This is a genomic window from Paeniglutamicibacter psychrophenolicus (assembly GCF_017876575.1).
Taxonomy (GTDB): Bacteria; Actinomycetota; Actinomycetes; order Actinomycetales; family Micrococcaceae; genus Paeniglutamicibacter; species Paeniglutamicibacter psychrophenolicus.
The window spans coordinates 2,911,710-3,027,052 of record NZ_JAGIOE010000001.1; the positions used below are offsets into that span (position 1 = coordinate 2,911,710).

At 65.6% G+C, this 115,343-nt stretch carries 107 protein-coding genes and 1 pseudogene (2 of these 108 cut by a window edge); 62 read left to right on the forward strand and 46 right to left on the reverse strand.

Features of this window, described 5'->3' with window-relative positions:
* From arc to JOF46_RS13265, 15 genes are all read left to right on the forward strand, one after another.
* Positions 1–1,397 carry the 3' portion of a proteasome ATPase gene (gene arc / locus JOF46_RS13195; protein WP_245348123.1) on the forward strand. Its footprint begins 340 nt before the window's first position, so only the last 1,397 of its 1,737 coding nucleotides appear in the window; its start codon lies beyond the left edge, outside the window; it ends in the stop codon at positions 1,395–1,397.
* Between the two features lie 14 nt (positions 1,398–1,411).
* A complete protein-coding gene (gene dop / locus JOF46_RS13200; RefSeq protein ID WP_209911896.1) occupies positions 1,412–2,992 on the forward strand; it encodes a depupylase/deamidase Dop in 1,581 nt (526 codons plus the stop codon).
* Positions 2,993–3,098: 106 nt separating this feature from the next.
* A complete protein-coding gene (locus JOF46_RS13205) occupies positions 3,099–3,278 on the forward strand; it encodes a ubiquitin-like protein Pup (protein WP_113764509.1) in 180 nt (59 codons plus the stop codon).
* Positions 3,275–4,066 (forward strand): proteasome subunit beta, encoded by a 792-nt coding sequence (gene prcB / locus JOF46_RS13210; RefSeq protein WP_209907796.1) that lies wholly within the window; start codon positions 3,275–3,277, stop codon positions 4,064–4,066. Before JOF46_RS13205 ends, prcB begins: the two co-directional genes overlap by 4 nt.
* Positions 4,067–4,777 carry a proteasome subunit alpha gene (gene prcA, locus JOF46_RS13215; RefSeq protein ID WP_209907798.1) on the forward strand — a complete coding sequence of 237 codons (711 nt, stop codon included), beginning with the start codon at positions 4,067–4,069 and terminating at the stop codon, positions 4,775–4,777.
* A gap of 7 nt (positions 4,778–4,784) precedes the next feature.
* The gene (pafA, locus tag JOF46_RS13220; RefSeq protein ID WP_209907800.1) at positions 4,785–6,182 is read left to right on the forward strand and encodes a Pup--protein ligase; all 1,398 of its coding nucleotides are present in this window, start codon (positions 4,785–4,787) and stop codon (positions 6,180–6,182) included.
* 106 nt (positions 6,183–6,288) lie between these two features.
* A complete protein-coding gene (locus JOF46_RS22745; RefSeq protein WP_209907801.1) occupies positions 6,289–7,257 on the forward strand; it encodes an FKBP-type peptidyl-prolyl cis-trans isomerase in 969 nt (322 codons plus the stop codon).
* A 39-nt stretch (positions 7,258–7,296) separates the two neighbouring features.
* On the forward strand, positions 7,297–7,692 hold the full coding sequence (locus tag JOF46_RS13230; RefSeq protein WP_113764504.1) for an FKBP-type peptidyl-prolyl cis-trans isomerase: 396 nt from the start codon (positions 7,297–7,299) through the stop codon (positions 7,690–7,692).
* A 126-nt stretch (positions 7,693–7,818) separates the two neighbouring features.
* Positions 7,819–9,774: a helix-turn-helix transcriptional regulator gene (locus tag JOF46_RS13235; RefSeq protein ID WP_209907803.1), complete on the forward strand. Its 1,956-nt coding sequence runs from the start codon at positions 7,819–7,821 to the stop codon at positions 9,772–9,774.
* 5 nt (positions 9,775–9,779) lie between these two features.
* The gene (locus JOF46_RS13240) at positions 9,780–10,136 is read left to right on the forward strand and encodes a hypothetical protein (RefSeq protein WP_209907805.1); all 357 of its coding nucleotides are present in this window, start codon (positions 9,780–9,782) and stop codon (positions 10,134–10,136) included.
* A 34-nt stretch (positions 10,137–10,170) separates the two neighbouring features.
* Entirely contained in the window at positions 10,171–10,395 is a 225-nt protein-coding gene (gene tatA / locus JOF46_RS13245) for a Sec-independent protein translocase subunit TatA (protein ID WP_113764502.1), read from the forward strand.
* A gap of 6 nt (positions 10,396–10,401) precedes the next feature.
* A complete protein-coding gene (gene tatC / locus JOF46_RS13250; protein WP_342592443.1) occupies positions 10,402–11,238 on the forward strand; it encodes a twin-arginine translocase subunit TatC in 837 nt (278 codons plus the stop codon).
* Between the two features lie 69 nt (positions 11,239–11,307).
* Positions 11,308–14,097, forward strand: coding sequence for a DEAD/DEAH box helicase (locus JOF46_RS13255; RefSeq protein ID WP_209911898.1), 2,790 nt, complete (start codon positions 11,308–11,310; stop codon positions 14,095–14,097).
* Positions 14,098–14,185: 88 nt separating this feature from the next.
* A complete protein-coding gene (locus JOF46_RS13260) occupies positions 14,186–15,805 on the forward strand; it encodes an amidohydrolase (protein WP_209907807.1) in 1,620 nt (539 codons plus the stop codon).
* Positions 15,806–16,340: 535 nt separating this feature from the next.
* A complete protein-coding gene (locus JOF46_RS13265; protein ID WP_071215001.1) occupies positions 16,341–17,069 on the forward strand; it encodes a polyprenol monophosphomannose synthase in 729 nt (242 codons plus the stop codon).
* Between the two features lie 99 nt (positions 17,070–17,168).
* Here the strand turns inward: JOF46_RS13265 and JOF46_RS13270 are convergent, their stop codons facing one another.
* The 4 genes from JOF46_RS13270 to JOF46_RS13285 all read right to left on the reverse strand — a co-directional run bounded on the left by JOF46_RS13270 (position 17,169) and on the right by JOF46_RS13285 (position 20,206).
* Positions 17,169–17,528: an RNA polymerase-binding protein RbpA gene (locus tag JOF46_RS13270; RefSeq protein ID WP_209907809.1), complete on the reverse strand. Its 360-nt coding sequence runs from the start codon at positions 17,526–17,528 to the stop codon at positions 17,169–17,171.
* A 181-nt stretch (positions 17,529–17,709) separates the two neighbouring features.
* Positions 17,710–18,645 carry an SPFH domain-containing protein gene (locus tag JOF46_RS13275; RefSeq protein WP_209907811.1) on the reverse strand — a complete coding sequence of 312 codons (936 nt, stop codon included), beginning with the start codon at positions 18,643–18,645 and terminating at the stop codon, positions 17,710–17,712.
* Positions 18,646–18,704: 59 nt separating this feature from the next.
* The gene (locus JOF46_RS13280) at positions 18,705–19,172 is read right to left on the reverse strand and encodes an NfeD family protein (protein ID WP_209907813.1); all 468 of its coding nucleotides are present in this window, start codon (positions 19,170–19,172) and stop codon (positions 18,705–18,707) included.
* Positions 19,173–19,333: 161 nt separating this feature from the next.
* The gene (locus JOF46_RS13285; RefSeq protein WP_209907815.1) at positions 19,334–20,206 is read right to left on the reverse strand and encodes a methyltransferase domain-containing protein; all 873 of its coding nucleotides are present in this window, start codon (positions 20,204–20,206) and stop codon (positions 19,334–19,336) included.
* A gap of 39 nt (positions 20,207–20,245) precedes the next feature.
* Between JOF46_RS13285 and JOF46_RS13290 the strand changes: the two genes are divergently transcribed.
* Positions 20,246–22,261, forward strand: a complete 2,016-nt coding sequence (locus JOF46_RS13290) for a S9 family peptidase (RefSeq protein ID WP_209907817.1) — start codon at positions 20,246–20,248, stop codon at positions 22,259–22,261.
* 326 nt (positions 22,262–22,587) lie between these two features.
* Here the strand turns inward: JOF46_RS13290 and JOF46_RS13295 are convergent, their stop codons facing one another.
* Complete coding sequence (locus JOF46_RS13295; RefSeq protein WP_209907819.1) at positions 22,588–23,265, reverse strand: peptide deformylase; 678 nt, start codon at positions 23,263–23,265, stop codon at positions 22,588–22,590.
* The gene (zapE, locus tag JOF46_RS13300) at positions 23,262–24,443 is read right to left on the reverse strand and encodes a cell division protein ZapE (protein ID WP_209907821.1); all 1,182 of its coding nucleotides are present in this window, start codon (positions 24,441–24,443) and stop codon (positions 23,262–23,264) included. The genes JOF46_RS13295 and zapE overlap by 4 nt, the downstream gene beginning before the upstream one ends.
* A 462-nt stretch (positions 24,444–24,905) precedes the next feature.
* Here zapE and JOF46_RS13305 point away from each other — a divergent pair, with 462 nt between their 5' ends.
* The 7 genes from JOF46_RS13305 to JOF46_RS13335 all read left to right on the forward strand — a co-directional run bounded on the left by JOF46_RS13305 (position 24,906) and on the right by JOF46_RS13335 (position 33,793).
* Positions 24,906–25,826, forward strand: a complete 921-nt coding sequence (locus JOF46_RS13305; protein WP_209907823.1) for a TnsA-like heteromeric transposase endonuclease subunit — start codon at positions 24,906–24,908, stop codon at positions 25,824–25,826.
* On the forward strand, positions 25,823–27,907 hold the full coding sequence (locus JOF46_RS13310; protein ID WP_209907825.1) for a Mu transposase C-terminal domain-containing protein: 2,085 nt from the start codon (positions 25,823–25,825) through the stop codon (positions 27,905–27,907). Before JOF46_RS13305 ends, JOF46_RS13310 begins: the two co-directional genes overlap by 4 nt.
* On the forward strand, positions 27,898–28,908 hold the full coding sequence (locus JOF46_RS13315) for a TniB family NTP-binding protein (protein ID WP_209907827.1): 1,011 nt from the start codon (positions 27,898–27,900) through the stop codon (positions 28,906–28,908). Before JOF46_RS13310 ends, JOF46_RS13315 begins: the two co-directional genes overlap by 10 nt.
* 68 nt (positions 28,909–28,976) lie before the next feature.
* Positions 28,977–29,762: a hypothetical protein gene (locus JOF46_RS13320; protein ID WP_209907829.1), complete on the forward strand. Its 786-nt coding sequence runs from the start codon at positions 28,977–28,979 to the stop codon at positions 29,760–29,762.
* Between the two features lie 883 nt (positions 29,763–30,645).
* On the forward strand, positions 30,646–31,230 hold the full coding sequence (locus tag JOF46_RS13325) for a dihydrofolate reductase family protein (RefSeq protein WP_209907831.1): 585 nt from the start codon (positions 30,646–30,648) through the stop codon (positions 31,228–31,230).
* A gap of 455 nt (positions 31,231–31,685) precedes the next feature.
* A complete protein-coding gene (locus tag JOF46_RS13330) occupies positions 31,686–32,819 on the forward strand; it encodes a glycosyltransferase family 4 protein (RefSeq protein WP_209907832.1) in 1,134 nt (377 codons plus the stop codon).
* Positions 32,820–32,995: 176 nt separating this feature from the next.
* Entirely contained in the window at positions 32,996–33,793 is a 798-nt protein-coding gene (locus JOF46_RS13335; protein ID WP_209907834.1) for an SGNH/GDSL hydrolase family protein, read from the forward strand.
* Between the two features lie 173 nt (positions 33,794–33,966).
* Here JOF46_RS13335 and JOF46_RS13340 read toward each other — a convergent pair whose 3' ends face one another.
* On the reverse strand, positions 33,967–34,614 hold the full coding sequence (locus JOF46_RS13340; RefSeq protein ID WP_209907836.1) for a GNAT family N-acetyltransferase: 648 nt from the start codon (positions 34,612–34,614) through the stop codon (positions 33,967–33,969).
* 430 nt (positions 34,615–35,044) lie between these two features.
* Positions 35,045–36,445 (reverse strand): hypothetical protein, encoded by a 1,401-nt coding sequence (locus JOF46_RS13345; protein ID WP_209907838.1) that lies wholly within the window; start codon positions 36,443–36,445, stop codon positions 35,045–35,047.
* Positions 36,446–36,965: 520 nt separating this feature from the next.
* Here JOF46_RS13345 and JOF46_RS13350 point away from each other — a divergent pair.
* From JOF46_RS13350 to JOF46_RS13390, 9 genes are all read left to right on the forward strand, one after another.
* Positions 36,966–37,433, forward strand: coding sequence for a 2'-5' RNA ligase family protein (locus tag JOF46_RS13350; protein WP_209907840.1), 468 nt, complete (start codon positions 36,966–36,968; stop codon positions 37,431–37,433).
* Positions 37,434–38,165: 732 nt separating this feature from the next.
* A complete protein-coding gene (locus JOF46_RS13355) occupies positions 38,166–38,795 on the forward strand; it encodes a biotin transporter BioY (protein ID WP_209907842.1) in 630 nt (209 codons plus the stop codon).
* Positions 38,753–39,877, forward strand: coding sequence for a class I adenylate-forming enzyme family protein (locus JOF46_RS13360; RefSeq protein WP_342592446.1), 1,125 nt, complete (start codon positions 38,753–38,755; stop codon positions 39,875–39,877). Before JOF46_RS13355 ends, JOF46_RS13360 begins: the two co-directional genes overlap by 43 nt.
* On the forward strand, positions 39,867–40,991 hold the full coding sequence (locus tag JOF46_RS13365; RefSeq protein ID WP_209907844.1) for a thiolase family protein: 1,125 nt from the start codon (positions 39,867–39,869) through the stop codon (positions 40,989–40,991). Before JOF46_RS13360 ends, JOF46_RS13365 begins: the two co-directional genes overlap by 11 nt.
* Complete coding sequence (locus JOF46_RS13370; RefSeq protein ID WP_209907846.1) at positions 40,988–41,680, forward strand: energy-coupling factor ABC transporter ATP-binding protein; 693 nt, start codon at positions 40,988–40,990, stop codon at positions 41,678–41,680. Before JOF46_RS13365 ends, JOF46_RS13370 begins: the two co-directional genes overlap by 4 nt.
* Complete coding sequence (locus JOF46_RS13375; RefSeq protein WP_209907848.1) at positions 41,674–42,285, forward strand: CbiQ family ECF transporter T component; 612 nt, start codon at positions 41,674–41,676, stop codon at positions 42,283–42,285. The genes JOF46_RS13370 and JOF46_RS13375 overlap by 7 nt, the downstream gene beginning before the upstream one ends.
* Positions 42,282–42,608, forward strand: coding sequence for a CHY zinc finger protein (locus JOF46_RS13380; protein ID WP_209907850.1), 327 nt, complete (start codon positions 42,282–42,284; stop codon positions 42,606–42,608). The genes JOF46_RS13375 and JOF46_RS13380 overlap by 4 nt, the downstream gene beginning before the upstream one ends.
* Before the next feature lie 164 nt (positions 42,609–42,772).
* Positions 42,773–43,120 carry a VOC family protein gene (locus JOF46_RS13385; protein ID WP_209907852.1) on the forward strand — a complete coding sequence of 116 codons (348 nt, stop codon included), beginning with the start codon at positions 42,773–42,775 and terminating at the stop codon, positions 43,118–43,120.
* Positions 43,121–43,420: 300 nt separating this feature from the next.
* Entirely contained in the window at positions 43,421–43,915 is a 495-nt protein-coding gene (locus tag JOF46_RS13390; RefSeq protein WP_209907854.1) for a DUF2199 domain-containing protein, read from the forward strand.
* A gap of 72 nt (positions 43,916–43,987) precedes the next feature.
* On the opposite strand, the gene JOF46_RS13395 is transcribed toward JOF46_RS13390, so the two are convergent.
* The gene (locus JOF46_RS13395; protein WP_209907856.1) at positions 43,988–44,278 is read right to left on the reverse strand and encodes a dihydrofolate reductase family protein; all 291 of its coding nucleotides are present in this window, start codon (positions 44,276–44,278) and stop codon (positions 43,988–43,990) included.
* Positions 44,279–44,435: 157 nt separating this feature from the next.
* On the reverse strand, positions 44,436–45,116 hold the full coding sequence (locus JOF46_RS13400; RefSeq protein WP_245348124.1) for a hypothetical protein: 681 nt from the start codon (positions 45,114–45,116) through the stop codon (positions 44,436–44,438).
* Between the two features lie 287 nt (positions 45,117–45,403).
* Here JOF46_RS13400 and JOF46_RS13405 point away from each other — a divergent pair, with 287 nt between their 5' ends.
* Positions 45,404–46,663 (forward strand): MFS transporter, encoded by a 1,260-nt coding sequence (locus JOF46_RS13405; RefSeq protein WP_209907860.1) that lies wholly within the window; start codon positions 45,404–45,406, stop codon positions 46,661–46,663.
* A 21-nt stretch (positions 46,664–46,684) separates the two neighbouring features.
* Here JOF46_RS13405 and JOF46_RS13410 read toward each other — a convergent pair whose 3' ends face one another.
* Positions 46,685–47,122 carry a VOC family protein gene (locus JOF46_RS13410; RefSeq protein WP_209907862.1) on the reverse strand — a complete coding sequence of 146 codons (438 nt, stop codon included), beginning with the start codon at positions 47,120–47,122 and terminating at the stop codon, positions 46,685–46,687.
* A gap of 1,312 nt (positions 47,123–48,434) precedes the next feature.
* Between JOF46_RS13410 and JOF46_RS13415 the strand changes: the two genes are divergently transcribed.
* Entirely contained in the window at positions 48,435–49,073 is a 639-nt protein-coding gene (locus JOF46_RS13415) for a hypothetical protein (RefSeq protein WP_209907864.1), read from the forward strand.
* A 490-nt stretch (positions 49,074–49,563) separates the two neighbouring features.
* Here the strand turns inward: JOF46_RS13415 and JOF46_RS13420 are convergent, their stop codons facing one another.
* Positions 49,564–50,088, reverse strand: a complete 525-nt coding sequence (locus JOF46_RS13420) for a hypothetical protein (protein WP_209907866.1) — start codon at positions 50,086–50,088, stop codon at positions 49,564–49,566.
* A 63-nt stretch (positions 50,089–50,151) separates the two neighbouring features.
* Here JOF46_RS13420 and JOF46_RS13425 point away from each other — a divergent pair, with 63 nt between their 5' ends.
* Positions 50,152–50,592: a MarR family winged helix-turn-helix transcriptional regulator gene (locus tag JOF46_RS13425; protein ID WP_209907868.1), complete on the forward strand. Its 441-nt coding sequence runs from the start codon at positions 50,152–50,154 to the stop codon at positions 50,590–50,592.
* Between the two features lie 15 nt (positions 50,593–50,607).
* Here the strand turns inward: JOF46_RS13425 and JOF46_RS13430 are convergent, their stop codons facing one another.
* Together JOF46_RS13430 and JOF46_RS13435 are read right to left on the reverse strand one after the other, a co-directional pair.
* Positions 50,608–52,473 carry an MFS transporter gene (locus JOF46_RS13430; protein ID WP_342592448.1) on the reverse strand — a complete coding sequence of 622 codons (1,866 nt, stop codon included), beginning with the start codon at positions 52,471–52,473 and terminating at the stop codon, positions 50,608–50,610.
* A gap of 166 nt (positions 52,474–52,639) precedes the next feature.
* Positions 52,640–53,170, reverse strand: a complete 531-nt coding sequence (locus tag JOF46_RS13435; protein ID WP_209907870.1) for a dihydrofolate reductase family protein — start codon at positions 53,168–53,170, stop codon at positions 52,640–52,642.
* Positions 53,171–53,391: 221 nt separating this feature from the next.
* Here JOF46_RS13435 and JOF46_RS13440 point away from each other — a divergent pair, with 221 nt between their 5' ends.
* The 4 genes from JOF46_RS13440 to JOF46_RS13455 all read left to right on the forward strand — a co-directional run bounded on the left by JOF46_RS13440 (position 53,392) and on the right by JOF46_RS13455 (position 55,853).
* Positions 53,392–54,270 carry a class II glutamine amidotransferase gene (locus JOF46_RS13440; RefSeq protein WP_209907872.1) on the forward strand — a complete coding sequence of 293 codons (879 nt, stop codon included), beginning with the start codon at positions 53,392–53,394 and terminating at the stop codon, positions 54,268–54,270.
* Between the two features lie 166 nt (positions 54,271–54,436).
* The gene (locus JOF46_RS13445) at positions 54,437–54,994 is read left to right on the forward strand and encodes a dihydrofolate reductase family protein (protein ID WP_209907874.1); all 558 of its coding nucleotides are present in this window, start codon (positions 54,437–54,439) and stop codon (positions 54,992–54,994) included.
* Positions 54,995–55,133: 139 nt separating this feature from the next.
* Positions 55,134–55,517 (forward strand): DUF3054 domain-containing protein, encoded by a 384-nt coding sequence (locus JOF46_RS13450; protein WP_209907876.1) that lies wholly within the window; start codon positions 55,134–55,136, stop codon positions 55,515–55,517.
* A gap of 57 nt (positions 55,518–55,574) precedes the next feature.
* Entirely contained in the window at positions 55,575–55,853 is a 279-nt protein-coding gene (locus JOF46_RS13455; RefSeq protein ID WP_132363902.1) for an Lrp/AsnC family transcriptional regulator, read from the forward strand.
* Positions 55,854–56,295: 442 nt separating this feature from the next.
* On the opposite strand, the gene trpD is transcribed toward JOF46_RS13455, so the two are convergent.
* Positions 56,296–57,348 (reverse strand): anthranilate phosphoribosyltransferase, encoded by a 1,053-nt coding sequence (gene trpD / locus JOF46_RS13460; protein ID WP_342592449.1) that lies wholly within the window; start codon positions 57,346–57,348, stop codon positions 56,296–56,298.
* Between the two features lie 146 nt (positions 57,349–57,494).
* Here trpD and ctaE point away from each other — a divergent pair, with 146 nt between their 5' ends.
* From ctaE to JOF46_RS13485, 5 genes are all read left to right on the forward strand, one after another.
* Complete coding sequence (gene ctaE / locus JOF46_RS13465; protein WP_071215042.1) at positions 57,495–58,133, forward strand: aa3-type cytochrome oxidase subunit III; 639 nt, start codon at positions 57,495–57,497, stop codon at positions 58,131–58,133.
* A 66-nt stretch (positions 58,134–58,199) separates the two neighbouring features.
* Positions 58,200–58,988, forward strand: a complete 789-nt coding sequence (gene qcrC / locus JOF46_RS13470; protein ID WP_209907878.1) for a cytochrome bc1 complex diheme cytochrome c subunit — start codon at positions 58,200–58,202, stop codon at positions 58,986–58,988.
* Positions 58,989–59,057: 69 nt separating this feature from the next.
* Entirely contained in the window at positions 59,058–60,101 is a 1,044-nt protein-coding gene (gene qcrA / locus JOF46_RS13475) for a cytochrome bc1 complex Rieske iron-sulfur subunit (RefSeq protein ID WP_209911905.1), read from the forward strand.
* A gap of 3 nt (positions 60,102–60,104) precedes the next feature.
* On the forward strand, positions 60,105–61,781 hold the full coding sequence (gene qcrB / locus JOF46_RS13480; RefSeq protein ID WP_209907880.1) for a cytochrome bc1 complex cytochrome b subunit: 1,677 nt from the start codon (positions 60,105–60,107) through the stop codon (positions 61,779–61,781).
* Between the two features lie 330 nt (positions 61,782–62,111).
* Entirely contained in the window at positions 62,112–62,510 is a 399-nt protein-coding gene (locus JOF46_RS13485) for a VOC family protein (protein WP_209907881.1), read from the forward strand.
* 216 nt (positions 62,511–62,726) lie between these two features.
* Here JOF46_RS13485 and JOF46_RS13490 read toward each other — a convergent pair whose 3' ends face one another.
* From JOF46_RS13490 to JOF46_RS13515, 6 genes are all read right to left on the reverse strand, one after another.
* Positions 62,727–63,512, reverse strand: coding sequence for a GntR family transcriptional regulator (locus JOF46_RS13490; RefSeq protein WP_209907883.1), 786 nt, complete (start codon positions 63,510–63,512; stop codon positions 62,727–62,729).
* 159 nt (positions 63,513–63,671) lie between these two features.
* The gene (locus JOF46_RS13495; RefSeq protein WP_209907885.1) at positions 63,672–64,073 is read right to left on the reverse strand and encodes a cytochrome c oxidase subunit 4; all 402 of its coding nucleotides are present in this window, start codon (positions 64,071–64,073) and stop codon (positions 63,672–63,674) included.
* A gap of 2 nt (positions 64,074–64,075) precedes the next feature.
* Positions 64,076–65,794, reverse strand: a complete 1,719-nt coding sequence (ctaD, locus tag JOF46_RS13500) for an aa3-type cytochrome oxidase subunit I (protein WP_209907887.1) — start codon at positions 65,792–65,794, stop codon at positions 64,076–64,078.
* Between the two features lie 6 nt (positions 65,795–65,800).
* On the reverse strand, positions 65,801–66,676 hold the full coding sequence (gene ctaC / locus JOF46_RS13505) for an aa3-type cytochrome oxidase subunit II (RefSeq protein ID WP_113762340.1): 876 nt from the start codon (positions 66,674–66,676) through the stop codon (positions 65,801–65,803).
* Between the two features lie 205 nt (positions 66,677–66,881).
* Positions 66,882–67,256 carry a HesB/IscA family protein gene (locus JOF46_RS13510; RefSeq protein WP_113762341.1) on the reverse strand — a complete coding sequence of 125 codons (375 nt, stop codon included), beginning with the start codon at positions 67,254–67,256 and terminating at the stop codon, positions 66,882–66,884.
* Positions 67,257–67,365: 109 nt separating this feature from the next.
* Entirely contained in the window at positions 67,366–68,775 is a 1,410-nt protein-coding gene (locus tag JOF46_RS13515; protein ID WP_209907889.1) for a dipeptidase, read from the reverse strand.
* A 70-nt stretch (positions 68,776–68,845) separates the two neighbouring features.
* Here JOF46_RS13515 and JOF46_RS13520 point away from each other — a divergent pair, with 70 nt between their 5' ends.
* On the forward strand, positions 68,846–69,427 hold the full coding sequence (locus JOF46_RS13520) for a DUF3043 domain-containing protein (protein WP_209907891.1): 582 nt from the start codon (positions 68,846–68,848) through the stop codon (positions 69,425–69,427).
* A 293-nt stretch (positions 69,428–69,720) separates the two neighbouring features.
* Here the strand turns inward: JOF46_RS13520 and JOF46_RS13525 are convergent, their stop codons facing one another.
* Both JOF46_RS13525 and JOF46_RS13530 read right to left on the reverse strand, forming a co-directional pair.
* A complete protein-coding gene (locus JOF46_RS13525) occupies positions 69,721–70,302 on the reverse strand; it encodes a dihydrofolate reductase family protein (protein ID WP_209907893.1) in 582 nt (193 codons plus the stop codon).
* A gap of 148 nt (positions 70,303–70,450) precedes the next feature.
* Positions 70,451–71,542: a quinone-dependent dihydroorotate dehydrogenase gene (locus tag JOF46_RS13530; protein WP_209907895.1), complete on the reverse strand. Its 1,092-nt coding sequence runs from the start codon at positions 71,540–71,542 to the stop codon at positions 70,451–70,453.
* 60 nt (positions 71,543–71,602) lie between these two features.
* Between JOF46_RS13530 and JOF46_RS13535 the strand changes: the two genes are divergently transcribed.
* From JOF46_RS13535 to JOF46_RS13555, 5 genes are all read left to right on the forward strand, one after another.
* On the forward strand, positions 71,603–72,823 hold the full coding sequence (locus JOF46_RS13535; protein WP_209907896.1) for an alpha/beta hydrolase: 1,221 nt from the start codon (positions 71,603–71,605) through the stop codon (positions 72,821–72,823).
* Between the two features lie 997 nt (positions 72,824–73,820).
* A complete protein-coding gene (locus tag JOF46_RS22890) occupies positions 73,821–74,222 on the forward strand; it encodes a matrixin family metalloprotease (protein ID WP_209907898.1) in 402 nt (133 codons plus the stop codon).
* A 12-nt stretch (positions 74,223–74,234) separates the two neighbouring features.
* Positions 74,235–74,834, forward strand: a complete 600-nt coding sequence (locus JOF46_RS13545; protein WP_209907900.1) for a hypothetical protein — start codon at positions 74,235–74,237, stop codon at positions 74,832–74,834.
* A 77-nt stretch (positions 74,835–74,911) separates the two neighbouring features.
* On the forward strand, positions 74,912–75,115 hold the full coding sequence (locus JOF46_RS13550) for a hypothetical protein (protein WP_209907902.1): 204 nt from the start codon (positions 74,912–74,914) through the stop codon (positions 75,113–75,115).
* A 162-nt stretch (positions 75,116–75,277) separates the two neighbouring features.
* Positions 75,278–76,444, forward strand: a complete 1,167-nt coding sequence (locus JOF46_RS13555; RefSeq protein WP_209905736.1) for an ISAs1 family transposase — start codon at positions 75,278–75,280, stop codon at positions 76,442–76,444.
* A 282-nt stretch (positions 76,445–76,726) separates the two neighbouring features.
* Here JOF46_RS13555 and JOF46_RS13560 read toward each other — a convergent pair whose 3' ends face one another.
* From JOF46_RS13560 to JOF46_RS13610, 11 genes and pseudogenes are all read right to left on the reverse strand, one after another.
* Positions 76,727–77,209, reverse strand: coding sequence for a transposase (locus JOF46_RS13560; RefSeq protein WP_209907903.1), 483 nt, complete (start codon positions 77,207–77,209; stop codon positions 76,727–76,729).
* 45 nt (positions 77,210–77,254) lie between these two features.
* Positions 77,255–77,446, reverse strand: coding sequence for a transposase (locus JOF46_RS13565; protein WP_209907905.1), 192 nt, complete (start codon positions 77,444–77,446; stop codon positions 77,255–77,257).
* 256 nt (positions 77,447–77,702) lie between these two features.
* Complete coding sequence (locus JOF46_RS13570) at positions 77,703–77,876, reverse strand: hypothetical protein (RefSeq protein WP_209907907.1); 174 nt, start codon at positions 77,874–77,876, stop codon at positions 77,703–77,705.
* A 427-nt stretch (positions 77,877–78,303) separates the two neighbouring features.
* Positions 78,304–79,397 (reverse strand): annotated as a pseudogene (locus tag JOF46_RS22280) (DUF4158 domain-containing protein); the annotation flags it as partial.
* 50 nt (positions 79,398–79,447) lie between these two features.
* Positions 79,448–80,290: an isoprenyl transferase gene (locus tag JOF46_RS13580; protein ID WP_209907911.1), complete on the reverse strand. Its 843-nt coding sequence runs from the start codon at positions 80,288–80,290 to the stop codon at positions 79,448–79,450.
* Positions 80,287–81,039: a DNA repair protein RecO gene (gene recO / locus JOF46_RS13585; RefSeq protein ID WP_209907913.1), complete on the reverse strand. Its 753-nt coding sequence runs from the start codon at positions 81,037–81,039 to the stop codon at positions 80,287–80,289. The genes JOF46_RS13580 and recO overlap by 4 nt, the downstream gene beginning before the upstream one ends.
* An 88-nt stretch (positions 81,040–81,127) precedes the next feature.
* On the reverse strand, positions 81,128–82,867 hold the full coding sequence (gene leuA / locus JOF46_RS13590; protein ID WP_209907915.1) for a 2-isopropylmalate synthase: 1,740 nt from the start codon (positions 82,865–82,867) through the stop codon (positions 81,128–81,130).
* A gap of 269 nt (positions 82,868–83,136) precedes the next feature.
* A complete protein-coding gene (gene era, locus JOF46_RS13595; RefSeq protein ID WP_071215057.1) occupies positions 83,137–84,108 on the reverse strand; it encodes a GTPase Era in 972 nt (323 codons plus the stop codon).
* Positions 84,105–85,415, reverse strand: coding sequence for a hemolysin family protein (locus JOF46_RS13600; protein ID WP_209907917.1), 1,311 nt, complete (start codon positions 85,413–85,415; stop codon positions 84,105–84,107). The genes era and JOF46_RS13600 overlap by 4 nt, the downstream gene beginning before the upstream one ends.
* The gene (gene ybeY, locus JOF46_RS13605) at positions 85,415–85,888 is read right to left on the reverse strand and encodes an rRNA maturation RNase YbeY (protein ID WP_209907919.1); all 474 of its coding nucleotides are present in this window, start codon (positions 85,886–85,888) and stop codon (positions 85,415–85,417) included. The genes JOF46_RS13600 and ybeY overlap by 1 nt, the downstream gene beginning before the upstream one ends.
* Complete coding sequence (locus tag JOF46_RS13610) at positions 85,885–87,000, reverse strand: PhoH family protein (protein WP_245348126.1); 1,116 nt, start codon at positions 86,998–87,000, stop codon at positions 85,885–85,887. Before JOF46_RS13610 ends, ybeY begins: the two co-directional genes overlap by 4 nt.
* Positions 87,001–87,509: 509 nt before the next feature.
* Here JOF46_RS13610 and JOF46_RS13615 point away from each other — a divergent pair.
* Positions 87,510–88,328: a GerMN domain-containing protein gene (locus tag JOF46_RS13615; RefSeq protein ID WP_209907920.1), complete on the forward strand. Its 819-nt coding sequence runs from the start codon at positions 87,510–87,512 to the stop codon at positions 88,326–88,328.
* 93 nt (positions 88,329–88,421) lie between these two features.
* Here the strand turns inward: JOF46_RS13615 and JOF46_RS13620 are convergent, their stop codons facing one another.
* A complete protein-coding gene (locus tag JOF46_RS13620) occupies positions 88,422–89,576 on the reverse strand; it encodes an ROK family protein (RefSeq protein ID WP_245348127.1) in 1,155 nt (384 codons plus the stop codon).
* A 234-nt stretch (positions 89,577–89,810) separates the two neighbouring features.
* Here JOF46_RS13620 and JOF46_RS13625 point away from each other — a divergent pair, with 234 nt between their 5' ends.
* The 5 genes from JOF46_RS13625 (at position 89,811) to ppgK (ending at position 95,541) form a co-directional block, all read left to right on the forward strand.
* Positions 89,811–91,082 (forward strand): ABC transporter substrate-binding protein, encoded by a 1,272-nt coding sequence (locus JOF46_RS13625; protein WP_342592451.1) that lies wholly within the window; start codon positions 89,811–89,813, stop codon positions 91,080–91,082.
* 19 nt (positions 91,083–91,101) lie between these two features.
* Positions 91,102–92,031 carry a carbohydrate ABC transporter permease gene (locus JOF46_RS13630; protein WP_209907926.1) on the forward strand — a complete coding sequence of 310 codons (930 nt, stop codon included), beginning with the start codon at positions 91,102–91,104 and terminating at the stop codon, positions 92,029–92,031.
* Entirely contained in the window at positions 92,031–92,945 is a 915-nt protein-coding gene (locus JOF46_RS13635) for a carbohydrate ABC transporter permease (protein WP_209907928.1), read from the forward strand. The genes JOF46_RS13630 and JOF46_RS13635 overlap by 1 nt, the downstream gene beginning before the upstream one ends.
* A gap of 68 nt (positions 92,946–93,013) precedes the next feature.
* The gene (locus JOF46_RS13640; protein ID WP_209907930.1) at positions 93,014–94,687 is read left to right on the forward strand and encodes a glycoside hydrolase family 13 protein; all 1,674 of its coding nucleotides are present in this window, start codon (positions 93,014–93,016) and stop codon (positions 94,685–94,687) included.
* An 89-nt stretch (positions 94,688–94,776) separates the two neighbouring features.
* The gene (gene ppgK / locus JOF46_RS13645) at positions 94,777–95,541 is read left to right on the forward strand and encodes a polyphosphate--glucose phosphotransferase (protein ID WP_209907932.1); all 765 of its coding nucleotides are present in this window, start codon (positions 94,777–94,779) and stop codon (positions 95,539–95,541) included.
* A gap of 130 nt (positions 95,542–95,671) precedes the next feature.
* On the opposite strand, the gene JOF46_RS13650 is transcribed toward ppgK, so the two are convergent.
* The 3 genes from JOF46_RS13650 to hrcA are packed head-to-tail and all read right to left on the reverse strand — an operon-like array spanning position 95,672 to position 98,668.
* Positions 95,672–96,475, reverse strand: coding sequence for a 16S rRNA (uracil(1498)-N(3))-methyltransferase (locus tag JOF46_RS13650; protein WP_209907934.1), 804 nt, complete (start codon positions 96,473–96,475; stop codon positions 95,672–95,674).
* Positions 96,472–97,605 carry a molecular chaperone DnaJ gene (dnaJ, locus tag JOF46_RS13655; RefSeq protein WP_209907936.1) on the reverse strand — a complete coding sequence of 378 codons (1,134 nt, stop codon included), beginning with the start codon at positions 97,603–97,605 and terminating at the stop codon, positions 96,472–96,474. Before dnaJ ends, JOF46_RS13650 begins: the two co-directional genes overlap by 4 nt.
* A 49-nt stretch (positions 97,606–97,654) precedes the next feature.
* Positions 97,655–98,668 (reverse strand): heat-inducible transcriptional repressor HrcA, encoded by a 1,014-nt coding sequence (hrcA, locus tag JOF46_RS13660; RefSeq protein WP_209907938.1) that lies wholly within the window; start codon positions 98,666–98,668, stop codon positions 97,655–97,657.
* A gap of 280 nt (positions 98,669–98,948) precedes the next feature.
* Here hrcA and JOF46_RS13665 point away from each other — a divergent pair, with 280 nt between their 5' ends.
* Both JOF46_RS13665 and JOF46_RS13670 read left to right on the forward strand, forming a co-directional pair.
* Positions 98,949–99,803, forward strand: a complete 855-nt coding sequence (locus JOF46_RS13665) for a DUF3097 family protein (protein ID WP_209907940.1) — start codon at positions 98,949–98,951, stop codon at positions 99,801–99,803.
* 219 nt (positions 99,804–100,022) lie between these two features.
* Positions 100,023–100,436 (forward strand): DUF4870 domain-containing protein, encoded by a 414-nt coding sequence (locus tag JOF46_RS13670; protein ID WP_209907942.1) that lies wholly within the window; start codon positions 100,023–100,025, stop codon positions 100,434–100,436.
* A gap of 106 nt (positions 100,437–100,542) precedes the next feature.
* Here the strand turns inward: JOF46_RS13670 and hemW are convergent, their stop codons facing one another.
* Together hemW and lepA are read right to left on the reverse strand one after the other, a co-directional pair.
* Entirely contained in the window at positions 100,543–101,772 is a 1,230-nt protein-coding gene (hemW, locus tag JOF46_RS13675) for a radical SAM family heme chaperone HemW (protein WP_209907944.1), read from the reverse strand.
* 2 nt (positions 101,773–101,774) lie between these two features.
* Complete coding sequence (gene lepA, locus JOF46_RS13680) at positions 101,775–103,619, reverse strand: translation elongation factor 4 (RefSeq protein WP_209907946.1); 1,845 nt, start codon at positions 103,617–103,619, stop codon at positions 101,775–101,777.
* 134 nt (positions 103,620–103,753) lie between these two features.
* Between lepA and JOF46_RS13685 the strand changes: the two genes are divergently transcribed.
* Positions 103,754–104,341 carry a type II toxin-antitoxin system PemK/MazF family toxin gene (locus tag JOF46_RS13685; RefSeq protein WP_209907948.1) on the forward strand — a complete coding sequence of 196 codons (588 nt, stop codon included), beginning with the start codon at positions 103,754–103,756 and terminating at the stop codon, positions 104,339–104,341.
* A 24-nt stretch (positions 104,342–104,365) separates the two neighbouring features.
* On the opposite strand, the gene JOF46_RS13690 is transcribed toward JOF46_RS13685, so the two are convergent.
* Positions 104,366–105,421 carry an AraC family transcriptional regulator gene (locus tag JOF46_RS13690; protein WP_209907950.1) on the reverse strand — a complete coding sequence of 352 codons (1,056 nt, stop codon included), beginning with the start codon at positions 105,419–105,421 and terminating at the stop codon, positions 104,366–104,368.
* Between the two features lie 305 nt (positions 105,422–105,726).
* Here JOF46_RS13690 and JOF46_RS13695 point away from each other — a divergent pair, with 305 nt between their 5' ends.
* Together JOF46_RS13695 and rpsT are read left to right on the forward strand one after the other, a co-directional pair.
* Positions 105,727–107,571 carry an FAD-dependent oxidoreductase gene (locus tag JOF46_RS13695; protein ID WP_209907952.1) on the forward strand — a complete coding sequence of 615 codons (1,845 nt, stop codon included), beginning with the start codon at positions 105,727–105,729 and terminating at the stop codon, positions 107,569–107,571.
* Positions 107,572–107,887: 316 nt separating this feature from the next.
* Complete coding sequence (gene rpsT / locus JOF46_RS13700; RefSeq protein ID WP_209907954.1) at positions 107,888–108,148, forward strand: 30S ribosomal protein S20; 261 nt, start codon at positions 107,888–107,890, stop codon at positions 108,146–108,148.
* A 183-nt stretch (positions 108,149–108,331) separates the two neighbouring features.
* Here the strand turns inward: rpsT and JOF46_RS13705 are convergent, their stop codons facing one another.
* Positions 108,332–109,546 (reverse strand): IS1249 family transposase, encoded by a 1,215-nt coding sequence (locus JOF46_RS13705; protein ID WP_209911439.1) that lies wholly within the window; start codon positions 109,544–109,546, stop codon positions 108,332–108,334.
* A gap of 132 nt (positions 109,547–109,678) precedes the next feature.
* Here JOF46_RS13705 and JOF46_RS13710 point away from each other — a divergent pair, with 132 nt between their 5' ends.
* Positions 109,679–110,461, forward strand: coding sequence for a phosphatase PAP2 family protein (locus tag JOF46_RS13710; RefSeq protein WP_209907956.1), 783 nt, complete (start codon positions 109,679–109,681; stop codon positions 110,459–110,461).
* A gap of 36 nt (positions 110,462–110,497) precedes the next feature.
* Here the strand turns inward: JOF46_RS13710 and holA are convergent, their stop codons facing one another.
* The 4 genes from holA to JOF46_RS13730 all read right to left on the reverse strand — a co-directional run.
* The gene (gene holA / locus JOF46_RS13715; protein WP_209907958.1) at positions 110,498–111,496 is read right to left on the reverse strand and encodes a DNA polymerase III subunit delta; all 999 of its coding nucleotides are present in this window, start codon (positions 111,494–111,496) and stop codon (positions 110,498–110,500) included.
* A 96-nt stretch (positions 111,497–111,592) separates the two neighbouring features.
* Complete coding sequence (locus JOF46_RS13720) at positions 111,593–114,103, reverse strand: ComEC/Rec2 family competence protein (RefSeq protein ID WP_209907960.1); 2,511 nt, start codon at positions 114,101–114,103, stop codon at positions 111,593–111,595.
* Positions 114,100–114,882 (reverse strand): ComEA family DNA-binding protein, encoded by a 783-nt coding sequence (locus JOF46_RS13725; protein ID WP_209907962.1) that lies wholly within the window; start codon positions 114,880–114,882, stop codon positions 114,100–114,102. Before JOF46_RS13725 ends, JOF46_RS13720 begins: the two co-directional genes overlap by 4 nt.
* Positions 114,883–114,981: 99 nt before the next feature.
* Positions 114,982–115,343, reverse strand: partial view of a DegV family protein gene (locus JOF46_RS13730; RefSeq protein WP_245348129.1) — the 3' end only. Its footprint extends 826 nt past the window's final position; 362 of the gene's 1,188 nt are visible here — the last part of the coding sequence; its start codon lies off the right edge, out of view — the gene reads right to left on this strand; the stop codon is at positions 114,982–114,984.

The window sequence follows — 115,343 nt, forward strand, 5'->3', positions numbered from 1 at the left end:
CCCCGTTGCTTGACTTCACCAAGCTGGCCATCGGCCAGGAGGTGCTGCTGAACGAATCCCTGGTCATCGTCGCCGGGCTCGGCTACGAAAAATCCGGGGAACTGGTCACCGTCAAGGAGGTCCTGGAGGACCACCGCGTGGTGGCCATGGGACGGGCCGACGACCAGCGCGTCATCCGCCTGGCCGCACCGCTGGTCAAGGACAACGTGCGCGTGGGCGATGTGCTGACCCTGGACACCCGCACCGGGCTGGGCCTGGAAAAGGTGCACCTGTCCGACATGCAGTCCCTGGTGCTCGAGGAGGTCCCGAACATCTCCTACGCCGACATCGGCGGGCTGAGCGACCAGATCGAGGCCATCCGGGACGCCGTGGAACTGCCCTTCCTGCACCCGGACCTCTACCGCGAGCACGGGCTCACCGCCCCCAAGGGCATCCTGCTCTACGGACCCCCGGGCTGCGGCAAGACGCTGATCGCCAAGGCAGTTGCGCACTCGCTGTCCGAGCGCACCAACGAACGCAACGGCGACACCGGCACGGCCAAGAGCTACTTCCTGAACATCAAGGGCCCCGAGCTTTTGGACAAGTATGTCGGGGAGACCGAGCGCCACATCCGGCTGATCTTCGCCCGCGCCCGGGAGAAGGCCGCCGGCGGCAACCCCGTGGTGGTGTTCTTCGACGAGATGGACTCGCTGTTCCGCACCCGCGGCACCGGGGTGTCCTCGGACGTGGAAACCACCATCGTCCCGCAGCTGCTGGCCGAGATCGACGGCGTCGAGCGGCTGGACAACGTCATCGTCATCGGCGCCTCCAACCGCGAGGACATGATCGACCCGGCCATCCTGCGCCCGGGCCGGCTGGACGTGAAGATCAAGATCCGCCGCCCCGATGCCCAGGGCGCCGCGGAGATCTTCGCCAAGTACCTCACCGCGGATCTGCCGCTGCACCCGTTCGACCTGGCCGAGCACGGCAGCGACCCGGCGGCCACGGTGCGCGCCATGATCCAGGCGACCGTCGATGCCATGTACTCCACCGGGGAACAAAACCAGTTCCTGGAGGTCACCTACGCCAACACCGAGACCGAGATCCTGTACTTCAAGGACTTCTCCTCCGGGGCGGTGATCCGCAACGTCGTGGACCGCGCCAAGAAGTCCGCCATCAAGGCGCTGCTGACCGGCCAGGAACGCGGGCTGCGCATGGAGCACCTGCTGGCCGCGGTCGTGGAGGAATTCCACGAGCACGAGGACATGCCCAACACCACCAACCCCGACGACTGGGCGCGGATCTCCGGGCGCAAGGGCGAACGCATCACCTTCATCCGCACCATCGTCGCGGACAAGAACGGGCGCGGCAAGACCCTGCCGGCCCCCGGGGCCGACGAGACCGGGCAGTACCTGTGAGCGTCCACCGGGTCATGGGGCTGGAGACCGAATACGGGGTGCTGGCCCCCTCGATGCCCGGGGCGAACGCCACGATGCTTTCGGCCCAGGTCATCAACTCCTATGCCGCCACGGTCCGCGAGGCCCGCGGAAGGATCGCCGGAACCCGCTGGGACTACGCGGACGAATCCCCGCTGAACGACGCGCGCGGCTTCACCCAGCCTCGCGCCCAGGCCGACCCGTCCCAGCTCACCGACGTCGAGCCGGAACTGGACGCCGAGCAGGTCGCCCTGGCCGGCGGGGACGTCACCATCGGGGACACCCTCTACGAGGCCGGGCCCTACGACCACGAGGTGCTGATGAACATGGTGCTGGGCAACGGCGCCCGGCTCTACGTCGACCACGCCCACCCGGAGTACTCCTCCCCGGAAACCACCAACCCGTTCGACGCTGTGCTCTGGGACCAGGCCGGGGACCACGTGGCGCTGGCCGCGGTGCGCCGCATCGAGACCCTCGCCGGGGTGCCGGATGTGCACCTGTACAAGAACAACACCGACAACAAGTCGGTCTCCTACGGGGCGCACGAGAACTACCTGATGCCCCGCTCGGTGCCCTTCGACGACATCGCCGCCGGGCTGATCCCGTTCTTCGCCACCCGCCAGGTCATCTGCGCCTCCGGCCGGGTGGGCCGCGGCATGCTCGGTTCCTACCCCGGGTTCCAGGTCTCGGCGCGAGCCGACTTCTTCGAGGCGCAGATCGGCCTGGAAACCACCATCCGCCGCCCGATCATCAACACCCGGGACGAGCCGCACGCGCACTGGGAGAAATACCGCCGGCTGCACGTGATCATCGGGGATGCGAACCTCGGGCAGGTTTCCACGCTGCTGCGCACCGGCACCACGGCACTGGTGCTTTCGATGATCGAGGCCGGCACCGCCCCGGCGATCGAACTGCGCGATCCGGTTGCCGCACTGCAGGCGATCAGCCACGACCCGACGCTCACGGCCAAGGTCGAGCTGGTGGACGGGCGCAAGCTCACCGCGCTTGAAATCCAGTGGATCTACGCCGAGGCCGCGGCCCGGCACAGCGGCGCCACCGATGCGACCGATGAGGCCACCGTGGAAATCCAGCGGCGCTGGGAGGAAACCCTGCACCTGCTGGAATCCGACATCTTCGCAGCCTCCTCCACCGTGGACTGGGTGGCGAAGTACAAGCTGATGAGCGCCTATGCGCAGCGCCACTGTGTGGACTTCACCGACCCGCGCATCGCGGCGATGGACCTGCAATGGGCGGATATCCGCCCGGAAAAGGGCCTGTACCACCGGCTTGCCGCGCGCGGTCTGATGGAAACCCTGTACTCCCCGGCGCAGATCGCGCACGCCGCGACCAACCCGCCGGAGGACACCCGGGCATACTTCCGCGGGCGGGTGCTCAGCCAGTATCCGGAGCACGTGGTGGCGGCCAGCTGGGACTCGGTGTCCTTCACGGTTCCCGGGGGCCGGAAGCTGGAGCGCATCGCGACCCTGGAGCCGTTGCGCGGCACCAAGGCCCTGGTCGGGGGATTGCTGGACCAGCAGTTGTCGATCCACGAGTTCATTGCCACGCTGCGGAGCTAAAACCCCTACCCAGTGGCAAGATGTAAGTAACAGCACAACCAAGGGGCCCAGGCCGCGGCGTCGCCGCGACCGGCCCCCGGAACAGATGGAAGAGAGTGCAACCGCCATGACACAGGAACACCACTCGGCTCAACGCCGCGAGGAAACCCAGGCGCAGGAGCAGGAAACCACTGCCGCCGCCGGCCAGGACGCCGGGGTTGATGACCTGCTCGACGAGATCGACGGGGTGCTGGAGCAAAACGCGGAGGAATTCGTGCGCGGCTTCATCCAGAAGGGCGGGCAGTGACCGAGCTCGGTCCCGGCCCCTCCTTCCTGGAGTACCTGAACCGGGACCGCCCCGACCTGTTGCCAGGCACCCGCGCCGCGCTGCCGGCGGATGCCGGCGCCCAGGTTCCGCACGGAACCACCATCGTCGCCCTGGCCTACGCCGACGGCATCGTGATGGCCGGGGACCGCCGCGCGACCATGGGCAACGTGATCGCCAGCCGCCGGATCGAGAAGGTCTTCGAGACCGACACCTACTCGGTCATCGGGATCGCCGGCGCGGCGGGCCTGGCCATCGACATCGCCAAGCTCTTCACCGTGGAGTTGGAGCACTACGAGAAGATCGAGGGCACCCGCCTGTCCCTGGACGGCAAGGCCAACCGGCTGGCCTCGATGATCCGATCCAACATGCCCATGGCCCTGCAGGGCATGAGCGTCGTCCCGCTATTTGCCGGCTTCGACACGTTCTCCGGCAGCGGACGGATCTTCTCCTTCGACATCACCGGCGGGCTCTACGAGGAGGTCGAGCACCATTCGATCGGCTCCGGCTCCCCGTACGCCCGCGGCGCGCTGAAGAAGCTCTGGCAGCCCGGCCTCGGCGCCACCGCCGCGGTGCAGGTCGCCGTGGAGGCGCTCTACGACGCCGCCGACGACGACTCGGCCACCGGGGGACCGGACACCGTGCGCGGCCTGTGGCCGGTGGTCTACACCGTTGATTCCAGCGGGGCCCACCGGGTCGAGGACGCCATCCTCGCGGACATGGCCGCGGACATCATTGCCACACGCACCGCCAGCGGGAGGGAGTCCTAGATGAGCGCACAATATTACGTATCGCCCGAACAACTCATGAAGGACCGGGCGGACTTCGCCCGGAAGGGCATCGCCCGCGGACGGGCCGTTATCACGGCCTCCTGCGCCGACGGGATCGCGCTGATCGCGGAGAACCCCTCGGGTTCGCTGCACAAGATCGGGGAGATCTACGACCGCATCGCCTTCGCGGCGGTGGGCAAGTACAACGAGTTCGAGTCCCTGCGCCAGGCCGGGGTGCGCTACGCCGACACCCGCGGCTACTCCTATTCCCGCTACGACGTGACGGGCCGCGGCCTGGCCAGCGTCTACGCCCAGTCCCTGGGCGCGGTGTTCACTGCCGAGGCAAAGCCCTTCGAGGTGGAGCTCGCGGTGCTGGAACTCGGGGCGACCCCGCCGCAGGACACGCTGTTCTCGCTGAACTTCGACGGGTCGATCGCCGAGCAACCCGGCTTCATCATCATGGGCGGGGACACCCCCGCGCTGCGCGAGGCCTGGAACGCGTACTGGTCCGGCAAGGACCTGGCGGCCGCCGGCATCGACGAGGTCATCCGCGCCGCTGCCCTGGTGTTGCCGGGCGTGGGGGAGAGCGCCGGGGACGCGCATCTCCTGGAGGTCGCCATGCTCGAACGGAGCACCTCCACCGGTTCGCACCGTCATTTCCGCCGCCTCGACGACCCGACCATTGCCCGGATACTGGGAGCAGGGAAGTAGACAGAACATGGACCGCAGAATCTTCGGCATCGAAACCGAATACGGGATCAACTACTCGGATCCCGAGGGGCGCCCGCTCACGCCGGAGGAATCGGCCCGCTACCTCTTCCGCCGGGTGGTGGCCTGGGGGCGCAGCTCCAACGTGTTCCTCACCAACGGCTCCCGGCTCTACCTGGATGTCGGCTCGCACCCCGAATACGCCACGGCCGAGTGCGACGAGCTGACCCAGCTGATCGCCCACGACCGGGCCGGGGAAGCGATCCTGAACGACCTGGTGCAAAGCGCCGAGGAACGCATGGCCGCCGACGGCTACAACGGCCGGCTCTACCTGTTCAAGAACAACACCGACACCGCCGGGAACTCCTACGGCTGCCACGAGAACTTCCTGATCCCGCGCAAGCTGGAGTTCGCCCGGCTCGCCGAGATCCTGATCCCGTTCCTGGTCACCCGCCAGTTGATTGCCGGGGCCGGAAAGATCGTGAACATCGAGGGCGAGCCGCTCTATGCGTTCTCGCAGCGCGCCGACCACGTCTGGGAGGGCGTCTCCTCGGCGACCACCCGCTCCCGTCCGATCATCAACACCCGCGACGAGCCGCACGCGGATGCCGAATACTTCCGCCGCCTGCACGTCATCGTGGGGGACTCGAACATGTCCGAGACCACCCAGTTGGTCAAGCTCGGGGCCACCGACCTGATGCTGCGGATCATCGAGTCGGGCAAGATCATGGAGGACCTGCGGCTGGAAAACCCGATCCGTTCCATCCGCGAGATCTCCCACGACTTCAACGGCACCACCATTGTCAGGCTCGCCAACGGCACCGAGCTTTCCGCCCTGGCCCTGCAACGCCGCTTCCTGGCCCTGGCCACCGACTTCGTGGAGCGCGAAGGGGCGCACCACGACCAGGTGCCGGCGGTGCTGGATCTGTGGACCCGGACCCTGGACGCCGTGGAATCGGGCAACTTCTCGGGCATCGACACGGAAATCGACTGGGCGATCAAGCACAAGCTGATCAATTCCTACGCCAACCGGCACAACCTGGACATGGGCGCACAGCGCCTGGCCCAGCTGGACCTGACCTACCACGACATCGACACCAAACGCGGGCTCTTCCACCTGCTGGCCGCCCGCGGGCGCGCTGCCACCGTGGTGGATCCCACGGACATCGCCTTCGCGGTGGACAATCCGCCGCAAAGCACCCGGGCGAAATTGCGCGGGGACTTCGTGCGCGCCGCCAAGAACGCGGAGCGGGACTTCACCGTGGACTGGGTGCACTTGAAGCTCAATGACCACCCCGGCCAAACGGTGCTGTGCAAGGATCCCTTCGTCAACAAGGACCCGCGGGTCCAGGAGATGATCACCTCGATGGGCGGGGCGCCGCAGGCGGCTTCCGGCCGCCTGCAATAAGGAGATTCACAGATTCGGCCCTTAGGCTGTTTGTAACCTGTTTCGAAAGCTCACCATTCAGTGTGGGTGTTTCCAGTCCCAAAATCCCCAACTGAAAGTTGATTTCGTGCGCAAAGTTATGGCACTCGTTGCAACGGCCTCGTTGCTGCTGGTGACGGCCTGTGGTTCAACCACGATGGCGTCCAGCGGCGACACCGCCCCCCTGGCTTCGATCAAGGTCACCCCGGGTTCGGATGACTCGTCCGATCCCACTGTCACCTTCGACACCCCGCTGGTTGCCACGGCAACCGCCGCCAAGGTCCTCGTCGAGGGCAAGGGCGAGGCGATCAAGGAAAACCAGAACATCAAGTTCAAGTCCATTGCCTACAAGGCAACGGATGCGAGCCTGCTCGGATCGGGCTTCGCCGGCGAACCGGTGACCCTGCCGACCAACGAGGAATTCAAGGCCCAGCTCCCGGCGCTCTACGAGACGCTGATGCAGACCAAGGTCGGCTCCTGGATCGCCATGGTCGAACCTGCAGCCGAAGCAGCGGCCACCGACGGCGCATCGCCTTCGGCAAGCCCGGAAGCGGCCCAGGCCGAAACCGTGGTCGTGCTGAAGGTCGTCTCCACCGAAGAGATCCCCCCGGCCGCACCGCCTTCCAAGAAGCTCGGCGCCGACGAGGTCAAGAAGCTCAAGGACGCCGGAGCGCTGCCGACCTTCGAAATGAAGGACGGCAAGCCGGCCATCACCATCCCGAAGGGCAAGGATGCGCCGGCCGGCCTGGTCGTTGACATCGTCAAGGAGGGCACCGGCAAGGTTGCCACCGCCACCTCGAAGGTCTCGGCCAACTACACCGGGGTGCGCTGGGAAGACGGCAAGCAGTTCGACTCCAGCTACGACCGGGGCAAGGCCTCGGACTTCGGACTCGATGGCGTCATCCCCGGCTGGACCCAGGGCCTGACCGGACTGAAGGCCGGCACCCAGGTCATGCTGACCATCCCGACGGATCTGGCCTACGGACCGGATGCCGCGGCACAGGGAGCCCCCGAGGGCACGCTGGTCTTCTTCGTGGAGCTCAAGGAAGTAAAGTAGCTAGGACGTTTCCAGCAAACAACTGAAAGGACCTCACCCATGTCTTTTGGACAGCGTGAATACGACCGCACCAAGCCCGAGATCGATTTCCCCGGAACCGATGCCCCGACCGAGCTGAAGATCGAGGACATCGTCGTCGGCGACGGCGCCGAGGTCGTCCCGGGCTCCAACATCTCGGCCCACTACGTCGGCGTGGCCTGGTCCACCGGCGAGGAATTCGACGCCTCCTGGAACCGCGGCACCCCGCTGGACTTCCGTGCCGGAGTCGGCCAGGTCATCCAGGGCTGGGACCAGGGCCTGATCGGGATGAAGGTCGGCGGTCGCCGCCGCCTGGAAATCCCCTCGGAAATGGCCTACGGTTCCCGTGGCGCCGGCGGAGCCATCGGCCCGGACGAAGCCCTGATCTTCGTCGTGGACCTGGTGGCAGTGCGCTAGGCACGACTTCACCGATCGACGCCTTTGGCCGTGTTTTCCCATGTTGAACCGGGAAAACACGGCCAAAGGCAGTTAACGCGGCGTTGCATTGGCACGGGTTCGGCGGCACGGGGTAATCTTGCGGACGTGGCTCAAATTAATTCCGGTGGTCCTTCCCGTGCCGAGAAACTCGTCAGTCTCACCTATGCGTTGATCAACACCCCGCACGGGTATTCCAAGCGTGAGTTGCGCAAGATCGTGGACGACTACCAGGGGCTGAACGACGCCGCCTTTGACAGGAAGTTCGACCGGGACAAGAAGGACCTTCGCGAGATGGGTGTTCCGGTGAAGACCCTGGGCACCGGATCCGACGAACGGTACCTGATCACCCCCGAAAGCTACAGGCTGCCCGAGGTCAGCTTCAGCACCGAGGAAGCCGCGGTGCTGGGCCTGGCTGCCCAGCTGTGGAAAGACACCGACCTGGAATCCTCCGCCTCGCGGGCCAACGGCAGGCTCTCGGCCGGCCTGGAAGACACCGGCCGCGGGGTTCGGTTCACCGAATACGTCCCGCGGTTGCACGCCGCCGGGCCGGCCTTCGCTGCCTGCCTGGAAGCGGTCTGGGCACACCAGGTCGTCTCCTTCGAGTACTTCGATGCGCAGGGGCGCACCAGCGAACGGACCATCGATGCCTGGGGGATCGGATCCCGCTTCGGGAACTGGTACCTGGTGGGCATGGACCACAATCGCCGGGACGTGCGGATGTTCCGGCTCACCCGCATCCTCAGCCCCATCCACACCGGCAAGGCCCACGACTCCCGCCCCGCCGGGTTCTCCATGGCCCAAACCCTGGGCCGGCTTGACCCCGACATCGCCGGGCAGACCGCCCGGATCTCGGTGGCCAAGGACACCGGCTGGGCCTTGCGCTCCCGCGCCGCATCCATCACACCGGGCCGGGACCGCGACGAACTCTCCCTGCAATTCCACGACCTCATGGCACTGGCGGCCGACGTGGCCAAGCTCGGCGCCCACGCCCGCGTGCTGGATCCGGCACCGCTGGCGGCCGTGGTGCGCCGGAAACTCGACGGGGCGCTGGCAGCCTCGAACCTCCCGGTCCCCGACTACAAGCTGGGCAAGCGCCGCAACGCCGGCCGTCCACCGTCCACCGAGGCCGTGGCCCGTAACCTGGACATCATTTCCTACGTGGCAAGCCACGGTTCACCCAGCGTTGTGCAAACGGCCACCCACTTCGGGTTGACTGAAAAGCAGCTGCTGGCCCACCTGCAAACCATCATGATGTGCGGGGTGCCCAACGGCTTGCCCGATGAACTGATCGACGTGGAATGGGAGGCCGGCACCATCAGCATCAACAACGCCGAGGCCCTCAACGCCCCGATCAGGCTCAGCCTTCCCGAGGCCGCCACCATGCTCGCGGGACTGGCCTCGCTGCGCGGGCTACCCGGATTCGAACACGCAGGTGCCGTCGATTCGGCCTATTCGAAGCTTCAGGCCGCCGCCGTCGGATTCGAGGGCCTGGAAGCGGTTTTGTCCATCACGCTGCGTTCCGCCGAGGAAAACGAGATCCATGCAACCCTGGCCCGGGCAATCCGCGAACGCCGGGTTGTCGAGCTGACCTACTACAGCGCCTCCAGCGATGCCGTCACGGTCCGGCGGGTCGAGCCGATCCGGCTGCTGGAGAACGCCGGCCGCCAGTACCTTCGTGCCTTCTCGATCCCCAACGACGAGATCCGGTCTTTCCGCATCGACCGGATCCAGTCCGCGACCCTCCCCGGGACGGGCTTTAACTTCGATGCGCAGCGGCACGAGGACGATGCCGACATCTTCTTCACCCCCGGTCCCGCCGACGAACTCGTGGTGCTGGGCTTTGCCCCGCGGCTGGCCGCCCTGGTGGAGGAATACGCACCGGAGAGCTGGGCCAAGGCCGGGGAAGAGCACATTGCCGAGATCCGGATGCCCTCCACCTCGACCATGCCGGGCATGGTCGCCTACCACGGAGGGGACCTGCGGGTCATCGGCCCCGATTCCTTGCGCACCGAGGTCGAGGCCTGGCTTCGTGCGGCAGTCGACTCCCTGGAAGTGAAGTAGCGATGTTGCCTTGGTGGTTTTGGGTCCTGCTGTGGACGGTGCTGGTCTTGGCCACGCTGCTTTTCCTGGTGCTGGCCGGGATCAGGCTCTTTCGCGGCTTCATGGCGCTGGCCCACGAGGTCGGCGAGGCCATGGACCGCACCGGCGAATCGTTGGATGCCGACGCCGCCGACCGCGACTACCCCGAGCCCCCGGACAGGACCCCGGCAGGGGTGGCCGCGCTGTTCCAGGATCCCGATGCCGCACGCCAGGGATACGAGTCCGGCAAGCTTCGGCGGGCCACTGCCCGCCGCAACACACGTGTGAAGCGCAAAGCCCTGCGCGGACAACCCCAGCGCGTAGGCGATTTAGAACTGTTCTGACGTAGACTTAACTCGATTGAAAGGTAGGTTCCCCATGGGTGGAATCCAAGGATGGCATCTCGTCATCATCGTAATTTTGGCGCTGCTGCTGTTCGGCGCCCCGAAGCTTCCCGGTTTGGCACGCTCCGTTGGCCAGTCCCTGCGGATCTTCAAGTCCGAGGTCCGCCAGATGAAGGACGACGACAAGGCTCCTGCTGCCGGCGACGAAACCGTCGAGGGCAAGATCGTTGATCCCGACCGTCGTGAGAACAACGCCTAATATTTCGTGAGCGAACAAGAAGCTGCTGCCACCAAGGGGCGGAAGAAAAATCCCGAGGGCCGCATGGCCCTGAAGGAACACCTGGTCGAGGCCAGGAACCGTCTCTTCATCTCGCTGATTGCCCTGGTACTGGGAACGGTCGGAGGGTTCTTCCTCTATGACAATGTCCTCGAGCTGATCATCGCGCCGGTTCGCGCGTACGGCGGCGAAGTCAACTTCACCTCCGTGATGGCACCCTTCGACATCATGCTCAAGACATCGCTTCTCTTGGGCTTGGTCTTCTCCGCGCCCATCTGGATCTACCAGCTCTGGGCCTTCATCGTCCCGGGCCTGAAGAAGAAGGAACGCAACACCGCCATCGGCTTCGCCGCCGCGGCGGCACCGCTGTTCATCCTCGGCGTGGGCATGGCCTACTGGGTGCTTCCGCACGCCCTGAAGTTCTTCATCTCACTGACCCCGGAAAACGCGCAGTCCTGGCTGACCACGGACACCTACCTGCCGTTCGTCTTCCGCCTGCTGATCGCCTTCGGACTGGCCATGCTGGCCCCGGTGCTGATGGTCGGGCTGAACATGGTCGGAGTGCTCAAGGCCAAGCTGATCATGAAGCACTGGCGCATCACGGTCTTCCTGATCGCCCTCGTGGCCGCCATGGCGGCCCCCGGTGGCGATGCGATCACCATGTTTGCGCTGGCCGGTCCGCTGTTCGTGACCTTTGCGACGGCAACACTGATCTGCCACCTGAACGACAAGAAGCGCGACAAGAAGCGTGCACAACTTGAGGCGGAAAACGCCGCCAACGCAGGCGAGGGGTCCAGCATTCCCGACTCGCCGGATCTTCCATAGGAACGCCCGTGTCCGCAACACGGACGCGGGCGCACCTACTACCCTCCTGAAAGGGGTCGCAGCGTGAGCATGCCGGCCGAGCGATACACCGCAGCCAAGGAACAACCACAGGAGGAAGGAACCGGACTTGCCGAGTTCCGGGCCACCCTGTGCTTCGACCTTGATCCCTTCCAGGAGGAGGCTTGCCGTGCCGTCGCCACCGGTTCCGGTGTGCTGGTCGCCGCCCCGACGGGCGCGGGAAAGACCGTGGTCGGCGAATTCGCCATCTTCCAGGCCCTGCGTTCCGGCCGCAAGGCCTTCTACACCACACCCATCAAGGCGCTGAGCAACCAGAAGTACTCCGACCTCGTGGCCACCTACGGCCCCGAGCGGGTCGGGCTGCTGACCGGGGACATGACCATCAACGGCGAGGCCGAGATCGTTGTCATGACCACCGAGGTGCTGCGCAACATGCTCTACGCGGATTCCGACACCCTGGATTCCCTGGGCTACGTGGTCATGGACGAGGTCCACTACCTGGCCGACAAGTTCCGCGGGGCCGTGTGGGAAGAAGTCATCATCCACCTGCGCGACGACGTCCAGGTGATCTCGCTTTCGGCCACGGTCTCCAACGCCGAGGAATTCGGCGGTTGGCTCGACACCGTGCGCGGGGACACCAGCATCATCGTCTCCGAGCACCGCCCCATTCCCTTGTTCCAGCACGTCATGGTCGGTGGCCGGCTCCTTGACCTTTTCGCCGAGGATGTGTCCTTCGACCAGGTCGCCAACGCACCCGAGCGCGCCGCGGAGGTCAACCCCGAGCTGACCAAGATGGCCCACCGTTCCATGGCCGGCCCACGCTCACAGCGCGGTCGCTCGCGCCGTGGCGGGGGAACCTGGGGGGAGCAGCGTGAGCAGCTCAGCACCCGCGTTTCGCGACCCGACATGATCATGGCCCTTGACCAGGCGGGGCTGCTGCCCTCGCTGGTGTTCATCTTTTCCCGCAATGGCTGCGACGCGGCCGTTGCGCAGTGCGTGCGCTCGGGTCTGGCCCTGACCACCATCGCCGAAGCCACCGAAATCGAACAGTCCATCGACCTGGTGGCACACAAGCTGCCGCCGGACGACCTCGAGGTGCTGGGCTTCTGGCCATGGCGCGAGGGCCTGATGCGCGGCTTCGCGGCCCACCACGCCGGGTTGCTGCCGATCTTCAAAGAAGTCGTCGAAGACCTCTTCGTCCGCGGCCTGGTCAAGGCCGTGTTCGCCACCGAAACCCTGGCCCTGGGAGTGAACATGCCCGCCCGCTCGGTGGTCATGGAAAAGCTGGAGAAATTCAACGGCGAATCGCACGTGGCCATCACCGCGGGGGAGTACACCCAGCTGACCGGCCGCGCCGGGCGCCGTGGCATTGACGTCGAGGGCCACGCGGTGGTCCTGTGGCAGCAGGACACCGAACCGGCCGCGGTGGCCGGGCTCGCCTCGAAGCGGACCTATCCGTTGAACTCGAGCTTCCGCCCCACCTACAACATGTCGCTGAACCTGACCTCGCAATTCGGGCGGGAACGGGCCCGCGGCATCCTGGAGACCTCTTTCGCCCAGTTCCAGGCCGACCGCTCCGTGGTGGGCATGGCCCGCCAGGTCCGCTCCCGGGAGGAGTCGCTGGCCGGGTACAAGAAGTCGATGACCTGCCACCTCGGGGATTTCACCGAATACGCGGCGCTGCGTGCCGAATTGTCCACGGCCGAAAAGGATGCGGCGAAAACCGTTTCCCGGCTGCGCCGCGCGTCGGCGACCGAATCCCTGGAAGCGCTGGTGCGCGGCGACATCATCGAGGTCACCGGCACCCGGCGGCTCGGACGCTGCGTGGTCATCGAACAGGATTCCGCCTGGAACGACCCGCGCCCGACGGTGCTGACCGAGGACAAGCACATCCGCCGTGTCGGGGTCCAGGACCTCAATGGCCCGGTCGAGGTCATCTCACGGATCCGGATCCCCAAGGGCTTCACCGGGCGCAGCCCCAAGGAACGCAAGGACCTGGCCGCTTCGCTGCGCAACGCGCTGGACGAGGCCCGCCCGCCGCGCGATGACGCCCCGGAGTACAACTTCACCGGCAGCGACGAGGAGGAAGCCCGCATCAGCCAGCTGCGCGCCACCCTGAAGGCCCATCCCTGCCACGGGTGCCCGGAGCGCGAGGACCACGCCCGCTGGGGTGAGCGCTACTCCAAGCTTTTGCGCGACACCAACAAGCTCCGCTCCCAGATCAGCGGCCGCACCAACACCATTTCCAAGACCTTCGACAAGGTGGCCAAGGTTCTGGAGGACTTCGAGTACCTGGTGCCCGCGTCCGACGACCTGGGCCAGGCGCAGATCACCGCTGCCGGGCAGCGGCTGCGCCGCATCTACGGCGAACGGGACCTGCTGACCTCGCTGGTCATGGAGACCGGGGCCATGAACGAAATGACCGCGGAGGAGCTGGCCGGTTTCATCTCCGCACTGGTCTTCCAGGCGCGGCGCGAAGACCACGGGCCCGATCCGCGCATGCCCACCGCGAAGATCCAGATCGCCTGGGAAGCAGCGGTGAACCTGTGGTCGCGGCTCTCGGATGTCGAGGCGAATGCCGGCCTGCCCGAGACCGCCGCCCCGGATTCCGGGCTGATCTGGCCGATCTACAAGTGGGCGCGCGGCTCGGACCTGCGCGAGTGCCTGCGCGGCACCGACCTGGCGGCCGGCGACTTCGTGCGCTGGGCCAAGCAGGTCATCGACGTGCTGGACCAGCTGGCCAAGATCCCCGACCTGGACGCGGGGTTGGCCAGCTCCTGCAACCGTGCGGTCCAGCGCGTCCGCCGCGGGGTCGTCTCCTATTCAAACGTTGTCGACTAGGACTTCCGCTACCGGGCGCGGCCCGGCACCCGTTGGTTCGAAGCACGCCGAGGGATTCGTGCGTGCCTGCTTAAAGCAAAGGTAAGAAATGTCTGTTGAGTTGTACCGCAATGGTTCCATCTATTCCCCTGCCGATCCCTTCGCCACAGCCATGCTGGTCGAGGACGGCACCGTGGCGTGGATCGGCACCGAATCCGCCGCCGGCGCGCTGCTTGATGCGCGGATGACGGAGATCGATCTGCAAGGTGCCCTCATCACCCCGGCGTTCGTGGACTCGCACGTCCACCTTGGCTCGCTCGGCGCCCGGCTCAACGGGCTGGACCTGGGCGGCGCCCGCAGCGTCGGCGAGGTGCTCGAGGCCGTTGCCGCCGCGGCAACGACGGGCAGCGGCATCCTCCTGGGTGCCGGGTGGGACGAATCGACCTTCGGCGACGGCACGTTGCCCACCTCCGGGCAGCTGCAGCAGGCGGCCCCCGACCGCGAGGTCTACCTGGCGCGCGTCGATGTCCATTCGGCCCTCATCAGCCCCAAGCTGGCCATGCGCTTCGGACTGTCCGAAGGTCCCGAATACACCGGCGCCCTGGTCCGCGGGAAGGCCCACGGGCGCATCCGGGATGCCATTTTCGCCTTTGACGAAGCCACCAGCTCCGAGAACCGCAATCGTGCCCTGGCACACCTGGCCTCCACCGGGCACGGGACGGTCGTGGAGATGGCTGCCGGTCAGATCTCCGGCCGCGCGGACCTCGAGGCGTTGCTGGCCCGCACCGACGCGGAAAAGGCCGCAACCCCCGAGGTCTTTGCCTACTGGGCGGAACTCGTGGGCACCGAGGACGAAGCCCGCACGCTGCTGGCCTCGTTCAATTCCGGTGCAGTGGTCGGACTGGGCGGGGACTTGAACATCGACGGATCGATCGGTTCGCGCACCGCGTTGCTCCGGCAGGACTATGCCGACGCCGCCGGCGAACGGGGCACCTCCTACCTTGGCATTGAGCAGATCAGCGCGCACGTGGCGGCTTGTTCCCTGGCCGGGATCCAGGCTTCGTTCCACGTCATCGGGGATGCAGGTCTCGATTTGGCTCTTGAGGGCTTTGCCAAGGCAGCCGAATCCGTGGGCCTGGCCAAGGTCCAGGCCGGGCGGCACCGTCTGGAGCACGTGGAAATGGTCGACGCGGCCGCACGCGCCCGGATGCTGGACTTCGCCTTGACCGCATCCATGCAGCCGGGATTCGACGCGGCTTGGGGAGGGGAAGGCGGCCTGTACGCCCAGCGACTGGGCGATTCCCGGGCTGCCGGAATGAACGGCGTGGGGCAGTTCCTCTCGGCAGGCGTCCCGGTGGTCATCGGCTCCGATGCACCCGTCACCGTGGCCAGCCCGTGGGCAGCGGTTAAGGCCTGCCTGGAATTGAGTGATCCGCAGGCACGCATCTCGGCCAGGGCGGCATTCATGGCCCACACCCGCTCCGGTTTCCGTGCCCTGGGGTCGCCGAATCCGATGGCGGGGCAGCTGGTCAACGGCGCCGAGGCCACGTTTGCGATTTGGGATGCCGCCGAGCTTTCCGTGCAGACACCTGACCTCCGCGTCTCGTCGTGGAGCACCGATGCCCGCGCCGGCACCCCGATGCTCCCGGTGCTGGAAGACGAACTGCCCAATTGCCTGCGCACGGTGCGTGCCGGCAACGTGATCTTCGACGCGATGGGCGCGGCTTAGGCGGATCGGGGCTTCCCCGCCCATGGGTTCAGGGAAACAGCGTTTTGGCAAGGTCTGAATCGAAGTGTTTGCGCGACGCTTCGGCAAGTTACTCGAATGCCGGTCAGCCCGCCATATATCGGTTGACCTGATCGAATTCACGTAGCCAGTGGTCCGGAAACGGTTGACAGCTAAAAACTGGACGGTAGGCTGTAACCAGTGTCTGATCCTTCGATCCGGCTTACCGGTATTCCGGTCCGCAAGAACAAATTGACCCCGTTGGCATTAGATAACACCTTCTTGGCCGCTTGTCGGTCGGGAGGGACGGACCGAAGCCGCGGGGTCGATTTGTGTGCTCCGCCGATTGGTTGAATCGTCTTGCGCATCACACGGCGGGGAGCCGGGTTTCGGGGGAGCGGTTGCGTATAATTGTGCACTGACCCCCACCCGATCCCTGAAGCCAGCCGCAGCGGGTTAACGCTATGCGGCATGTTGGCACTTGGCCCCTTGAGGCCCTCTTCCGCGGATCGTTCCATCAGCAGAAAGGGACTGCCGCGTGCGCGTAGTCACGATCATTCCGACCTACAACGAGCTTGAATCGCTGCCCATCACCGTGGGCCGCTTGCGTGCCGCGGTGCCTGATTCGGATGTCTTGATCGTTGACGACAACTCCCCGGACGGCACCGGCGCCCTGGCAGACAAGATGGCCGCCGAGGACAAGTCCATCCACGTCATGCACCGCACGGGCAAGGCCGGCCTGGGCGCCGCCTACCTGGCCGGGTTCCGCTGGGCCTTGGACGCCGGATACGACGTCCTGGTGGAGATGGATGCCGATGGTTCACACAAGCCCGAGCAGCTTCCGCTGCTGCTGGCGGAAATCCCCAAGGGCGCTGACCTGGTCATCGGTTCGCGTTGGGTCAAGGGCGGCTCGGTCGTCAACTGGCCGCTGCACCGCAAGATGATTTCCCGCGTGGGCAGCTTCTACTCCCGCACCATGCTGGGTGTGAATCTGCGCGACATCACCGCCGGCTTCCGCGCGTTCCGCCGCGAGACCCTCGAGGCACTGGACTTCAATGCCATCGAATCGGTTGGCTACGGCTTCCAGGTCGACATGACCTTCCGCGTGGCCCAGCTGGGCAAGAAGATCGTCGAGGTGCCGATCACCTTCGTCGAACGCGAGCTTGGTGTCTCGAAGATGAGCGGAAACATCGTGGTCGAGGCCATGCTGAACGTGACCCGGTGGGGCCTGAGCGCCCGCTGGAAGAAGCTGACCGGCCGCAAGTAAGCACCCCTCGGCCGCATCCCGGATGCGGCCGGACATGGCGAGGGCCCGAATGGATGATCCATTCGGGCCCTCGCCCTTGCTGCAAAAAGAGGGGTGTTGTTAGCCCTTCAATGCTGCCTGGGCTGCACCACGAGTGGTACGCAGCTTATCCAAGCGATCCTTCAGAATCGTTTCCAATTCCTCGATGGAACGACGCTCGAGGAGCATGTCCCAGTGGGTGCGCACCGGCTTCTCGGTGCTCTCTTCTTCTTGGACTTCACCGTTGACCAGCTTGGCAACCTTGCCGGTCTTGGACATCCAGGTTGCCGGGATATCTGCCTCAGCGGCAAAAATCACGAACACCTGCTCGCCGTCTTCGCAACGATATTCAACGCGCTGGCGCGCTGCTGGCTCCACGCCAGCCTCAGTTTCCATGCTTTGTGCGCCAAGGCGCATTCCTCGCAGGCTGCGATCGCTCATGTTGTCTCCCTACTGCGATTACATACGGGTTCGGCTACCGATTTCAACGTCCCGGTTCAGCGTAAAATTCCCGCGGGGCGCAAGTCTCGAAGTTTCCATTATACGGCCCAAACGCGGCTTCGGGCGGGCATCCTCGTTTGTGAGGTCGCCCGCCCGATATTTTGCCGCCTGAAACAGGTCGTTACATCAGGGTGTTGCTGGTGCCTTCCGGCTTCTGGTCGTCGCCCGGGCCTTCGTTGAAGTTGCCCAGCGCCCCGCCGATCCCCTTCAGGGCCTCGCCGACCTCGCTGGGAATGATCCACAGCTTGTTGGCGGAGCCTTCGGCGATCTTCGGCAGCATCTGCAGGTACTGGTAGGCCAAAAGCTTCTGGTCCGGCTTGCCGGCGTGGATCGCGTCGAAGACCTTCTGGATGGCCGCCGACTCGCCGTCTGCACGCAGGATCGCTGCCTTGGCGTCGCCTTCCGCCTTCAGGATGGATGCCTGGCGTTGGCCCTCGGCGGTAAGGATTGCCGACTGCTTGGTGCCTTCGGCCGTGAGGATCGCTGCACGGCGGTCGCGCTCTGCACGCATCTGCTTCTCCATGGAATCCTGGATCGACAACGGTGGATCGATGGCCTTGAGCTCGACACGGGAGACGCGGATGCCCCACTTGCCGGTGGCCTCGTCAAGGACGCCACGCAGCTGGCCGTTGATTTGGTCGCGGCTGGTCAGCGCCTCTTCGAGGTTCAGGCCGCCGACGACGTTACGAAGCGTGGTGGTCGTCAGCTGCTCCACTGCCTGGATGTAGTTCGCGATTTCGTAGGTTGCTGCACGCGGCTCGGTGATCTGGAAGTAGACCACGGTGTCGATGGAAACAACCAAGTTGTCCTCCGTGATCACCGGCTGCGGCGGAAAGCTCACAACCTGTTCGCGAAGGTCCAGCATCGGCAGCAAGCGGTCAACAAACGGAATCAAGATCGTCAGCCCGGGAAGCAGGGTGCGGTGGTACTTGCCCAGTCGCTCCACGATCCCGGCCCGCGCCTGCGGCACGATGCGCACGGAGCGCAGCAGCACGATGATCACGAAGATTGCCAGTACTACCAGGACGACCGTGAGGCCAAGGCCCGATGTTTGCATCTCTTCTCTCTTTCGTTGGGGCGCCATGTTCCAGGCGCCGAAAACTTGTCTTGGAGTTGCTAGTCCAGGCCGGGCATTTGGGTGCGGAGCGTGATGTAGGCCGTTGCCCCTTCGATGCGGACCACCGAGCCATAGGTGCCCGGCTGCAGGGCGACATCGTCCTCGGTCCGTGCCGACCAGGTTTCCCCGCCGATCTTGGCACGCCCGTTCATCCTGGAGGTGGGCTCCAGGACCAGGGCGTCTTCGCCGATGAGCCGATCGACATTGGTGCGCAGCCCTTCGGGGTCCTTACGCAGGTGCCGCAGCGCGATGGGGCGCACCAGCATGATCATGAGCAGCGCCGTGACGCTGAAGACCACCATCTGCAACCAGAATTCCCCGCCAAGCAGCGCAACGGTCACGCCGCCCAGGGCCCCGACCCCAAGCATGATGAAGTACAGGTCAAGGGAAATCATTTCGATGATGGCCAGCAAGAGGAAGAGCGCCAGCCAAACAACCCATGCGTTGGTTACGAGCCAGTCGTACATTGTTGCCCCTTAAGTCCAGATGTGTTGGATACACACCAACCTCTATGCCTTCCATTTTGCCCGATGGGCATGCCGAATCGAATCAGCACAAGGGACGATGTTCCGCTTCGGGCCCCTCATCACTGCGATGAGGGGCCGCCCGGCGACGGCGTTTTGGGCGCTCAGCCGATCCGGCGGAATTCCTGGATGCGGAACGCCGCGGTGACAAGCGTGGCGGTTCCGGCATCCGCGAGTCGGCTGCGCAGGGTCTCGGGGTTCAGGTGGTGCCCGGCCGGGCCCATCATGGCCAGCTCGAAGGCGGCCTCCGGATCCAGCACGAGGGGGATCTTGACCTCTTCGGTGGCCCGAAGCTCGAAGCGCCCGCCCATCGATGCCACGACGCCCGCGGCCTTGTCGGCGGCGATCCCCAGCAGGCCCAGCAACGCCGCACCCTCGGCCAGGTGGCCGGGCAGCGGGGTCACGACCATGGCTGTTCCGCCCGGGCGCAGCACCCGGGCGAATTCGGCACCGTTGTGCGGGGAGAAGATGTTCAGCACGACATCGAAGGATTCGTCCTCCAGCGGCAGCTCGCGCCACAGGTCCCACACCAGTGCCAGGGTGTCGGGGAGTTTCGCCGCGCGGCGCATCGCGTAGCGGGAGATGTCCAGTGCCACGGCGCTGGACGCCGATGTCCCGGGCAGGGCCTGCAGGACCTGGCGGAGGTAGTAGCCGGTCCCGGCGCCCGCATCGAGAAGCCGGGGGCGCTCGTTTCCCCGCAGGGCGTTGCGGACCCGGTGGCCCAGGGCCTCGGCCAGGGATTCGTAGTGCCCGGCGTCCAGGAAGGAGGCCCGGGCAGCGACCATGGACGCCCCGTCCTCGGTGAAGTTGGTTCCCTTGCCGGTGAGCAGGTTGAAATAGCCCTGTTTTGCGGCGTCAAAGCGGTGCCCGGCCTCGCACCCCAGACGTGCCGGGCGGCCCGGCTGGTGCTGCAGGGACAGCCCCAACTTGCAGACGGGGCAGCGAAGTCCCTGGTCGAGAGGTGTTGGCTGCTGCACGTGTGTCCTTCGTCTCAGTGAATTCGATAGGCTAGCGCAGTGAAACCAGAGCAACTAGAACTACTGACTACTGTATCGGCGCCCAGCCTGAGCCCGGATGCAGGCCATGCCGTGGTGTCCGCCTCCCGGCCCAGCTTCGCCTCCGATTCATACGTGGGCCAGTTGTGGCTGCTGCAGCTCGACGGCTCCGCCCCGCCCCGGCGGTTGACCCGTGGAGAATCCGACAGCGGGCCGCGGCATTCCCCGGACGGCACCTGGATCGCCTTCCTGCGCGCCGATGCGAAGGGCGTCGCCCAGCTGGCCCTGGTCGAGGCCGCCGGCGGCGAGCCGAGGGTGCTGACCGAACGGGCGCTGGGCGTTGGGGGTTTTGCCTGGTCCCCGGACGGCGGCTCGATTGCCTTTGTCTCCCGCACCCCCGAACCGGGCCGCTATGGCTCCATCGACGATGTCGGCGCCGGGGCCGAGGCCCCGCGGCACATCACCACCTTCAACTACCGCGGCGACGGGGTGGGCTTCACCGGGGACAAGGTCCAGGAACTGTTCACGCTGGATGTTCCGGACCATGAGAAGGAGCCGTTCATCCGTCCCCGGGGCCGGGCCGCCCACGGTCTCCACAAGGTGCCCAGCGGCCTGCCCGAGGTGACCGCGCGTGCACTGGCCGAGCAGGATGTGGCCGATCCCTGCTACAGCCCCGATGGGCGGTGGATATACTTTGCCGCCGCGCTGCACCAGGGGCATGACACGGACCTGCGGTCTCAGGTCTACCGGGTGCCCGCCGGCGGGGAAGCCCCGGCGGCGCCCGAGCTGGTGTTGGGCGCCGCGGACTCCGAGTGGGCCTACCGGGCCCCGCGGTTCAGCAACGACGGGGCAACCCTCTTTGCCCTGGGCCAGTTCGTGGGGGAGTCGGGCACGGACTTCCTGGCGCGGCAGGTCGCCGTGTGTGCCGTTGACGCCCAGGCCACGGGCGTGCGCGGGGCCTCGGTGCTGACCGACACCGAAACCGTCGACTACACCGAGTGCGAGCAACTCGTGCCCCACGGCGACTCCGGGGTCCTGGCACTGGCCCGGGTGCGAGGCACCGGGGAATTGCACCTGGTCACCGCCGGCGGCGAGAGCTCGGTGCTGGGAGCCGGCCCGCTGCTCATCCACGGGGCGGCATCGAGCGGGTCGAGGATCGTGGTGTCCTACTCTTCGGAGGAGTCACCGGGGGAGTGCGCCGCGCTGGAGGGCGGTTCGTTGCGCCGGCTGACGGAGTTCGGGAACGCACTGCGGCGGCAAACCACCGTCAGCGCCCCGCGCGAGGCCAGCTTCACCGCTCCGGACGGGTACCCGGTCCACGGCTGGATCCACCTGCCGCAGGGCCCCGGTCCGCACCCGGTGCTGCTGAACATCCACGGCGGTCCGTTCTCGCAATACGGGCCCGCCTACTTTGACGAGGCGCAGGTCTATGCAGCGGCCGGGTACGCGGTGCTGCAATGCAACCCGCGCGGCAGTTCGAGCTACGGGCGGGCACACGGGACGGCCATCAGGCACGCGATGGGCACCGTGGACCTGCAGGACGTCATGGCCTTCCTTGACGGTGCCTGTGCGAGCGAGCCGGAATTGGATGAGGGACGAGTGGGTGTCCTTGGCGGTTCCTACGGCGGGTACCTGACCGCCTGGACCATTGCCCATGAGCACCGCTTTGCCGCTGCCATGGTGGAACGCGGGTTCCTGGATCCGCTGTCCTTTGTGGGCACCAGCGACATCGGCTGGTTCTTCGCCGAGGCCTACACCGGATCGGATCCCGAGCGGGTTGCCGCCCAGTCGCCGATGGCCAAGATCGGACAGGTGCGCACCCCGACGTTGGTCATGCACTCCGAGGGCGACTTCCGTTGCCCGGTGGAACAGGCCCAGCGGTACTACGTGGGCCTGAAGCAGCGCGGGGTGCCGGCAAAGTTCGTGCTGTTCCCGGGCGAGAGCCACGGGCTCAGCCGGGGAGGGTCCCCGTGGCACCGTCGCCAGCGTTTTGAGGCAATCCTGGAGTGGTTCAATCTGTATTTGCCGGTCAACTGATCCGCGAACCGAACGGGCTCGTAGCCACCCGACGGTGGTCACCGTCGGGTGGAATGGATCCGGTGAATGCCGCCATGCCACCCTGGGGATTGACCGGCCTGGGAACGAATGCGGGCCATCGGCGCCCACAACGTCCCTTGGAGTCCAGGTTCCCGGTTCCGGACGGCGGTCATGCAGCTTGCCCTGGCGGCACCGGGGTGTGCCCGGCGTTTCGGCCGGAACCCGACTCTGGCTAGGCGCGTTCCGGATCCGGGTCTTAATGGCGCAGCGGGCACCGTAATTGCCCGTGGGTGATCGTTCCGGATCGGTCGCCCATGGCTCAGCAGCTAAAAACCCAGCCCGACGCGTGCCTGGTCGATTCCGGGATTCGCCCAGCGCGGATACTCGTGGTTGGCGCACAGCGACCGGGTCAGTGCCTTGTCGATGTAGACGGTGCCATCCAGGTGGTCGGTCTCGTGCTGGAAGATCCGCGCCTGCCATCCGGAGAAGTTCCTCCGCCGGGGGACTCCGTCGGCGTCAAGAAAGCTGGTGGAAATGTCGGCGGGCCGCTCCACCACGCCCTGGTATCCGTTGAACGACAGGCAGCCCTCGTAGAAAGCGGCCGTGCGGTCGCCGACCGGCCGGTAATGCGGATTGATGATCTCCAGGTAGTCCAGCGGCTCCCGCTCGCGTGCAGTTGCGATTTCGGGGTTGGTTTCGTAGAGATCCTGAAGCACGGCAATCCGCAAGGGGATGCCCAGCTGCGGTGCGGCCAGGCCGACGCCCGGAGCATCGAGCATTACCGTGCGCATGGCCCCCAGGAATCCTTGCAACAGTTCGGGCCCGAGTTGGCCGTCGAGCTCATTGGCCCGCATCCTCAATACCGGGTGCCCGAGCTGGACGATCGGCGGCATCTCGCCCGAGTCAACGAGGTCGACGAGGCGGGTAACTTCGCTGTGGATCCAGGCGGGGGAGTAGGGGGCCAATCCAGCGTTGTTTAAGTCGTCCATTGATTCTTTGCTCATGCGTTGGCGCCTTGGGTGGTTGGTTGTGTGGCGGAGGTTTGCAAGGCGTTCAGCCGGCTGGCCAGGCGTGCGGCGTCCAGCTCCGGCAGGTGGCCCAGCGACTCCGAGAAGTCGTCCTGCACCAGCAGGTCTAGGCGGATGTTGTGGTCGTACAGGACGTCGATGGCGTTGGCGAGGCGGCGCAGCCCAAACGGGGTCATGGCGGCAGCACCTGGCACGCCGGAAACAACCCAGTGATTGAACTCCTTGGCCAGTTCGAGGTAGTCAAGCGTTGAAGTCAAAGATTCGCACAGATCGCCAAATTCGAACCAAAGTTGCCCGGGGACAGCCCGGAGTGCACGGATGTGATGGCTGGTGGGCTTGAGGCTGGCCACCTCGTGCTCCGCCGGTGCGCTGAGTCCAATCCGGTGCAATTCAGCGGCGGCGGGGGCAACCAGGATGCTGCCGGTGTTGTAGCCGTGGCGCTGGGCATCGGCGACATCGATGCTGCGGTAGTCACGCTGGGCATCGAGCTCGTGGACATCCATGTGCTCGCGGATCTCGGCAATCGTGGGCAAGATCAGGTGATGGTAGTACTCGTCGGCCAGAAGTTCCTCGGGAGGATAGTTCGAGGTGGTGACCAACAGAATCCGACGACCCATGATGAACTTGAACATCCGCGCCAGTAGCATCGCGTCGCCGGGGTCGTTGCAGTGGAACTCGTCGAAGCAAAGAACCTCGACGTTGCCCAGGATCGCCTCGATGGACTGCTCAATGGCGCTGGTTCGTGCCGCCACCCGGTCCATGCGTCCCCGGCCGTTGCCGAGCGCCCCTGGCTCCTCGATCTGGGCCAGGGCGGTCGCCGTGGCCTTGTGCGCGGTGGCGTGCAGCTCCCTGAAGAATTCATGGAAGTGGAATCGCCGCTTGTTGTTGGTTGGAAGGGCATCGAAGAAGGCGCCCAGGATCCAGGTTTTTCCCCGGCCGGGAGGCCCCCACAGGTAAACGTGGTCACCGGAGGGGGATTGGCGCTGCCGGGACAGGTGCCGCTGCGCCTTTCGTGCCAGCAAACCGATCGTGCCGCGTTGCTGCGGGTCGAGGCCCAAGCCCTCGGCCACGGCACGCTCGAGAATGACGTCCTGTATTCCTCGCGGGGCGCCGGCATGTGCACCTGCATGGACGTCTGAATATTGATGTGGCATACCATCGAGTTTCCCTGAATAACTATGCAAGCGCCAAAACAGGCCGAAAAGTAGTTATGTCAACCAATAGTTATCCCTGCCAACGACGCGGAGGAGCGGCAGAAACACGCAGGTTCCACAGAGATACTCCAGGATTTTCCACTTTTGGTCGGCGCCTGCCGCCGGCGGGCACCGAAGTCCGTTGGCGCGCTCGGCGCGGGACCACGGGCGGTTGCCGACGCGCCGCACGCCGAAAACGAAAAAAGCGGTATTTTCGGGGGAGTCGGACACAATTGAGGCAGGCATCTGGATGTGCTGGAATGTGCGGATTTCACCACTTTCAGATCCCTGGGCATTGCGCCGATAATCTACATTATGTCAAGTTGGCTTTAGGGGGCACTCCCCAGCGAGTGAACTGGGCCCCGAATGTTGTTGTCCTGTCTCATTACAGGTGAGGCAATCTCACTACACCCGAAGCATTAGGTGATTTTGTCTCACTACATCCGAAGCATCCGCTGGTTTTGTCTCACTACACCCGAGGCAAACATGCTTCTGTCTCACTACACCCGAAGCATCCGCCGCTTTTGTCTCACTACACCCGAAGCATTCGGGCGTTCTCGGCTTACACTGGGTGCCATGGGACGCGCGCTGTTGGCGTCCGACGTGGAAGCCGGGCCCAAGGATCCTGCAGGTTCCCTGATCTTCAGGGAGCAATTTTCCTCCGCCACGACCAGCGACCTTCTGGCGCACTGCTGGGCAACCGACTTCGAGAACTCCCCGCCGGTTCGCCGCGTTGCCGCGTACAAGGGACAACGCAATTTCTCCGGCCTCTGGTGGTGCGCCTCCACCAACCGGCATGTCGGCTTCGAGTCCTGGCTGGAACGCGACCACCTGATACGCCTGGATCTTGATGCCAAAGTCACGGGCATTGCCTCCCAGCCCTTCAGGATCAAGCTTCCGAAGCCACTCCCCCAAACCTGGCACGTTCCCGACTACTTTGTCCGCCGAGCCGACGGCACCTGCCTTGTGATCGATGTCCGACCAGACGCCAGGGTCAAGGCCGAAGACCAGCTCGTTTTTGATGCCACTGCAAACCTCTGCGCGACGGTGGGATGGGACTACCGCCGCCTGGGAGACCTTCCCTGCGTGGGGCGTGCCAACCGCCACTGGATTGCTGGATATCGGCATCCACGGTGCCGCAACCAGGAAACGGCCAACGCGGCATTGCGGCGCTTGAACCATGATGGGCCTTCCACCATCAGGGATACAGCCCAAAGATTGGGTGATCCGGTGCTCGTGCTTCCCACGATTTTCCACCTGATGTGGTGCCAAGAAGTCAAGGTTGACTTGGATTTTCACCGGTTGCACCTGGACAGCGAGGTTTGGGCAGGCGGGACGCCATGAAGCCAATACCCGGGGCGTTGAGCATTGGCCAGGACATCGAACTGCACGGCACCAGGTTCCAGGTGAATGCCTTTGACGGTGGTGCGGTGGTTCTCTCGGCGCCAGGCTCGGCGCCGGCGATGATCAAGATCGGCGCGCTTTACGCCGATCCAAGCTTCAAGATCCTTGACCAGCCAAAGGTCCGCCGACGGTTCACCGGATCATCGCCGCTCTTTGATTCCCTGCCGCCCGCCGTCCGGGATCGTGCCCGGTGGCTTGAAGGACACATCACCGAGGTGCTGGATGGCGTTGCCCTTAATGAGGACGCCGAGCGCCCGCCTCGGAGCGAATACAGCGTCACCGTGCACTCCTTGCGGCAGCGGGAAAAGAGCAAATGCGCCGAGTTGAAGCTGTTGGGTGAAGACATCAGTTTCAGCACCTTCCAGCGGCTTCGCATTGCCTATGAGCGCGAAGGCATCATCGGGCTCACGGATCAACGACTGAGCAGGGCAACGCCCCTGAGCGGGCAAACAGACCCACGGGTCGTCGAGGCCCTCCAAACGATGTTGGAGAGGAACATCCACGAATCCTCCGGAACGTTGGACCGCCTGATCCACCAGGTTCGCCATCAACTGGAGGAAGAACATGGGGTTGGCGTGGTGCCCGTTCCTTCCCGGGCCACCTTTCATCGACTGGTGAAGAAGCTTGCCCAGGGCAGGCATGCCACCGGGTCGGCCCGGACCCGAAGAACCCTGGCCCAGCAACCTGAGACCCCCTTTGGCAGCGTCTATCCCGTGCGTCCCGGGGAGTTGATGCAGATCGATTCGACTCCCCTGGATGTTGCCATCGAACTTGACGACGGGATCATCGGACGGGTTGAGCTGACCGCCTTGGTGGATGTTGCGACCCGCACCATCTGCGCAGCCGTCGTCCAACCCACGACCAAGGCGGTTGATGCGGCGTTGCTCCTGGCCAGGTGCTTGACCCCGGAGATGATGCGTCCGGGTTGGCCCGAAGCGATCTCGATGGCTGCCTCGGCCCTTCCCTATCGGTCGATGAGGAGCATCGATGAGCGGCTTGAGGGCGCGGCCGACAAGCCCGTGATCACGCCCGAAACCATTGTCTGCGACCACGGCAAGGCCTACCTTTCGAACACCTTCAAAACAGCGTGCCGGTCCTTGGGGATCAGCATTCAACCGGCGCACCCCGATACGCCCACGGACAAGCCCGTTATTGAGCGCACCCTCCAATCCGTGGGGACCTTGTTCTGCCAATATGTCACCGGCTACCTGGGCTCCTCGGTGGAACGGCGCGGCAAGAATGCCGAGGCCCAGGCGGTCTATTCCCTGGTGGAGATGCAGGATCTTCTGGATGAATGGGTCGTCACCGCGTGGCAGAACCGCCCGCACGAGGGACTGCGCGACCCGCTCAGCCCGCAGCGGGTGTTCACGCCCAATGAAAAATATGCGGCGCTGGTCTCGGTGAGCGGATACGTCCCGGTTCCGTTGGGACCGGATGACTACATCGAGTTGATGCCCGCCGAAGCGCGGGTGATCAACAGCTACGGCGTCAAGATCAGGCATCGCGTCTATGACAGCACGGAGCTGAATCCCTACCGCGGGCAAGGATCCGGGATCAATGCCTTAAAGGACCGGTGGGAAATACGCTGGGACCCCTACGACGTGGGCAGGATCTGGGTCCGCAACCACCACGACGGCGGGTGGATCACCGCCTATTGGCGCCAGCTCCATGCATCGCCCCAACCCTTTGGTGAGGATGTCTGGGAACGCGGCCGCCAAATCGTTGCCACCCGCACCGGGAACAGGGCATCGGAGGAGGCCATCAAGGCGGCCGTGGACGGGCTGCTGGCACGGGCAGCGGAGCCTTCTCCACGGGCCAGGAAGCCATCGGCGCAGGACCGGCGAACCGTGGCCAGAAACAAGGCCACCAGCAAGCACGACTGGGCACCGCCAGAGGCCGAAAAACCAACACCGCCCATGGACAAGACAGCTCCAGAGAATGATTTGTCCGACGCTGAACTCGCGAAGATCGTTCCCTTGAAAATCTATGACGCCAGGGCCGAGGCGGAACGATGGTGGTAATCAACAACCTCCCCACCGACAGCCGTGCACCAACGACGACCCTCGAGGGCTGGCGCAGTTTCGTGGAGGACGAACCACACGCCTTCGAGCTCCTGCCCGAGCGCCAGTTCAAGGCATTGCCGGTGGCCCGACGCGAACTCTATGACGAAAACCGGATCAGCTACCACTCCGATCTCGGCGTCATCCAAACCTCCACGGTCCGCAACATCATCCACCAGGGCCGGCTGCTGACCATGCTCAACCAACGCGAAATCAGTGCCCGGCGGGGAATGATCGTCTCGGGTCCGTGGGCCTCGGGGAAAACCACGGCCATCAAGCAACTCGGAAGGACCCATGAGCTGCGGATCAACCTGAGATACCCGGACCAGAACCGTATCCCGGTCGTTTACATCACCACCCCGCCCAAGGGATCCCCCCGCAAGCTGGCCAGCGAATTCGCCAACTTCCTGGGCCTGCCCCAACGCCCACGCCACAACGTCACCGACATCACCGAAGCGGTCTGCCAGGTCCTGACCGCGGCACGCACCGACCTGGTCATCGTCGATGAGATCCACAACCTGAACCTGGCCACCAGCGCCGGGGAAGACATGTCCGACCACCTGAAATACTTCACCGAACACATGCCGGCAACCTTCATCTATGCCGGGATCAACGTGGAAAACTCGGGTCTCTTTGCGGGGCTTCGCGGACGCCAGATCTCTGCCCGCTCGATCCTCACCACCACCGGACCCTTCCCCTACGGCGAGGAATGGCAATCGCTGGTCGCCACCCTGGAAGCCGCGCTGCGCCTGCACCGGCACGCGCCCGGCACCCTGACGCGCGAGGCCAAATACCTGCATTACCGCACCAGCGGAGGGATCAGCAGCCTCTCGCACCTCGTACGGCAAGCCGCCATCAGCGCCATCCTGACCGGAAAGGAGCGCATCGACCGGGCACTGATGGAGGCCACCACCATCGACCATGCAGCCGAATCACACATCCACGGTGCGGCCAGGCCATGAACCCCACCATGCCGGCCCCGGCTACCCTTCATCCTCTGGGCATACGGCCGCTTCCCATCAGGATCCGCTTGTTTCCGGATGAAACCACCAAGTCGTTTCTGCGCCGACTGGAAGACGCCAACGCGGTGCGTCCGGGCGAGCTGAGGAAGGCCCTGCAGAAGATCCCCGGGTCCTGGATCGAGACGATCTCGCTTTGGTGCGACCAACCACTTGTTTCCCTCGACTACGCCATGCCGCAGCTCGGGTTGCAGCAACATGGCCTGATCAACCCGAGGCACTTTGCCGGCCGCCGGGCCCACCGCGTCCACGGACTTGCCTGCCACCGCTGCGCCTTGGCACACGATGCGGGCAGTTTCGTGGAAATCTACACGACCCATCAACACGCCATCTGTCCCAAGCACGGTCTCTGGATCGGCGAAGGAACTGCCACCCCGGAAGACCAGCTATCGATCGGTGCCTGCCCGGAAATACCCGCCGCCTGGCACCACCACAAAAATATCATCCAACGCCAGGGGCACACCCGCACCCGCAAGGCCTTTGAAACCTCAAGAACCATCAACTGGCAGTGGTACGACCAATTCCACCACTTCACCCACACAGCCGGCTTCTATGACGTTCTCGCCAGCAGCGGGTCCCACAGGGCAAGCCAGCAAGCACTGGTTGCCGCGTCGCTCTATCCCGCCATCGTGGAACTAACCGCGGCCCTGGCCAGCCCCTACTGGGCCAAGATTGCGCACTCGGAGCACCCCGAGGCCTTCCTGGACCGCGTCAGCACCAGCATGGCCGAAGGCTGGCGGCCCGCCGGGGCCCACGATCCCCTCCGCAGCTGGATGGAACGAAACTGGGACACCTGAACCCGCGGATCCGGCCCCAAACGGCACAGGGAAAGACACCGCGGTGCCCAAAAACCAGACATCCTCCCAAATGCCTCAGGTGTAATGAGACAAACCCCGATTTCCATCTCATTACATCTGAGGCAACCGCGGAAACCCGGGCCCATTTGCCTCACTTTAAACGAAAAAGGACAGTTGTCCTGTCTCATTACAGGTGAGGCACTCTCACTACACCCGCAGCATCTGGGTGTTTTTCTTTTACACTGGGTGCCATGGGACGCGCACTGTTGGCGTCCGACGTAGAAGCCGGGCCCAAGGATCCTGCCGGCTCCCTGATCTACAGGGAGCAATTTTCCTCCGCCACAACCAGCGGCCGAGAGTCAGATTCCTCGAAGATTCCGTTCGAAGATGGCCCCCCAATCCACAACGTCACCGTCTCCACTGGCCAACACAAGTTTGCGGGTTCGTCGTGGGCGACGAATCAGCACCAGGTCGGGTTTGACTCTTGGTGCGAACGAGACCAACTGTTCCTGCTGGACGTTGATTCCGAAGTTACGGGCTTGGCGACCCAACCGTTCAGACTCACCATGCCAAGGATGCCCTGTCGACGCGAGATTAGTGACCATCGCGTCCAGGTCGTGTCCGACTCGTGGGCTTCCGGAATTAGAGCCACCATCATGCACCTGTGCGCTACACACGAGCTTCTGGCCAGGCACAAATATCCGACTTCACACAACGGGTTCCCAGTCGCCTGCTCCACCACTCCCCCGAAAGTATCCCCCGGGAAGTTGGCCAGCGAGTTCGCGGACTTCCTCGGCCCATCCCAAAGCCCCCGGCAAAACGTCACCGATCAGCGCAACGTGTCAATGTCGCACTGTTGAGTCAATTTATCTAAGGAGTCCCCATGCGTGTTCTGGTCGTGAATCACGTCAGTCTCGACGGAGTTCTGCAAAGTCCGGGGCGAGCCGACGAAGATACCCGTGACGGTTTCCGGCACGGCGGCTGGGCCGAACAGGACAACGACCCGGCGATGCGTGCCGCCATGGGCGAGCGGATGGGTCAAGACTTCTCCTGGCTTTTTGGCCGACGCAGCTACGACGACATGCTCACCCACTGGAACCGGGTCGGCGGACCCTTCAAAGACGGCCTAAACCAGACAAGGAAATACGTCGCCTCCTCCACCCCCGACGCCGAACTCCCCTGGCCGAACTCCACGCTGCTGAGCGGCGACATTCCCGCTAAGGTGGCTGCGCTACGTGAGCAGCCCGGTGGCAACCTGGTAATCATGGGCAGCGGTCAACTGATCCGTTCCCTGCTCCCGCACGGTCTCGTCGACGAGCTGCTTCTCATGATTCACCCGCTCGTGCTCGGCTCCGGCCACCGCCTGTTCGGTCCGGACGATGAGGCGCACCGGATGAGGCTGGTCGCCTGCACCCCCACCGCCACGGGAGTGCTGATGGCGACATACCAACCGAACCAGCTGGCGTGAGAAGGCCAGGCATTCGCGAAACCCGTTGCCACGTGAAGGTATTCGCAAATTCTCGGTGGTGTCGTCGCCGGTTGCCATCTTTTTGAGTCCCATATGTTGCGCTTGGTACTGCATGCTGGCTGAATGCGATCGACACACGTCTCCCACCTGACTCAACAGAGGCTACGTAATCGGGATGGCCCATCAGTCTGAATAGATGAAGGCGTGCCGTCGGACTTGTACTGGGGGTTGATTGCGTATCAGTGTTTCCCCCAAGTCGTGGGGTGTCTTTTGCGAAAGCGGAGCCAATCCGGGGGCCCTTGAACTGGGCGTTTGCGCAGAACAGGTGGTGGTGGTGTGGCTTGGATCCGGGTATCGGAGTTTACGTAGCTCCAGGCGCAGCCGTTCACCTACTTTTCACCGCGGCTTTCCTGAAGCTGCGCCCGGTGGCAACCTTCAACGCTCATGGTTGAGGCGTGAAGGTTGCCATAATTGCTGAATCGTTCCTTCCCGAGATGAACGGGGTTACCCATTCGCTGCTGAAAATCTTGCAGCATTTGGATGCGCGCGGGGACCAGGTCTTGGTCATCGCCCCATCGACGCTGGAGAACGCGCCGCCTACGGTGGAAGGCGCAGCTATCAGGCGGCTTCCGGCCGTTCCCCTCGCCGGTTACCGGAACATCCGGGTTGCCATTGGCGGGGTGGCGCGGGTGAAGTCCCTGCTGGCTGAATTCAAGCCCGACGTCGTCCACTTGGCATCCCCCTTTGTTCTGGGCTGGCGTGCCGTCCGGGCCGCAGCGGCCCTGGATATTCCCTCCGTCGCCGTCTACCAAACCGACGTTCCCGGATATGCGGCCCGATACGGCATGCCATTCCTGGAAAATTGGGCCTGGCAGCGTGTGAAGCAGATCCACTGTGCAGCGACGAAAACGCTCGTTCCCTCGAGCGACTCACTGCAAAAACTTCAGGGCCACGGCATCCCCAGGATGGAGTTGTGGCGCCGCGGCGTGGATACCCAACGCTTCCACCCCGGCAAACGCAGCGCAGGGTTTCGTGACACGGTGGCGCCCGAAGGGCAAAAGATCATTGGCTATGTGGGGCGTCTGGCCCTCGAAAAGCAGGTGGAGGATCTGGCTGCCTTGGCCGAGATCCCCGGCACCCGGCTGGTTGTCGTAGGCGATGGACCGCAGCGGGAGATGCTCGAGTCACTTCTTCCGAAGGCCTACTTCACGGGCTTCCTTGCCGGTGACGAGCTGGCCGCCGCCATGGCCTCATTTGACCTGTTCGTGCATCCGGGAGAACTCGAGACCTTTTGCCAAACCATCCAGGAAGCCATGGCCTCAGGGGTCCCTGTCGTTGCCACCGGCCGCGGCGGCCCGGTGGATCTGGTGGATTCCTCCCGCACGGGCTGGCTCTACGCACCGGGCAACCTGGCCCAGTTGCGTGACTACGCCATGGATCTCATCGGTGACGACGCCAAACGTGCGGCCTTTGCAGCCGCAGCCTTCCAGCAAGTCCAAGGCCGCAGCTGGCACGTTGTTTGCGAGCAGCTGATGAACCTCTACACCGAGGCCATTGCCGAGCACCCGCGGCTTCGGCTTGCCCTGTGAAGATGAAAAAGAGAATTTCGGGTACCGGCGCAGGCTTCCAAGTCTCCGGGCATGCGCTCGCGGTGGCGCAAAGACATCGTGAGAACGATGCGGATTTGCGGTTCCTGTTGCCTTCGGTTGAGGCTCCGTTGCCGCAACCGAAGGCAACGGCGTCACGGGCCGCCGGGTAGCTTCACATGCTTGATCAGGAACCGGGCCGCTACGTTGCCCTGGGTGATTCCTTCACGGAGGGAGTCGGGGATATCAGCAAGCAGCGTCCCAACGGCGTCCGGGGCTGGTCCGACAGAGTGGCCGAGGGTCTCGCGAGCGATTCTCCGGGCTGGGAATATGCGAACCTCGCCATCCGCAGCAAGCGGCTACGGCACATCATCGCGGAACAGTTGGAGCCCGCCATCGCCATGGAGCCAACGCTCATCACGCTGTACGCCGGCGGCAACGACGTCATGGACCTTGGGACGAAGGTCGCTGACATTCTGGCCGAGTATGAATTCTTGGTCGGCCGGCTGGCGCAGACGGGTGCAACGCTGATACTTTTTACCGGTTACGACGTGGAGGTTTCGCCGATCTTGGGGCCCTTGCGCCGCAAGAACCATGCCTACAACGACGGCGTCCGGCTCATCGCCGCGAAGTACGGTGCCGTCCTGGTGGATTACGCCACCTTTGCCGCCTATGCGAATACCCGCATGTGGGGGCCCGATCGGCTGCATATGTCCAAGGCCGGGCACAAGTACATGGCCGCGCGGGTCCTGGATGTCCTCGAGGTGCCGCACGGCATCACGCATCGGGACAAGCGGAAGGCACCGCGTGGCGTTCGGCAGCGGGCCCGGGAACACCATGTCTGGGTCACCGAGTGGGTGCTGCCCATGTTCGGGCGCAAACTCCGGGGCACCACGCTGGGCGACGCCCTGGGCCCCCGGTGGCCCGAGCCGGTGCGGGTGCCGCCGAAGAAGGGCCTGAAGAAACTGACCCGATAAGGCGGTGCCGGGACGGTGAACCCTTGCCGTTGGTGCTCTACCTGCCCCCGATCCAGTGGCGTCGGGCTTTCTTTACAGGGTCCTGCCCGTCGCGGCTCGGTTGCGCTTCGGTGAAGTTCCGCACGGCGACGCTCAGTCCCGCGGCAAGCCACCTTCTCCCGGGCCGTGAAATCCTACGCCGGGCGAAGTATTCCCATGATGACGATATCCTCGTACTTTCCGCGAACCCAGGCGTGCTGGCGCTGACGACCCTCGACCACGAATCCCGCCTTCTCATACGCACGGATCGCGCCAAGGTTGGACTCGATCACTTGCAGGTGGACTCGACGCAGGTTGCAGCGCACGAAGGCAAACTCAACGATTTGTGAGATGGCTGCGCTCCCGATGCCTTGTCCACGAGCTTCGGGAACCAAGGCGATACCGACTTCCGCGTGGCGGGCGAGCTCGTCGAAATCGAAAAGCGAAACACTGCCGACGGCGGCACCGTCCACATCGATCACGAAACGCACGTTCTTGCCTGTGTCATCAGCATCGCCCTGCTCCAGCCGATTCTTGAAGGCTTCCCTAGTCAGCGGCGCAGGCGATGCCGCGCTCCGTTCCTCCCATGTGGCAAGATCGTCAGCGATTCGGAACAAGACGTCAAAGTCGTCTTTGGAACGGGAACGAAGCATGGCGGCTCGCGGCTTGGACATGTCCAGGATCCTATCAATCAACGCCAGCGGCCCGACAGCAATGGGCCTAAGCGCCGCCGACAAGCCCAAACTGCCAGCGGTTGGGTGGTGATAGTTGTCGGCAAGTTCTTTGACGTTGTCCTGACACACAACATTCCTGATCCCCCCGAACGGCAAAGGGTGGAGCCGCTTGTGTCGGAGCCACCATGGTCTCGGCCGTTGAGGCCATCGGTGTTGGACCACGACGCTATGAAAACGCCGATCCCGGCCTCGTTCAAGACCAAGCCCACTTTCAACGGATAGTCGCCAACGAGGCATGGAACCGGCACCGCTCCGCCGAGCGTTTCCGTAACGGAAACTCGATTCACGGTCCGGGAAATCTGAAGAAGGGGCTGAAGAAACAGACCCAACTAGGCCGTGCCGGGACGGCGAACCCTTGCCGTGGCGTTGCCGTATTAGTTAGGCCCACTCCGAGGAAATCCGATCCCCGTGCACGGAGTCGTCCTCGAAGGTAGCCACCACCGTGTCGATCCCGTGTGTGAAGGTGTCGGCGGAAGCCCCACATCCACACACGGGTCATTCACTGGTAGGAGACGAACCACGGCTTCGGGTCGATGTCAAAAGTCTTTTTCGGGGTGAACGTCGGCGAGTCCTCGTCGATGAAGTTCTTCCACCCCATCCAGATGCCGTCGGGCAGGTCGCGGCGCAAGTTCTTCCACGTGGCCATCTTCATCCCCGGTGTCCCGTTGCCGTCGGCGTGCACGACCAGCGCCAGCTCGGGGTGCGATGTGTCCAGGGTCGAACGGTCGCGGATCATGCTCTGCGTGAACTGATGCAGGATGACGATCTTCTGCGGCAGTTTGTGCTTGCGCGTCAGCTCGGCCAACCAATCGTTGGCGCGGTTGAGCTCGGCGGCATCCACGGAACCGATCTGGGCCAGGTGCCGCTGGCCGGGCTTGAGCCTCCACTCGGGGTCATAGGCGATGCCGACGTTGGGGTAGGTCAGCAATCGTTCGTAGTGCTTGGCCTGGGTCAGGAAGTCGTTGAGGCCCGGCTGCAGGTCAAGCACCACGTACACCCCCGCCTTCTGCGCCGCCTTCACCCAGGGCTCGAGTCGCTCCACGGGAACGTAGCTGGAGTACTTGCCGTCCTTGCCGGCGGACGCCGAGGCAACGGTCGCTATGATTTCGAAGGCAGGCTGGACCTCTTCCTTGCTATGGGGCTGGTACTTCGCCGCGTACTTCTTGGCGCGCTTGATCGCCCCGTCGACGTCCTGTTCGCCGAGCAATCCCAGGGAAGCCGTCCCCGGCGTCCCGTACAGCGCGACCATGCGTCGGTCCGGGAACACGATCTGCCCGCCGCCCGGGAGCTGCTTTCCTGCGGCAGCCGTTGCCGCCAGGGCCGAGAAATCCTTGGTTTTCCCGAACCCGTTTCCTATCGCATACAGGTCCGACTCCGCGTGGTTCTGGAAGAATTCCTGGTTCTTCGCAGCCCTCGGGTCACCCGATTCCATGGTGTGGAGGTCCGCACCGGCCGCCTGGGCCGTGGCAAGGGCGGGACCTGCCGCATCCCCCGCCTTCTCCCCCTCGCGCACGACGACGGCGAAGCCGGACTCGGTGGCGCCCTCGGCGGGTTCGATTTCAGGCAAGTCGGCGTCAGGTGCCGACCCATCGACGATTTCCAGGCCGCCCGCCAACGAAGCGGACAAGGATCCGTACGCAATGAGGGTGCGCGCACCCAAACGTTCCACCTCGGAGGCGAAGGCCTGCTGATCCGAAGACGTTTCCTCCGGCGCGCCCTCGGGTGCGACGAGCAGCGGGACACCTAGTTCGCGGGCTCGACCGGCGGCGGTTTCCTGCGCGCCGTCTTTGCCCAGCACGACGACGGCGGGTGCCTTTTCGAAGAACGCCTGGCTGGATTTCAGGGCCATGTCCTCGGCGTCGCCGCCGATCCGGCCGAAGCCAGGTACAGGGTCGGCCAACACCACGATGTCTTGGGTTTTCTGCGATTGTGAGCCGAAGGCTCCTGCGTCGTCCCTCGGCCCCACTGCCGTGCACCCGGCCACTACGAGAACGAGAGCCAGTCCGCAACTGGCTGCACGCAGACCGTTCTTGGACAACTTCACCAATTCACCAATTCTTTACTCCCGCACCGACCATCAGCCATGGATTTTCACCTGCACCGTTTTATCATTCCTTGCTGACCAAAAAGCTTCCCGGAACCATTGGTGCGTCCTCGAACACGGCACCCCTGTACGAGGACGTTCACCATGCACGAGCCTAACAACAACGCCCCGGTGGTGCCCGAGTGTTCCGCACCGGCTCCGTCAGCGTGACGGCCACCGATGAACCGGCTGGATGGTCAATATGCAGCGGGGAGATCCCGCCGCCCGCGAACCGTCCTGCACGGTGCGCGCCATGGCTTGCATGCCCGGCGGCCATGATCCCTCGCGTCGGATCATGACCTCCCTCGGGCCGGGGGCCGAGGTCGTATCCTGAAGCATGGGTGCATTTGTTCTCGTGGCCTTTGTGGTCCCCGTGCCGGCAGGCCTGGTCTTTCCCCGGACCAGCTGGCCGCTGCACATCACCTTGGCGCGTTTCGACTCCCGGGATACCGTCGACGTCGTACGCGCCCGGCTGGATGTCGCGCTGCCGGTGTTGCTGGGCTTTGGCGTGCTGATCGGCCCGGACGCACAGTTCGGCCGCAACGCGTCAGTGCCGGTTTCCCTGGTGGATCCGGAGCCCGCCCTGCAGCGTCTGCATCTCGCCGCACTGGAGGCCTTGGGGCCGCAGGTGCACCTGCCCGGCGCGCAGCACAATGGTCCGAATTACCGCCCGCACGTCACCCATGCCGATACGCGCTTGCGGCCCGGGGACAAGTTCCGCATCCGGCAGGCGGCGCTGGTGGACATGCGCCCGGACAACGACCCGCGGCTGCGCCGGGTCCTGGCCGTCTGGGAATCGGCATAGGACACGATCCGCCGCGGAAGACCGCCATCCCGGCCTACCCCACGGAGCCGGTATTGGGAGCGGACGGCTTGGGTTGGACACCACGTGGGCCGTTCCTCGACATGGCAAATGGACACGGCCGGGGCGCAAGGCGTCGAACCGATCCCAAATTCGGCCGGATTCGACGCTTCGGTCCGGCTGGGGTGGGATCACTGCAACAAGTTCCCCGTAGTGCAGACGGTCCGACCCGCCGGTTCCCCCACTTTCCGTGGATCAACTTCGCCGGGTACGGGCATTGCTGGCCAACCGCGAAGGCTGCGTGGGGCATTGCCACGACCGCGGAGGTTCGTCCTGGGTGGCGCATCACCGTGCACCAACCTTTGGTCTTCCCCGGGCCCGCAATATGTAGTAGCGCTCCCCCGCCTGCCGGCTGCCACATTGCACCACCGGTGCGGTTGAAAGGGCCTCGTTCGCCGATGTTTCACGAGGTTGGAGCCTGGTTTTGGGGTTTTGGCCCGAGCCTGCCGGTCCAGCACCGGATCACTGGCCTTGCCGGCAAAGGGGGCGCATCGCGGGGGCGGCCGGGCCGTATTGACCGAAAGCCCGCAGGGCTGCGGCGTCGGAGTGTTACCTCGGCCATTGTGGCTTTCGCCATGGCGAAACTATAGTAAACACCAACCTCTGAACACCGTTCAATTGGACAGTGTTCAAGTGGGCTCCCGTCCAGGATTGAAACCTAGAAAGATCCTTCCCATGACCAAGCACAGTCTCCCCTCAAATCGCCCGGCCAAACGGCGTCTCGATGCCACCAGCCTCGCGCGGGTCGCCATCTTTGCGGCGATTGTCGCCGTGATGGGCATGCCGGGCGGGTTTGCTGTCGCGGGTGGCGTTTCCATCACCCTCCAGACCCTTGGCGTGATGATCGCGGGAGCCATTCTCGGGCCATGGCTTGGCGCCCTCTCGATGACGGTGCTGATGGCACTTGTCGCGATCGGCCTGCCCCTGCTGGCAGGCGGCCGCGGCGGCATCGGAGTGTTCTTCGGGCCGTCGGCGGGCTACCTCGTCGGCTGGATTCTCGGCGCCTTCGTCATCGGGCTGGTCGTGCACGCAGGGGGGCGCAAGCCGGTGCTGTGGCGGACCCTGGTCGGCATGCTGGTCGGCGGCATCCTGGTGATCTACGCCGTGGGGGTCCCCGTGCAGAGCATGGTCACGCGCCTCCCGCTGGGCGAGACCGCTGTATTGAGCCTGGCCTTCATTCCCGGTGACCTGATCAAGGCGGTGACCGCGGCTCTCATCGTGATGACGCTGGTCCGGGCCTACCCGCGCGCCTTCAACCGGGTGTGGGCCACGAAGAAGACCCCGGTGCCGGAGCCGGCCAAGTGATCATCCCGGTCGACGGCGGGGCTCCGGGCCTGCTCGAGGACCTGAGGCGGATCCGCGAAGCGGGAAACGTTCCGCTGGTCACGGATCCCAGGTGGACGCCGGCGCACCGGGACGCCATGGCCGCGGCCGCCGCAAAGGCGGAACTTCCCGAGGGAACCGCCTGGGCGACGCTCACCTCCGGCAGCAGCGGTGCGCCGCGGATCGTGTTGCGCAGCGCGGAATCGTGGGCGGCCTCGTTCGCTGCCGTCAGTGGATTCCTGGGCGCCGGAAGCGGGCAGAACGTGTCGCTTCCGGCGCCGCCGTCTTCCTCGCTCACCCTGTTTTCGCTCGCCCACGCGCTCTCGGGCGGTCCTCGGCCGTTGCTGCGCCCCACCCCGGAATCCGATGCCTTGCACGGCACCCCGCAGGCGCTTCGGGCCGTGCTCGACGGCGGCGCGCCGCCGCGGCTGCGTGCGGCGCTGGTCGGCGGTTCCCACCTCGACCCGGCGCTCCGCGAGCGTGCCGAAGCCGCGGGCATCCGGGTGACCGCCTACTACGGTGCGGCCGAGCTGTCCTTCGTGGCCTGCGACAAGGGCGACGGGCTGCGTGCCTTCCCCGGGGTCGAGCTTCAAATCCGCGATGGCGAGTTGTGGGTGCGCTCGCCCTTCATCGCCTCCGGCTATGCGGGTGCGCCCGGACCGCTGCGCCGGGACGGGCAGTGGGCAACGGTCGGGGACCGCGCGGAACTTATCGACGGCCGGCTGCGCCTGCTGGGACGGGCAGACGACGCGATCCTCAGCGCCTCGGCCACGATCGTGCCGGAGGAAGTCGAAGCGGTGCTGCGCTCGATCCCGGGCGTCCGCGACGCGCTCGTGTTCGGGCTGCCGCGCGGTCCCGTCGGCGCCCTGGTCTCGGCGTTGCTGGAACTGGATGGCGACGCACCGGTTGATGTCCGGCAGCTTGCCGCGGCGCGGCTGGGAACGGCGCACCGCCCTCGGCGCTGGTTCACCGGCCGGATCCCGCTGACCGCGTCGGGCAAGCCCGCACGTGCCGAAGCCCTGCGCCTGGTCCTCGCCGGGGAGGTGCAGTCCCTTGCAAGCTGACAACGATCCCGTCATCATCGCAGCCCGGCGCACCCCGATCGGAACCCGCGGCCGTGCCCTGGCGCGCCTGCGCGTCGAGGAGCTGGCGTCCCCGGTGATCCGGGCGGCCCTGAAAGACGCCGAAGCGGTGACCGGCGCGCCGGTCACGGTGGCCGATGTGATCCTCGGGAACTGCATGGGACCGGGCGGAAACCCCGGCCGCATCGCCGCGCTGGCGGCCGGTCTGGGCCACGAGGTTCCCGGCGCCACCGTCGATCGGCAATGCGGCAGCGGACTGGCTGCCGTGCTCGACGCCGCGGCAGCGATCCGTGCCGGTGACCGGCGGATGCGTGTGGCAGGAGGTGTGGAAAGCGCCTCGACGGCCCCGGTGCGCTCGGTGGCCGGCGTGGCCTACGACCGGGCACCATTCGCCCCGGCGGGCTTCAGCGACCCGGGAATGCTCCAGGCGGCCGAGGACCTCGCCGCGCGCGACGGCATTTCGCGCGCCCGGCAGGACGCCCATGCCGCACGCAGCCACGCCCGCGCCCGGGCGGCACGGGATGCCGGCCGCTTCGATGCCGAGCTGGTGCCGTTGGCAGGGCTCCGGCACGACGATGCGATCGGCGGCGCCGAGCGCCTGCTCCCCCGGTTGCCAGCGCTCTTCCCCTCCGGCACGCTCACCGCCGGCACGTCCACGAGGATCGGGGATGGCGCCGCCGCCCTGGTGCTCGCGCCGGCCGGACTTGCGCCGGGCCTCGCGATCCGTGCCTCCGCAGTGGTCGGCTGCGACCCGGCACTTCCGGGCATCGGTGCCGCCGGTGCCATCCAGGCGGTCCTGGAATCGGCCGGATTGGACCTTGCCGACATCGATGCGCTGGAAATCGTGGAGGCGTTCGCCGCCCAAAGCCTGGCGGTGCTCGACCGGATCGGGCTCGCGGAGGACGACCCGCGGTTGACCGCCGACGGCGGCGCCCTGGCGCTTGGCCACCCGTGGGGCGCCAGCGGCGCGGTCGCCGTGGTGCGGCTCTTCAGCCGCCTCGTGCGCGCCGGGGCCCCGGCCGGGACCCGTGGCATTGCCGCAGCGTCGATCGGCGGCGGCATGGGGATCGCCGCGGTGCTGGAGGTGGTCCGATGAGCATCAGCGGAATCCACCTCAAGGGTGTCGGGGTGCGCCTCGGGGACACGGACGTCCTGCAGGATGTCTCCCTGGATCTCGATGCACGCACCGTGGCCGTCATCGGGGAGAACGGCTCGGGCAAATCCACGTTCGCCCGGTTGATCGGCGGCCTGCTCCCCCGGACCTCCGGCGAGATGGGCATCCTGGGGATCGACCCGGCCCGCCGGGCCGCGGAGCTGCGCCGCCGCATCGCCATCGTCTTCAGCAACCCGGACGCGCAGATCATCATGCCGACGGTCGCCGAGGACGTCGCCTTCTCGCTGCGCGCGGACCGGCTCCGTCCGGCCGAGCTCGAGGAACGGGTGTCCGCGGCGATGGAGCGGTTCGGCCTCACCGAACTGGCCGAGCGCCCGTCCCACGACCTCTCCGGCGGGCAGAAGCAGATGCTCGCGCTGTGCGGCGCGTTCGTGCGCAACCCGGAACTGGTGATCGCGGACGAACCGACCGCCTACCTCGACGCGCGCAACGCCCGGCGCGTCGCCGACCACCTCTTCGAGGACACCGGCCACCGGCTGGTGCTCGTCACCCACGATCTCGCGCTGGCAGCGCGCTGCGACCAGGCAGTGCTTTTCGCCGGCGGACGCTTGGTTGCCCTCGGGGAACCGGATGAGATCATCGCCAGGTACGAGGCGGTGCTGGCATGCTGACGCTCTACAAGCCGGGCTCCGGTTGGCTGCATCGCATGCCCGCCGGCCCGAAGCTGCTGCTGGTCCTGTCGGTGGTGCTCCTTGTGTCGCTGCTGCCATCGCACTGGTTTTCGGCCGGCCTCGCCGCGGCGGTGGGCATCCTGGGCTACGCGGTTGCCGGCCTCGGCCCCGGGCTGCACGGAATCAAGGAACTGGGCCGCCAGGTGTTCGCCATCCGCTGGGTCATCGTGGTCACCGTCGTGAGCCAGCTGATCTTCATGGGCCCGGAGCCCGCTGTCGCCAACGCCGCCAGGGTCACCGCCGCGATCGCGCTCGCCGCACTGCTCGCGCTCACCACGCGGGTGACGGCGCTGCTGGATGCCATCGAGGCCGGGTTGCGCCCCCTGGAGCGGCTGGGCCTGGACCCGCAGCGGATCGCGTTGCTGCTCACGGTGACCATCAGCACCATCCCGGTGCTTGGCCGCAGGGCATCCGAGGTGCGCGATGCGCAGTGGGCGCGCGGGGCACGGAACAACCCGCGCACCTTCGTGGTCCCGTTCCTCATCGTGGCGCTCAAGCACGCGGACGAGCTGGGGGACGCGCTCACCGCCAGGGGCGTGCGATGAGCCCGGACCGGCCCAACGTCCTGGGTCCGGTCGTCGATGGCCAGACGCGCTGCGTCCACTATCGAAGCCCGCTGGACGTGATTGCGATCAAGTTCGCGTGCTGCGGCGAGTTCTACCCGTGCCATCTCTGCCACGCCCAGGCAGCCGACCACGTCGCGAAGCAGTGGCCGCTGGATTCCCGCGACGAGCCGGCCGTGCTTTGCGGGGTCTGCGGACACCTGCTGGCGATCACCGAGTACCTCGGCACCGACTCATGCCCGGTTTGCGCCGCGTCGTTCAACCCGGGATGCAAGCTGCACACCGAGCTGTACTTCCAGGGTTGATTCCCGGGAAATCGGCGAAATCCCCTGGCCGGATCCATCCGGATTCCCATGGCGGAGGAGGTTCCCCCGGGTGTAAACTCCCTGCGATTGATGTTGCCTGCATCGATTGACCATGCCGCACGGCTGGCCCGCTACGTTGGTTTCCAATGGCGGAAGGAAATTCGATGCCAGACATCGTGAACTATTTTGAGATCGGCTCGCCCGACCCGGATGCCACCCAGGCCTTCTACGGCTCGCTCTTCGACTGGAGCATTGGCGGGCCCTCGCCGCTCGGCTACCGGATGGTGGACAAGGACAGGGGTGGCCTGTGGGACACCAACGCGATGGGCGGGAACTCCTGGGCGATTTTCTATGTTCAGGTCGACGACGTTAAAGCAGCAATCGCCAGGGCCGAGTCACTTGGCGCGAGTGTCGCCGTCCCGTTCGTTGACAACGGAACCATTGAGTTCGCCCACCTCCTCGACCCGCAGGGCAACCGCTTCGGCGTGTGGCGGCCACGGCAACCGGCCTGAGCCGATCGACGCTACTGCGCCGTACTGCACCTCCGGCGACCCATGGAAGGTCCCGACCGCGCAAACCCAGGCATGGCTGGCCACCATGGTTTCGGTGGCCCGGCGTGGCCGCTGCATTTGTCCGGCGAAGCGTTCCACTTCATGCATGCACGCGCACCCGGCTTGCGGTCTCGTTGCCCTGGACCGCAAGCCGGGTGCTGCCCCCCATGCGCGGAACGGCTGAAGCACCATGCAGGGTTCCAATTTTCCTGATTCCGGTTAGAGTTCAAGCAGGCGCCGAATGACAGGGGGGCATGGTTCATGGCAGCCGAACATTCTTGCAGCACCTGTGGTCGCGAGGTCAGCGACCACGATCGGCACATCCGCTTTGCGCTTCCCGATCCTGTCCTGAACACCGCCGAACAGCACCACGCCCCGGGGTCCTGGCTGAGCCATGACGAACCGAACACCTCGGTCATGATGCAGATCCAGGGAATCGGTGCGTTCGTCAGGGCGCTGCTGCCGGTCTCACTCAGCGAAGGACACCGGCTCACCTTCGGTGTGTGGGTGGCCATCAACCCCGCGGAATTCTTGCAGACCTTTTCGACCTGGTGGGCACCTGAATACGCGGATCTGCACCTTGAGGGTTACCTGGCCAATGCCGTCGGCCCGTGGGGACTGTTGGGCGCGCCGGTTGTCCTGGAAGTCAAGGACATTGAACATACCCCCTATTGCGTGGACAGCGAGCAGTTGGATCTCGCAGACGTCCTGCACAAGGAATGGCCGCACGAAATCCTTGACGGGTTCCCCGCGTAGGGAACCGGATCCCCGCTTCGGCCGCTCGACGGGCCGGCAGCCCTTGGCTTGGGTAGGTTTTTGTGCCGAGAATTACCGTGGCCAAGAGCACCCAGCGCGCCACCTGGGCGGCAAGCTGCCGGAGAACACCACCTTGGGCAGCGGATTCCAGATTGCGGCCCACTCGCGCCTGGCGGGATCAAGCGACGGATCCTTCGTTGAGCTCTCCCAGTACAACATCGTGTCGTACGGCAGTCGTCCCGACAGGTGGATGCCAACCTCTCTAACCTCGTCGGTGACGAGGCGAAAGATTTCGTCGCCGGGCGCCGTCCAGTCGAAACGGCCGTCCGGCCCGACGATGTAGCCGTCAAGCGAAACGCCCATCGAAGAGGCCACCTCGCGAACCGGAGTCCCACCGGTATCGGTTCCACGGCACCCGCGCGAGATGCCGGCGGTAGGGACAGCCAAGGAATCCGCTTCACGCTGAGCCGACGCCCCGATGGCCCGCAGACATCCGGCCGGGCGAAGACAGCAGCGCTCCCTACTTCCTCGTCGTGAACTCGATGCGGATTCGCCCAAGCTCGGCGCGCGGAAGCACCGCGGTCACCACCGCTCCCCCTTCCAGCTCGGCGCCAATGCCATAGACGAATGGATCCGTGTCGATCTCCGCGGCGGGGACCTCGACTCCATCGACCAGGACCTTGACCCTGCTGTTCACCGAACGGGCGGTTACCTCGGGTGCCGGGTGGTCCCATGGGTTGCCGCCAAGGCCGCGTTCCTGCCGGTACTGGTTCATGAGGATGTAGTTGACGTGCTCCACCAGCACGCTGCCGACCGACGAGCGGTCGGAGGAGTCGCGGTTCCAGGTGGTTCGCACGGCCTCCCAGAGCTGCGGATATCGCATGCGTTCCACGTGCTCCAGCAGCCATGCGGGACGTGGCCATGGCGGGACGTCCTCGATGGCCATGCGCGTCTGTTCGTCGAGGTCCGCGAGGTTGCCCGGGTCCGAGCGGTCATCCGGGTTCCGCCAGAGAACATAGGTGAGACTCGCCGTCATGTCGCTGTACCCGCGATCGTCCAGGCCGGATGCCAGGCCGACCCAATCAGGGTCCTCCAACGAAGGTTGGGGCACGAGCCCCATCACCGGAACGGGCATGAGTTTGAGTTGTTCCGCCTGCTCGATACGAGGGTCGGGTGCGTCTTCGGGAAGGATGCCATCCATTCTCATACTCCGATTATGGGCCACGGGCGTGCCCCCGGTCCGAAATGCGGAAAAGAGGTCTCCGGCACCGTTCGGTCGGTTGGCCGTTCCCCGAATTGCGCTGGCACAATTCCGGAGGAGCAATTCGGGTGTTGCCCGACGTTCAGTCTTGGGCTCGTGCGTAACCGGTCCCCCCGATGCCCGGGTTCTTCTCCGGAGAGCGCTAGACTGGCGATTTTGCACTCGAGGTCCTTGGATCGCCGGATTCCCAGCCAACCGGAGAAAGCACAGCCACCTGCATGAAGAGCATGTCCTCACCTCGGCGAACGTCGGCCATTCCGCTCATCGCGTTGGTGGTCATCTCCTCGCTTGCCATCATCGGCGACGAGGCCGCGTCCATGTCCATGGTGCTGACCGCAGTGGACCAGGGGCAGCCCTGGATGGTCACCTGGTTCTCCCTGTCCCTGGCCATCCCCGCGATGGTCCTGGCTCCCCTTGGCGGGGCAATCGTGGACCGCTACGACCCCCGCAGGATTTGGGTGGCATATCTGGCACTCCAGAGCCTCTGCCTCGGAGCCGCCTCGCTGCAGGACGATTTCTGGGCTCGTCTCTCGCTGCTGGCGGCCTCGAATGTCATCAACATCCTCTCCGGCAGCGCCGCGTTCGCCTTGCTGCCCGCATTGATTGGTCCCGTCCGCATCGAGCGGGCGAATTCCCTGATGGCCATCGGATCGTCCTTGGCCTACATGCTCGGGCCGGCCCTCTCGGCCTGGCTGTTCGACATCGTTGGTGCTTCCCTGATGCTCGGAGCCAATGCCGGGACCACCGCGATACTCGCCGCCACTGCCTTGGCCCTTGTGCTTCGAGTCGAACGACCGGAAACCACCGATGCCACCTCCAGGAGCCTGTGGGGTGGCGTGCGCAGCGGCTGGCAGGCGATCCGTTCGGCTCCGGTCGTTGCCGCCACGATGCCATTGCTGATTCTCATCATGGTTGGCACCTCCATCGAGGCCGTGGCAGGTATGTTCTGGCTCCGGCAGATCTCGGGCACCGACACACTCTATGGCCTGGTCCTGTCCTGCTGGGCGATCGGCTCGATCATCGGCGCCTACCTCGCCGGCACCAAACGCTTGTCACCTCGAACCATGCTCCTGATCGTGGGTGGCGGGCTGTGCATGGCATTGGCAATACTGGCCGAAGGCCTGGTGCCGATTGCCATCATCATCGGCGGGGCCTTTGTCATTGGCGGGCTGGGAAACGGCACGCACAACGTCGGCGTCCGAAACCTCATCTTCCAGCAGATCCCCCAGGCGCATATCGGCAGTGCCTGGGCCTACTACCGGATGCTTGCGAGCACATCGGTGGCGATCGGATACGTCGTTGGCACCCCGCGGACGCCGAACGATGCCCAGGGAATGGTGATCGTCGCCGGCATCTGCGCACTGGTCGGCGTCCTGATGGCCATCGTCGCCCTGCGACTGCCCAAACCCCGCGCAATATCCTCCAAGGCGCGGGATTCTCCAGAGCCAGCCACGGGGGACGACACCATGGCGACAAGGACACGTTAAGGTGGCACCCGCGGGCCGGCGTCAGTGGATCCTTTCGGTCAGGGACACAATGATCCCCTCGGGTCCCCGCACGTACGCCATGCGCCAGTAATCCTCGTACTCGCCGACGCCGCCGACCAGTCCGTATCCCTGCGCTGCCAGCCGATCGACAAGCACCAGAAGTTCATCGACCTCGAAGCACACATTGCGCAGCCCCAACTCGTTGGCCATCGCGGTCGGGGACCCCGGCACGTGGTCGGGCCGGACAAAGCGCGCCAATTCCAGCCGAGCGCCGTCCGGCGACTGCAACATGACAATTTCCGTGCGGGAGTCGGGAATGCCGCATACCGTGTCGAGGAACTCGCCCTCGACGAACGTGCGGCCCTCGACCTCGAGACCGAGGTCGACGAAGAACTTCGTCGCAGTGTCGAGATCGGCGACGGTGATGCCGACGTGGTCGAAACGTTGTATCCGTGCCATTGGATGAAACCTCCGGTGTTCGTCGCCTCGAAGCTTTTAGGGTCATCATGCTACGCATCGGCGCGGACCCCCGTCCACGGTTGCGGCGGCATTGGTTTGCGCATCCGGAGCGCGCGCGGGCGCTGTGTCGTGGACGGCTGCGCAGACCACGCCCTCGGGCGAAGAGGTCTCCGCCTCCCCACCCGCCATGGTCGGCAGTTGATGGCCATCGCCCGGCGTCGGTGAATTGCGTTGCCCGGTCGTAGGGGTTGACCTCGAACAGGGTGCGGGACCTCCAGCCTCGCGCGCTACCGGGCTCCGGAACCCCGGCCTGGACTGCGGGTCCCCGGAGCGCAAGGCGTTCCTGACAGAGGCCGCAGGGGGCAAGGTGGCAATGCCGCCGCGACCGGGTTCCGTGCTGACGCACACCGATGCCGTCACTTATCGGTCCAGTTTTCAGGCCCGGCAGATGGCAGCGGTTCCTGCGCACAGGTTCGCCGCCGCATTGAAGTCGTCGAGACCGACACTGGAAAGTATCCGGCCATCCTCGAGATACGGCGCCGTTGCCACCGCTTGGCTTGCCTCGGGTCAGCGACGGTCCAGGTGATCGATGGCGGCGTCGACAAGCTGCTGGTCCAGGTTCATCATGGCAGTTCTGCACGGATCACCGGATTCAGGCGTTGGCATTCGAAGCCGCGAGGCCAACGGCGCCGGGCGCACCGGGCGCCCTCGCGATTGGTGGCCGCTGGGATCCGGTCGGTGCTCGCCCCCCTCAGGGGGCTCCGGGGGGATCCGCACAATTGTTCGTGTGGTTCTGCTGTTGATCACTGGCCCCGACAGGCCTACACTCTAAAATTACCGCTGGTATTTTTAGTGATTGCGTCCTCGGTCCCGCCGTGTCGACGCTGACCGGAGAAGGGAAAGCCCATGTTCCGTCCACTGAGCGCTTGCGCACCCTTCGCGGCAGAGCCACCTTCCGAACCGTGGGGCGTTCGGGCCTTGAGCATGACTTCAACACGCAACGTTGCCGCCAAGCCCGGACGCTCACCACCATGGGCGGGCCAAAACCTGTTCATGGTGCCGTCGGGCAGCCAAGCTCGAAATAGCGGGCAACGGCACCGCCCATGGCGCCGCCCGCCCTGCTGCCACCGCCCCGCGGCAGCGAGGCCCCGAAGGTGCCCCGGCCTCGGGAACCCGGGTGCCAGCTCAATCAAGGCGGGCAACGGCCCCCTGAACGCCCGGGGCACCTTCTCCCGGATTCGAAGAACCATCCATCACACGAAGCAGGCCCGGGCATGGGCTTGCATTCCAAACCTTCAAGGAAGTGGTCTTCATGAAGATCAATGTCAGACCGAGTACCGGAACCCTGTGGAAGCTGCTGATCGCCTGGGTGGCATCCATCGGGCTGATCATGACTCTCGGTGTTGGTGCGGCGCGGGCCGCCACCGACATCGGAGTCGGAACTCCGCATCCCGCCACGAACGTAGCCGTCGACGCCGGGTGGCAGGAGTTCATCACGCTCGGCATCGGAATCGGCAGCGAGAAGGGCCCCTACAACTTCACGAGCACTTCTCTCGTCAAGATCACCGTGACGGATGCGTTCTGCCACGGAGACCAGTTCGGCGTATACGACAACAACGTCCTGCTCGGCGACACCAGCGAAGTTGCCCCCGACGTTGTTTGCGTGTTCAAGCTCTACATACCCGCGGTCGCCCGCGCCGACGCGGCAATCCTGGATCCCGGCTACAGCCAGGGCACGTTCTTTGTCGCACCGGGCGAGCATTCCCTTGACTTCGTCAACCGGGTGCTGTGGAACGAGACCGCGGCCGGAACCGGCGCCTACTTCCGCCTGGACAGCGTTCAGCTGACCAAGAGCGACTGCCTGGACGGCGGGTGGCAGGACTTCGGCTCCGTGTTCAAGAACCAAGGCAGCTGCGTCAGCCTGGCGCAGCAACCGGTCGCAGGAAGCTGATGGGAGGACGTCGCGCACCGGGTCCGGCTCGTGACATCGGCCATCACGATGAAGTTGGCTTCGGAGCCAGAACCGGTCGCAACGGTTGAAGCATCGGGGAGGTTGCCACCAGCTTGGTCCCGCCGCCGTGCACTGCATGCATGCAGTGCACGGCGGCCCGGCCGCTGCGAAGTCTGCCTCGCAAGCATGGGAAAAACACCATCCCTTCCGCGCATCCGGAACAAGTCGGCCTTAGCCCGGTGCGTGGCATGGCGGCCCACACGCTGTGGCCTGCAATGACCAGCCACACGTCCAAGGTTTTCCACACGCTCGCAGCTCGCCGCCGAGCCAGGGGCTTCATGGCCCTCGGTGCACGCAAAGCACCGAACCCCTTGGACTTCGCGCCGATATCAATCCGCGATCGACCGGAACATGGACAACGGCTCCACGATCGACAGCCGACATGCCGCGGGTCCCTCCCGGGTCGCCCGGGTTCCAGCCGCTGGCCGCATTACCGCGAGCCGCCCGGCATTGATGCCGCAGCGCCCTGCACCAGGAATCCTTTCGCCCGGCGTCGCACCACGATGATGGCAGCAAGCCGATTGACGCCGAAGGACAACAGGACCAGGCCGGTGGCGTCGGCAAGATTTGCACCAAGCACGCTCGCCAGGGCGAAGTTGCCCACGCGGATCGCGACGAACACGGCCCACAGAACGAGCCCGATGCCCGTCAGGCGGTACTGCAGCAGCCCCGCGACCGTGCGGAATCGGGTGACGTGGCCCATGGCGGTTCCGGTGACGGCGACAAGCCCCAGCTCGGCGACTACCAGCCAGTCCCCCGCGACCCATTGGAACCCGCCCCACAGTTCGATCGCCAGGTAGGCGAGCCCGGCGGCAACCACCACGACCGGCATGCGCAGCATCCGCTTGAGCTCCCCGGAACGCCAGATGAATTGCCTGGCGATCAGCCACGCGATTCCCGCCGCAATGATCACGTTGTCCGCAACCTGGTTGATTGCGCCCCAGTTCCAGTTCATGTCCACCAAACTCCATCACTTGTGATGTTTTTTAAAACGTATCACAAGTGATTGAATGTGTATATGCGAGCAGCAGACCTACATCGATTGGCCCGGGCGGTGCGAGAAATCGCCCTGCTTTCCACAGAGAACACCGGCGAGGACCGGGTCAATGCCGGTGAGCTGGCAGTCCTCGAGGACATCGCGCGGAACCCGGGGGCCACCATTGGCGAGATCACCGGCCGGACCGGCCTTGCCCAGAGCCTTGTCTCACGGATCACGCACGCGATGGCAGAAGCCGGCGTCGTCGTCACCGCGGTGGACGACCTGGACCGACGCAAGATCCGTGTCGACCTCGACCCAGCGGCCCGCTCGCAGATCATCGAACGGGCCGGCAACGCCATCACCCCCGCCCTCCGGGCGCAGACCCCCTCGCTCACACCGGCCGAGCGGAGCACGCTCGAGCACCACCTGGAGGAGGCCGAGCGCCTGCTGCGCGTCAACGCCGAACGATCGAATCCATAGGGGCAGGCGGTCCACTCAGCGTCCGGACCCGCCGGGGCCCCGGCGCCTGAGGGCGTTGGGTGCGATCCCCGGGTTTGGTTCCTGCGCCCCGGTCGCCGGCGTCGCGTCCGCCCCGGCCTGGGGCAGGGCGGACGGGCCGTCATCACCGGCGGCTCCCTGACCGGGAACATCGGCGTGGGCGTACTTGCCCCCGCGCAACGCCGAGGCCACGGCCGCCACCAGGCAGGCAACGATGGCAAACCCGAACGCCACAGCCAGCCCGTCCGAGAATGGCCCGGAAATCAGTGTCGGGAAGAATCCCCGGCCCGTCAGATAGGCCGAGTCCGCCGGCGGGAGCTGCGCCAGCGCGGATGGCCCCAAGAGCGATTGGACCGGGTTGTATCCCAGCAGGGAGGCGAACAGCACGGAGACCGGCGGCAGGCCGGCAACCCGGTTCGCATCGACAATGCCGACCCCGTGGGCGGTCAGCCCCGCGGCCAGGGTGCTCGGCAGGGCGCGCGCCAGGCCGGTGATCATCAACGAGAAGAAGATCCCGATGGACAGCACCATGGCCGAGTTCTGGAAGGTGGTGCTCATGCCCGCACCGACGCCGCGGCGGTTGGCGGGCAGGCTGTTCATGATTCCCGCGCGGTTCGGGGCGGCGAACAATCCCATGCCGATGCCGTTGAGCAGCAACGCCAGGGCAAAGGTCCAGTAACTGAAGTTCACCGGCAGCACCAACAGCCAACCGAAGCTCACCGCGGCCACCACCATTCCCCCGGTGGCCAGCAGCCTGGCCCCGCGCTTGTCCGAGATCGCCCCGGAGACCGGACCGGCCACCAGGAAGCCCGCGGTCAGCGGCAGCATGTAGATCCCTGCCCAGAGCGGGGTCTCGGCGAACCCGTAGCCGTGGCGCGGCAGCCAGATGCCCTGGAGCCAGATGATCAGGATGAACATCAATCCACCCCGCCCGATGGCGGAGAGCAGGCTCGCCAGGTTCCCGGCGGTGAACGCCCGGATCCGGAACAACGAGAGTTCAAACATGGGCTCGGCGACACGGTGTTCCACGAAGATGAACACCACAAGCATCAACGTGCCGCCGACCAGCGCCCCCAGCACCCACGGGTTCTCCCAGCCCATGGTGTGCCCGGCATAGGGCTGGATTCCGCAGGTGATCCCGACCAGCACGGCGATCAGCCCCGCCGCGAAGCTGACGTTCCCCCACCAGTCGAGCCGGGCAGGTTCGCGGATTCCGTTGTCATGCAGCTTCAGGTAGGCCCAGACCGTTCCGAAGATGCCCACCGGAACCGACACCAGGAACACCAGGCGCCAATCGATCGGGCCCAGCAAACCGCCGATGACCAGCCCCAGGAACGAACCGGCGATGCCCGCGACCTGGTTCAACCCCAGGGCAAGGCCCCGCTGGTCCACGGGGAAGGCGTCGGTGATGATGGCGTTCGAGTTGGCGAAGAGCAGCGCCCCGCCCACGCCCTGCAGGATCCTCATGATGATCAACCAGTACACGGCCGCAACGCCGTGCATCCAGGTCACCGCGAGCAGGATGGAGAACACCGTGAAGATGGCAAATCCCGCGTTGTACATCCGGACCCGGCCGTACATGTCCCCCAGCCGGCCAAAGCTGACCACCAGCACCGCGGTGACCACCATGTACCCCATGATCAGCCACAACAGCAGGCTCGTGTTCCCCGGCTGGAGCGGATCGATGCCGACCCCGCGGAAGATGTCGGGCAGCGCGATCAGCAGGATCGACGCGTTGATCGAGGCCATGAGCACGCCCAAGGTGGTGTTCGACAGGACGATCCACTTGTAGCGTGGATTCTCGACGTTCTGGGTACGCCGGTTCGATGTGCGCTCGCCCGCTCGAACCTTGTCCTGAAACACTCTTGACGGCCCCTCTTCCAGATGACGGGGCAGGGGCGTTCACGCGCCACTGTCACCATCCAACGTTAGTCCCGCCATCTGGCGATGAACCCAAGAATCACCTGTGCGATCCGCAACCGCTGCCCGGCCCGTGGGAGCGGGCATCCGCGGACCGGCGTCCCGGTCCTCACCGGTGCACGCGGTACCGCAGGTCAACGACGTCCGGACCGGAGGACAGGCCGATGCGCTCGAGCCGGTGCAATGTTCCGCCCCGGTGTTCAAACATGCGCACGCCATCGCCCAGCAGCACCGGCAACACGTGAACCAGGAGCTCGTCAATGAGGTCCATGTCCATGCACCGTGCGGCGGTCTTTGCGCCGAACACCACGACGTCCTTCTCCCCCGCCGCGGAGGATGCCAGTTCGAGGGCTGCGGCAAGCCCTTCCCGGACAAAGGTGAACCCGGGTGCTGCCGATTGCGGGTCTTCCCGGGTCGGGACGAACATCGGACCGCTGAAGGCACCACCATATGGCCGCCCGGCATCCGTCCGCGCCAGAGAATACGTGCGGCCTCCGATGACCAACGCACCGATGCGCTGCACGATGTCAGGTGCGGACGCCTCGGGCAGGGCATACCCGGCCATCCATCCCATGTCATCGCCGACCCCGGCAATGAATCCATCAAGGGACATCGAAACGTGCCACAGCACCTTGGCCATTGCTCCCGCTTCCTTTCCTGCCCTGCCAAATTTTTCCCGGACCGGCAGATCCCTCTCCGGATACCCGCAAAGTAGCCCTTCGGTCGCCCCCGGGCAAGACCCCGGGTCCGGCGTCGGCATCCGCTGCACCTTGCCATGTCCGCCGCCGTCATCCAAGGTGGGGCATGGGGACAAAGCGGCAGCAGGGAACGGCTCCCTGTCCATGAAAGGGAACAGGAATCATGTGTCGACTCTTTGGATTGCATGCCGGGCTGGACCGGGCCAAGGCCACCTTTTGGCTGCTCCAGGCACCCAACAGCCTGTCCCTGCAAAGCCATTACGAACCGGACGGCACCGGCATCGGCACCTTCGACGCCCGGGCGAGGGCCATGGTCAGCAAGCAGCCGCTCACGGCCTGGCAGGACCGGGAATTCGCGGCCGAGGCCCGGCACCTGGAAAGCACGACGTTCCTGGCACATGTGCGCTACGCCAGCACCGGCGGACACACCCGGGTGAACACCCACCCGTTCGAACAGGACAACCGGCTCTTCGCCCACAACGGCGTGCTGGGAGGCTTGGCCATGCTCGAGGCGCGACTCGAAACGGTCGGGACCCGGGAACTGGTCCGGGGGCAAACCGACAGCGAACGGATGTTCGCATTGGTCACCGCGGAAATCAGGCTTGCTGACGGGGACGTCGCTGCCGGCATCACCGCTGCCGTGAACTGGATTGCGCAGAACCTGCCCGTCTACAGCTTGAACTTCATCCTCACCACCGCCACGGACCTGTGGGCCCTGCGCTATCCCGAGACCCACGAGCTCTACATCCTGGACAGGCCGCCCGGTCCCGTGACCGGCGCCGAACCACTGGTCGCCCACAGCCACAGGATCCGAGCCCACAGCCACGAACTGGCCACGCGGCGCGTCGTGATCGTGGCCACCGAAAAGATGACGGCCCATCCGGATTGGCGGCTCCTGGAACCGGGCGAATTGCTTCACGTCAACCAAGACCTGGCGATTGGCTCGCACCTTTCGTTCGGGCAGCCTCCACGCCGGATGATCAAGCTTGAACAGCTCGGCGCCGCGGCGGCCGCATCACAACATCCCCAGGTGCCCGCATGAGCCGCATGCCGGAAGCCGGAGACGCTGTGTCGCGGGACGTGCCTTGGGTCGTGCACGAAGGACCGTTGCCGGCAATCCCCCGCGACGGGTTCCCATGCGGCCTGCCAAGTGGAAGCCTTGTGGATATCAGATGCGCGTTCGGCATCATCCAAGGAGGCCCTTCCCCATGCGGAAGATCATCAATTCCACCTATGTCACGCTCGAGGGGATCATCAGCAACCCGCAGGATTGGCCCGCCCTGGATGACCCCCGCGGCGAGAGTGCCGAGATCCAGCAGGCGTTGATCGACCAATGCGATGCCCTGTTGCTCGGCAAGGACACCTATCTCAGCTTTGCCGGGGTCTGGCAGGGGCGGTCGGGGGATCCGTTCACCGACCGCATCAATGCCATGCGCAAGCATGTGGTCTCCGCGACCCTGGCGGAGGCGAGCTGGGAGAACAGCAGCATCATCCGAGATGACGTCCCCGGCGCCGTTGCCGTGCTCAAGGCCGAACCCGGACAGGACATCCTCACCTACGGTTTCGGGCGCCTTGCCCGCACGCTGATGGACAACGGGCTGCTGGACGAGATCCGGCTCTGGATCCACCCGTTCTTCATCGGCCCGGTCCCCGGCTCCGTGTTCCTGCACGACCAGGCACCGGCAGCCCGGCTCCGGCTGAAGGATTCCCGGGCGATGGCCAACGGGACTGCCATCCATTCCTACGGCGTGGAGCCCCGGGAGTAGGAGCTGAGCCTGCCGCCCTTCCCTGCTGCCGGTGTTCCCCTCCCCCGTGCCCGCGCCGGGCCGGAATGAGATCGTGTTTTAGCCCGCGCCGCGGAGCCAGGTGACGAACCACCTGTTTTACCAGCGGTAGAATCGATGCATGACCTCTCGTAAGACCTGGATCGCGTATTTCGCGATCGACGTGGTCCTCGTCCTGATCTTCGCCTTGAGCGGACGGGGTTCCCACCAGCATTCATTGACCGTCCTTGGAGTGCTCCAGACCGGTGCCCCGTTCCTACTGGCACTGGCGGCGCTGACGTTGCTCTCCCGCCCATGGACCAACCATTCGCGGATCTGGCCCACCGGCGTGCTGGTCTGGCTCGGCACCGTTGCCCTGGGACTGGCGCTGCGTGTGCTGTTCGGCGCCACGGCCGCCGTGCCGTTCATCATCGTGGCAACGATTGTGCTCGGGGTGTTCCTGCTGGGCCGCCGTGTCGTCACCTCGCTCGTTGCGCGCCGCCGCGTGCGCAACCTCGCGTCCTGAACTAGGCTCAACGCAAGTTCGGGGAACCACCACCCATAACCATCTGGAGGTACCAACGTGGTCACTGCATTCGTCATGATCCAAACCGCTTCTGACAGCATTCCCGAGTGCGCCGAAAAGATTTCGGACATCGAAGGCATTTCCGAGGTCTACTCGGTCGCCGGCGACTGGGACCTGATCGCCATCGCGCGGGTCCGCCACCACGAGGACCTGGCCGAAGTCATTGCCAACAAGCTGTCCAAGGTTCCCGGAATCACCGGAACCCAGACGCATATCGCGTTCCGTGCATATTCCAGCCACGACCTGGACGCGGCGTTTTCGCTCGGTCTCGAGTAGCACCGAGGCATCCACACGGCGCGGCAAACTCCCGGCGGGTGTCTCGCGGTCCCTCAACAGGGCTGCGAGACACCCGCCGCTGCGTTAAACACCGACCTTCGTGGCCGCGCGAAAGCCGCCCGAAGGGAACGGGGCCAGGCGGTTTGCACGAAAGTGGGCAACGGGCCCGGAAACGATCTCCAAAATATTTCCGCGATGGCCCTTTGTTACGCGGGTTTCGCTTCGGGCTCCCCGTCGAGCCGCCTTCTCGCTCAACCGGGCCGTCTGCCGGCGAGCGACACGAAGGCGCCCCGCGGGGCCGCCAGCGACCGCAAAACAGTTCCCCGGGCCCGTTGGGGCTAAACGGCCCCGCGGGCCGCAGAAACAGCACTGGCGCCCCTGCCGTCCCATGGGGATGGCCGAGGCGCCGGTACGCGTGCACGGGTACACGCAGGAATTGAGGCTAGGCAGTCGCCTGGATCCACTTGTCCAGGACCTGGCGGGCGGAGCCGGAGTCGATCGACTCCGCCGCCCGGACAACCGCACGCTCAAGGCGCTCGGACAGGGAACCCGATCCGTCCGGGTCGAAGGCGACCAAGCCGGCAGCGGCATTGAGCAGCACCGCGTCGCGCACCGGGCCCCGGGCTCCGTCGAGCACGTCGCGCACCACCTGGGCGTTGTACTGGGCGTCGCCGCCGCGCAGGTCCTCGATCGTGACCCGCGGCATGCCGATGGCCTGCGCATCGAACCTCGTTTCCACGACGTTCCCGTCGCGGATCTCCCAGACCCGGTTCTCGGCCGTGGTCGTCAACTCGTCCAGCCCGTCCTCACCGCGGAACACCAGGGCACGCACGCCGCGGGCAGCCAGGACCCCGGCCATGAGCGGCGCCATGCGCAAGTCGGAGCAGCCGATGGCCGAAGCGGTTGGCTCTGACGGGTTGGTGAGCGGACCCATGAAGTTGAACGCGGTGGGCACGCCCAGCTCGCGCCGCGGCACGGCGGCGTTGCGCATCGAGGGATGGAAAAGGTTGGCGAAGCAAAATGTGATGTTGGCCGCGTCCAGCACGTCGTGAAGGCGTTCGATCGGGACGTCCAGCCTGACGCCCAGCGCTTCCAGGACGTCGGCCGAACCCGACGAGGACGAGGACGCCCGGTTGCCGTGCTTGACGATCCGGGCCCCGGCGCCGGCGCAGACCATCGATGCCATGGTGGAGATGTTCACGGTGTTCTGCCGGTCGCCTCCAGTGCCGACGATGTCCAGGCATTCGCCCTCGACCGCCAGGGGCATGGCGTTGGCGATCATGGCCTCGACCAGGCCGGTGAGCTCGTCAACCGTTTCGCCCTTGGAGCGGAGCGCGACGAGGAAACCGGCTACTTGCGTATCGGTGGCATTGCCCGTCATCACCTCGCCCATGGCCCAATACGCTTGGTCCCGGTCCAGGTCGCCGCCGGCGATCAGGATTGAGAGAATTGTTGGCCATGTGGGGAACTTTTGCTTCGTTCGAATCGTTGACACGCCACAAGGTTATCTACGAATCGTAGAAAGTCTGAAATGTTAATCCCGCGTGTTTCCGCGGCTGTAGGCGTGAAGCGGTGAAATTTCCCGCCACGCGGGGCCCAATGCATTGGTGTCAGAGGGACTTTTATAGACATAATGGCTCTGTGACAACTGCGACTCATGCCCTAAATGCCCCGGCGCAAGCTGCGCCGAACCGTCCCAACATGGTGTCGGTAGGAACTGTCGTCTGGCTTGCCAGCGAGCTGATGTTCTTTGCCGCGCTTTTCGCCATGTACTTCACACTCCGTGCTGCATCGCCGGAGATGTGGGCGACCGAAACCGAGAAACTCAACGTTCCGTTCGCACTCGTTAACACGATCATCCTGGTCTCGAGCTCATTCTCCTGCCAGTTGGGTGTCTTCCGTGCCGAGGATCTTAAGCCTCGCCGCACCGGCGGACTGTTCAACTTGAAGGAATGGGGAATGGTGGAATGGTTCGTCCTGACCGTCATCCTCGGTGCCATCTTCGTTTCCGTGCAGGCCTACGAGTACACCGAACTGGTTGCTCACGGCATTGCCATGAACTCCAACGCCTACGGCTCCGTCTTCTACATGACCACCGGCTTCCACGGCTTGCACGTGGCTGGCGGCCTCATTGCCTTCATGATGATCATCGGACGTGCGCTCATTGCACGTAAGTTCGGTCACTACGAGGCAACCGGTGCGATCGTTGTGTCTTACTACTGGCACTTCGTCGACGTCGTGTGGATCGCACTGTTCGCGATCATCTACTTCCTGAAGTAGCGCAACCCACATGGTTGCCTACCAATGGCAACTCCCCGTTCTAAGAAATAAGTGAGGAACCAGCAAGTGAAGGCTCTTTCGCAAAGGCGCCGCCATCCACTCGCCGCCGTCGCACTGCTGTTGATGGGTTTGCTCATCACTGGAGGCCTGTACATGGCCGCCGGCAGCGTCAACGAGGCCAAGGCGGCCACAGGATACAGCGCAAGTGACATCGAGGCGGGCAACAAGCTCTTCATCGCAAACTGCGCTACCTGCCACGGTTTGAATGCTGAAGGATCGGCTGACGGTCCTTCGCTGATTGGCGTTGGCGCCGCTGCAGTCGACTTCCAGGTCGGAACCGGCCGTATGCCGATGCAGATGCAGGGGCCGCAGGCTCAGGCCAAGCCGGTACAGTTCGATGACGCCCAGATCTCCCAGCTCTCCGCATTCGTGGCCAGCCTGGGCGCCGGACCGGCTATCCCGTCCGAAGACATGCTCGATACGTCCCATGGCAACTCCGCCGCGGGCGGTACGGTATTCCGCGTGAACTGCGCAATGTGTCACAACGCCGCCGCTGCCGGCGGCGCACTAACGCGCGGCAAGTTTGCCCCGGCCCTGGCCGGCGTATCGGAAAAGCACATCTACGAGGCCATGATCACCGGTCCGCAGAACATGCCCGTCTTCAACGACTCGAACATCACCCCCGACGAGAAGCGTGATGTCATCACCTTCCTGAAGGAAATTGAATCCCAGGGTTCGCCGGGCGGAGCCAAGCTTGGCTCCCTTGGTCCGGTCGCTGAAGGTCTCTTCATCTGGACCGCTGGTTTGGGCATCATCATTGCCTTCACCATCTGGCTCACTTCGCGTCCTTCATAGGCCGCTGGCGGCTAGCGCTGCCAACATCACTACGTACTAATGAATCTTGAGAAAAGGATGAGAGACAACATGGGCGACCATAGTCACGGCAGTCCGGACGACTCGGGCACCGTTGCTAAGGCTGGCACGGGAACCCTGGATAAATTCCAGGACCCCGGCCTTCCGCCGCATCGGAAGCGCTTGGCAGATACCGACCCGCATGCAGAGAAGCGAGCAGAGCGTCAGGTAGCGCTGCTGTTCATCATCTCCATCATCGGAACACTGTCGTTCTTTATTGCTTACTTCGTTCTCGGACGTCCGGAAAACATCTCGGAAATCCGTGTTCAGAACGCGATGCTCGGCCTTGGCACCACATTTGCCATGCTCGGCATCGGTATCGGCATCGTTCACTGGGCAAAGACCCTGATGCCGGACCACGAAATCTCGGAGATGCGCCACGAGATCACCCCAGAGGCTGATCGCAAGGACGCCGAGGAAATCATCAACCAGGTGATCGAAGAGACCGGCATCAAGCGCCGTCCGCTCATTCGCAACACCCTCATTGGTGCCATTGCCTTGGCCCCGATCCCGGCCATCTTCATGTTCCGCGACCTCGACCGCACCGGCAAGAACGCCGGTGAAATGGTTGAGCAGCTGCGCCACACCATGTGGGACAAGGACGTTCGCCTCACCCGCGATCCCTCCGGAACCCCCATCAAGCCCTCGGACGTGCAGATCGGTTCGGTCTTCCACGTCATTCCCGAAGGCCTTGACGAGGCAGAAGACGTACTCAACGAAAAGGCCAAGGCCGTTGTTCTGTTGATGCGCCTGGATCCCGACAAGATGCACATCTCCGAAGGCCGCGAGGACTGGCACTACCAGGGAATCGTTGCCTACTCGAAGATCTGCACCCACGTTGGTTGCCCCGTTGCACTGTACGAGCAGCAGACGCACCACCTGCTGTGCCCGTGCCACCAGTCGACCTTCGACCTCACGCGTGAATGCAAGGTCATCTTCGGCCCGGCCGGACGCGCATTGCCGCAGCTGCCAATCACGGTTGACTCCAACGGCTTCCTGGTCGCCCAGAGCGACTTCCACGAGCCTGTTGGCCCGAGCTACTGGGAGCGTGGCTAAACCATGAGCACCACTACCAACTACACTCCGAAGACCTCGACCGGACGGATCGCGCACTTCGTCGACCAGCGTGTCGGCGGATCGGGAATCGTCAAGGAATTCGGTCGCAAGATCTTCCCTGACCACTGGTCATTCATGTTCGGTGAGGTGGCGCTGTACACCTTCGTACTGCTGCTGATCTCCGGAACGTTCCTGACGTTCTTCTTCGACCCGTCGATGGCACACGTCATCTACAACGGTTCGTACAACCCGCTCAGGGGCATTGGCATGTCCGCCGCCTACTCGTCGACGTTGGACATCTCCTTCGACGTGCGTGGCGGCCTGTTCATGCGCCAGGTCCACCACTGGTCCGCGATCCTCTTCGTCGCGGCCGTGTCGGTCCACATGCTCCGCGTGTTCTTCACCGGCGCCTTCCGCAAGCCCCGCGAACTGAACTGGGTTGTCGGTGGCGTGCTGCTGATCCTGGCAATGGCTGCGGGCTTCACCGGCTACTCGCTCCCCGATGACCTGCTCTCCGGCAACGGCCTGCGTATCATCGACGGCGTCGTGAAGTCGATCCCGCTGGTTGGCACCTACATTTCCTTGTTCCTCTTCGGTGGGGAATTCCCGGGCGGCCTGATCATTCCGCGCCTGTACTCGCTGCACATCATGATCGTTCCGGCGATCATCCTGCTGATGGTCGGCATCCACCTGTTCATGGTGGTCGTGCACAAGCACACCCAGTACCCCGGCCCGGGCCGCACCAACGACAACGTCGTTGGCTTCCCGATCGGCCCGGTCTACGCAGCGAAGGCCGGCGGCTTCTTCTTCATCGTCTACGGCATCGTCGCGGCGATCTCCGGATTGCTGACGATCAACCCGGTCTGGAACTACGGGCCTTACGACCCGTCACCGGTTTCGGCCGGTACCCAGCCGGACTGGTACATCGGATTCGTTGATGGCGCCTTGCGCCTGATGCCCGGCGTGCTGGGGAACTTCTCCTTCGAGTGGAACATCCCGTTCCCCTGGGGAGTCAACACGCTGAGCCTCAACGTCCTGATTCCGGCGCTCATCCCGGCCGGCATCATGTTCACGATCATGTTCGCATGGCCGTGGATCGAAAGCTGGGTCACCAAGGACAAGCGCGAACACCACCTGCTGGACCGCCCGCGCAACGCCCCGTTCCGTACGGGCATGGGTGTTGCCGGTGTCGTCTCCTACTGCGTGATGTGGGCAGCTGCCTCCTCCGACTTGATCGCCACGCACTTCCACGTCTCGCTGAACGACGTCACCTACTGGTTGCGCGTGCTGTTCTTCCTCGGCCCGATCCTCGGCTTCGTCATTGCCCGCCGCATCGCATTGTCGCTGCAGCGCAAGGACCGCGAGATCGTCCTGCACGGTCGCGAGACCGGCGTCATCGAGATGTCACCGGAAGGCACCTTCTCGGAACGCCACGCGGACCTGGACGTGTACAAGTTGCACCAGCTGGTGAACTACGAAGACCGCAAGGTCATCCCCGCACAGCCGAACGCCGCCGGCCACATCAGCCGCAGCGAGAAGCGCCGCGGCGCCCTGTCGAAGTTCTTCTTCGAGGATCGCGTTGCCCCGGTGACGCCGACCGAGTTGGCGGCACTGAAGGCAGAGCACGGACACGGTCCGGCAGAAATCGAAGGTTCCTCCACGGAGTCCATCGAGAAGTAGCACCTGCCAGGATTCATTCCTGACCGCTGGGGTCCACCATTGGGTGGGCCCCAGCGGTGTTTAAGCCGCTTTTCCCATCTCGGATCTCGCGGGCCCTTTCACGCTGGCCGAGTGCACTGCCACGCGGGGCGCGCTCCCCCGGTCCGGGCCCGGTGTCGTTGGTGGCATCGGGATTCCCCCGGTCGCACGGGGTCACCTGCGGCGTGCTCGGTGACAAGATGGGATGAGGGGCAACATCCACCCCCCACCCGGCGGTGGTGCACGGTCGGCCCTCGGGCCCGGGCACGGCATCCACAGACCGGGGCACCAGCACGAAATGGAACAACGAGAATGGAACACGCAAGCATCCGCTATATCGTTCACGACGTCGATGCCGCGATCGGCTTCTACGTCGGTGATCTTGGATTCTCCACGGTGATGCACCCGGCACCGGGTTTCGCGATCCTCGATCGCGGCGCCTTGAGGCTGCTGCTCAGCGCTCCCGGGTCCCGCGGGCCCGACGGGTCTCCCGGTGGAGGCGGCCACGCCATGGCCGACGGGACGATGCCCTCCCCCGGCGGCTGGAACCGGATCTCGTTGGAGGTCGAGAACCTGGAGGCCCTGGTTCGCAGGTTGGTGGCGCGGGGCGTGCCCTTGCGCATGGATGTGGTCGTCGGCGTCGGCGGAAGCCAGGCCCTGGTGGAAGATCCCTCCGGGAACCTCGTCGAACTCTTTGAACCGCTTCGCTGAGGCCGACTGGCTGGATACACCGCGACTTGGTCCCGGCGGGGCACCCGACCGCTGCCGGGGAGGGCAACGCCGCCCGCACGGCACGTGGCAGCCGGTTGGCGGGCGCTCCCCGGGCTTGTCTCGGGCCGCAAACGCGCCCACGGCCAACTGAACTGCCCGCGTCCCCTGCCGGATGGCCCGTGCGCGGCCGTCCAGGGCCCCGCGGGCGCGCTGGAACTACCTCAGGGTGGTGTAGCGCGGGCTGCGGCTTCCCTGCCGCTCCAGTGGCACGAAGAGCTTGTAGCGGTCCGAGCGGTAGAGCGAGATCGAATAATCCACCAGCCCCTCGCCCACGAAGGCGTACCGGGTGATGCGCAGCAGCGGGAATCCGACATCGACCTGCAGCAGCCCGGCGTGCTCGCTGGTGGCAGCGGTGCTTTCGATCTGGTCCTCGCCCCACTCCAGGATCAGGTTGTAGCGTTCGTGCAGCGACTGGTACAGGGAAATCGGCGGCGGGTCGTTCAGGAATCCGGGCACCAGCTCGCTGGGCATGAAATTTTCATCCAGGCTCATCGGCTTGCCGTCGGCCAGCAGCAGGCGGCTGAAGCGGATCACCGGGGCGCCCTCGTCGATCTCCATGTGCCGCGACAGCGAGCCCGAGGCGGGGACCTCCTCGAAGCGCAGCACGTGCGCATCGGGGACCATGCCGCGGCGCACCATTTCCTCGCTGTAGGAGTTCAGCCGAACCTGCAGGTCCACCTTGGGGTGCGCGACGAAGGTTCCAACACCGACGACGCGCTTGAGGACCTGGTCCTCCACCAGGGAGTCGATGGCCTGGCGCAGGGTCTTGCGCGCAACGTTGAATCCCTCGGCCAGCTCGCGCTCGGGCGGGAGCCGGTAGCCGGGTTGGCAGACGGTCCGGGCATGGGTGCGAAGGATCTCTCGGATCTGCCGGTACTTGCCCAGCGGTGAATCCGGTTCCAAGACGCCCTCGACCTTGGGTTGCGGCGCGTAGGGTTTCACTTTTGCTCCAAAGTCCTCGGGCCGTCTTCCGGCCCATCCTGCTTCCATTCTCCCGCATCCTGGCCCGGAGCTTAAATGCCGGAAGCGGTGTTCCGTTTCCCCTTCAGGGGGAACGAAACACCGCTTCCGATGATTTGGCGTGTGTGCGCCGGGCCCGTGTTAGTGGGCGTGGTTGCCGCGGCTGAACTCGTAGACCCAGCCAACGAGGCCGATGATCGTGAAGCCGACCCCGATGTACAGGACCCAGAAGCCCACGGCCAGGCCGAGGAAACCGACTGCGGCACCGGTGCCGAGGATCAGCGGCCACCAGCTCCACGGAGCGAACAGGCCAATGGTGCCCGCGTTCTCGTGGATGTCGCCGTCAACGCGGTCCTCGGGACGAGCACCGACCCGACGCGATGTGTGCAGCAGGTACCAACCGACCATGAGCGTCATGCCCACGAGCATGAACGTTGCCAGTACGCCGACGGGCTCATTCCACTTGGTCATGATCCCGTAGACGATTGCCACCGGCAGGAAGAAGAATACGCCGCCGAGGAAGAGCCAAGATTCTACTTTCATCTCTACTTGTCCTTCTGGTCTGCCGGGCCGAAGATCTTGGCCACCGAGGAATCCGGGGTCGAGCGTGCGCTCAGTTCCGGGTGGTGGAGGTCAAGAGCCGGACGCTCGGAACGGATGCGCGGAATCGAGTGGAAGTTGTGGCGCGGCGGCGGGCAAGAGGTTGCCCATTCCAGCGATGCACCGAAGCCCCACGGATCATCCACGGTGACCTTCTTCGCGTGGCGGTGCGTGGTCCAAACGTTCCAGAAGAACGGGATCATCGACATGCCAAGGATGAAGGCGAATACGGTGGAGAACTGGTTCATGGTGGTGAACCCGTCTTCGGGCATGTAGTCCGCGTAGCGACGCGGCATGCCGATGACGCCCAGCCAGTGCTGGATCAGGAAGGTGCCGTGGAAGCCCACGAACAGCATCCAGAAGTGGATCTTGCCCAGGCGCTCGTTGAGCATCTTGCCGGTCCACTTGGGCCACCAGAAGTAGAATCCGGCGAACATCGCGAACACGACGGTGCCGAAGACCACGTAGTGGAAGTGCGCGACCACGAAGTAGGTGTCCGAGACGTGGAAGTCCAGCGGCGGGGCCGCCAGGATGATGCCGGTCAGGCCGCCGAAGAGGAAGGTCACCATGAAGCCGATGCTCCAGAGCATCGGGGTCTCAAAGGTGATCGATCCCCGCCAGAGCGTGCCGATCCAGTTGAAGAACTTCACGCCGGTGGGCACCGCGATCAGCATCGTCATGAAGCCGAAGAACGGCAGCATGACCTGGCCGGTGGCGTACATGTGGTGGGCCCACACCGATACGGACAGCGCCGCAATCGAGATGGTCGCGAAGATCAGGCCCTTGTAGCCGAAGATCGGCTTGCGGGAGAACACCGGGAAGATCTCCGAAACGATGCCGAAGAACGGCAGCGCAATGATGTAGACCTCGGGGTGTCCGAAGAACCAGAACAGGTGCTGCCACAGCATCGGGCCGCCGGCTTCGGGATCGAAGACGTGCGCGCCGAAGCGGCGGTCCGCGCCCAGTGCGAACAGCGCGGCTGCCAGCGGCGGGAAGGCCATCAGGACCAGGATCGAGGTGATCAGCGCGTTCCAGGTGAAGATCGACATGCGCCACATGGTCATGCCAGGTGCACGCAGGCAGATGATCGTGGTGATGAAGTTGACCGCGCCCAGGATGGTGCCGAAGCCCGACAGTGCCAGGCCGAAGACCCAGAGGTCACCGCCGACGCCGGGGCTGAAGGTGGTGTTCGACAGCGGTGCGTAGGCGAACCAGCCGAAGGAGGCTGCACCCTGCGGGGTCAGGTATCCGGCCAACGCAATGGTCGAGCCGAAGGAGAAGAACCAGAAGGCCAGGGCGTTCAGTCGCGGGAAGGCCACGTCCGGTGCGCCGATCTGCAGCGGCATCATGACGTTCGTGAACCCGGCGAAGAGCGGGGTGGCGAACATCAACAGCATGATGGTGCCGTGCATGGTGAACAGCTGGTTGTACTGCTCCTTGGTCTGCAGGATCTGCATGCCCGGTTCGAACAGCTCGGCGCGGATGACCAAGGCCATCACACCGCCGATGCAGAAGAACACGAAGGAGGAAATCAGGTACATGTACCCGATGGTCTTGTGGTCCGTGGAGGTGATCCAGTTGACGAAGATCCGTCCCTTGGAGATCGGAACCACGCGAGGCGCAAGTGTTTTGGCCTCGTCTGTAGCGTATTCATAGGTAGTCACGACGGATTACTTTCCTTCCGAGGTGTGGGCCGAAACCTGGTTGACCTCGCCCGGCTTGCGGTCTTGGTCTTCACCGATGTGGCCATCCTTGAGGGTGGCCAGGTGGTTCAGGAATTCGCCTTCGGAAACTACCTTCACGTTGAAGAGCATCTCGGAGTGGTATTCGCCGCAGAGCTCAGCGCACTTGCCGTCGAACTGTCCTTCGACCTGTGGGGTGAGGTAAATGTAGTTGGTGTGGCCCGGGAACATGTCCATCTTCTGCAGGAACGCAGGAACCCAGAACGAGTGGATGACATCACGGCTGTTCAGCTCTAGCGTGACGGTCTTGCCCACGGGTAGGACCAAGGTCGGAAGCTCGGCCTTGCGGCCTTCTGCGCCGGTCAGGTGGGCCTGAACGGTCGCGTCGTACTTTTCCTGGCCCTTGTAGCTGTAGTTGTAGTCCCATGCCCATTGCTTGGCACGGACATCAACCACGAGCTCGGAATCCACGGGGGCGTTGATGGCCTTTTCGGTGTGGTCGGAGAACGTAAAGAACGTCAAGACCATCACGAGCGGCACAGCCGTGTAGAAAATTTCGATGGGCAAGTTATAGCTGAGCTGGCGCGGGTAGCCAGTGTCATTCTTGCGGCGGCGGTAGGCAATGATGCACCAAAGCATCAGGCCCCACGTCAGGATACCGATCAGAAGTACGGTAATCCACGTGTTGACCCAGAGATCCTGGATCATACCGGTGTGGTTGGTGGTGTCACGTTCGACGTTTGGGAGCCAACCTCGCTGGACTTCCGCTGAACATCCCGTCAACAACAACGCGCCGGAGCCGGCAATAGCCAAGACTTTGGCTACGCCTTTCCGGCGGCTGCTGGTTCGGTCTTGCGAACTCACAGACGGCCCTTCCTCTTTGTTGGTGCTGAATGAGTCTTCGACGCCCAGCGGCCGGACTCAAGTGAATCAACGCTGATGAGGTCGAAGAAAACCATAGTTTTACTACTTATCGTAGAGCTTACCCTCTCGGGCACGCGAATGCCGACCAAAACACCGCCCAGGGACGAAGATGTCTCAACGTTTGGGCGGTGCATTTGGTTCCGACTTAGTGGAAGGAATCTCCACAGGCGCAAGAGCCTCCGGCGGCCGGATTGTCGATGGTGAAGCCCTGCTTGGAAATCGTGTCCTCGAAGTCGATCGAAGCCCCGTCCAGGTAGGGAACGCTCATCTTGTCCACGACAACTTCAACGCCGTCGTAGTCCTTCACCGCGTCGCCTTCAAGTAGGCGCTCGTCGAAGTAGAGCTGGTAAATCAGGCCCGAGCATCCCCCTGGCTGAACGGCGACGCGCAACCGAAGATCGGTGCGGCCTTCCTGTTCAAGCAGTGAACGGACCTTTTCTGCTGCGACCTCCGAAAGCTTGACCTCGTGGCTCGGAAGCTCGGTCGGGTCTGCGGTGGTCTCATTGGCTGCAGTTGTCATGCGTGATCCTCCATATACTGCTCACTTGGGCTACGCCTCAAGCGCGGCCCCTCACCTTCCAATGGTACGGCGTTGCCGCAAATGCTGTCGCGGCACCGCCGGTCGGGCCTCAGAGCCCGTGGTTGTTCAAGCGTGCCAAGAGCAACGCCTCAGCCAAAATTGCATGACGGAAATCGCCCAGGTGCAGCGACTCATTGGCCGAGTGCGCCCGCGAGTCGGGGTCTTCCACGCCGGTGACCAGGATCTGTGCGGCCGGGAAAACCTCCAGCAGGTCCGAGATGAACGGGATGGAGCCGCCGATGCCGGTCTCCACGGCCGGCACGCCCCAGGCCTCCCCCAGCGCCCACAGGCTCGCCTGCGCTGCCGGGGCCGAGGTGTCGGTGGCAAAGGACTGCCCGGCCTCGTCCGACTCGAACGTGACCTGCGCCCCGCCCAGGTCCCGGGACATGATGTGTGCGCGCACCGCCTCGGTGGCAGCCTCCGGGTCCTGGCCCGGTGCCACGCGCAGGCTCAGCTTGAAGCGTGTGGAGGGCAGCAGGGTGTTGGAGGAAACCGCAACGGAGGGGATGTCCATGCCGATGATGGACAGTGCCGGCTTGTTCCACAGGCGGTCGGCGATGTTCCCGCTGCCGGCAAGCTCCACCGAATCCAGCACCGAGGAGTCCGCGCGGAACGCGTCTTCGGGGTAGTCGACGACGGCGTTGTCGTTGGAGACCAGGCCCTCGATCGCGACATTGCCCTGGGCGTCGTGGAAGGTGGAGATCAGGCGTGCCGCCACGGTTGGCGCGTCGAGCACCGGGCCGCCGAACATGCCCGAGTGCACCGCGTGGCCCAGGGTTCGGACCTCGACCACTCCCCCGACCATGCCGCGCAGCGAGGTGGTCAGTGCCGGGACCCCGACCTTCCAGTTCGAGGAGTCGGCCACGACGATGACATCCGCCTCGAGCCGGTCGCGGTGGGTCTCGAGGAAGCGGCGGAAGCTCGGTGACCCGGCTTCCTCCTCCCCCTCCAGGAAGAATGTGACGCCCAGGCCGAAGTCGGCGACGGTGTCCAGCACCGCGCGCAGGGCGGCCACGTGCACCATGATGCCTGCCTTGTCATCGGCGGCGCCGCGGCCGTAGAGCCGCCCGTCGATCTCGGTGGCCTCGAAGGGCTTGGTCTTCCACAGTGCCTCGTCGCCCGGGGGCTGCACGTCGTGGTGCGCGTAGAGAAGGATGGTGGGCTTGCCGTCGGCGGCCGGCCGGTTGGCCACGATGGCCGGGCCGCCCATCGCGCCGGTGGCGGTGGGCACGCGCAGGATATCGACCTGCTCCATGCCGGCATCGCGCACCAGCTGCGCCACTGCCTCGGCGCTGCGGTCAAGCTGATTCGGGTCAAACGATTCCCAGGCAATGCCGGGGATCGCCACCAGGTTGCCCAGTTCGGTGACAATGCGGTCGAAATCATTCTCGACGTGGGTACTCAATGCTTCGCGGTCCACGCCAAAGGACGCCGGGTCGGCGGTGTTCTTGGTAGTCATAGGAGAAAGCGTACAACCGCACCGTGTGGCCAATGCCGGCGGCATGCCGGTCGCAAGCTAGACTGGCAAGGTGTTTGGACGCAAGAAGGATACGGCAGCTTCCGCGGAAGCGCCCACAGATGAGACCACAAAGCCCGTAGGCAAGAATGCCCCTACCCCGAAGCGCAGCGTGCAGCAGGCGCAGAACCAGCGACCGCTGGTTCCCACCGACCGCAAGCTCGCGCGCGCGGCCGAGCGTGCACAGCGCCTCGAGGCGCAGAACCGCATGCGGCTGGCCAACGAAACCGGCGACGAACGCTTCATGGCCGCCCGCGACCAGGGCCAGCAGAAGCGCTTTGCCCGCGACTTCGTGGATCGCCGCTTCATGGTAGGCGAATACCTGATGTTCGCGGTGTTCGCCTTCCTGATCGTTTCGCTGAGCCTCTCGAAGTTCCCGCAGGTGACTGTCTACGTGACCTTTGCCCTGTGGATCCTGGTCGGCCTGGTGGCCGTCGATTCGTTCATCATGTCCCGGATGCTGAAGAAGGCGCTGGTTGCGCGCTTCGGTTCGGTCGAGCGCGGCGTGATGTACTACGCCATCATGCGCGGAATGCAGTTCCGCAAGATGCGCCTGCCCAAGCCTCAGGTCCGCCGCGGCGAGGCCCCGCGCTAAAGATACGCACCAGCGTTCAGGAAACCACACCAAGGCGTGTGGCGCCCGGCCAGGAACCCCGTTTCCTGCCCCGGCGCCGCACGCCTTTTCGCTGCCCCGGATTGGGTCCCAGCCTCCCTGTTTCGGGGAACGAGCCACCCATGCCATCCCGCCCCTTCACGGTTGAGGGCGTAGGCGCTGACCGGATGCCGGCCGGCACGTCGGTCCCGGGCAGCGCTGCGCAAACGCGGCCGCCGGCCCCATTCCAATGCCACCGTTGGCAACGGCCTGCTTCGTTTGCCCGCCCGGGTCGGTCAGCGGCGCACCCGATAGCGCAGGTGAAGGACCTGGTTGCCCCGGATCGCCACGTCGGGATCCTCCAAGAGGTGCTGTGCGTGGACCGACCCGAAGAAGCGCTTGCCGGACCCGAACACGACGGGAGCGACGTCCATGCGCACCTCGTCGACCAGGCCCGCGGCAAGCACCTGGCCACCGACGTCGCCGGCGGCGACCTCGACAATGCGCTCCCCCGCAAGTTCCTGCGCCTTGGCCACGGCCGCCTCGATGCCCTCGACGAAGTGAAACGGCGCCTCGGGGTCGCAGCCCGCAGGCCTGGGCCGGTGCGACACCACGACCACGTGCTCGACCCCGCCCGGGGGCGTCCCGTCCCAGCCATCCGTCATGTCGAAGACGTGCCTGCCGACGATTGTCGCCCCGATCCGGTCCCAGTACGCCCGGGTGTAGTCGTAGGACGCCTGGGACACCTTCAACACGCCGCTCTCGTCCAAGGGGACCTCGCCGCCGACCAGCCAGTCGAACAGCTCTCCGGGGTCGTCTTTCTCGTCCGCGATGAAGCCGTCCACCGACACCGAGCCGTACATGACCACCTTGCCCACGGTGCACTCCTTGGCTTTGGGGTGCCAATGTTAGCATCCGTTCACGGTTGAGGGTATGGCCGGTGGGCGATGCCGTGGCCCCAAACGCAGCGGGCCCGTTGCACCGATGGTTCGGTTCAACGGGCCCGCGAGGGTGTGGTGTTGGATGCTACTTCCTGGCCAGCGACCTGCCGCGTGCCTGGGCCTTGGCCAGGGCCTTGTTGATGCCGCGGACCCAGAACGGGCCCTCGTAGAGGAACGCGGTGTAGCCCTGGACCAGGTCGGCACCGGCCTCGAGCCGCTCCATCACGTCTTCCCCGGTGCTTACCCCGCCCACCGAGATGATCGCCATGTCAGCGGGGAGCTTTTCGCGCAGCACCTTGAGCACCGCGAGCGAGCGGGCCTTCAGCGGGGCCCCGCTCAGTCCCCCGGCACCCATCTCGGCGACCTTGAACGCGTCGCTGGTCAGCGGTTCGCGGGCAATGGTGGTGTTGGTGGCGATGATGCCGTCCAGCGAAAGCTCGGTGGCCAGGGTGGCGACGTCCGCGATGTCCGCGTCATTCAGGTCCGGGGCGATCTTCACCAGCAGCGGCACGTGGCGGCCGGCAACCCGGTCGGCCTCGGCGCCCACGGCGGAAAGCAGCGGCCGCAGCGTCTCCACGCCCTGGAGCAGGCGCAGCCCCGGGGTGTTGGGCGAGGACACGTTGACCACCAGGTAGTCGGCGTGGACGGCCAGTTCGCGGGTGGAGACGAGGTAGTCCTCGACGGCGTCATCGAGCTCGACGACCTTGGTCTTGCCGATGTTCACGCCGATCACCGGCCGCTGCGCACCGTAGCGGCCTGCCAGGGCCAGGCGTGCGGCGCGGATGCGCGGGGCCACCGCGTGCGCCCCGTCGTTGTTGAATCCCATGCGGTTGATGACGGCCTTGTCCTCGACCAGGCGGAAGAGCCGCGGTTTCTCGTTGCCGCTCTGCGCGGCGCCGGTGATGGTGCCGACCTCCACGTGGCCGAACCCCAAATCCGCCAGTGCCGGGATGCCGGCGCCTTCCTTGTCGAATCCTGCGGCCAGGCCGAAGGGCGAGGGGAAGTCGATGCCCATCACGGTGCGGCGCAGCGACGGGTCGGGGGCACACAGCTTCCGGTAGATGCCAGAGACCCCGAACTTCTCTGCCAGCCGCAGGGCGTCGAAGGAAAAGTGGTGGGCTTTTTCCGGGTCCATCTTCGTGAAAACGAGGCGGAAAATCGTGGGGTAGATGCGCATGGTTCCTAGTCTTCCCGGTGTCAGGGCCGCAAACAACTTCAAGTTCGTTATGCTCGACACATGTCCCATGCCTCCTCGCCCGGTACCGGCCAGGCACTTGGTCCGGAGAACGATCCCACCGCGACCTGGCCCTCGTACAGCGCGACGACCGAACCGGGCACCTGGGAACCCGACATCCTCGGTGCGGGGTACAGCTACACCACGCTGCCGCTTGGCTGCGACGCCGAGGGCGAGTTGTGCGCCACGCTGGTGCGCCACATCCCCGGCTCCCGGGGCCCGGCACACGCAAGATCCGCATCCCGTGCCCCGCTGGGTTTCCGGCTGGGCAACGCGTTGCGCCGGCTGTTCGGGCAAGACCCCGCGTCGATCGTGCGGGCACGCACCGCGGGGCCCGCGGGCCAGAACCCGGTCGGGTTCGTGTTGGCGCTGCACGGCTGGAGCGACTACTTCTACAACACCGAGCTGGCCGCCTACTGGAGCGATCGCGGGTATGCGTTCTACGCCCTGGATTTCCGCCGCTACGGGCGCAGCCTCCGGGCCCACCACCTGAACCCCGGCTTCACCGCCAACCTGGGCGAGTACGACCAGGACCTTGCCGCGGCCCTGGACATGATCCGTTCGATGGAGGGGCCGGAGCTGCCGGGGATCTGCGTGGCGCACTCCACCGGCGGGCTGGTGGCCAGCCTCTGGGTCAACCGGCACCCCGAGGCGTTCACCGCCCTGGTGCTCAACAGCCCGTGGCTGGAAATGCAGGGCAGCTACCTGGTCCGCTACGCCGCCCAGGGCGTCGTCGAACCGATCGCCAGGCTGCGCCCGCGGGCCAAGCTGCACCTGCCTGAACTGGACAACTACTGGCGCTCGCTGTCCCGGCTGGCCCGCGGCTCCTGGGACCTGCACCCGGTGTGGCGCCCGGCGATCTCCTTCCCGGTGACCGCCGGCTGGATCACCGCGGTGATGGCCGGGCACCGTGAGGTGGCCCGCGGGCTGGACATCGGGATCCCGGTGCTGGTGCTGACTTCCAAGTCGACGCACCTGTCCACGGGCTTCGACGAGTCGATGCTGCACCACGACACCGTCATCGAGGTCCAGGTGGTGCGCGAGCGTTCGGTGCGGCTGGGGCCGCAGGTCTCCAACTCGGTCATCGACGGGGCCATGCACGACGTGTTTTCCTCGCTGCCCGGCCCGCGGGCCGCCGCCTATGCGGCGATCGACCGCTGGGGAAGCGGGTACCTGCCGGGGCACGGCGTGCGCGCCGCGACGATTGAACGCCCGGCGGGCTAGGTCCCTGCCGGGACTCGGATCTGAGTAGTAATGGATGAGGATTGCGCGTTTGGCCCTCGACTTGAGAACTGCAGGCTGGCCTGCGGAGGGCTTCCGGGGAATGATCGGGGCGTCTGGAGACGCTAGATCCGGTTCATCCCCCTTTGACAAACTCGGGCCTGCGCGAAGCGTCAATTGAGACCTGGCATCCCTTAGAATGTGGCCACCCGGCAAGCAGCTGATGAGCTCCTTGTGAGAGTCACCGCCCAAAGCTGACGCCTCTCGCAATCTTCAGGTACAAATTACTCATCTGATATTTGTCGGGTAGGGGTAGCTGCGGGAGTATCGGGCTTACACCGGGCGGGAACACACAGACGGCGGAACTTGCGGACCTATTCTCCGTTGCCCGTTCAACCATCTACCGTGCCATCAAAGGCACGGGAGAGGCTGCTCCCTAGGTCCACAAAATATCACCATTCACGCCGGGACGTCGTTAGCGTGAATTTCCGTATCGATCTTCCCCAGGCCCCCGGTCCACGCCAGCTAGGAACGATTTCCCAGGTTCAGTGCTGACCATTTTTCTGGGCATGAGGCGGTATCCGCGTCGCTGGGGGCGAGCATGTCCATGTGGGCACTATTCGATGACTACAAAAACGAAACTGACTGAAGCCGAAAATTGGTAGAGATCCACTTGTGAAGTGCAGAAGAAATGACAAGTGTCACATTCTCATAACAATGTTAAATATTCAGAACCAAAATAAATGTAGTCAGTATGCTAATTTCTACTCGCATTGAGTATTTTCTTCGAAGTGGAGCTCCACCGACAATGAAAGGTTCTTGTGTTGATTGTAAAAATGAAATCAATCGCTGCCACCCTTGCAGCCGCCATGGCTCTCTCACTAGGGATCCTAGCCATTCCTCAAGCCGCTACTCCAGCCTCGGCAGCTGCGAATGGGGACGGGCTTCCAATCTTCGGTGGGCAAACTATGCCGGTACCACTGGTGCCTATGCCACCGCCATGACTACTGCAGCTTCTCGGTGGACTGCCACCAGCTCTCCCGTCACGATCTACAAAGCAACCGCGAGTACGGCTACTCATTTCCAAGTGAACACGGCCAACTTTGGGAACACTCACTGGTCTGGGAGAGCACCAAGCTACGCCACATGTGCAAATGGCTACTACACGAGAGCCATACCGTTGCAGCTGAATACCTATTACCTGTGCAGTTACAACGCTCAACGAAAGGCAATGGTTGCTGCTCACGAGCTGGGCCACAATCTTGGGTTGAATCACGTAGGTAGAGAATCGGACGCCTGCGCCGTTGTCACGCTTATGAATCCTTTCGACGACGTGCGAACCAATTGTTCTGTTTATGGGCCTAAAGCGGATGATGTTCGCGGCATAAATGCAAAGTACTAGCAGGGAGACACCGTGAAATTTTTCAGAACAAAGTACGTGGCATCCGCAGCTCTACTCACAATCGGTGCCCTGTCATTTGCTGGATGCAGTGCTGCATCGCCGGAGCCTTCTTCATCAGGGCCTGAACCCGGATTCGACTCATCCGAAAGGCTACAAATAGGCACTGCGGAGCAACCCATGGTTTGGGATCGGAGCCTAGTCGAAGCAGTCGACACCCTTGATGAAGTTGCGACCGGGGCAACGCTTGCTGTCGTAGCCGTTGCTGAAGGAAGCAAGGTGGAAACCATCAGCGATGTTCCTTTTACGGTGACTTCTGTGAAGGTGAAGGAAGTTGTGCACGGGAAGCCCTCAGCTTCCATTTTGAAGATTCGTCAATTTGGCGATGAATTCAACGAGGATTCGCAAGCGTCCACCATACTAAGCCAAGGTAAAACCTATCTCTTATCCCTGACTCCGTTCGAGTTGGAACCTGGTGTAGATACGGGGCAGTGGGTGCTAGTCGGAGGGGTTTCGTCGTGGGAAGAGAAAGCGTCAGGAAAGTTCGTGAACGATGCTGATTCTCCGCTTCCAACCGTCATTTCAAAGAAGCAATTCTTGGATTCAATGAATTAAGGTACATATGACAAGAAGGGTGATCCTCTACCGAGCTTCACCCTTCTTCTCATATGCGCAAAGATCATTCAACTGTGATGTCAATCGAATATGATGCGCAAGACATGTCGTCCTGGCAATCGTCGAAAGGGCTGCCTTTAATAAGAATCGTGGCATCACCTTTGGGAGAATTCTTTGGTATTAATATTTCACTCGAAAAAGATCCATCTTTATTTACTGGTGCCTTCGGCAAGGCTATTCCACCATCGGTAGAACCTTCCGGAACAAGATTCAAGGTGTAAGTTTTTCCGTCTTCATATCCAAGGTCGCAGCAGGGCTGTTGCGTTCTAGCCCAAACTTGTTTCTGACTTGGGCAAAGGGGAAAATGACGCCGGGTTGTTAATGTAGGAAATTCCTGTTAATCATGAAAGTGACTAAACAACCAAGATCAACAGGAACTCCTCATGCCATCATCCCTCGAAACCCTCATCCAGCGCCACCCGACACTCCCCGAGCTCGACCACGAAACGCTCACCGAGATCCCTTCGGGACTCCTGAAAGCCCTGGCAACGGTGCCGGACCCCCGCCGCGGCCAGGGATGCCGCTACCGCAGCGGCTGGCTGCTGGCCGTGGCCGCCTGCGCCGTCATGGCCGGACACACCGGCTACCGGCAGATGCAGGAACTCGCACGCCGCCTGGCCAACCACCGCAACCGCCCGGTCCCCGGCCCCTCGACCTTCCACCGCTTCCTCAAGCAGCTGGACCCCGTCGGCCTGGATGAGGCCCTGGCGTCCTGGGCCGCCACGCTGCACACCGCCGCCGCCCCGCTCCTGGCCGAGGCCATCGCCATCGACGGGAAGGAGCTGCGCAGCTCCAAGAACGGCAACGGGGCCAAGGTCCACCTGTTGGCCGCAACCACCCACGACTCCGGCCTGGTGCTGGGCCAGGTCGACGTCTGCGCGAAAACCAACGAGATCCCTCGCCTGCCCGAACTTTTGGAGCTCCTGGCCAGGCACCACGAGCTGGCCGGGAGGATCATCACCCTCGACGCGCTGCACACCCAGCGGAACACCGCAAAGCTGATCTGCCAGACCCACGGCGCCCACTATGTCCTGACCCTGAAAGGCAACCAGCCAACGGTGCACGCGCTGGTCCGCAACCTGCCCTGGGAGCAGGTCCCGGTCGCCGACACCACCATCGACACCGGCCACGGCCGGGTGGTGATCCGCAAACTCCAGATCGCCACGCTGACCGGAAAATTCGCACCGGACTGGCCCGGGCTGCGCCAAGTCGCCCGGCTGACCCGGGAACGCACCCACCAGGGCAAGACAAGCGTGGAAACGGTGTTCATCCTCACCAGCCTCCCGCCGCACCTCGCCGGCCCGGGCCACATCGCCGACCTCGTGCGCGGACACTGGTCCATCGAGAACAAGGTCCACCATGTCCGGGACACCGCGTATCGGGAGGACCACAACCAGGTGCGCACCGGCCACGCACCACGGAACGTCGCCGCCCTGACCAACGCGGCACTCACCGCGCTACGCGCCGCGGGCCTGACCGAGATCCGGCCGGCCACCCGCGCGCTGCATGCCCAGAACAAGCTGATCCAAGCCATCCTCACGGTGGTCTAAATCACTTTCCAGAACGCAACAGCCCTGAAGGTCGCAGGCTGCTGGCGGAGCAGAAATCGTTACATTCGAACCGGCTTTGACCGTCTGGGACGAAGCCGTCAGTGACTCTGGCAGGCACGTAGTTTCCTTACCAACGCAACCTGTCACCAGACATGACGGAATGATCAATGCTATGGCGCCTGCAAACATCGTAATTCTTTTCATCCGAGCCTCTCCATGATTCAGTTTCTGTCAGCCTAATGCAAGATGATGCCTCTTGATTGATTTTTCGATAACGATTAATCAGGCTCTTCGGATTGTGGCGTGGTGACGTTGCCCTAAACCCGGTAGTGTCGGTGGCCGCCGGCGGAGAACAGCGAGCGAATGCGGTAGTTCTCGACGTTGCTTCAAGCCGCGGGCGACCCTCCGGGTGGTTTCGAGACGTGAGTTGGTGGCCTCGGTATGGCCGTTGGAGACACCCTTGGTGGCGACGTAGGCGGCGATTTCCTTCCGCGATTTCTTCAGGGTCTTGCAGAGCCTCTTGACCTCGGGGATCGGGCAGTCGGCGTATATATTCAGCAGGGTCTGGACCTGCTGGGGGCCGTCGGCGTGCGGGACGTAATAGATCAATCGCAGTTCCTGGTAGGCGTTCCAGGCGATCGTCACCTCGCCGTCCTTGTCGCCGGCGCCGGGCAGATTGGTGAGCAAGGCGCCTTGCTTCTTCCTCAGGTGCTCGGCTCCCTGCAGCAGGAGCCGGCGGGAGCGGTAGAGGGGGTCGGACTTCACTCCCCACTTGCCGGTGGCCGCCCCTTCTGCGCGCGGCGCCGGATCTCATCGACCATGGTGGACCCGAGCCTGGCGACGTAAAAACGCGTCCAGGACCGTGACGGCGTCGGGAAGCTGCTCGTCGTTGGCGTTGGCATAGCCTCGAAACGGGTCAAGGGTCGCGACCTTGATCCCTGCCCCGAAGCCCTCGGGCTGGGCCTTGAGGCAGTCGGAATAGGCCCTGCCACTGCTGCCCACCAGGTCCAGCAGCCGGGCCCGGCTCCTTCCCTTCGCGTCCGAAGGTGTGGTCGACGAACCCGGTCAGGACGCGGTCGCCGGGGAAGCCGGTGTGCTTCCAGTTGTGTTCGTCCACGCCCAAGGTGGTGACGCCCTCCAGGCGCTTGGGGTCGGTCAGTTCCAGCTCGGCCAGGGCCTTGGCGTTGTCCCAGATCGTGTGACGGTCCACGCCGAGCTGCCGGGCAATCGCCGAGACCGCGATGTCCTGTTTTTTCAGCTACTCGTGCGCCCAGTGGCAGGCCCGCACGGTGAGTTTCTCCCGCGGCCCGATGCGGTGGAGTTCCTCAGTGAAGGTGACCGTGCGGCTTTGCTTTTCGTGGCAGCGGAACACCCGCTTGTTCCAGGGCAGGAGCACCGGGGAGCCGTGGGCCGGGATGTCGTGGATTGGCACGCTGCACCGGGCCTGGAACCTGGCCTGGGTGCCACGTCCGTGGCACCAAGCGGTGCGTTCGGGGGGTCCACGGCCACGACGAGCCGGGCATGATCGCGGCGGTCCACCGCGAGCACGTGCTGGCCTCCGAGGTCCAGGAAGGCGTCGGCAAGGTTGCACCACGGGCCGGCCCCGCAGGAACCGGCCAGCAGGGTTGCGACGGCCCCCGGGTGCAGCGGTGCCTCGGGTTTCCGTGGGGCTGCGGGCAGTACGCAGGCAGAGCCAGGATGGTTTACTTTCAGGGTCTTTCTTGCGGTTTTCTTGGTCGATAACCATTCAAGAAGGCCCGGACGCCTCTCCTGACCACGGCACTCCGGATGCGCCGAAATCCGCCCGCAAGATTACGGCGTTAAGGCACCCGCACCACGCTCAAATCCGTAGAGCAGACAATCCGGTCCAGGGTAGTGCTCTTATCCAGGGCAGCCCATGCGGCACTGACATCGAGACTCTCACCCGCAGCTTCAAGCACGCGCAGCAGCTTGGCTCCGACCCGGGCCAAGACGCTGGAGGCTTACTCGAGCTCGGGCATCTTCGCCAATCACTTCGCGGCCGCGGCACGACGAGAGGGCCCCAGCACCTTTGATGCCATCAGGAAATCAAAAGGTCCAGTGCATCATCGACTGTGGACGCTTCCAAAGCCGTGGCCGTGGCCACCAACGTTGCTGTGCGGCGCTGGCTCGGCAAGCCGACCCAGCGCCTGGGCCGTCAACCCCAAACCATACCGGGCCAAAGAACGCACCCGTGCCGGAGGCACCATCGATAGATCCACCGCCCGGCCCCGAACGAACGGACCTCAGCCGCTGGGTGCAAAGCTTTTCCAGTGCCGGGCCCGAAACCCGCGTTGGCCCGGCACGCAACAATTCCGGGCGGCTTGCCCGATCGCCCTGACCCATCGTCAGCAAGCTCTGCAACACAGCCGGCAACCGCGGATCGGCACTCTCAGCCGCAACAGCAATCGGTGCGTGCAAACGTGCTGTTCGCGGGTCGCGGCCACAAGCCGTGCCAGTATGCTCAGACCCGGCAAAAGAACCTTTTCCCGGCGCAACCACGCAACCGCATCTCCGAACAACGTGGTGATCCCCTCACCATGCGTCAAAGACCGCGAAGAGACGACCCCCATCAATGCTTCAGTTAGCGGAGCATCAGGATCCCGGTACCCGTAAACGGCACAGATCTCGCGCGCATCGCGTTGGAGGTCTCCACACGCACGGTGTATCGCTTGACCACCGAGGGATCCGCGCCCCCGAGCTGCGCCGCAACGTAATCGACCACAGACCATGGCACATCGAGCGGGTCGGAAAGCAGCGCCCCCAGGAATCGTGCCGTCCCGACCTGCACGGCAAACCCCATCCGGCTGCGCTCACCCCTACGCCTGCGGATCAACTCCTGATCGGTGTCGTCAAGATAGAAGAACAGCTCCAGATAGTTCTGCGAAGGTTCTCCCACGAACCGCCCGAACGCGGCGACCTGCGCATCACTCAAGAATTCAACTGGCGCAACCTACGGACTACCGACAGCCGCAACGCAGAGGGCTAAACGCGCAATCCTGTTCCATTACTACTCAAATCCGGGACCGCAGGCTTATCCACCGCTCCCCCGTAGCGGCGGTCGCGGCTGGCGTATTCGCGCACCGCGTCCCACAGGGTGGTGCGGTCCACGTCGGGCCACAGCTCGTCGATGAACACCATCTCGGCGTAGGCGGACTGCCAGAGCAGGAAGTTGGAGGTGCGTTGCTCTCCGCTGGTGCGCAGGAACAGGTCGACATCCGGCATCTCGGGCTCGTCCAGGTGCCTGGCCACGGTCTTCTCGGTGATCTGCGAGGGCTTCAAGGTGCCGGCGGCGACCTGTTCGGCGATGGCCTTCACGGCATCGGCGATTTCCGCCCGGCCCCCGTAGTTCACGCACATGGTCAGCTGGCAGGTCTGGTTGGCGGCGGTGAGTTCCTCGGCGGCCTTGAGCTCGTTGACCACGGACTTCCAGAGCCGCGGTTCGCGTCCGGCCCAGCGGATCCGCACGCCCCAGCCGTCCAGGGTGTTGCGCTGGCGGCGCAGCACGTCGCGGGAGAAGCCCATCAGGAAGCGGACCTCCTCGGGGCTGCGCTTCCAGTTCTCGGTGGAGAACGCGTAGACCGAGACGTACTTGATGCCCATCTGCACGGCCCCGGCCATCACGTCCAGCAGTGCGGCCTCCCCGGCACGGTGGCCTTCGGTGCGGGCCAATCCGCGCGCGTTGGCCCAGCGGCCGTTGCCGTCCATCACGATTGCCACGTGCTGCGGGATGAGCTCGGGACGGATGTTCGGCATCGGTGCGTCGCCCGGCCGGGTGGCCGGGACGCCGGGACCGGGCTTGCCGGTGATCTTGGGGGGTTTGCTCATTGTCGCTCCACGAGTTTGAGGGATTTGACGGCTCGTTCTAGGTGCCATTGGAGGTAGTTGGCCGTGATGGTCCCGGCCTGGCCGCGGGTGGGTGCGTCGGCGGCGTCCACGCTTTCCCAGTCGCCCTCCAGCAGCGCGGCGAGCAGCGTGATGGTGGCCGGGGACGGGGACATCGACCCGGCGGGCCGGCAGTCGTGGCAGACCACCCCGCCCAGCGGGATATTGATGGCCTGGTGCGGGCCCACCGCCCCGCAGCGCACGCAATGGGTGAAGCTCGGAGCCCAGCCCGCCGCGGCCAGGGCCCGGAGCAGGTAGGAGTCCAGCACGGTGCCCGGTTCGTGCCCGCCGCGGGCCAGGGTGGCCAGGGCGCCGTGCAGCAGCCGGTATTGCGCGCCGATGGAATCGGCCTCGGAGTCGGTGAGCCGCTCGGCGGTTTCCAGCATCGCCGCGCCGGCGGTGTAGGCGGAGTAGTCGGCCACGAGCGCCTGCCCGTAGGGGTGGCGCAGCTGCGCCTGGATGATGGTGTGCAGCGAGCGGCCTGCGACGATCTGAGCCTCAACCTCCATGAAGGGCTCGAGGGTGGCCCCCAGCTTGGAGCTGGTGCGCCGCACGCCCTTGGCCACCGCGCGCACCACCCCGAACTCGGGGCTGAGCAGCGTGATGATCCGGTCGGCCTCGCCCAGTTTGTGGGTGCGCAGGACAATGCCGCGGGTGCGGTAGCTCTTGGCTGCGAAAGATGAACGTGACACATATACATGATCCCAGACAAAGCCGGCCCCGGGCGTGCACGACGGGTGTGTCCGTGTGCACGCCCGGGGCCGGCGTTCCCGATGGGGCCTAGGCCAGGTCGCGCACCGCGCGGTTGACCGCGGAGATCACTGCCTTGAGCGAGGACATGGTGGTGTTGGTGTCAACGCCCACGCCCCAGAGCACGCGCTCGCCCACGGCTGCCTCGACGTATGCGGCCGCGGAGGCGTTGCCGCCCTCGGACAGGGCGTGCTCGGTGAAGTCCAGCACGCGCACGTCCACGCCCTCGTTGCCCAGGATGTTCACCAGGGCGTTGATCGGGCCGTTGCCGGCCGCGGTGCGGCGGTGCGGCACCCCGTCGATGACCAGCGTGGTGGTCAGCTCGAAGCTGCCGTCCTCGGCGGTGTCCGCGGTGGCGGAGCCGAGCTTGAAGCGGCCCCACGGCTCGTGGTCCGAGCCCTCGGTAACCGGCAGGTACTCGTCCTGGAAGACGTTCCAGATCGCGGCCGAGGAGATCTCCCCGCCCTCCCCGTCGGTCTTGCGCTGGATGACCCCGGAGAACTCGATCTGCGCGCGGCGGGGAAGGTCCAGCGAGTGCTCGCTCTTGAGCAGGTAGGCGACCCCGCCCTTGCCGGACTGCGAGTTCACGCGGATCACTGCCTCGTAGGAGCGGCCGATGTCCTTGGGGTCGACCGGCAGGTACGGCACGCCCCAGGTGATCTCGTCGATGGTCTTGCCGGCGGCCTTGGCGTCGGCCTCCATGGACTCGAAGCCCTTCTTGATGGCGTCCTGGTGGGAGCCGGAGAAGGCGGTGAAGACCAGGTCCCCGCCGTAGGGGGAACGCTCCGGGACGGGCAGCTGGTTGCAGTATTCGACAGTGCGGCGGATCTCGTCCATGTCGGAGAAGTCGATCATCGGGTCGATGCCCTGTCCGAAGAGGTTCATGCCCAGGGTGACCAAATCGACGTTGCCGGTGCGTTCGCCGTTGCCGAAGAGGCAGCCCTCGATGCGGTCGGCTCCGGCCAGGTAGCCGAGCTCGGCGGCGGCGACGCCGGTGCCGCGGTCGTTGTGCGGGTGCAGCGAGAGCACGATCGAGTCGCGGTTTTCCAGGTTGCGGTGCATCCACTCGATGGAGTCCGCGTACACGTTGGGGGTGGCCATTTCGACGGTTGCCGGCAGGTTCAGGATCATCTTGTTTTCCGGGGAGGCCTCAAGGACCTCGGCCACGGCGTCGGAGATCCGCTTGGCGAATTCCAGCTCGGTTCCGGTGAAGGACTCCGGGGAGTATTCGTAGGTGATCTTGGTGCCGACCAGCTGCTCCTCGTACTTCTTGCACAGCCGCGCACCGGTCAGGGCGATGTCGACGATGCCGTCCTGGTCCTGGTTGAACACCACGCGGCGCTGCAGCACCGAGGTGGAGTTGTACAGGTGCACGATGGCCTGCTTGGCGCCCTCGAGGGCCTCGTAGGTCCGCTCGATCAGGTGTTCGCGGGACTGGGTGAGGACCTGGATGGTCACGTCGTCCGGGATGCCGCGCTCGATGAGCTGGCGGACGAAGTCGAAGTCGGTCTGCGAGGCCGAGGGGAACCCGACCTCGATCTCCTTGAAGCCCATCTTCACGAGCAGGTCAAACATCTTGTGCTTGCGCTCGGGGCTCATCGGGTCGATCAAGGCCTGGTTGCCGTCACGCAGGTCGACGGCGCACCAGCGCGGGGCGGTGGTGATGTACTTGTCCGGCCAGGTGCGGTCGGGCAGCGAGACGTGGATCTGGTCCTGGAACGGCACATATTTGTGGATGGGCATTCCGGAGGGCTTTTGCATGTTTTGCATTTCTTGTGGGCCTTTTCCTTGGTGGTGCGAAAGTGGGCCGGGACAGTGGGTGACTCCGCAGCGAGGGGTCGGCCGAAGGACGCGTTAGAGTCCTGTTTGGGTCTCGCCGCGGCGGCTTAGTAGAAGTAGTCCGAAATGCACAAGATCACCATAACATCGACCTCCACCCGCCCATGAAGCAGGTCACCTAATTGTTGCAGGTGCGTGTCACATAGCAATGGGTGCCCCGGAAAACCGGGACACCCATTGCGGCCAGGTCGCCGGTGCGGCTAGAAGCCGAGCTTGCCCAGCTGCTTGGGGTCGCGCTGCCATTCCTTGGCGATCTTCACGTGCAGGTCGAGGTAGACCCGGGTGCCCAGCAGCGCCTCGATGCCCTTGCGCGAGCGGGTTCCCACGTCGCGCAGGCGTGCCCCGCCCTTGCCGATGATGATGGCCTTCTGGCTGGGGCGCTCCACGTAGAGGTTAACCCGAACATCCAGCAGCGGGCTGTCCTCGGGGCGCCCCTCGCGCGGAACCATCTCCTCCACGACCACGGCCAGGGAGTGCGGAAGCTCGTCGCGCACGCCCTCCAGGGCCGCCTCGCGGATCAGCTCGGAGACCATCTTCGCCTCCGGCTCGTCGGTCAGTTCCCCGTCCGGGTACAGCGGCGGGGACAGCGGCATCTGCTTGACCAGCACGTCGGCGACCTCGGAGACCTGGAAGTCCTTGGTGGCCGAGACCGGCACGACGGCTGCCCAGCCGCCCTCGCCCAGGGTGTCGACCCCGAGCTGGGTGACCGCGAGCAGCTGGGCCATCAGCGCGGCCCGGTCCACGGTGTCGGCCTTGGTCACGATCGCGACGATGGGCTTCTTCTGCAGCTGCGCCAGCTGGGTGGCGATGAACCTGTCGCCCGGGCCGATCTTCTCGTTGGCCGGCAGGCAGAAGCCGATGGCGTCGACCTCGGAGAGCGTGTCGGCGACCAGGTCGTTGAGGCGCTGGCCCAGCAGCGTGCGCGGGCGGTGCAGGCCCGGGGTGTCGACCAGGATCAGCTGGGCGTCCTCGCGGTGCACGATGCCGCGGATGGTGTGCCTGGTGGTCTGCGGCTTGGCCGAGGTGATGGCGACCTTCTGGCCCACCAGCGCGTTGGTCAGCGTCGACTTGCCCGCGTTGGGGCGGCCCACGAAGGAGGTGAACCCGGCGCGGAAGTCCTCGGGCCAGCCTCCGGTGGGCAGCATCTGTGGCTTCTTGATGTTCCGGCTCATGATTGCTCCTTGTGATGCCCTGCATCCTTGTCGGCGACGTGTTCGCCGGTCTTGGGTTGTTCTTCTGCCTTGCGCACCAGGATCTTGCCGATCCGGTTGCGTCGTCCGCTCAATGAAAGGACCTTCATTTCGATGCCCTCGAAGCTGGCGTGCGATCCGAGCACCGGCACCGATTCGAGCACCTTGCCCAGCAGCCCGCCCACCGAGTCGACCTCGTCTTCCTCGATGTCGATGTCGAAGAGCTCGCCGAGTTCGTCGATGGAGGTGTGGGCGCGCACCACGAAGCTGCCGTCGCCCAGGTCCTCGATCTCGATCTTGGCGCGGTCGTACTCGTCGTCGATCTCCCCGACGATTTCCTCGATGAGGTCCTCGAGGGTGACCAGTCCGGCGGTGCCGCCGTACTCGTCGATGACGATGGCCATGTGCGTGGATTCCTGCTGCAGCTCGGGCAGCAGTTCGGCCACGGACTTTGATTCCGGGACGTAGCGGGTCTTGCGGGCCAGGTCCTCGACCTTGTCGGTCGAGTCCGGGCTCAGGTGCAGCCTGTAGGCCACGTCCTTGAGGTAGACGATGCCGAAGATGTCATCGGCGTCCTCCCCGATCACCGGGACGCGCGAGCAACCCGAGGCCAGGAACAGGTCCATGGCCGTGTTGAGCCCCTCGCCCTTGTCGATGGTGACCATGTCGGTGCGCGGGACCATCACCGAGCGGACGTAGGTGTCCTCCATGTCGAAGACCGAGTTGATGATTTCCGCCGCATCGTCCTCCAGTTCGTCTCCTTCGGTGGCCCGGTCCACCAGGTCGCGCAGGCGCTCCTTGGACAGGAAGCCCTCGTCCTCGGCAACCGAGCGCGGGCTCATGGCCTTGCCGATGCCCACCAGCCAGGCCGGGATCGGGCCCAGGACCACGCGCAGGAAACGGACCAGCGGCGCGGTGTGGCGCACCACCGATTCGGCGTGGGAGCGCCCGTAGCGCCGCGGGGAGACCCCGACCAGCACGAAGCTGACCGCGGCCATGGTGACGGTGGCCAGCAGGCCGACGACCCAGACGTTGTCCAACAGGTCGTGGTAGAAAAGCGCGACCGCGACCGCGGAAGCGGTCTCGAACCAGATGCGCCAGAAGCGCACGGCGTGGGTGTGGCTCAACGATTCGGCAAGGATGTTGCTCAGGTGCTTCTGGGCGTATTCGCTGCGCAGCGCCTCGGCCTGCTGGCGCGAGAGGTAGAGGTAGGCCGACTCTGCGGCGGTGAGCATGGCGGCACTGAGGATGAACACCAATGCACAGATCGCGAGAATGATCGCGGACACTAGTCCATCGTCTCCCGGGGTGCGGGGCGGCCCAGGAATCCTTCGAGCAGTGCCCGCTGCAGGGAGAACATGACTTCTTTTTCCTCGGGCTCGGCGTGGTCGAAGCCCAAAAGGTGCAGCATGCCGTGGGTGGTCAGCAGCAGGATCTCGTCCTCCACCGAATGCCCCCCGGTGGCGGCCTGGGTGGTGGCGACCTGCGGGCAGATCACGATGTCCCCGAGCATCCCGGCCGCGGTGGGCGAGCCGGGGGCGCCGGGGCGCAGCTCGTCCATGGGGAAGCTCATCACGTCGGTGGGGCCCTCGAGGTCCATCCATTCCACGTGCAGCGCGCTCATCGGCTCCTCGTCGAGCAGGATGATCGACACGTCGGTTTCCGGGTGCACGTACAGTTCGGCGAGGATGTGGCGTCCCAGCGCGCTGATGCGCTCCAGGTCCGCGGCGATCGCGGACTCGTTGTTGACCTCTACGCTCATGGGGCGTGCTCCTGGTTTACGGGCGCTGTGCCCGGCTGTTTCGTCTCGGTGGGGTGTTCGGGGTTCCGTCCGCCGCTGGCGCGGCGCCTGGCGCGGGCCTTGGAACGGTTGAAGTTGGGGTCCTGGCGCACGGTCCAGCGCTCGTAGGCGCCCACGATCGCGCCGACCAGGCGGTGGCGGACCACGTCGGTGGCGTCGAGTTCGCAGAAGGCGATGTCGTCCACGCCCTCGAGGATCTCGGTGACCACGCGCAGTCCGGACTTGGTGCCCCCGGGCAGGTCGACCTGGGTGATGTCGCCGGTGACCACGATCTTGGAGCCGAAGCCCAGGCGGGTGAGGAACATCTTCATCTGTTCGGGCGTGGTGTTCTGCGCCTCGTCGAGGATGATGAACGCGTCGTTGAGCGTGCGCCCGCGCATGTAGGCAAGCGGGGCGACCTCGATGGTGCCCGCGGCCAGCAGCCTGGGCATCGAATCCGGTTCGATCATGTCGTGCAGCGCGTCGTAGAGCGGGCGCAGGTACGGGTCGATCTTGTCGGTGAGGGTGCCGGGCAAAAAGCCCAGCTTTTCCCCCGCCTCGACGGCCGGGCGGGTCAGGATGATGCGGCTGACCTCCTTGGCCTGCAGCGCGGCGACCGCCTTGGCCATGGCCAGGTAGGTCTTGCCGGTGCCCGCGGGCCCGATGCCGAAGATCACGGTGTTGGTGTCGATGGCATCGACGTAGGATTTCTGGTTCACGGTCTTGGGGCGGATTGCCTTGCCGCGGCCCGAGAGGATCTTCAGGCCCAGCACCGACGATCCGTTCTCGGCGCCGGAGTTCTCCAGCATGCGCACGAGCTGCTCGATGGTGTGGGCGGAAATGCGGGTGCCGTTGCCGGCCAGCGTGCGGGCCTCGGTGATGACGCGCAAGGCCTTGTGCGCCTGGGTCGCGTCCCCGGAAACACGCAGGTCGTTGCCGCGGGCGTGGAGCTCAACCTGCGGGTAGGCCCCGGTGATCACGCGCAGCAGTTCGTCGTGCGCGCCGAGCGTGGCGACCATTTGGTCCGAACTGTCGAATTGGACCAGCGCGTCGGTTCCCCGGGGCCGGTCCTCCTGGCTCACTTGTTGGTCCATACGACTGTTGCAGCCTCCGCATTCCGTGCCGGCGAATGGCGCCCGCGGTCCTTCCGCTGCCATGGTTCCCTGCACTGGCTCAATCCTATCGTGGATGGCGGCGCCCCGACCGGCGGCCGGTGCGCCCTCGAATCCGGGCAGGGACGCCGGAACCCGTGGCGGCGGGGCCGGAAACCTGAGGTCGAAAGGTATCTGAAGCAAATGTGCAACGATTCGGGCACAACTTCGGTTGGCAGATATCAATCACGCAACAGTCCTGCGGATCGACGGGTTTTCCTCCCTACCGTTCATCAAGTTATGCCAAGCTGGGTTGGAACCGGACGCGGGTCTCCCCCCTCGCGAATCCGGTTTCACCGGTTCCCCCACCCGGCAACTTGCCAGAGAGCTTTCCCATTAAGATGTCCTGTTCACGTAGATCCTCCCGGACCCGCCTTGCGGTGCTGGGCCTCACTGTGGTGCTTGGCACCCTTGCGGCCTGCGGTCTTGGTTCGGCGACCGACCAGTATTCCATGCCGAAGGCCGCCACCAGCGTGCAGACCCCCACCCCGCTCTCGAGCGTGGAAATGGAATCGTTGAACACCAACCCCCACGTCCCGGTGTACTGGTTGGCGGAGAACGACGGGACAGTGTCCCTGTACCGCGAGTTTGTCCGGGTCAAGGACGCCGCCGACCCGATCGCCGATTCGGTCCGCTACATGCTCACCCAGAAGCCCGCAGACCCGCGCTACTTCAGTGCCTGGCGTCCCAGTGCCGCGGTGGGGGCCTCCGTCAGCCCCGACAACGTGATCACCGTGGACCTTTCGGCCAAGGCCTTCAGCTCGCAAGTCGATGCGGGCCTGGCCGAGCGTTCCATCGCCCAACTGGTGTACACAACCACTGCAGCGGCCGCGAATGCCGGAATCCTCGCCGAGGGCCTGGAACCAAGCGTGCGGATCCTGGTCGACGGGGAATCGGGCTACGAGGCCTTCGGCCAGATCCCGCTCGACCACAACTTCGTGCGCGACGCCCACCTGGCCGCCCCGCTGTGGATCATCGACCCGCAGTTCGGCGGCACCGAGAAGGCCGGCCAGGTCACCTTCCACGGGGTCAGCGCGTCGTTCTCCGGCGGGGAGTCCTGGGAGATCACCCGCCGCGGGGAATCCCCCGAGGACAACCAGGTCGTGGCCTCCGGCGCCCTGCACACCGGCGGGGATTCGCTGGGCCACAACGAGTTCTCCTTCACCTACGTGCTGGCACCGGGCAACTACACCTTCTCCGCCTGGGGCATCGATGCCGCCACCGGCCGCCAAGCCGGCACCGAGTCCAAGGACTTCACCGTCGCCAAGTAGCCGTCGTGCGACCCGGCCGCGGCGGCCCCCGCGGCCCTGCGGCAGCTTCTACACCGAGCGATTGCTCTTAACGGGGCACGCGCGATTCCGCCCCTATGCTCCCAGGACCAGGTCCAAGGCGCGGCTCTCCACGTAGTCCAGGGCCAGCCGCACGGCGCCGAGCGTGACGATGGCGTCCCCCAGCGGGGAGACGGCCACCCGTGGCGGGTTCGGCATCAACCCGGCCAGTTCCTGTTGAAGCGGTTCCAGAAGCACCTCCGAGGCTTGCGCCACGGCGCCGCCGATGACCACCAGTTCCGGGTCAACGAGGGTTGCCGCCAGGGCGATCACCCGGGCCATGCGCCTGGCGATCCCATCCAGGATCCCGGCCGCGACCTCGTCGCCGCCGGCCGCGGCGGAAAAGACGTCCTCCGCTGCCAACCCGGAACCGTTGGCGCGGGCCAAGGTGGACAGGACCGTGGCGGCGGAGCCGTTCCGGCAGGCATCAATCCCCATTTCGCGGGCCAGCACGGCAATACCATCCGGGGTCCCCACCCCGTCAACCAGCTGGAGCAGGCCCATTTCGCCGCTCCGCCCCGCGGCACCGTGCAGCAACCGTCCGGACTCGATCAGCCCGAATCCGATGCGGTCCCCCGCCAGCATGACGGCCAGGTCGTCGAACCCCGCCCCGACGCCCATCCACCGTTCGGCCATGGCCGCCAGGTTGGCGTCGTTGCCCAGGAGGACGGGCCAACCGTAGCGGGCACGCAGGTCGTCCTGGAGGCCGATGTCAAGGTGCTCCCAGAATGCCTGGCTGCGGGAGATGTTTCCCCGCCGGTCAACGGGAGCCGCGATGCCGACGCCGGCGACCAGCACGTCTTCGGGCTTCACCCCGGCACGGGCCAGCGCCCGTCGGAGGGCCTTGTTGATGCTGGCCAGTCGCTCGGCGTCCGGCGCCGCGAACCCGGGCAGCGGCTCGGTGGTCTTCGCCAGGATGGTGCCGCGGAGGTCGGCCACCACGGCCGTGGCCTTGGCAACGCCGAAGTCCAACCCGACGACCACCCCGGCCCGGGCGTCGAACTCGAAGACCCGTGCGGGGCGCCCCTTCTGCGCGGCCGTCTTCTGGGCCGGGAGCTCGCGAACCCATCCGGCCTTGATCAGGTCGTCGCAGACGGCAATCACCGTGGCCCGGGCCAAGCCGGTGGCCTTGATGAGGTCGGTGCCGGTTACGGCCCCGGAGCGGCGCATGAGACCCAATACGGCGCCCATGTTGGTGTGCCTCAGGTGCTGGGGCGTGTTTGCCGTGAGTTCCAAAAGTTGTCCCTTGACGTCAGGCCATGTGATGCACATAATACTAACAGCACATAAATTTAGAGTCTAAATATAGAGTGTGAATAATAGTGGGCCGGTCGCCCCGCACGACCGGGCTGCACCACCTCAGCTCGAATGAACAAGGGAGATTTTCATGTTGCTCGTTCCACGCATAGCCCGAGGCCCCGTCCAGTGAGCCCCGCAGGCCTGTCCCGCCGCAGGCTGCTTTTGCTGGCCACGGTGGCAGCGGCGGGCCTCGCCCTTCCTGCCTGCTCGAAGTCCAGAGCCGGTGCCGTGACCACCATCCGCCTGCAACAGGGCAAGCCCGAGGTGGTTGACTACTTCAACTCACTCATCAGGGACTTCGAAGCCAAGAACCCAGACATCCACGTGGTGCAGGACTTCAACGGCGGCAACTGGGTGCCAGGCCTGATCCGCGACGACCCGGCCGATGTGGTGACCAACGCGTATTCGGTCACCACATCTGACTTCACCAAGAAGGGGATCTTCGCCGACCTTTCCGACCTCCCGGCCGCCGGAATGACTGATCCCAAGGCGCTGGAATTGATCAATTCCTTCGGGCGGTACAAGGAGTCGGAGCTGAACGCCCTGCCGTTCTCGCTGGCGGCCGCCGGAGTCATCTACAACAAGGACCTGTTCGCCGAACACGGCGTGGAGGTTCCCACGACGTGGAGCGACTTCCTGGCTGCCTGCGAAACGTTCAAGGACGCCGGGCTGACCCCCGTCTACGGCACGTTCAAGGACTCCTGGACACTGGGCCAACCCTACGGATACGTCTCCGGCGGCAACGTTGACCTGGCCGGATTCTTCTCCCGGATGCCGCGGACCTCCGCAGACCTGGAGATCGGCTCCGAAGCCACCTTCGGCCGCACCTTCAAGACGGCCACCGACAACTTCCTGACGGTGCTCGGCTACATGCAGGACGACGCCGGCAGCCGCGGCTACACGGACGGGAACGCCGCCTTCGCGAAGGGAAAGGCCGCCATGTACATGCAGGGGCCCTGGGCCCTGTCGGAGCTGACCACCATCAACCCGGACATCAAGCTGGGCACTTTTGCCCTGCCGATGAGCGATGACCCCGAGGAAACCCAGGCCCAGGTCACCCTCGACATGACGTTCTCCATCACCCGTTCCACCCCGCGGATGGATGCGGCCAAGCGCTTTGTCAGCTACCTCATGGAGCCGGCAGTGGTCACCGCCTACAACAACAAGTTCTCGGCCTTCTCCCCGCTCAAGGGCGCCGCCAAGACCCCCAACGAACAGGTGGCCGGCTTGCAGCCGCTGATCGCGGGCGGCAAGTACTACCTCAACATGACCAACTACTTCCCGCCGGCCATCACGCTCAACAACTACTTCCAGACGCTGGCGCTGAACGGCGAAGCCGACGCATTCCTGTCCACCCTCGACGACGCCTGGCACCGCGTTGCCGCACGCAACGCCTAGACCATTTCAAGGAGACAACATGAGCGCACCAGCCCACGTCGACGCACCGCCGGCAGTCATCACCACCACCACCACCCACGGGGCCGCGCAGCGGAAGGTCGACCCGAGCTACTACTGGATGATCGTTCCGGTCCTGGTCCTTTTTGCCGTGTTCAGCACCGTCCCGGCACTAATCGGCGGGTTCTACAGCTTCACCAACTACGCCGGCTACGGCGACTGGAACATGGTCGGCCTGCGGAACTTCCAGAACATCTTCACCGACCCCGAAATCCTTGCCTCCTACGGCTTCACGTTCTTCTTCGCCATCGCGGCAACGCTGGCGGTGAACGTGGTCGCCCTGCTGCTGGCCCTGGGCCTGAACGCCAAGATCAAGTGGAAGACCGGGATCCGCGGAGTCTTCTTCATCCCCATGGTCCTGTCCGGGCTCATCATCGCCTACGTGTTCAACTTCCTGTTCTCCAGCACCCTGCCCGCCGTCGCCGAGACCCTCGGCATCACGCCGCTGGCGACCAGCATCCTGGCCAACGAAGAGTGGGCCTGGGCAGCCATCGTGTTCGTCACGGTCTGGCAGGCCGCCCCCGGCGCCACCATCATCTACCTTGCCGGGTTGCAAAGCATTTCCACGGATGTCTTCGAGGCAGCGGCCCTGGACGGGGCCGGTCCCTGGCGCCAGGTGCGCAGCATCTCGCTTCCGCTGATCGTCGGCTATGTGCTGATCAACATCATCCTTGGATTCAAGGGCTACCTGGGCACCTACGAGGTCATTGTGGCTCTAACCGGAGGCGGCCCCGGAACGGCAACGCAGTCCGTGGCCATGCGCATCTTTTCCGGCTTTGCCGGCGGCGACTACTCGTACCAGATGGCCAACGCGGTCGTCTTCTTCATCATCACGCTCATCATTTCGCTGCTGCAGCTGCAAATTCTGCGCCGCCGGGAGGTAACACTGTAATGACCGCAACCTTGACCGACGCGCATCCCCAAACCCGCCGCCCGGATCAACGCGATGCGCCGCCGACCGCCGTCATCCGGCGTTCCCGCCGCCGCGGCCCGCGGGTCAACTGGTGGATGACGGCACTGCTCCTGGTTGCCTCGCTGACCATCCTGGTGCCGTTGTACTTCACCGTGAGCATGGCCCTGAAGACACCCGAGCAGGCGGCTTCCGGCACCGGGTTCGCCTGGCCGGCGGACCCGCAATGGGAGAACTTCGCCCAGGCGTTCGCGCTGACCGACTACCCCGCAGCCTTCATGTCCACGGCCTTCATCACCGTCCTGTCGGTGCTCGGCGCCCTGGGCGCCAGCTCAATGGTGGCCTACGCCATCGTGCGCAACTGGGACCGGAAGTTCTTTCGGCTCTCCTACATCTACCTGCTCTCGGCCATGTTTGTGCCCTTTCCCGTGGTGATCCTGCCGCTGATCAAGCAGACGGCCATGTTCGGCCTGGACAACCCGCTCGGCGTCGCCTTCATCCACATCGTCGGCGGCATCTCCTTCAACTCGCTGCTGTTCATCGCCTTCCTGCGCTCCATCCCGATCGAGCTGGAGGAAGCCGCAAGGATCGACGGAGCCAGCACGTGGCAGACGTTCCGGAAGGTGATCTTTCCGCTGCTGGCCCCGATGAGCGCCACGGTGGGCATCTTCGCCTTCCTCGGTTCCTGGAACGACTTCCTGCTACCCCAGATGCTGATCGCCGACCCCTCATTGCAGACCCTGCCCGTGGTCCAGCAGCTGTTCCAGGGACAGTTCAACACCAATTACCCGCTGGCCTTCGCCTCCTACCTGATGGCGCTGGCACCGACGCTGCTCGTCTACCTCTTTGCGCAGCGCTGGATCATGTCCGGCGTCATGCGCGGCGCCGTCAAATGACACCTCCGCACCACAGCCGCACCCCGCATTCGACCCACCAAAGAACACCAAAGAGCAAGGAACACACCATGTCCGTTTCACCCCGGTCCGTCCTGAACAACGAGTCCCCGGCCACCGACCCGAATTGGTGGCGGCAGGCAGCCGTCTACCAGATCTACCCGCGCAGCTTTTACGATGCCAACGGAGACGGGCTGGGCGACCTCAAGGGCATCACCGCCAAGATCCCGTACCTGAAAGACCTGGGACTTGACGCGCTCTGGCTCAGCCCCTTCTACCCCTCGGAGCTGGCCGACGGCGGCTACGACGTCGCCGACTACCGCAACGTCGACCCGAAACTGGGCACCCTGGAAGACTTTTACACGATGACCGAGGCAATCCACGCCGCCGGCATGAAGCTGATCGTGGACATCGTCCCCAACCACTCCTCCGACCAGCACGCCTGGTTCCAGGAGGCACTGGCTTCCGATAAGGGCTCCGCGGCCCGTGCCCGCTACATCTTCCGTGACGGGTCGGGCGAGCATGGCGAGCTGCCGCCCTCGGACTGGACCTCGATCTTCGGCGGACCGGCCTGGACCCGCGTTCCGGATGGGCAGTGGTACCTGCACCTGTTCGCCTCCGAGCAGCCCGACTTCAACTGGGAGAACCGCGAGATCCGCGACGATTTCCTGAGGACCCTGCGCTTCTGGTCCGACCGCGGCGTCGACGGGTTCCGCATCGACGTGGCCCACGCGCTGTCCAAGGACCTGTCCGAGCCGCTGCCCCCGCAGGCCGAGCTGCGCCGGCTCGAGTCCCTGCACAACGGCTCGAACCCGCTCTGGGACCGCGATGCCGTCCACGGGATCTACGCCGAATGGCGTGCCCTGTTCAACGAATACACCCCGCCGCGCACAGCGGTTGCCGAGGCGTGGGTGGACCCCTCCCGCCGCGCCCGCTATGCCTCCCCCGACGGCCTGGGCCAGGCGTTCAACTTCGATTTGCTGATGGCCGATTTCGAGGCCGACGCCTTCGCCTCGATCGTGACCAAGAACCTTGCCGAGTCCGCCGCCACCGGGGCGTCGTCCACCTGGGTGTTCTCCAACCACGACGTCGTGCGGCACGCCACCCGCTACGGCCTGCCTGCACGGACCGGGGCCGACGGGAACCAGGACGGCAAGGCCTGGCTGCTGGCCGGCGGCCACGAGGCGGAACTGGACCGCGAACTCGGCCTGCGCCGGGCCCGCGCGGCAACCCTGTTCATGCTTGGCCTGCCCGGTTCGGCCTACCTGTACCAGGGCGAGGAACTGGGCCTGCATGAGGTGGCAGGCATCCCCGACGCGGATCGCCAGGACCCGGCCTTCTTCCGCAACGCCGGGGTGGAGGTCGGCCGCGACGGCTGCCGCGTGCCGCTGCCATGGACCCCGGCCGGGGAATCCTTTGGTTTCGGCGACGCGCCGGCGCACCTGCCCCAGCCCGGCTGGTTCGCCGGGCTCGCCGTGTCCGCCCAGGACGCCGCCGGGGATTCCACGCTGAACCTCTACCGCGTGGCGCTGGCCCAGCGCCGCCGTTTGCAGACCGTGGAGGAGCTTGAATGGATCCCCAACGACAACCCCCAGGTGCTCCATTTTGCCCGCCCCAACGGCTGGAACGTCGTGGCCAACTTCGGCGGAACCGCCGTCAAGCTGCCCGCGGGAGATGTGGTCGTGAGCAGCGTTCCGCTGCGCGACGGCAAGTTGCCGGCCAACGCCACGGCCTGGCTGGCCTGACCCCCAACGCATTCGGCGGGCCCGGGACGCACCCCGCATCCCGGGCCCGCCGAAGCCCGACGGCCATCACGACACGAACGGAACCACACGTGGACGCATCCACCCGCCCGGGCCTTCGGCTGGGCATCGACATCGGCGGCACCGCCATCAAGTACGGCGTGGTGGACACCGCCACCGGCTCGCTGGCGGGACCGCTGGAACAGCTGCCCACGCCCGGCACCCCCGCGGCCGTGGCCCGGGCCCTGCGCGAGATCGCGGACGGCATCCAGTCCCGCAAACCGGCCCCGCCGCCGCAATCTCCCGTGGGCGTGGCCTTCCCGGCCATCATCTGCCGGGGCACGGCCCGCTCGGCCGCCAACATCAGCACGCTGTGGCTCGGCCTGGACGTCAACGCGTTTCTGGGCGCAGCCCTGGAGCGCCCTGTGCAGGCCGTGAACGACGCCGACGCGGCGGCTCTCGCCGAGGCGTCGCTAGGCGCCGGGCGGGGCCGGGAGGGAACGGTGCTGCTGCTGACCCTGGGCACCGGAATCGGCTCGGCCTTGGTGGCCGGCGGAAAGCTGGTGCCCAACCTCGAGCTGGGCCATGTGGAGCTCGGCGGGCGGAAGGCAGAAGCCGCAACCTCGGCCGTGGCCCGCGAACGCGAAGGCCTGGACTGGCCCGCGTACGCCGCACGGCTGCAGGACTACCTCGCGCACCTGGAGTTCCTCTTCTCCCCCGAGCTGATCATCCTCGGTGGCGGCATTTCGGTGCGGCACCAGGAATTCCTGCCCCGCCTGCGGCTGGACACTCCGGTGGTGCCGGCCCGGCTGCACAACACCGCCGGGGTGGTGGGGGCCGTCCTGGCCGCCGCGTAGCCGGCCGCTTTCCCGGCACTTTGGCGCCGCGAAAAAAGGGGGTCCCCTTCCGCCGCAGGTCCGTTGGCACGAACCGCCGCGACAAGGGGACCCCTCCTGTTTCCTTTTCTTGGTTGCTTCCCGGGGCTTGCTAGAGCTGGCCGAGCAGGTGGCGCACCAGCACCAGGGCGGCAGGTCCGGCGGTGGAGGCCCGCAGCACGTGGCTGCCCAGCAGCGCGACCTTGGCCCCGGCCGCGGTGAACTTCTGAAGCTCGGCATCGGAGATCCCGCCCTCCGGGCCCACGACCAGCGCGATTTCCGGCCGCACCCCGGCCGCGGTGGACTCTGCCACCGGGTTGGCCTGCAGCCATTGGGTCACCACCGCGGCCAGCGAATCCGTTCCGGCCTCGTGCAGGACAATTACCAGGGTCGGCACCCCGGAAGTGGCGCGCGCGGCGAAGTCCTGGGCCAGCCCGGAGCTGGTGAGCATCGGGCGGACCTCGGGCAGGAAGGTGCGGCGGGACTGCTTCAGCGCCGCGAGCACCGTGGATTCCCACTTGGCCAGGGCCTTGGCAGCCTTGGCCTCGTTCCAGCGCACGATCGCACGGTCCGACTGCCAGGGCCGCACCGCGTCGATGCCCAGCTCGACCGCGGACTCCACGGCCTGCAGGTCGCGGTCACCCTTGGCCAGGGCCTGGATGAGCGTGATCCCCACCGGTGCGGCGGCCTCGACCTCCAGGGCGCGCACGATCGCATCGAGCGCGGACTTCTGCGTGTCGGTGACCTCGGCGACGGCCCGCACGCCGGACCCGTCGACCAGGTCGATCATTTCCCCGGCACGCACGCGCTTGACCGTCACCGCGTGGTGGCCCTCGGGCCCGTCCAGGTGCAGTTCGGTGCCCGTGCGCGCGCCGGCGAGTTCACCGGCGGGAAGGAAGAAGCACTGGTTGCTCATGCGCCCAGGTTGCCCAGCTTCCCGCGCAGGCGGGAGAACATTCCGCCGCTGTTTTCCATGCGTCCCTCGGCGAATTCCTCGCCGCGGAGCTTGGCCAGCTGTTCGAGCAGCTCGCGCTGTGCGGCGTCGACCTTGGTGGGGGTCTCGACGTGCAGGTGCACGATGATGTCCCCGCGCTTGCCGCCGCGCAGCCGCGGGACCCCGAGCCCGGCCAGGCGCACGGTGTCGCCCGACTGGGCGCCGGATTCGACCTCGATGACCTGGGGACCGTCGAAGGTCTCCAGGTCCAGGTCCGCGCCCAGTGCCGCGGCGGTCATCGGAACGTTCATGCGGGCGTGCAGGTCGACGCCGTCGCGTTCGAAGATCTTGTGCCGGCGCACCTCGATTTCGACGTACAGATCCCCGTTGGGACCGCCGCCGGGTCCTGCCTCGCCCTGGTTGGCCAGGTGGATGCGGGTTCCGCTGGCCACGCCGGCGGGAACCTTCAGCTGTTTGGAGATGCGTTCGCGGACCCGGCCCTGGCCGTTGCAGTCGATGCAGGGGTCCGGGATGGTGGTGCCGAAGCCGCGGCAGGCGGCACAGGTCTCCACCGTCATCATCTGGCCCAGGAAGGAGCGCACCGGGCGCTGGATCTGGCCGGCGCCGTGGCAGATGGTGCAGGTGACCGGGGAGGTGCCCGGGCGGCAGCAGCTGCCCTCGCAGGTGGAGCAGGTGACTGCCGTTTCCATCTCCAGCGGGTAGACCGTCCCGGCGACGGCGTCGCCCAGGTCGATGGTGGCGGTGATCAGCGCGTCGCGGCCGCGCTGGGTGCGCGAGGCCGGGCCCTGGGCCCCGCCGCCGCCGCCGAAGAACTGCTCGAAGATGTCCCCGAACCCTCCGCCGAAGCCGCCGCCCCCGCCGAAACCGGTCTGGCCGTTGCCGTTTTCGTTGCCGGTGGCGTCGTAGTTGGCGCGCTTGTCCGCATCCGAGAGCACCTCGTAGGCGCGGGTGACCAGCTTGAACTTTTCGCTTGCGTCGTCCCCGGGGTTCACATCCGGGTGCAGCTTGCGGGCCAGCTTGCGGTAGGCCTTCTTGATTTCCTCGCCGGTGGCGTCCTTGCTGACGCCCAGGACTTCGTAATGGGTGCTCACAGTGCTCGCTGTGTCCTTTCGTACTTCAAAAAATTGCTTTCGACCCGCATCAGCCGGCCAGGATTCGTGAAAGATATCGGGCGACGGCGCGCACGGCGGCCATCGAGGTCGGGTAGTTCATCCGGGTGGGGCCAAGCACGCCGATCATGGCCTGCTCGCCGGGACCGTAGCCGGTGGCGACGACCGAGGCCTCGGTCAGGGCCCCGTACTGGTTCTCGGCCCCGATGCCCACGGCAATGCCATGGGCATCCTGCTCCAGCTCGGAGAAGAGGCGCAAGAGCACCACCTGCTCCTCCAGGGCCTCGAGCACCGGGGTGATGCTCAGCGGGAAATCCATATTGGCGCGTGCCAGGTTCGCGGTGCCCGCGGTGAGGATCCTGTCCACCGCGGAATTGCGGGCCAGCGCGCCCAGGGCCTCGCTGACCGCGCGCACCGCCGGAGCCAGGCGCGGCTCCACGAGATCCGGAATGCCCAGCGCAAGCCGGGCGACCTCGGCGATCGGCTTTGCATCGAGCGCCGAGAGCAGCACCTGGCGCAACCGGCCCAGGTCCTCCTCGCCCACGGCACCGGGCAGCAGGATCACGCGCTGCTCGACCTTGCCGCTGGAGGCGATGAGCACCACCAGGGTCTGCCCGGCGCCCAGCCCGACCAACTCGATGTGGCGCACGGTGGCGTTGGAGAAGTGCGGGACCTGGATCAGGGCGACCTGCCGGGTGATGCTGGCCAGCAGCCGCACGGTGTTCTCCAACACGTCGTTCACGTCGTGGGAACCCTCGAGCAGCGCGGCAATGGCGCGGCGTTCGGCGGCCGAGAGCGGCTTGATGTCCCCGATCTGGTCGACGAAGTGCCGGTAGCCCTTTTCCGTGGGGATCCGCCCCGAGGAGGTGTGCGGGGCCACGATGAGCCCCTCTTCCTCCAGGGAGGCCATGTCGTTGCGGATGGTTGCCGCCGACACGCCCAGGTTGTGGCGATCGAGCAGGGCACGCGAACCGACGGGCTCGCGCGACTGCACATAGTCTTCAACAATGGCTCGAAGGACCTCGAGCCGACGCGGTTCGGTCATTCTCACCTCTCCTGACAAGCCGGTTCACCATGGTCAAGGGATGGCATTGCACACGCCCCGGCCGGACTCCGGGGTTCGGCGGCGCGCATTGGCACTCGACACGTTCAACTGCTAAGTCTAATACGTTCCGAACCTCTTGTTAGCATGGTTTGGTCCTTGGCCGCGATGCCGCGTTCGACACACCCGCCGATTGCACCACACCCATGGCTCCGGCCCCGGGGTCGGTGCCCGTGCGCGCAGCGGCCCAAGGACCTGTGAACCCATAGGTGAAAGTGACACGATGAGCTACCACGGCTGGGGCGCCCAGGACATCAGCGCCCCCAAGAAACGCGCATTGCGCAAGGTCCCGCTCGCCCTGGGCCTGCTGCTCGAGGACGTCGAGAGCGGCTGGGTCGGCGAGGTCGTGCGAAGCGAAAAATCCGGCGGCATGCGCGTGCTGGTCCTCGAGGACCGACATGGCCGCACCAAGTCCTTCCGTGCCGGCTTCGGCTTCCTACTCGAGGGCGAACCGGTGGAGATCATCGAGCCTGCCGCGGCTCCCGCAGCCCCCCTGGGCACCGCCCGCAGCGCCTCGGGCTCGCGCATGGTCACCGACCTGAAGGCCCGCACCGCCCGGGCCAGCCGCATCTGGGTCGAAGGCAAGCACGATGCGCAGCTGGTCGAGAAGGTCTGGGGCCACGACCTGCGGGTCGAGGGCATCGTGGTCGAACCGCTGCACGGCGTCGACGACCTGGCCGGCGCCATCCGCGCCTTTGCCCCCTCCCCGCAGCGCAAGCTCGGCGTCCTGGTCGACCACCTGCTCCCGGGAACCAAGGAGGCGAAGATCGCCGCCGAGGCCATGCGGGTTCCGGGTGCCGCGGGAAACGTGTTGATCGTCGGACACCCGTACGTCGATGTGTGGCAGGCCATCAGGCCTTCCGTGCTGAAGATCCGTGCCTGGCCGGTGGTCCCGCGCGGAACGGATTGGAAGACCGGCATCCTCAAGGGACTGGGCTGGCCGCACGCCGAGCAGGTCGATGTGGCCCAGGGCTGGGAACGCATCCTGGGGCAGGTGCGCTCCTATGCCGACCTGGAGCCCTCGCTGCTGGGCCGGGTCGAGGAAGTCATCGACTTCCTCACCGCCGGGGACCACTGACCGGCCCCCTTCAGAACACCGGCCGGGTCCGCGGGTGAGGTTCCTCACCCGCGGACCCGTGAACGGGCACGTGGGGCCGCGATGATGGTTACGAATCAACAACAAAGGCGGCGCGCCACCCCGAATGCGGGCCAAAAGGCATTTCGCGTTCATCGGAGATCCCGGATTGAGGATAAACTGGCCAACGGTTCAGCCAACGCAACGAAGAGGACATCAGCAGTGGTAAACGAGGCACGAAATGCACCCGGTGGCGACAGCCAGCCGGATCGATTCGAAGGTTCCTCGGCCGCACCCCTGCCCCTGACACCTTCCGAGGACCGGCAATGGGCCATGATCGCCCACTTCGGCGCGATCCTGGGATGCATTCCCTCGTTGATCATCTACGCGGTCTTCCGCGCCCGCGGCCCGTTCACCGCCCAGGAATCCAAGGAAGCGCTGAACTTCACCTTCCCGTTGACCGTCCTGGCGATCGTGCTGCACCTGTTCTCGCTGATCCCCGGCATCGGATGGATCTTCGCGATCCTGGTCGTGGCCATCTGGCTCTTCCTGACCGTCAGCGGCGTGCGCGCCGGCATCAACGCGAACAAGTCACGTCCCTACCGCTACGGCCTGAACCTGCGCCTCTTCCGCTAAACCGGAACAACACCACCACCCGGCAAATGCGAAAGACGGTGTGTGCACCGGCCCCCATGGGCCCGGTGCACACACCGTCTTTTCTGCTTTCCGGGCCGGGCCGGAGCTAGAAGTCCAGCAGCCGCCGCAGCACCGCATCGGCCAGCAGCCGGCCCTGCAGGGTCAGCACGACCTTCTTCGCAAACGCTTCCTCGGGAACGACCAGCCCGTCGGCGATCAACCCGGCAATAGCCTTGCGGCCCTCGGGCAGCAGCTCGGCGGTATCCATCCCGTCCACGATGCGGGTGAGCAGCATGGCCCTCTCCAGGTAGCGCGCCTCGGCGTCGGGGGTTTCCCGCCCGGCGGCCGGGGACGTGCCGGCATCGATGCGCTGCTGGTAGGCGGCGGGGTGCTTCACATTCCACCAGCGCAACCCGCCAACATGCGAGTGCGCGCCGGGGCCTGCTCCCCACCAGTCTCCCCCGCGCCAGTAGGCGAGGTTGTGGATGCAACGGCTGCCTTCGTCCTTTGACCAGTTGCTGACCTCGTACCAGTTGTAGCCGGCGGCCGCGAAGAGCTCGTCGGCGATCAGGTACTTGTCCGCATGGTCGTCGTCGTCGATGTTTGCGACCTCACCGCGGCGGATCTGCCCGGCCAGCCGGGTGCCCTCCTCGATGATCAACGCATAGGCGGAAATGTGGTCCGGATCGTAGGACAGCGCGGTCTGCACGCTGGTGCGCCAATCCTCGATCGACTCCCCCGGGGTCCCGTAGATCAAATCCACGCTGACCTTCAGCCCGGCCTCCTTGGCCCAGGCGACCGCCATGCCGACCCGCTTGGGGTCGTGCGTGCGGTCAAGGGTCTTTAGGACGTGCGGGATCGCGGACTGCATGCCGATCGACACGCGGGTGAACCCGCCGTCTTTCAGCTCCTGCAGGGATTCGCGGGTCACCGAGTCCGGGTTGGCCTCGGTGGTGATCTCCGCGCCCTCGGCCAAATCCCATTGGGTGCGGATCTCGCCAAGCACCCGGACCAGGTCACCGGCTGGCAGCAGCGTCGGAGTGCCGCCGCCAAAGAAGACGGTGGACACCTCGCGGCGCGGAACACCGGATTCCTCCAGGACCTTCGCCCCGAAGGCGATCTCGGCAGAGACGGCCTCGGCGTAGGTGTCCTGGCTGGAGCCGGAGCCCAGCTCGTGCGCGGTGTAGGTGTTGAAGTCGCAGTAGCCGCAGCGCACGGCGCAGAACGGGATGTGCACGTACACCGAGAAGGTGCGCTCCGCGGCGCCGTCGATGCAGGTTGCCGGAAGCAACCCGTGTGACGGCGCCGGGTCCCCGAGGGGCAAGGCAGAGGCCATGACTACTTCTTCTTGGGCTCGTCGGATGACAGGGCGACGATGAAGGCTTCCTGCGGAACCTCCACGCGGCCGACCATCTTCATGCGCTTCTTGCCGGCCTTCTGCTTTTCCAGCAGCTTGCGCTTACGGCTGATGTCGCCGCCGTAGCACTTGGCCAGGACGTCCTTGCGGATGGCGCGGATGGACTCGCGGGCAATGATGCGCGAGCCGATGGCTGCCTGGATCGGCACCTCGAACTGCTGGCGGGGAATCAGTTCGCGCAGCTTCTGGGTCATCATCAACCCGTAGGCGTAGGCCTTGTCACGGTGGGTGACGGCGCTGAACGCATCGACCTGTTCGCCCTGGAGCAGGATGTCGACCTTGACCAGGTCCGAGATCTGTTCGCCGTCGGCCTTCCAGTCCAGCGAGGCGTAGCCGCGGGTCTTGGACTTGAGCACGTCGAAGAAGTCGAAGACGATCTCTGCCAGCGGAAGCCAGTAGCGGATCTCCACGCGCTCCTCGGAGAGGTAGTCCATGCCGCGCATGACGCCGCGGCGGGACTGGCACAGTTCCATGATGGCACCGACAAATTCGTTCGGTGCCAGGATCGTGGCGGCCACCATGGGCTCGTGGACCTCGAGGATCTTCCCGTCGGGGAACTCGCTCGGGTTGGTCACGGTGCGCAGCTTCTTGTCGTCGGTCATGACCTCATACACCACGTTCGGTGCGGTGGAGATCAAATCGAGGTTGAATTCGGCCTCGAGACGCTCACGGGTGATTTCCAGGTGCAACAGGCCCAGGAAGCCGACACGGAAGCCGAAGCCCAGCGCCACCGACGTCTCCGGGACGTAGGTCAGTGCGGCGTCGTTGAGCTGGAGCTTGTCCAGTGCATCGCGCAATGCCGGGTAGTCCGAACCATCGATCGGGTACAGGCCGGAGAAGACCATGGGCTTCGGGTCCTGGTAGCCGCCCAGGGACTTTTCGGCCGGCTTGGCGAAGTTGGTGACGGTGTCACCGACCTTGGACTGGCGCACATCCTTCACGCCGGTGATCAGGTAGCCGACCTCGCCGACGCCAAGGCCCATGCTGGGCTTGGGCTCCGGGGAGGAAACCCCGATTTCCAGCAGCTCGTAGGTGGTGCCGGTCGACATCATCTGCACCTTTTCGCGGGGCGAGATCTTGCCGTCGACCACGCGGACATAGGTGACAACTCCGCGGTAGGTGTCGTAGACCGAGTCGAAGATCATCGCGCGGGCCGGTGCGTCCGGGTTGCCCACCGGTGCCGGCATATCGCGCACGACCTTGTCCAGCAGCGCCTCGACGCCCATGCCGGTCTTGCCCGAGACCTGGAGGATGTCCTCCGGGTCGCAGCCAATGAGCTTGGAGATCTCCGCGGCGTACTTCTCGGGCTGTGCCGAGGGAAGGTCGATCTTGTTGAGCACGGGAATGATCGTCATGTCATTCTCCATGGCCAGGTAGAGGTTCGCCAGCGTCTGGGCTTCGATGCCCTGGGCGGCATCCACCAGCAGGATCGCCCCTTCGCAGGCTGCCAGCGAACGCGAAACCTCGTAGGTGAAGTCGACGTGCCCGGGGGTGTCGATCATGTTCAGTGCGTAGGACTTCCCGTCGACCTCCCACGGCATGCGGACGGCCTGGGACTTGATGGTGATGCCGCGTTCGCGCTCAATGTCCATGCGGTCCAGGTACTGGGCCTTCATGTCGCGTGAGGAGACGATTCCGGTGAGCTGCAACATCCGGTCGGCCAGGGTCGACTTGCCGTGGTCGATGTGGGCGATGATGCAGAAGTTTCTGATGATCGCCGGATCAGTCGCGGCAGGCACCGGTGCGGTGCGGGCCATGGGTGACACGTAAGGGACCTCGCTAAGGGGGACGAAAATGTAAAGTGGGGTGCAAAATACTTCGCACAGGCCATTCTCCCATGATTGGGGCCACGGTGTCGCACTGCGACTCGGGTGCGGGACCCAGCTGGTAGTTTGTGCACATGAAGTTCAACTCCACCTCGGTCCTACGTTTCCTGGGCCGCGTGCTCGAATCCGCACTGAAGGGTGCCTCCAAGCAGCAGCGCGGCACCACTCGCCCGGCCGGCAAGCGCCCCGCGGCCCCCTCGACCCGCAGGCCCGCCACGAACCACGCTGCTTCTTCTTCTCCCGCTACCGGAGAAGCCGGGACCTGGGAGTTCGGCGGCTATCCCGGCGACTTCACTGGAGCGGTGCGGGCACATTACGCCCCGAAGGCCGACGGGCGCCCGGATCCCGGAGAAATCGTCTGGGCCTGGGTCCCCTACGAGGAAGACCACGCCCAGGGCAAGGACCGCCCGGTGCTGCTGGTGGGGCGCGAGAACGGCTACCTGTTGGCGTTGATGCTGACTTCCAAGGACCACAGCAACGAGCAGGTGCGGGACCAGGACTATGTCGATATCGGCACCGGCCCCTGGGACAGGCAGGGCCGACCCAGCGAGGTGAAACTTGACCGGGTCATCCGGCTGCGCGAAGCCGGGATCCGCCGGGAGGGTGCGATCCTGGACAGCAAGCGCTTCGCCCTGGTCGCCGGGAAGCTCTCCGGCAACTGACCTGCTGCAGCGTGCGCGGCACCACTAGATATCGGTGCCGCGCAACGCCTCTTGGCGCAGCGCCAGCGGGGCAATGCCGAACCGCGCCTTGAAGGCGCGCGTGAAGTAGCTCTGCGAGGCAAAGCCAAGCTCCCCGGCAATTCGGCCAACCGACCTGGAACCCTGGGCGGGATCGGCAAGCAGATCCCTGGCCGTTTCCAGCCGCCGCTGCCTGATGTAGCCGCCGGGCGGTTCCCCGGCCTCTGCGAAGATCCGCGACAGCTGGCGCTCGCTGATTCCGATGGCCGCGGATATCCCGGAGACGTGCAGCTCCGGGTCGTGCAGGTGTTCCTCGATGTAGTTGCGCGCGGCGAGAAGATGCCCCGGACCGGAGCCTCCGCGGCCCCCGGATGCCAACTGGCCCAGCATGTCCAGGGCGGAGCCTTCCGGGCACGCGGCGGGGACCGATTCGCCCCAGGCCTGTCCCGTGAGGCTGTCGCTGACCAGCCGGGCCAACGCCCGCATCTGCTGGTTCACTGCCGCACCCTGGTTGAAGTCCACGACCCGCGGACGCACCAGCGGCGTGCCTCCGGAAAGTTCCAGGTAGTCGTCGCGGGGAATCGTCAGGACCAGTTCCTTCAGCCCCTTGCTGAAACCGCGCATGAACGGCAGGTCGGCATCGTAGATGACCGCTTGTCCCGGCTTCAGCGATTCGTGGCCGTCCCGGTGGTAGAAGAATGCCTCCCCTTCCAGTGCGAAGAAGATGGCCACCACACCGGTGGGATTTTGCCGGATGAAGCGCTCATTGCGCTCCACGACCTGCGCGCTGCCCCTGACCCCGGCAAACCTCAGCGACCCGTAGCGCAGGCTGACCTCCCTGGCCTGCAATGGGGATTCATCCATGGTGCGGATATCCAGCGGGATCAATGCCTTGGCATTGTGGTGCTCCCACAGCTCCAGCCGGTTGCCCGAGGGAATCCCGTTCGTGCTGAACTTCACGAGCCTGGCCGTCCTGGCCGGTGGCGGAACGGTGCCCGGGGCGAGGGGTTCCCGCTCCCTGGCAGCGGCCTGCTGCGCGGCATCGTTTTGCTTCTTGTCCATGGCCCCAGCAGTGTAGCGCGAATCACAAAGGGCCGAAAGTCCACGCCGCCCCACCTGCCGCCGCGAGCCCCGCAACCCTTTTCCGCGACCCGCGCACGGCCCCGAGCGGCGGCGCGGCACCCCGGGGCGCGGGCGGAGCACGCTCCCGGGCCACCGCCTTTGCCCCCGCCGGACGGTTTTTGGCACTTTCCGGCCATGGACGCAGGCCGACGGCCCGCGCCGGCCTGTGAGCTGCAACACTCGAGTCATTCCCCGCACTTCCCGCCACGGGAAGTGAGCCAAAGTCCAAGCAAGGGAGGCACCCAATGCCTGTTTTCAACGATGGAATCACCGAAACCGCTTCGCCCCAGACCCCGAACATCGTCACGACCAACGTCCTGATCGTCGGCTCCGGGCCGGCCGGCAGCTCCGCTGCACTCTTCCTGTCCAACCAGGGCATCGAGAACATCATGATCACCAAGTACCGCTGGACGGCCAACACCCCGCGCGCCCACATCACCAACCAGCGCACCATGGAGGTGCTGCGGGATGCAGGCATCGAGGACCAGGTCCTGGCCGAGGCGACGCCGCATGAGCTCATGGGTGACACCGTCTACTGCGAGTCCATGGCCGGCGAGGAAATCGGGCGCCGCCCCACTTGGGGCCTGCGCCCCGACCGCCGGGCCGACTACGAGCTGGCTTCCCCCTCGATGCCCTGCGACATCCCGCAGACGCTGCTGGAGCCGATCATGCTCAAGAACGCCACCATGCGCGGCACCCAGACGCAGTTCTCCACCGAATACCTCAGCCACACCCAGGACGCCGAGGGCGTGAGCGTGCAGGTGCTCAACAGGCTCACCGGGCACGAATACACGATCCGGGCCAAGTACCTCATCGGCGCCGACGGTGCCCGCTCGAAGGTCGCCGCCGACATCGACCTGCCCATGGAGGGCGCCATGGACATCGGCGGCTCCATGAACATCACCTTCAAGGCCGACCTCGCCCACCTGGCCGCCCACCGCCCCTCGATCCTCTACTGGGTCTTCAACCCCGGCTCCAACATCGGCGGCCTTGGCGCCGGGCTGATCCGCATGGTCAGGCCGTGGAACGAGTGGCTGATCTGCTGGGGCTTCGACATCAACGGCGAGCCCCCGGTGCTCGACAACGACGAAGCCATCCGCGTCATCCGCAACCTGGTCGGCATCGAGGACCTCGAGGTCGAGATCCTGGGGTACTCGTTGTGGGGAAACAACGAGCAATACGCCACGCACCTGCAGAAGGGACGCGTCTTCTGTGCGGGAGACGCCATCCACAAGCACCCGCCGAGCCACGGGCTGGGCTCGAACACCTCCATCCAGGACGCCTACAACCTGGCGTGGAAACTTGCAGCGGTGATCAAGGGGCAGGCCGGCCACGAGCTGCTGGAGACCTACTCGGTCGAGCGCGCCCCGGTCGCCAAGCAGATCGTCACCCGTGCGAATGATTCCGGGCGCGAATACAAGCCGATCTTCGACGCCCTGGGCGTCACCGACGCCACCACCGACGAGGAATTCGTGCAGAAGCTCAAGCTGCGCAAGGAAAACTCCCCCGAGGGCGCCGCACGCCGCAAGGCCCTGCGGGCCGCCCTGGACAACAAGGACTACGAGTTCAACGCCCAGGGCACGGAGATCGGCCAGTTCTACGAGTCGAGCGCCGTCGTTTCCGACGGAGGCACACGCCCCGAATCCACCCAAGACCCGATGCTCCACCACCAGAAGTCCACCTACCCGGGGTTGCGCCTTCCCCATGCCTGGCTCGGCGACAGGGACCTGAAGTTCTCCACCCACGACATCGCCAAGGGCACCGGGTTCACGCTCTTTACCGGCATCACCGGTCAGGCGTGGGCAGACGCCGCAGCCGAGGTGGCCGCGGGGCTTGGCATCGAGCTGGTGGCCGTGGTCATCGGCGAGGGCCTCGAGGTGCAGGACCTCTACGGGGATTGGATGCACCAACGCGAGGTCGAAGAGGACGGTGTCATCCTGGTCCGCCCGGACAAGCACATCGGGTGGCGGTCCCATCGCATGGTTGCGGATCCGCGGTCCGCGCTGTTCGAGGTGTTGTCCTCGATACTGGGACGACCGGCCTCGGATGCCGGCATATCGATCGACGACCTGATGGAGCTTGCGCGCTAGATTGCGGGTCTGCCGGCGCAGGGACTGCCCCCTGCTTTCGGGGCCGGGGAGCAGCCAGTGCCGTTTGCGGCGCGACTTCATGCATGGGCTTGCCCATGAAGCCCGCTTGGCCACGGCGGGTGTAGCTCACAATTGATCGCGGTGCTTTCGTGTCGAGACGGCCACCCGAACCTGCTAGTATTACTTCTTGTGTGTCCGCGCAGGTCGACGGGCACTTCTCCCGGGTCGCCATAGGTATCCCCACGCCGCTCAGTCAATGGCCCGGAAGATATCCCTCACCGACCATTACAAGCGATGAGCAAGAGAGTTTAATACAGTGGCTAATATCAAGTCCCAGAAGAAGCGCATTCTCACCAACGAGAAGGCACGCCAGCGTAACGCTGCCGTCAAGTCCGAACTTCGCACCGCAATCCGCGCAGTGAACACTGCCGTTGCAGCCGAAGACAAGGATGCAGCAGCAACCGCACTGGTTGCAGCTGGCCGCAAGATCGACAAGGCCGCGACCAAGGGTGTGCTGCACAAGAACAACGCAGCAAACCACAAGTCGGCCATCTCCAAGAAGGTTAACGCCCTCTAAGGATTGCGTCACTGAATCGAAAGGTTCCTTTTCCTCCATATCTAGGGGAATAGGAACCTTTCGTGCTTTAACCCGGTTTCCGCTTCTTTCACCCAAGGTCCTTGCAGGAAACACGGCCTATAGGACAAAATGTGTGTCTGCCCCGGGTGTGTCACCCGGGGCATTGCCATGTCGGACCGTGTTTCAGCAGGGCCTGCCGGCCCATCCCTTCCGGGCCCACAGCCCCTCGGACTCGCTCAGTGCGGTGCCGAGCAACTCCGGCCCAACCGGTTCCTCACGGGGTGCTTGCCTCGGCAATGGCTTGAGGTGCTCGGGACGGATGAGGGTGTGGGGCGCGGCCGGGTTTTCGGTGTGGGTGTAGAGCCACCATTCGACGGCGCGCTTGGCGTGGGCCGGGGGCATGCCCCGGTGGGTGCGCAGCAGGGCGCGCAGGTGCGTGTTGACCCCGCCCTCGATCCGGTTGGTCGTCGAGTCGACGCCGATATCGGCCAGCTCCGGGTGCAGGTAGGTGAACAGGTGCCCGTTCCTGGCCAGGCGCTCCATGAGCCGGTAGGCCTTGCGCAGCCGGTCGTGGGTGTACCACCAGGCCTGGCCCGCCCGGACGCCGGCGGGGCGGAAACCCGCGGGACCCTGCTGGTAGGTGCGCGCCTTGATCAGCTCGCCGTGCTCGGTGTACCACTGGTTCAGCACCAGCACCCAGGCGGCGGCCTCCTGCGTGGTCTTCAGCCGCGTCAGGGCCAGGGAAATACGGCGCAACGCCCGCCCGGCGTCGGTGCGCGGCCGCAGCGTCAGGTAGGTGCGCACGTTGCGCTGGACATGGACCAGGCAGCGCTGGATCCGGGTCTCGGGCCAGGCCCGCGACAGGGCCGAGGCCAGCCCCGAGCCGCCGTCGATGACCACCGCCCGCGGGGCCGGGATCGCTTCCATCAGGGCCAGCCAGGCGGCCGACTTTTCCGTGTCGCACCACTGCCAGCCGATGACGTGCCCGTCGGCGATCGCGATCAGGCAGCACCACCCCCGGCCCAGGTAGATGCCGTCCATCTGGACCTGCCCGTGGATCTCGCCGGTCACCGCCGGGGCGGGTTCGATGTTCCAGCACCACCGGGTGGAGCGGCGGAAGGTCCGCCCGCTGCCGGGCCCGATCTCGGCCTGGGAATCCTTGCCCATCAGCCAGGCCACGAACCGGTCCAGCTCGGCCCTGCGGGCCAGGTCCGCCCGTCTGCGCACGCTGCTGGCCCCGCAGTCAATGCACCTCCAGCGCTGGGTCCCTGCCGTTGTCTTTCCATTGCGTTTCAGACGAGATCCACATACTTCACAGTGCCTCGAATTTCCAGAACCATTCACGTTTAATGGCCCAAGACTATAAGAAACCCCGTTCTGCCGCGCCGTCGTTGGGATGCAGGCCCCTCACGGACACACTTTCTGACCTGTAAGCCGGAAACACCCTGCCGGCGCCGTTGTGATCGATCGGGCGCCCGGACGGGTGCCGCCTCGAGCAGCAACGGACCCGGAAGCGAGTCACCCCGCACCATGAGCAACAACACCGCACCCCGACAAGAACCTGCCCCACCACACCCGGCCAGGCGACTGGAAACCCTGCCGCAGATCCGGCGATGGATCATGGTGCCCGGCATGCTTGTCGCGGCGGTGCTGGCCACGGGCTTCAGCGCCCGTTTGATCCCGGGCTATGCGGGTGCGGAATTGGTGGTGGACCAGGAGCTCAGCCTGCACCATGACGGGGTGCTCAACGCTGCGGCCATGGCCCTGGGCGGAATTTTCAGCCCCGTGGGCGGGACCGTCCTGCTGGCGTTGGCTTGCTTGTTCCTGCTGGTTGTGCGCCGATCACCGGTCAATGCGCTGGCATTCGGGTCGGTCGCGTCCGTGGGCTGGCTCTCCGCCCAGCTCGTGAAGGTCGTCGTGGAACGGCCGCGGCCGAACCCGGCCCTGCTCGTGGACCCGCTGGCACCCGAAACCGGCTTTGATTCTTTCCCCTCGGGTCACGTGAGCCTGGCGGTGGGTTTGGCCTTCGCCATCTGGTTCCTGGCCCGCGGGTCCCGTTGGGAACGGTTCTCGGTGGTTTTCGGCAGCGCGATGGTGGCCGGACTGGCGCTGTCGCGCCTCTACGTGGGCGTGCATTACCCCACGGAAGTACTGGCAGCGATGGTGAGCGCCAGTGCCGCGGTCCTGTTCTTTTGCGGACCGTGGAACCGCTACGCCGTGGCGCTGGTCTCCCGCCTGGGATTCCTGGGCGCATTCGGACCGATGCCGAAGCGCACGGATGCGGCCGGTGCCTTGCAGCGGCCCAAGGCCTGAGGCCCGTCCGGCTTCGCGGCTCCGTGCGCGTACCGCCTAGCGGCGCGCAGCCAGCGAGATCTGGGTCACCGCACGTTCCACGGCGTATTCTGGGTCACGCGACGCGCCCTTGACCTGGGCATCGGCCTCCGCGACCAGCCGGATGCAGCGGGCGATGTCATCGACGTTCCAATGCCGGGCCTGCTCCTGGGCCTGCTGGACCTGCCACGGCGGCATCCCCAACTCGCTGGCCAGCTGGCCCGAGGATTTGCGTGCCCCGGCCACCTTGGCGACCTGGCGCAGCTTCATGGCCAGGGTCGCGACGATCGGCACCGGGTCGGTCCCCGTGGCCAATGCGTGTCTCAGCGTGCTCAGGGCGATGTCGGCCCGGCCCGCCAAGGCCGCATCGGCTACCTTGAACCCGGTGGCCTCCACGCGGCCGCCGTAGTACTTGTCGACCATGTCCTGGTCGATGGCCCCGGTGGTGTCCTGCAACAGCTGGGAGCAGGCGGCGCCCAGTTCCGAAAGGTCGCTGCCCAGTGCGGCAACCAGGGCGCGGGCACCCTCGGCACTGAGCTTGCGCTTGGCGGCCCGGAATTCCTGGGTGACGAAGTCGACCTTTTCGGAGTCCTTCTTCAGCGGCTGGCAGTCAACGAGAACCGCTCCGGCGGCCTTGAGCGCATCCAGCAGTTTCTTCCCGCGCACTCCCCCGGAATGGTGCATGACCAAGGTGGCATCGGGCGCCGGGGACTTCGCGTAGGCCAGGGCGTCGTTGAGGAAGTCCTCGTTCATCGCGGCCATCGAGCGGACCTCGATGAGCTTGGTTTCGCTGAACAGCGAGGGACTGGAGGCCAGCAGCAGTTCGCCGCGTTCGTAGCTGTTGGCTTCGAAGCGGACCAGCTCGATCTCGGCACCGGCACGCAGGGCCGAACGCACGGCATCGAAGGCGCGGCTGGCCAGCAATTCCTCGGAACCCTGCAACAGGACCAGTGGCGCGGGAGCCACGGACCGCCATGAAATGCCCGCGTTCTTGGATGTGCCTCGTGGCGCTGCCATGACCGACCTTTACCTAGTGTTTGAACAACCCCATCGATCCTATCCCCAACCCCGGAAAGCGGCATATCCCCTGTGGTTGTCCGGTATTCGTGTCGATCACGGTGCCGCCGCCGGCCCCGGGCCGAGGGAGGAAACCGCCAGCCCCTTTCCGTCCCAGCCCACGATGATGGTCCCGCGGATATCGGTGCGCAACGCCACCACGTGGTTCTCCTCCAGCGCCCGAAGCGCCGTGTCCGAGGGATGGCCATAGGTGTTCTGCGCCCCCACGCTGATCAGCGCCAGCACCGGCCGCACCGCCGGCGCCGTGCGGACCCCGCCGTTCGCGGCTCCGTGGTGCGCCACCTTCAGGATGTCGGCGTGGGTGATGAGCCCCCTGTCGATGAGCTGGCCCATGGCTTCTTCCTGCATGTCCCCGGTGGCCAGCAGCGATACCGGCCTTGGCGCCCCGGGCACCTGGATCTCGAAGCGGATGACCAGCGATGCGTCGTTCTCGTCGGTGAACAGCCCCGAGGGGATCGGGCCCAGCACACGCCACGACAACGGCCCGGCGTTCCCGGTGGCGCCCGAACCCAGCTGCTTCGCCTCCGGTTCCCGGCCACGGCCGTCCGTGATCACCGGAGGATCATCCGGGTCGTCGGCCGCGGAGTAGTACAGTGCGTCCACGCTCCGCCGGTCCCCCACGCCCTCCAGCCCGCCGTCGTGGTCGGCATGCCGGTGCGTGATGAACACCGCGGCGACCTCCTTGACCCGCATCCGATCCAGGCACGCATCGATCTGACCGGGCTCGCGCCCGGTGTCCACCACCACCGCGCTTCCGTCCCCGGCGTTCAACAGCATCCCGTCGCCCTGCCCCACGTCGCAGGCGACCACCAGCCAATCGATCGCCGGGGCGGGCACCAGCGCGGTGACCGGAAGCACCAGTCCCAGCAGCAACCCCGTCGCGATCCCCTGCACGCCCAGCCGCGCCGCTGACCGCCAGGTGCCGGCAAGTGGGCGCACCTGGCCCAGGGCAACCAGCACGCCCAGCACGATGCCCCACGCCAGCACGATCCCCGCCGCACCGGCGGGCCAGGGCCGCAGCGCCCCCGGCAGCGAGGCGATCCATGTCCCGAGGATTCCCACGACCATCGCCGGCATCCCGGCCAACCAGACAAGGGCCAGGCCCACCGGCGGAACCAGCATCAGCACCACGACGCCGAGCGTCCCGGCCACGGTGATCCACGGGATGAACGGTGCCACCAGCAGGTTCGCGGGCACCGAGTACAGCGAGAAGGACGGGTTCAGGGCCACCAGCACCGGCAGGCAGGCGATCTGCGCGGCCAGGGCGATGGCTGTGCCCTCGGCCAGGACCGCCGGCATCCAGCGGTTCAGCCGTTCGGCCAGGCGCCGCCCGATGACAACGATCCCGGCGGTGGCCAGGGCGGAGAGCCGGAAGGCAGGCTCGCCGGCCAGCCACGGGTCGATGGCCAGCAGCAGCACCACCGCCAACGACAACGCCGACAGTGCGTTCCGGCCCCGGGAGGCGTGCACCCCCACGGCCGCGATGGTGCCCATGACCGCCGCGCGCAGCACGCTGGGCTCGTATCCGACCAGCAGCACGAACCCGGCCAACGCGCCAAGGCCGAGCACCAGCGTGGGCGCCCGTCCCAGGCCCAGGACCCGGCACAGCGCCACCACGAAGCCCAGCACCATGGCGCAATTTGCGCCGCTGACCGCGCTGAGGTGCGAAAGCCCCGCCACCTTCATGGCCTCGTTCAACGCCTTGTCCGCTCCTCTGCGGTCCCCGAACACCATGCCCGGGAGCAGGGCGCGGGCCGGTTGCGGCAGCGCTGCGCAGGCGGCGACGAAGCGGGCGCGCATCGCCTCGAAAACCCCCGGTTCCTTGGGCTCGCCCACCGGGAGCAGGTCCGCGGCGGCGTTGAGCCAGAAGCGCAGCCGGTCCCCGGGCTCGGCGGCCGAGACCTTGGCAATGACCTCCACGGTGGTGCCGGCGGCCGGCGGGATCCCTCCGGCACGGGACTCGGGGTAGCTCAGCCGCACCGGGACCCCTGAGACGATCCAGTTCCCGCTCCGGGCCACGGAGAGCACGCGCGCCTCGACGGTGAACTGCCGGTGCTCCCGGGCGTCCTCGGAGAACCTGTCGATGACTGTCCCGGCCCTCGGGGCGGCGGTGAAGGCGAGCTGGACGCGCACCGGCGACCCGCTGGCCGCCGCTTCCTTCAGGGTGGCAGGGTTGCTGCCGGCCCCGGTGAGCACCAATTGCGTGAAGACCAGCCCCGCCGCGGCGCAGGCCAGTGCCGGTGCGGCAAAGCTCGGGGTCGCGGCCGGCCCCAGTCGCCCGTGCCGGGGACGCAGCAACGCCAGCAACCCGGTTCCGGCGGCAAGCCACAGTCCCACGGCCCAGAAAACCTGGGGTGTTTCGGCCAGCTGCACCCCGCCCAGCGCCGCGGCCCAGGCCCCGGCCAGCGCCCAGCAGCCGCGCAGGTCAACGCGCCCGGGCTCCGGCTCCGGGGCATCCCTTGGGGCGATCTCCAGCCACTTGCGGGCCTTTTCGGCGAGTTTTCCCGCGGCCCATCCCATGGCGCGGCCGCCGGGCGGGGCGCTCATTCAAACACCACCAGGTCCCGCAGGTTGCCCAGCATCGCCGGGCCGATGCCGCTGACGGCGTCCAGCTCGCTGAGGTTCTTGAAAGGACCATGGGCCTGCCTGAAGGCCAGGATCCTTCCGGCCAGGGCGGGGCCGATGCCCGGCAGTTCTTCCAGTGCCGCCTGGTTGGCGGTGTTCACGTTGAGCTTGCCCGGCGCGGCACCCGGAGGCCCGGTGCCGCCTGTCTGTCCGGGGTCGGGCACCGGGCCCGGTGCGGCTTCGCCGCGGCGCGGGATGCGGATCTGTTCGCCGTCGCGGATCTGGGCGGCCAGGTTGATCGCCTCGGGTGCCGCGTCCTTGGCCAGGCCTCCGGCCCGGTTCACCGCATCGAGCACCCTCGAACCCAGCGGCAGGGCGTAGACCCCGGGGTCCTTCACCGCGCCGATCATGTGGACCACGGCGGTGGCACCGGCAGCAGGCGGGGCCGATCCGTCCCCCGCACCGGGGGAGTCGGGTGCCGGTTGCCCCGGTTCCCGAATGGGTTTTTCGGGCGGGGGTTCCTTGGCAGGCGGGTCGCCGGTGGCTTCAACCTGCGGGGGCTGGGCGACCTGCAGCGGGATGGTTTCGGTGTTGCCCGGGGCACGCGGGGGCGGGTTGAACAGCAGCGACACCGAGATCCACGTCAGGGCGCCGAGGATCAGGACGATTGCCGCGGATCTGCCGATGAGCACACGCAAGTGCCCGGGGGCCGGGCCCAGGTTGGTCCTGGCGGCATGATCCGCCCATTCGTGAGAGCCCATGCAATCCATTGCACCCGAGCCGCGTTGTTGCGCGGGTCGATCGGTGCCCGGCTGTGGAGAACCCCTGCCGGCCGCGGTCCGGTCAAGCCGGTCCTGGTGCTATGGGGTTTCGGGACGTTCCGGGCCGGGCACCGACGGCGGGGTCTGCGCGCTTGGTGCACTTGGCGCCTGCACCGCGGCCGTGCGGCGGCGTGCATCGCGGCGCGGGGCCTCGTTGCGGGACTTCGGCTCCGGCTTGGGCCGGGGCTCGGGTTTCGGCTTCGGTGCCGGCCTGGGCTTCGGTTCGGGACGCGCAGGACCCGGCGCTGCAGGTTCCTTGCCGCCGGCTATCGCGACGGCCAGCACCCCGGCGCCGGTGTGGGCGCCGAGCACCGCGGGCACCGGGATGGCCAGGACCTCGAATGCGGAGGCACCGGCCAGTTCCTGCACGATTTCCTCGGCTGCTTCCTGGTTGCCGAAGT

What these genes read in the sequence shown, in the direction of transcription:
- JOF46_RS13610 (WP_245348126.1), bottom strand. Translation starts at nt 87,000, where the DNA reads ATGGACCAACAAGTGAGCCAGGAGGACCGGCCCCGGGGAACCGACGCG.
- JOF46_RS13375 (WP_209907848.1), top strand. Translation starts at nt 41,674, where the DNA reads ATGCTGACGCTCTACAAGCCGGGCTCCGGTTGGCTGCATCGCATGCCC.
- JOF46_RS13620 (WP_245348127.1), bottom strand. Translation starts at nt 89,576, where the DNA reads ATGGGCGCCGTATTGGGTCTCATGCGCCGCTCCGGGGCCGTAACCGGC.
- JOF46_RS13535 (WP_209907896.1), top strand. Translation starts at nt 71,603, where the DNA reads ATGTCCCATGCCTCCTCGCCCGGTACCGGCCAGGCACTTGGTCCGGAG.
- JOF46_RS13415 (WP_209907864.1), top strand. Translation starts at nt 48,435, where the DNA reads ATGAAGATCAATGTCAGACCGAGTACCGGAACCCTGTGGAAGCTGCTG.
- JOF46_RS13685 (WP_209907948.1), top strand. Translation starts at nt 103,754, where the DNA reads ATGAAGTTCAACTCCACCTCGGTCCTACGTTTCCTGGGCCGCGTGCTC.
- JOF46_RS13510 (WP_113762341.1), bottom strand. Translation starts at nt 67,256, where the DNA reads ATGACAACTGCAGCCAATGAGACCACCGCAGACCCGACCGAGCTTCCG.
- prcA (WP_209907798.1), top strand. Translation starts at nt 4,067, where the DNA reads ATGAGCGCACAATATTACGTATCGCCCGAACAACTCATGAAGGACCGG.
- JOF46_RS13380 (WP_209907850.1), top strand. Translation starts at nt 42,282, where the DNA reads ATGAGCCCGGACCGGCCCAACGTCCTGGGTCCGGTCGTCGATGGCCAG.
- JOF46_RS13325 (WP_209907831.1), top strand. Translation starts at nt 30,646, where the DNA reads ATGCGTGTTCTGGTCGTGAATCACGTCAGTCTCGACGGAGTTCTGCAA.
- JOF46_RS13335 (WP_209907834.1), top strand. Translation starts at nt 32,996, where the DNA reads ATGCTTGATCAGGAACCGGGCCGCTACGTTGCCCTGGGTGATTCCTTC.
- JOF46_RS13450 (WP_209907876.1), top strand. Translation starts at nt 55,134, where the DNA reads ATGACCTCTCGTAAGACCTGGATCGCGTATTTCGCGATCGACGTGGTC.
- JOF46_RS13720 (WP_209907960.1), bottom strand. Translation starts at nt 114,103, where the DNA reads ATGAGCGCCCCGCCCGGCGGCCGCGCCATGGGATGGGCCGCGGGAAAA.
- JOF46_RS13650 (WP_209907934.1), bottom strand. Translation starts at nt 96,475, where the DNA reads ATGAGCAACCAGTGCTTCTTCCTTCCCGCCGGTGAACTCGCCGGCGCG.
- JOF46_RS13485 (WP_209907881.1), top strand. Translation starts at nt 62,112, where the DNA reads ATGGAACACGCAAGCATCCGCTATATCGTTCACGACGTCGATGCCGCG.
- JOF46_RS13385 (WP_209907852.1), top strand. Translation starts at nt 42,773, where the DNA reads ATGCCAGACATCGTGAACTATTTTGAGATCGGCTCGCCCGACCCGGAT.
- ybeY (WP_209907919.1), bottom strand. Translation starts at nt 85,888, where the DNA reads ATGAGCGTAGAGGTCAACAACGAGTCCGCGATCGCCGCGGACCTGGAG.
- JOF46_RS13280 (WP_209907813.1), bottom strand. Translation starts at nt 19,172, where the DNA reads ATGTACGACTGGCTCGTAACCAACGCATGGGTTGTTTGGCTGGCGCTC.
- leuA (WP_209907915.1), bottom strand. Translation starts at nt 82,867, where the DNA reads ATGCAAAACATGCAAAAGCCCTCCGGAATGCCCATCCACAAATATGTG.
- qcrB (WP_209907880.1), top strand. Translation starts at nt 60,105, where the DNA reads ATGAGCACCACTACCAACTACACTCCGAAGACCTCGACCGGACGGATC.
- JOF46_RS13665 (WP_209907940.1), top strand. Translation starts at nt 98,949, where the DNA reads ATGAGCTACCACGGCTGGGGCGCCCAGGACATCAGCGCCCCCAAGAAA.
- JOF46_RS13425 (WP_209907868.1), top strand. Translation starts at nt 50,152, where the DNA reads ATGCGAGCAGCAGACCTACATCGATTGGCCCGGGCGGTGCGAGAAATC.
- JOF46_RS13390 (WP_209907854.1), top strand. Translation starts at nt 43,421, where the DNA reads ATGGCAGCCGAACATTCTTGCAGCACCTGTGGTCGCGAGGTCAGCGAC.
- qcrA (WP_209911905.1), top strand. Translation starts at nt 59,058, where the DNA reads ATGGGCGACCATAGTCACGGCAGTCCGGACGACTCGGGCACCGTTGCT.
- JOF46_RS13350 (WP_209907840.1), top strand. Translation starts at nt 36,966, where the DNA reads ATGGGTGCATTTGTTCTCGTGGCCTTTGTGGTCCCCGTGCCGGCAGGC.
- JOF46_RS13315 (WP_209907827.1), top strand. Translation starts at nt 27,898, where the DNA reads ATGGTGGTAATCAACAACCTCCCCACCGACAGCCGTGCACCAACGACG.
- JOF46_RS13495 (WP_209907885.1), bottom strand. Translation starts at nt 64,073, where the DNA reads ATGAAAGTAGAATCTTGGCTCTTCCTCGGCGGCGTATTCTTCTTCCTG.
- JOF46_RS13230 (WP_113764504.1), top strand. Translation starts at nt 7,297, where the DNA reads ATGTCTTTTGGACAGCGTGAATACGACCGCACCAAGCCCGAGATCGAT.
- hemW (WP_209907944.1), bottom strand. Translation starts at nt 101,772, where the DNA reads ATGGCCTCTGCCTTGCCCCTCGGGGACCCGGCGCCGTCACACGGGTTG.
- JOF46_RS13710 (WP_209907956.1), top strand. Translation starts at nt 109,679, where the DNA reads ATGAGCAACAACACCGCACCCCGACAAGAACCTGCCCCACCACACCCG.
- JOF46_RS13420 (WP_209907866.1), bottom strand. Translation starts at nt 50,088, where the DNA reads ATGAACTGGAACTGGGGCGCAATCAACCAGGTTGCGGACAACGTGATC.
- JOF46_RS13205 (WP_113764509.1), top strand. Translation starts at nt 3,099, where the DNA reads ATGACACAGGAACACCACTCGGCTCAACGCCGCGAGGAAACCCAGGCG.
- JOF46_RS13395 (WP_209907856.1), bottom strand. Translation starts at nt 44,278, where the DNA reads ATGGGCGTTTCGCTTGACGGCTACATCGTCGGGCCGGACGGCCGTTTC.
- JOF46_RS13310 (WP_209907825.1), top strand. Translation starts at nt 25,823, where the DNA reads ATGAAGCCAATACCCGGGGCGTTGAGCATTGGCCAGGACATCGAACTG.
- hrcA (WP_209907938.1), bottom strand. Translation starts at nt 98,668, where the DNA reads ATGACCGAACCGCGTCGGCTCGAGGTCCTTCGAGCCATTGTTGAAGAC.
- JOF46_RS13400 (WP_245348124.1), bottom strand. Translation starts at nt 45,116, where the DNA reads ATGGATGGCATCCTTCCCGAAGACGCACCCGACCCTCGTATCGAGCAG.
- JOF46_RS13275 (WP_209907811.1), bottom strand. Translation starts at nt 18,645, where the DNA reads ATGCAAACATCGGGCCTTGGCCTCACGGTCGTCCTGGTAGTACTGGCA.
- JOF46_RS13295 (WP_209907819.1), bottom strand. Translation starts at nt 23,265, where the DNA reads ATGAGCAAAGAATCAATGGACGACTTAAACAACGCTGGATTGGCCCCC.
- dop (WP_209911896.1), top strand. Translation starts at nt 1,412, where the DNA reads ATGGGGCTGGAGACCGAATACGGGGTGCTGGCCCCCTCGATGCCCGGG.
- JOF46_RS13640 (WP_209907930.1), top strand. Translation starts at nt 93,014, where the DNA reads ATGTCCGTTTCACCCCGGTCCGTCCTGAACAACGAGTCCCCGGCCACC.
- pafA (WP_209907800.1), top strand. Translation starts at nt 4,785, where the DNA reads ATGGACCGCAGAATCTTCGGCATCGAAACCGAATACGGGATCAACTAC.
- JOF46_RS13725 (WP_209907962.1), bottom strand. Translation starts at nt 114,882, where the DNA reads ATGGGCTCTCACGAATGGGCGGATCATGCCGCCAGGACCAACCTGGGC.
- JOF46_RS13580 (WP_209907911.1), bottom strand. Translation starts at nt 80,290, where the DNA reads ATGAGCAAACCCCCCAAGATCACCGGCAAGCCCGGTCCCGGCGTCCCG.
- JOF46_RS13635 (WP_209907928.1), top strand. Translation starts at nt 92,031, where the DNA reads ATGACCGCAACCTTGACCGACGCGCATCCCCAAACCCGCCGCCCGGAT.
- JOF46_RS13695 (WP_209907952.1), top strand. Translation starts at nt 105,727, where the DNA reads ATGCCTGTTTTCAACGATGGAATCACCGAAACCGCTTCGCCCCAGACC.
- JOF46_RS13410 (WP_209907862.1), bottom strand. Translation starts at nt 47,122, where the DNA reads ATGGCACGGATACAACGTTTCGACCACGTCGGCATCACCGTCGCCGAT.
- JOF46_RS13530 (WP_209907895.1), bottom strand. Translation starts at nt 71,542, where the DNA reads ATGCGCATCTACCCCACGATTTTCCGCCTCGTTTTCACGAAGATGGAC.
- JOF46_RS13550 (WP_209907902.1), top strand. Translation starts at nt 74,912, where the DNA reads ATGTCAATCGAATATGATGCGCAAGACATGTCGTCCTGGCAATCGTCG.
- JOF46_RS13690 (WP_209907950.1), bottom strand. Translation starts at nt 105,421, where the DNA reads ATGGACAAGAAGCAAAACGATGCCGCGCAGCAGGCCGCTGCCAGGGAG.
- tatA (WP_113764502.1), top strand. Translation starts at nt 10,171, where the DNA reads ATGGGTGGAATCCAAGGATGGCATCTCGTCATCATCGTAATTTTGGCG.
- JOF46_RS13440 (WP_209907872.1), top strand. Translation starts at nt 53,392, where the DNA reads ATGTGTCGACTCTTTGGATTGCATGCCGGGCTGGACCGGGCCAAGGCC.
- JOF46_RS13630 (WP_209907926.1), top strand. Translation starts at nt 91,102, where the DNA reads ATGAGCGCACCAGCCCACGTCGACGCACCGCCGGCAGTCATCACCACC.
- JOF46_RS13405 (WP_209907860.1), top strand. Translation starts at nt 45,404, where the DNA reads ATGTCCTCACCTCGGCGAACGTCGGCCATTCCGCTCATCGCGTTGGTG.
- JOF46_RS13615 (WP_209907920.1), top strand. Translation starts at nt 87,510, where the DNA reads ATGCCGAAGGCCGCCACCAGCGTGCAGACCCCCACCCCGCTCTCGAGC.
- zapE (WP_209907821.1), bottom strand. Translation starts at nt 24,443, where the DNA reads ATGCCACATCAATATTCAGACGTCCATGCAGGTGCACATGCCGGCGCC.
- era (WP_071215057.1), bottom strand. Translation starts at nt 84,108, where the DNA reads ATGAGCCGGAACATCAAGAAGCCACAGATGCTGCCCACCGGAGGCTGG.
- JOF46_RS13515 (WP_209907889.1), bottom strand. Translation starts at nt 68,775, where the DNA reads ATGACTACCAAGAACACCGCCGACCCGGCGTCCTTTGGCGTGGACCGC.
- JOF46_RS13370 (WP_209907846.1), top strand. Translation starts at nt 40,988, where the DNA reads ATGAGCATCAGCGGAATCCACCTCAAGGGTGTCGGGGTGCGCCTCGGG.
- JOF46_RS13435 (WP_209907870.1), bottom strand. Translation starts at nt 53,170, where the DNA reads ATGGCCAAGGTGCTGTGGCACGTTTCGATGTCCCTTGATGGATTCATT.
- JOF46_RS13445 (WP_209907874.1), top strand. Translation starts at nt 54,437, where the DNA reads ATGCGGAAGATCATCAATTCCACCTATGTCACGCTCGAGGGGATCATC.
- JOF46_RS13555 (WP_209905736.1), top strand. Translation starts at nt 75,278, where the DNA reads ATGCCATCATCCCTCGAAACCCTCATCCAGCGCCACCCGACACTCCCC.
- JOF46_RS13270 (WP_209907809.1), bottom strand. Translation starts at nt 17,528, where the DNA reads ATGAGCGATCGCAGCCTGCGAGGAATGCGCCTTGGCGCACAAAGCATG.
- JOF46_RS13255 (WP_209911898.1), top strand. Translation starts at nt 11,308, where the DNA reads ATGCCGGCCGAGCGATACACCGCAGCCAAGGAACAACCACAGGAGGAA.
- holA (WP_209907958.1), bottom strand. Translation starts at nt 111,496, where the DNA reads ATGGCAGCGCCACGAGGCACATCCAAGAACGCGGGCATTTCATGGCGG.
- JOF46_RS22890 (WP_209907898.1), top strand. Translation starts at nt 73,821, where the DNA reads ATGACTACTGCAGCTTCTCGGTGGACTGCCACCAGCTCTCCCGTCACG.
- JOF46_RS13260 (WP_209907807.1), top strand. Translation starts at nt 14,186, where the DNA reads ATGTCTGTTGAGTTGTACCGCAATGGTTCCATCTATTCCCCTGCCGAT.
- JOF46_RS13355 (WP_209907842.1), top strand. Translation starts at nt 38,166, where the DNA reads ATGACCAAGCACAGTCTCCCCTCAAATCGCCCGGCCAAACGGCGTCTC.